This window comes from Variovorax sp. WDL1 (assembly GCF_001541225.1).
Lineage (GTDB): Bacteria > Pseudomonadota > Gammaproteobacteria > Burkholderiales > Burkholderiaceae_C > Variovorax.
The window spans coordinates 63,585-149,338 of sequence record NZ_LMTS01000025.1 but is presented as its reverse complement, the minus strand read 5'-3'; the positions used below and the strand labels follow the sequence as shown (position 1 = coordinate 149,338).

At 62.1% G+C, this 85,754-nt stretch carries 87 protein-coding genes and 1 pseudogene; 49 read left to right on the top strand and 39 right to left on the bottom strand.

Annotated features, from left to right (window positions below):
- Window positions 1–134 precede the first annotated feature (134 nt).
- The gene (locus APY03_RS02990; protein WP_146039467.1) at window positions 135–1,592 is read left to right on the top strand and encodes an RNA-guided endonuclease InsQ/TnpB family protein; all 1,458 of its coding nucleotides are present in this window, start codon (window positions 135–137) and stop codon (window positions 1,590–1,592) included.
- Window positions 1,593–1,604: 12 nt separating this feature from the next.
- On the opposite strand, the pseudogene APY03_RS02985 reads toward APY03_RS02990, so the two are convergent.
- Window positions 1,605–1,820: pseudogene (locus APY03_RS02985) on the bottom strand (PAS domain S-box protein); the annotation flags it as partial.
- 90 nt (window positions 1,821–1,910) lie between these two features.
- The gene (gene ligA / locus APY03_RS02980) at window positions 1,911–3,905 is read right to left on the bottom strand and encodes an NAD-dependent DNA ligase LigA (RefSeq protein ID WP_068673727.1); all 1,995 of its coding nucleotides are present in this window, start codon (window positions 3,903–3,905) and stop codon (window positions 1,911–1,913) included.
- 144 nt (window positions 3,906–4,049) lie between these two features.
- Between ligA and APY03_RS02975 the strand changes: the two genes are divergently transcribed.
- Complete coding sequence (locus APY03_RS02975) at window positions 4,050–4,580, top strand: hypothetical protein (protein WP_068673725.1); 531 nt, start codon at window positions 4,050–4,052, stop codon at window positions 4,578–4,580.
- Window positions 4,577–5,449, top strand: coding sequence for a hypothetical protein (locus APY03_RS02970; protein ID WP_068673723.1), 873 nt, complete (start codon window positions 4,577–4,579; stop codon window positions 5,447–5,449). The genes APY03_RS02975 and APY03_RS02970 overlap by 4 nt, the downstream gene beginning before the upstream one ends.
- Here the strand turns inward: APY03_RS02970 and APY03_RS02965 are convergent.
- From APY03_RS02965 to APY03_RS02955, 3 genes are all read right to left on the bottom strand, one after another.
- The gene (locus tag APY03_RS02965) at window positions 5,421–5,879 is read right to left on the bottom strand and encodes a hypothetical protein (protein WP_068673721.1); all 459 of its coding nucleotides are present in this window, start codon (window positions 5,877–5,879) and stop codon (window positions 5,421–5,423) included. The genes APY03_RS02970 and APY03_RS02965 overlap by 29 nt on opposite strands.
- Window positions 5,876–6,235: a hypothetical protein gene (locus APY03_RS02960; protein ID WP_068673719.1), complete on the bottom strand. Its 360-nt coding sequence runs from the start codon at window positions 6,233–6,235 to the stop codon at window positions 5,876–5,878. The genes APY03_RS02965 and APY03_RS02960 overlap by 4 nt, the downstream gene beginning before the upstream one ends.
- Before the next feature lie 145 nt (window positions 6,236–6,380).
- Complete coding sequence (locus tag APY03_RS02955; protein WP_232081411.1) at window positions 6,381–8,228, bottom strand: PAS domain-containing protein; 1,848 nt, start codon at window positions 8,226–8,228, stop codon at window positions 6,381–6,383.
- A 334-nt stretch (window positions 8,229–8,562) separates the two neighbouring features.
- Here APY03_RS02955 and APY03_RS02950 point away from each other — a divergent pair, with 334 nt between their 5' ends.
- Entirely contained in the window at window positions 8,563–9,342 is a 780-nt protein-coding gene (locus tag APY03_RS02950; RefSeq protein ID WP_068673715.1) for a DNA/RNA non-specific endonuclease, read from the top strand.
- Between the two features lie 128 nt (window positions 9,343–9,470).
- Window positions 9,471–10,106: a class I SAM-dependent methyltransferase gene (locus tag APY03_RS02945; RefSeq protein WP_068673713.1), complete on the top strand. Its 636-nt coding sequence runs from the start codon at window positions 9,471–9,473 to the stop codon at window positions 10,104–10,106.
- Between the two features lie 944 nt (window positions 10,107–11,050).
- On the opposite strand, the gene APY03_RS02935 is transcribed toward APY03_RS02945, so the two are convergent.
- Both APY03_RS02935 and APY03_RS02930 read right to left on the bottom strand, forming a co-directional pair.
- Entirely contained in the window at window positions 11,051–11,251 is a 201-nt protein-coding gene (locus APY03_RS02935) for a hypothetical protein (protein ID WP_068673708.1), read from the bottom strand.
- 483 nt (window positions 11,252–11,734) lie between these two features.
- Complete coding sequence (locus tag APY03_RS02930; protein WP_068673706.1) at window positions 11,735–12,085, bottom strand: hypothetical protein; 351 nt, start codon at window positions 12,083–12,085, stop codon at window positions 11,735–11,737.
- A 71-nt stretch (window positions 12,086–12,156) separates the two neighbouring features.
- On the opposite strand from APY03_RS02930, the gene APY03_RS02925 reads away from it, so the two are divergent.
- Both APY03_RS02925 and APY03_RS02920 read left to right on the top strand, forming a co-directional pair.
- Window positions 12,157–12,522: a hypothetical protein gene (locus APY03_RS02925; protein ID WP_068673704.1), complete on the top strand. Its 366-nt coding sequence runs from the start codon at window positions 12,157–12,159 to the stop codon at window positions 12,520–12,522.
- An 84-nt stretch (window positions 12,523–12,606) separates the two neighbouring features.
- Window positions 12,607–13,398 carry a competence protein CoiA gene (locus tag APY03_RS02920; protein ID WP_068673703.1) on the top strand — a complete coding sequence of 264 codons (792 nt, stop codon included), beginning with the start codon at window positions 12,607–12,609 and terminating at the stop codon, window positions 13,396–13,398.
- On the opposite strand, the gene APY03_RS02915 is transcribed toward APY03_RS02920, so the two are convergent.
- The 3 genes from APY03_RS02915 to APY03_RS02905 form a co-directional block, all read right to left on the bottom strand.
- Window positions 13,395–14,150: a hypothetical protein gene (locus tag APY03_RS02915; RefSeq protein ID WP_068673701.1), complete on the bottom strand. Its 756-nt coding sequence runs from the start codon at window positions 14,148–14,150 to the stop codon at window positions 13,395–13,397. The two genes, APY03_RS02920 and APY03_RS02915, sit on opposite strands and share 4 nt — an antisense overlap.
- 271 nt (window positions 14,151–14,421) lie before the next feature.
- On the bottom strand, window positions 14,422–15,507 hold the full coding sequence (locus APY03_RS02910) for a hypothetical protein (protein WP_232324140.1): 1,086 nt from the start codon (window positions 15,505–15,507) through the stop codon (window positions 14,422–14,424).
- A gap of 441 nt (window positions 15,508–15,948) precedes the next feature.
- Window positions 15,949–16,395 (bottom strand): hypothetical protein, encoded by a 447-nt coding sequence (locus APY03_RS02905; RefSeq protein WP_068673696.1) that lies wholly within the window; start codon window positions 16,393–16,395, stop codon window positions 15,949–15,951.
- A gap of 704 nt (window positions 16,396–17,099) precedes the next feature.
- Between APY03_RS02905 and APY03_RS02900 the strand changes: the two genes are divergently transcribed.
- Genes APY03_RS02900 through APY03_RS02890 form a run of 3 tightly spaced genes read left to right on the top strand, consistent with a single transcriptional unit; the run spans window position 17,100 to window position 21,914 of the window.
- Complete coding sequence (locus tag APY03_RS02900; protein ID WP_068673694.1) at window positions 17,100–17,924, top strand: hypothetical protein; 825 nt, start codon at window positions 17,100–17,102, stop codon at window positions 17,922–17,924.
- Window positions 17,917–19,413, top strand: coding sequence for an Eco57I restriction-modification methylase domain-containing protein (locus APY03_RS02895; protein WP_068673691.1), 1,497 nt, complete (start codon window positions 17,917–17,919; stop codon window positions 19,411–19,413). Before APY03_RS02900 ends, APY03_RS02895 begins: the two co-directional genes overlap by 8 nt.
- A complete protein-coding gene (locus tag APY03_RS02890) occupies window positions 19,410–21,914 on the top strand; it encodes a GIY-YIG nuclease family protein (protein ID WP_068673690.1) in 2,505 nt (834 codons plus the stop codon). Before APY03_RS02895 ends, APY03_RS02890 begins: the two co-directional genes overlap by 4 nt.
- 289 nt (window positions 21,915–22,203) lie before the next feature.
- Here the strand turns inward: APY03_RS02890 and APY03_RS02885 are convergent, their stop codons facing one another.
- The 3 genes from APY03_RS02885 to APY03_RS02870 all read right to left on the bottom strand — a co-directional run bounded on the left by APY03_RS02885 (window position 22,204) and on the right by APY03_RS02870 (window position 25,373).
- Window positions 22,204–23,022, bottom strand: coding sequence for a tyrosine-type recombinase/integrase (locus tag APY03_RS02885; protein ID WP_206605932.1), 819 nt, complete (start codon window positions 23,020–23,022; stop codon window positions 22,204–22,206).
- A 1,181-nt stretch (window positions 23,023–24,203) separates the two neighbouring features.
- A complete protein-coding gene (locus APY03_RS02875) occupies window positions 24,204–24,560 on the bottom strand; it encodes a hypothetical protein (protein WP_068673684.1) in 357 nt (118 codons plus the stop codon).
- 27 nt (window positions 24,561–24,587) lie between these two features.
- Complete coding sequence (locus tag APY03_RS02870) at window positions 24,588–25,373, bottom strand: glyoxalase superfamily protein (protein ID WP_146039470.1); 786 nt, start codon at window positions 25,371–25,373, stop codon at window positions 24,588–24,590.
- Window positions 25,374–25,468: 95 nt separating this feature from the next.
- On the opposite strand from APY03_RS02870, the gene APY03_RS02865 reads away from it, so the two are divergent.
- Window positions 25,469–26,302, top strand: a complete 834-nt coding sequence (locus APY03_RS02865) for an HAD family hydrolase (RefSeq protein ID WP_083944128.1) — start codon at window positions 25,469–25,471, stop codon at window positions 26,300–26,302.
- Between the two features lie 21 nt (window positions 26,303–26,323).
- Here APY03_RS02865 and APY03_RS02860 read toward each other — a convergent pair whose 3' ends face one another.
- The 3 genes from APY03_RS02860 to APY03_RS02850 form a co-directional block, all read right to left on the bottom strand.
- The gene (locus APY03_RS02860; protein ID WP_068673678.1) at window positions 26,324–26,896 is read right to left on the bottom strand and encodes a hypothetical protein; all 573 of its coding nucleotides are present in this window, start codon (window positions 26,894–26,896) and stop codon (window positions 26,324–26,326) included.
- A 134-nt stretch (window positions 26,897–27,030) separates the two neighbouring features.
- A complete protein-coding gene (locus APY03_RS02855) occupies window positions 27,031–27,282 on the bottom strand; it encodes a hypothetical protein (protein ID WP_102905895.1) in 252 nt (83 codons plus the stop codon).
- A 66-nt stretch (window positions 27,283–27,348) separates the two neighbouring features.
- Window positions 27,349–27,600: a hypothetical protein gene (locus tag APY03_RS02850; protein WP_068673675.1), complete on the bottom strand. Its 252-nt coding sequence runs from the start codon at window positions 27,598–27,600 to the stop codon at window positions 27,349–27,351.
- 203 nt (window positions 27,601–27,803) lie between these two features.
- On the opposite strand from APY03_RS02850, the gene APY03_RS02845 reads away from it, so the two are divergent.
- The 5 genes from APY03_RS02845 (at window position 27,804) to APY03_RS02825 (ending at window position 33,956) form a co-directional block, all read left to right on the top strand.
- On the top strand, window positions 27,804–29,165 hold the full coding sequence (locus APY03_RS02845; RefSeq protein WP_068673673.1) for an AAA family ATPase: 1,362 nt from the start codon (window positions 27,804–27,806) through the stop codon (window positions 29,163–29,165).
- A 291-nt stretch (window positions 29,166–29,456) separates the two neighbouring features.
- A complete protein-coding gene (locus tag APY03_RS02840) occupies window positions 29,457–30,872 on the top strand; it encodes a VWA domain-containing protein (protein WP_146039471.1) in 1,416 nt (471 codons plus the stop codon).
- A 50-nt stretch (window positions 30,873–30,922) separates the two neighbouring features.
- The gene (locus APY03_RS02835) at window positions 30,923–31,945 is read left to right on the top strand and encodes a hypothetical protein (RefSeq protein ID WP_198161207.1); all 1,023 of its coding nucleotides are present in this window, start codon (window positions 30,923–30,925) and stop codon (window positions 31,943–31,945) included.
- Between the two features lie 88 nt (window positions 31,946–32,033).
- Entirely contained in the window at window positions 32,034–32,837 is an 804-nt protein-coding gene (locus tag APY03_RS39970) for a YcbK family protein (protein ID WP_083944127.1), read from the top strand.
- A gap of 147 nt (window positions 32,838–32,984) precedes the next feature.
- The gene (locus APY03_RS02825; protein WP_068673667.1) at window positions 32,985–33,956 is read left to right on the top strand and encodes a 3'-5' exonuclease; all 972 of its coding nucleotides are present in this window, start codon (window positions 32,985–32,987) and stop codon (window positions 33,954–33,956) included.
- Window positions 33,957–33,999: 43 nt separating this feature from the next.
- Here APY03_RS02825 and APY03_RS02820 read toward each other — a convergent pair whose 3' ends face one another.
- Both APY03_RS02820 and APY03_RS02815 read right to left on the bottom strand, forming a co-directional pair.
- Window positions 34,000–34,383 (bottom strand): hypothetical protein, encoded by a 384-nt coding sequence (locus APY03_RS02820; protein WP_068673665.1) that lies wholly within the window; start codon window positions 34,381–34,383, stop codon window positions 34,000–34,002.
- Between the two features lie 56 nt (window positions 34,384–34,439).
- Window positions 34,440–34,901: a hypothetical protein gene (locus tag APY03_RS02815; protein WP_068673663.1), complete on the bottom strand. Its 462-nt coding sequence runs from the start codon at window positions 34,899–34,901 to the stop codon at window positions 34,440–34,442.
- Window positions 34,902–35,275: 374 nt separating this feature from the next.
- Here APY03_RS02815 and APY03_RS02810 point away from each other — a divergent pair, with 374 nt between their 5' ends.
- The 4 genes from APY03_RS02810 to APY03_RS42305 all read left to right on the top strand — a co-directional run bounded on the left by APY03_RS02810 (window position 35,276) and on the right by APY03_RS42305 (window position 38,145).
- Complete coding sequence (locus APY03_RS02810; RefSeq protein ID WP_068673661.1) at window positions 35,276–36,328, top strand: Rad52/Rad22 family DNA repair protein; 1,053 nt, start codon at window positions 35,276–35,278, stop codon at window positions 36,326–36,328.
- A 66-nt stretch (window positions 36,329–36,394) separates the two neighbouring features.
- A complete protein-coding gene (gene dsbG / locus APY03_RS02805; protein WP_068673659.1) occupies window positions 36,395–37,234 on the top strand; it encodes a thiol:disulfide interchange protein DsbG in 840 nt (279 codons plus the stop codon).
- A 172-nt stretch (window positions 37,235–37,406) separates the two neighbouring features.
- Window positions 37,407–37,655, top strand: a complete 249-nt coding sequence (locus APY03_RS42310) for a hypothetical protein (protein ID WP_068673658.1) — start codon at window positions 37,407–37,409, stop codon at window positions 37,653–37,655.
- Window positions 37,656–37,701: 46 nt separating this feature from the next.
- The gene (locus tag APY03_RS42305; protein WP_162487232.1) at window positions 37,702–38,145 is read left to right on the top strand and encodes a single-stranded DNA-binding protein; all 444 of its coding nucleotides are present in this window, start codon (window positions 37,702–37,704) and stop codon (window positions 38,143–38,145) included.
- A gap of 353 nt (window positions 38,146–38,498) precedes the next feature.
- Here the strand turns inward: APY03_RS42305 and APY03_RS02790 are convergent, their stop codons facing one another.
- Window positions 38,499–39,776 (bottom strand): WGR domain-containing protein, encoded by a 1,278-nt coding sequence (locus APY03_RS02790; RefSeq protein ID WP_146039472.1) that lies wholly within the window; start codon window positions 39,774–39,776, stop codon window positions 38,499–38,501.
- Window positions 39,777–39,913: 137 nt separating this feature from the next.
- On the opposite strand from APY03_RS02790, the gene APY03_RS02785 reads away from it, so the two are divergent.
- Together APY03_RS02785 and APY03_RS41160 are read left to right on the top strand one after the other, a co-directional pair.
- On the top strand, window positions 39,914–40,303 hold the full coding sequence (locus tag APY03_RS02785) for a hypothetical protein (protein WP_068673652.1): 390 nt from the start codon (window positions 39,914–39,916) through the stop codon (window positions 40,301–40,303).
- Complete coding sequence (locus APY03_RS41160; RefSeq protein WP_146039473.1) at window positions 40,300–40,815, top strand: hypothetical protein; 516 nt, start codon at window positions 40,300–40,302, stop codon at window positions 40,813–40,815. The genes APY03_RS02785 and APY03_RS41160 overlap by 4 nt, the downstream gene beginning before the upstream one ends.
- Here APY03_RS41160 and APY03_RS02780 read toward each other — a convergent pair.
- Entirely contained in the window at window positions 40,715–41,509 is a 795-nt protein-coding gene (locus tag APY03_RS02780) for a hypothetical protein (protein ID WP_068673650.1), read from the bottom strand. The two genes, APY03_RS41160 and APY03_RS02780, sit on opposite strands and share 101 nt — an antisense overlap.
- Before the next feature lie 69 nt (window positions 41,510–41,578).
- On the opposite strand from APY03_RS02780, the gene APY03_RS02775 reads away from it, so the two are divergent.
- The 5 genes from APY03_RS02775 to APY03_RS02755 all read left to right on the top strand — a co-directional run bounded on the left by APY03_RS02775 (window position 41,579) and on the right by APY03_RS02755 (window position 45,707).
- Window positions 41,579–42,886 carry a UvrD-helicase domain-containing protein gene (locus tag APY03_RS02775; protein WP_083944125.1) on the top strand — a complete coding sequence of 436 codons (1,308 nt, stop codon included), beginning with the start codon at window positions 41,579–41,581 and terminating at the stop codon, window positions 42,884–42,886.
- A gap of 962 nt (window positions 42,887–43,848) precedes the next feature.
- Window positions 43,849–44,217, top strand: coding sequence for a hypothetical protein (locus APY03_RS02770; RefSeq protein ID WP_157103368.1), 369 nt, complete (start codon window positions 43,849–43,851; stop codon window positions 44,215–44,217).
- A gap of 18 nt (window positions 44,218–44,235) precedes the next feature.
- Window positions 44,236–44,544, top strand: a complete 309-nt coding sequence (locus tag APY03_RS02765) for a hypothetical protein (protein ID WP_232324139.1) — start codon at window positions 44,236–44,238, stop codon at window positions 44,542–44,544.
- Between the two features lie 12 nt (window positions 44,545–44,556).
- On the top strand, window positions 44,557–45,480 hold the full coding sequence (locus APY03_RS02760) for a hypothetical protein (protein WP_068673642.1): 924 nt from the start codon (window positions 44,557–44,559) through the stop codon (window positions 45,478–45,480).
- 29 nt (window positions 45,481–45,509) lie between these two features.
- Entirely contained in the window at window positions 45,510–45,707 is a 198-nt protein-coding gene (locus APY03_RS02755; RefSeq protein WP_068673640.1) for a hypothetical protein, read from the top strand.
- Window positions 45,708–45,798: 91 nt separating this feature from the next.
- On the opposite strand, the gene APY03_RS02750 is transcribed toward APY03_RS02755, so the two are convergent.
- The 6 genes from APY03_RS02750 to APY03_RS02725 all read right to left on the bottom strand — a co-directional run bounded on the left by APY03_RS02750 (window position 45,799) and on the right by APY03_RS02725 (window position 51,811).
- Window positions 45,799–46,347 carry an AAA family ATPase gene (locus APY03_RS02750; protein ID WP_068673638.1) on the bottom strand — a complete coding sequence of 183 codons (549 nt, stop codon included), beginning with the start codon at window positions 46,345–46,347 and terminating at the stop codon, window positions 45,799–45,801.
- Entirely contained in the window at window positions 46,344–46,700 is a 357-nt protein-coding gene (locus tag APY03_RS02745) for a BACON domain-containing protein (RefSeq protein ID WP_068673636.1), read from the bottom strand. The genes APY03_RS02750 and APY03_RS02745 overlap by 4 nt, the downstream gene beginning before the upstream one ends.
- A gap of 347 nt (window positions 46,701–47,047) precedes the next feature.
- Complete coding sequence (locus APY03_RS45570; RefSeq protein ID WP_443082794.1) at window positions 47,048–47,539, bottom strand: peptidoglycan DD-metalloendopeptidase family protein; 492 nt, start codon at window positions 47,537–47,539, stop codon at window positions 47,048–47,050.
- 158 nt (window positions 47,540–47,697) lie between these two features.
- Window positions 47,698–48,666: a 5'-nucleotidase gene (locus APY03_RS02735; RefSeq protein ID WP_068673633.1), complete on the bottom strand. Its 969-nt coding sequence runs from the start codon at window positions 48,664–48,666 to the stop codon at window positions 47,698–47,700.
- Window positions 48,667–48,890: 224 nt separating this feature from the next.
- The gene (gene secA, locus APY03_RS02730) at window positions 48,891–51,455 is read right to left on the bottom strand and encodes a preprotein translocase subunit SecA (RefSeq protein ID WP_068673631.1); all 2,565 of its coding nucleotides are present in this window, start codon (window positions 51,453–51,455) and stop codon (window positions 48,891–48,893) included.
- 2 nt (window positions 51,456–51,457) lie between these two features.
- Entirely contained in the window at window positions 51,458–51,811 is a 354-nt protein-coding gene (locus tag APY03_RS02725) for a hypothetical protein (RefSeq protein WP_146039476.1), read from the bottom strand.
- Window positions 51,812–52,005: 194 nt separating this feature from the next.
- Here APY03_RS02725 and APY03_RS02720 point away from each other — a divergent pair, with 194 nt between their 5' ends.
- A complete protein-coding gene (locus APY03_RS02720; RefSeq protein ID WP_068673627.1) occupies window positions 52,006–52,305 on the top strand; it encodes a hypothetical protein in 300 nt (99 codons plus the stop codon).
- A 252-nt stretch (window positions 52,306–52,557) separates the two neighbouring features.
- Here the strand turns inward: APY03_RS02720 and APY03_RS02715 are convergent, their stop codons facing one another.
- A complete protein-coding gene (locus APY03_RS02715; RefSeq protein ID WP_068673625.1) occupies window positions 52,558–52,899 on the bottom strand; it encodes a hypothetical protein in 342 nt (113 codons plus the stop codon).
- A 217-nt stretch (window positions 52,900–53,116) separates the two neighbouring features.
- On the opposite strand from APY03_RS02715, the gene APY03_RS02710 reads away from it, so the two are divergent.
- On the top strand, window positions 53,117–53,443 hold the full coding sequence (locus tag APY03_RS02710) for a hypothetical protein (protein ID WP_232324138.1): 327 nt from the start codon (window positions 53,117–53,119) through the stop codon (window positions 53,441–53,443).
- Window positions 53,444–53,548: 105 nt separating this feature from the next.
- Here the strand turns inward: APY03_RS02710 and APY03_RS02705 are convergent, their stop codons facing one another.
- From APY03_RS02705 to APY03_RS02685, 5 genes are all read right to left on the bottom strand, one after another.
- Entirely contained in the window at window positions 53,549–53,755 is a 207-nt protein-coding gene (locus APY03_RS02705; protein ID WP_068673621.1) for a hypothetical protein, read from the bottom strand.
- Window positions 53,756–53,827: 72 nt separating this feature from the next.
- Window positions 53,828–54,709, bottom strand: a complete 882-nt coding sequence (locus APY03_RS02700; protein ID WP_068673619.1) for a tyrosine-type recombinase/integrase — start codon at window positions 54,707–54,709, stop codon at window positions 53,828–53,830.
- A gap of 46 nt (window positions 54,710–54,755) precedes the next feature.
- A complete protein-coding gene (locus tag APY03_RS45565; RefSeq protein ID WP_068673617.1) occupies window positions 54,756–55,256 on the bottom strand; it encodes a disulfide bond formation protein B in 501 nt (166 codons plus the stop codon).
- Window positions 55,257–55,335: 79 nt separating this feature from the next.
- Window positions 55,336–57,609: a DNA topoisomerase IV subunit A gene (gene parC, locus APY03_RS02690; RefSeq protein WP_232324137.1), complete on the bottom strand. Its 2,274-nt coding sequence runs from the start codon at window positions 57,607–57,609 to the stop codon at window positions 55,336–55,338.
- A gap of 67 nt (window positions 57,610–57,676) precedes the next feature.
- The gene (locus APY03_RS02685) at window positions 57,677–59,635 is read right to left on the bottom strand and encodes a DNA topoisomerase IV subunit B (protein ID WP_068673613.1); all 1,959 of its coding nucleotides are present in this window, start codon (window positions 59,633–59,635) and stop codon (window positions 57,677–57,679) included.
- Window positions 59,636–59,915: 280 nt separating this feature from the next.
- Here APY03_RS02685 and APY03_RS02680 point away from each other — a divergent pair, with 280 nt between their 5' ends.
- Both APY03_RS02680 and thyA read left to right on the top strand, forming a co-directional pair.
- Complete coding sequence (locus APY03_RS02680; RefSeq protein ID WP_068673611.1) at window positions 59,916–60,530, top strand: transglycosylase SLT domain-containing protein; 615 nt, start codon at window positions 59,916–59,918, stop codon at window positions 60,528–60,530.
- A gap of 177 nt (window positions 60,531–60,707) precedes the next feature.
- Complete coding sequence (gene thyA, locus APY03_RS02675) at window positions 60,708–61,655, top strand: thymidylate synthase (RefSeq protein WP_068673609.1); 948 nt, start codon at window positions 60,708–60,710, stop codon at window positions 61,653–61,655.
- A gap of 105 nt (window positions 61,656–61,760) precedes the next feature.
- Here the strand turns inward: thyA and APY03_RS02670 are convergent, their stop codons facing one another.
- From APY03_RS02670 to APY03_RS02650, 5 genes are read right to left on the bottom strand one after another with little or no spacing between them, the layout of a single operon-like run.
- On the bottom strand, window positions 61,761–62,765 hold the full coding sequence (locus APY03_RS02670; RefSeq protein WP_068673607.1) for a metallophosphoesterase family protein: 1,005 nt from the start codon (window positions 62,763–62,765) through the stop codon (window positions 61,761–61,763).
- Complete coding sequence (locus APY03_RS02665; protein ID WP_102906931.1) at window positions 62,746–64,716, bottom strand: hypothetical protein; 1,971 nt, start codon at window positions 64,714–64,716, stop codon at window positions 62,746–62,748. Before APY03_RS02665 ends, APY03_RS02670 begins: the two co-directional genes overlap by 20 nt.
- A 15-nt stretch (window positions 64,717–64,731) precedes the next feature.
- A complete protein-coding gene (locus APY03_RS02660) occupies window positions 64,732–65,025 on the bottom strand; it encodes a hypothetical protein (protein WP_068673603.1) in 294 nt (97 codons plus the stop codon).
- Window positions 65,026–65,072: 47 nt separating this feature from the next.
- The gene (locus APY03_RS02655) at window positions 65,073–65,489 is read right to left on the bottom strand and encodes a hypothetical protein (protein WP_068673601.1); all 417 of its coding nucleotides are present in this window, start codon (window positions 65,487–65,489) and stop codon (window positions 65,073–65,075) included.
- Between the two features lie 50 nt (window positions 65,490–65,539).
- The gene (locus tag APY03_RS02650; RefSeq protein ID WP_068673599.1) at window positions 65,540–66,055 is read right to left on the bottom strand and encodes a DUF2726 domain-containing protein; all 516 of its coding nucleotides are present in this window, start codon (window positions 66,053–66,055) and stop codon (window positions 65,540–65,542) included.
- A 266-nt stretch (window positions 66,056–66,321) separates the two neighbouring features.
- Between APY03_RS02650 and recJ the strand changes: the two genes are divergently transcribed.
- The 3 genes from recJ to APY03_RS02635 all read left to right on the top strand — a co-directional run bounded on the left by recJ (window position 66,322) and on the right by APY03_RS02635 (window position 70,129).
- On the top strand, window positions 66,322–68,022 hold the full coding sequence (gene recJ / locus APY03_RS02645; RefSeq protein ID WP_068673597.1) for a single-stranded-DNA-specific exonuclease RecJ: 1,701 nt from the start codon (window positions 66,322–66,324) through the stop codon (window positions 68,020–68,022).
- A 245-nt stretch (window positions 68,023–68,267) separates the two neighbouring features.
- Window positions 68,268–68,987, top strand: a complete 720-nt coding sequence (locus APY03_RS02640; RefSeq protein ID WP_068673595.1) for a ParA family protein — start codon at window positions 68,268–68,270, stop codon at window positions 68,985–68,987.
- Window positions 68,987–70,129: a ParB/RepB/Spo0J family partition protein gene (locus APY03_RS02635; protein ID WP_068673593.1), complete on the top strand. Its 1,143-nt coding sequence runs from the start codon at window positions 68,987–68,989 to the stop codon at window positions 70,127–70,129. The genes APY03_RS02640 and APY03_RS02635 overlap by 1 nt, the downstream gene beginning before the upstream one ends.
- Before the next feature lie 150 nt (window positions 70,130–70,279).
- Here APY03_RS02635 and APY03_RS02630 read toward each other — a convergent pair whose 3' ends face one another.
- Window positions 70,280–71,836, bottom strand: coding sequence for a RepB family plasmid replication initiator protein (locus tag APY03_RS02630; protein WP_083944123.1), 1,557 nt, complete (start codon window positions 71,834–71,836; stop codon window positions 70,280–70,282).
- 676 nt (window positions 71,837–72,512) lie between these two features.
- Between APY03_RS02630 and APY03_RS02625 the strand changes: the two genes are divergently transcribed.
- Both APY03_RS02625 and APY03_RS02620 read left to right on the top strand, forming a co-directional pair.
- Entirely contained in the window at window positions 72,513–73,769 is a 1,257-nt protein-coding gene (locus tag APY03_RS02625; RefSeq protein ID WP_162487200.1) for a ParA family protein, read from the top strand.
- Between the two features lie 4 nt (window positions 73,770–73,773).
- The gene (locus APY03_RS02620) at window positions 73,774–74,742 is read left to right on the top strand and encodes a ParB/RepB/Spo0J family partition protein (RefSeq protein ID WP_083944121.1); all 969 of its coding nucleotides are present in this window, start codon (window positions 73,774–73,776) and stop codon (window positions 74,740–74,742) included.
- Window positions 74,743–75,230: 488 nt separating this feature from the next.
- Here the strand turns inward: APY03_RS02620 and APY03_RS02615 are convergent, their stop codons facing one another.
- The gene (locus APY03_RS02615; protein ID WP_068673586.1) at window positions 75,231–75,944 is read right to left on the bottom strand and encodes a DNA-binding protein; all 714 of its coding nucleotides are present in this window, start codon (window positions 75,942–75,944) and stop codon (window positions 75,231–75,233) included.
- Window positions 75,945–76,341: 397 nt separating this feature from the next.
- Here APY03_RS02615 and APY03_RS02610 point away from each other — a divergent pair, with 397 nt between their 5' ends.
- The 13 genes from APY03_RS02610 (at window position 76,342) to traV (ending at window position 85,661) form a co-directional block, all read left to right on the top strand.
- The gene (locus APY03_RS02610) at window positions 76,342–78,489 is read left to right on the top strand and encodes a helicase C-terminal domain-containing protein (protein ID WP_068673584.1); all 2,148 of its coding nucleotides are present in this window, start codon (window positions 76,342–76,344) and stop codon (window positions 78,487–78,489) included.
- A 56-nt stretch (window positions 78,490–78,545) separates the two neighbouring features.
- A complete protein-coding gene (locus tag APY03_RS02605) occupies window positions 78,546–78,965 on the top strand; it encodes a hypothetical protein (protein WP_146039477.1) in 420 nt (139 codons plus the stop codon).
- Entirely contained in the window at window positions 78,962–79,588 is a 627-nt protein-coding gene (locus APY03_RS02600) for a hypothetical protein (RefSeq protein WP_068673580.1), read from the top strand. Before APY03_RS02605 ends, APY03_RS02600 begins: the two co-directional genes overlap by 4 nt.
- A gap of 4 nt (window positions 79,589–79,592) precedes the next feature.
- Window positions 79,593–80,084 (top strand): OmpA family protein, encoded by a 492-nt coding sequence (locus tag APY03_RS02595; protein WP_068673578.1) that lies wholly within the window; start codon window positions 79,593–79,595, stop codon window positions 80,082–80,084.
- A 110-nt stretch (window positions 80,085–80,194) separates the two neighbouring features.
- Window positions 80,195–80,554 carry a hypothetical protein gene (locus tag APY03_RS02590; RefSeq protein ID WP_068673576.1) on the top strand — a complete coding sequence of 120 codons (360 nt, stop codon included), beginning with the start codon at window positions 80,195–80,197 and terminating at the stop codon, window positions 80,552–80,554.
- A 15-nt stretch (window positions 80,555–80,569) separates the two neighbouring features.
- The gene (locus tag APY03_RS02585) at window positions 80,570–81,154 is read left to right on the top strand and encodes a lytic transglycosylase domain-containing protein (RefSeq protein ID WP_068673574.1); all 585 of its coding nucleotides are present in this window, start codon (window positions 80,570–80,572) and stop codon (window positions 81,152–81,154) included.
- Between the two features lie 134 nt (window positions 81,155–81,288).
- The gene (traA, locus tag APY03_RS02580) at window positions 81,289–81,597 is read left to right on the top strand and encodes a TraA family conjugative transfer protein (RefSeq protein WP_068673572.1); all 309 of its coding nucleotides are present in this window, start codon (window positions 81,289–81,291) and stop codon (window positions 81,595–81,597) included.
- Between the two features lie 73 nt (window positions 81,598–81,670).
- Window positions 81,671–81,964 (top strand): type IV conjugative transfer system protein TraL, encoded by a 294-nt coding sequence (locus APY03_RS02575; protein WP_068673570.1) that lies wholly within the window; start codon window positions 81,671–81,673, stop codon window positions 81,962–81,964.
- 17 nt (window positions 81,965–81,981) lie between these two features.
- A complete protein-coding gene (locus APY03_RS02570) occupies window positions 81,982–82,572 on the top strand; it encodes a TraE/TraK family type IV conjugative transfer system protein (RefSeq protein WP_068673568.1) in 591 nt (196 codons plus the stop codon).
- Entirely contained in the window at window positions 82,538–83,335 is a 798-nt protein-coding gene (locus APY03_RS02565; protein WP_083944120.1) for a type-F conjugative transfer system secretin TraK, read from the top strand. Before APY03_RS02570 ends, APY03_RS02565 begins: the two co-directional genes overlap by 35 nt.
- The gene (locus APY03_RS02560; protein WP_068673564.1) at window positions 83,328–84,707 is read left to right on the top strand and encodes a TraB/VirB10 family protein; all 1,380 of its coding nucleotides are present in this window, start codon (window positions 83,328–83,330) and stop codon (window positions 84,705–84,707) included. The genes APY03_RS02565 and APY03_RS02560 overlap by 8 nt, the downstream gene beginning before the upstream one ends.
- A gap of 35 nt (window positions 84,708–84,742) precedes the next feature.
- On the top strand, window positions 84,743–85,006 hold the full coding sequence (locus tag APY03_RS02555; RefSeq protein ID WP_068673562.1) for a disulfide isomerase DsbC N-terminal domain-containing protein: 264 nt from the start codon (window positions 84,743–84,745) through the stop codon (window positions 85,004–85,006).
- 16 nt (window positions 85,007–85,022) lie between these two features.
- Window positions 85,023–85,661 carry a type IV conjugative transfer system lipoprotein TraV gene (gene traV / locus APY03_RS02550; RefSeq protein WP_068673560.1) on the top strand — a complete coding sequence of 213 codons (639 nt, stop codon included), beginning with the start codon at window positions 85,023–85,025 and terminating at the stop codon, window positions 85,659–85,661.
- Window positions 85,662–85,754 lie beyond the last annotated feature (93 nt).

Here is an 85,754-nt window from a genome sequence, read left to right as displayed (position 1 = left end):
AGCGGCTGGCTACCGCCGCAAGCCGTTACCTACGACCTGTCGGCAATGTTGGTCTGAACGACAGTTCTCGCCTAACATACTGTCGACTCGTGCCCGTGCCTGTCGCTCCTTCCCCCGTTCTACTGCAGTCCGGCGTGCGGTTTCGCGCACGCCCCGACGCAGCCATGGCGCAGCGCCTGCGCCAATGGGTCGGACACCAGCGGTTCATCTATAACGCAAAGGTCGACGAAGACCGCTACTTCGCCGGCATGCGCCTCTCGATGCTGGCGCGCGGCAGGACCGCGGCCGAGGCGGCCACGCCGCTGGACCGCGCGTACGCGCAGTTCCGGGGCGAGACGACGCCCTGGCTCGGTGAAGTTCCCTCGCAGGTCCTGCGCATCGGCGCCGAGCGCTGGTTCGAGGGCAAGCAGCGCCAGCTCAAAGGGTTGGCCCGGGCGCCGCGCCGGCGCAACCGCCTCAACTTCGACAGCGTGCGCGTCTCCAGTGAGCTCTTCGAGTTCAGGGAGCTCGATGAGCCTCAAGGCGACCTGCGCCACGAGCTCGTCCTCGGCAACGACAAGTTCGGGTTCGGCAGCCTCCCGTTCACGGCGCACCGTCCATATGAAGTGCCCAAGTCGCTGACGCTGCGCTGCACCGGTGGACAGTGGTTTGTCAGCTTCAGCTACGAGCACGCCGCGCCGAAGGGCTTTGTGGCGCGCAATGAGGAAGAGCTCGCCTACGAGCTCGACCTGCTCGACGGCCCCGCGCTCGAAACGCGCACGCTCGGCCTCGACCGCAATGTCGCGGACAACTGTCTCGCGACCTCCGACGGACGGTTCTACGCCCTGAGCGCCGTGCAGAAGGCGCGCATCGCCCGAAAAGCTGTCGGCGCGAAGCGCCACCAGCGCCGGCTCGCCCGTCAGGAGAAGGGCAGCGCCAACAGCCGCAAGACTCGAGACCGCCTGGCGCGCAAGCTCGCCTACAAGCGCGAGGTTCTGCGGGACTTCAGCCACCAGACCAGCCATGACCTGCTCGAATCCAAAGCGAACGACGCCGGCGTGCCGCAACTGCTGGTGCTCGAGGCGCTGAAGGTGGGAAACATGACGGCTCGGCCCAAGGCCCGGCAGGACGAGACCGGGCGGTGGCTTCGCAACGGCGCCGCGAGCAAGGCGGGTTTGAACCGGGCCATCCTCTCGAGCGCCTGGGGGCGCATTGCCGAGCAGCTGGGCTACAAGGCGGCCCGGCGCAACGTTCTCGTGCTGCAGGTGCCTGCGGCCTATTCATCCCAAGAGTGTTCCCGGTGCGGGCACACTCACCCAGGCAACCGCGACGCACAGCGGTTTGCCTGTCAACGCTGCGGACTCGAAGCGCACGCCGATACGAACGCCGCCCGCATCATTGCGGGCCGAGGTATCGGGATGGTGCGCGACCAAAAGGTCGTCGTGAAGGCCAGGAAGCGTGTCGCCTATCGACGGCGCGCAACAAACGCAGGGCTGGAATCGCCCGATGTGCCTGTGGAGGGTGGTGTAAGTCGCGACGAAGCGAAAGCCGACATCGCGCAGTGCCCGAGGAAGCAGGAAGGTGCCACGACTACAGCGCCGTCAGGCGTTTAGTCGCGGGAGATTCACGGTGGCCCACATATCTCGGAAAGCTTCGGAGGGCATGTCGGGGTGGCGAACGACGTTGTGCGGCTGACCGACGAGCTCATCCTCACTGTAGCCGCTCGCCTCAACGAACGCAGGATTCACGTAGGTGATGATGCTGTTCAGGTCGGTCATCGAGACAAGGGTCTCGCTGCCGAGTTGATATTCGCGATGGGTAACAGGGAGATTGCGCTTCATGGTTTGTCTGTTTTCGGGTGGCCAGCGAACGCCGGGCCTAAAAAAGACCGCCCCCTGTGTGGGAGCGGTCTGGAATGAAATGGAGTGGCTCTATCCGGCGAGAAGTGCCTCGAAGGCGGCTTCGTCCAGGACGGACACGTTGAGTTCCTGGGCCTTGGCCAGCTTGGTGCCAGCCTCTTCGCCTGCAAGCAGGTAGTGGGTCTTCTTGGAGACCGAGCCAGCCACCTTGCCGCCTGCGCCTTCAATCAGCGCCTTGAACGTCTCGCGGGGCTTGGACAGGGTGCCGGTGATGACGAAGGTCTTGTCCACAATGGCGGGATTCGCGACGCCGCTTTCGACATCCTTGGGTCCCACGAAGAACAGCAGGCGGTCCACTTCGGCGGCGTTGTCCGGGTTCGCGAAGAACGCCAGCACGTTGCTCGCAGTGGTCTCACCCACGTCCGACACCTGTAGCAGCGCATCGAGGTCCGCATTGCGGAACGCAGCGAACGACTTGAAGCGCTTGGCCAGGTCCTTGGCGGTCGCCTCGCCCACGCCCGGGATGCCCAGGGCATAGATGAACCGATTCAGCTCGGGCTGCTTGACCTCGATGACTGCGTCGACCAGGTTGGTGGCAGACGTAAGGCCCATGCCTGGCAGCGTCTGGATATCCTCCACGCGCAGATGGAAGAGGCCACTGGGCCGCTCGAGGAGCTTCGCTTGAAGCATCTTCTCAACGGTGCCCTCCGCCATGCCTCGGATGTCGAGCGCAAGGCGCGACGCGAAGTGCGTGATGGCAAACAGCCGTTGCGCAGGGCAGTTCAATCCGCCGGTGCAGCGGTGGTCGGCGCTGTCCTCTTCCTTGTGCACGGCGGAGCCGCAAACAGGGCAGGTGGCTGGCGCCGTGTACGAGGCTTCGGTGCCCGCGCGCAGTTCAAGCACGGGGCGCACGATTTCCGGGATGACATCGCCAGCGCGGCGTACCACCACGGTGTCGCCCACGCGCACATCCTTGCGGCGCGCCTCGTCTTCGTTGTGCAACGTCGCGCTGGTCACCGTCACGCCACCGACATAGACGGGGGCGAGCTTGGCGACGGGAGTGAGCTTGCCGGTGCGCCCCACCTGGACGTCGATGCCGATGCATTTGGTAGTGGCTTCCTCGGGCGGGAACTTGAACGCGATGGCCCAGCGAGGGGTGCGCGAGTTCCAGCCAAGCTGGTCCTGGTAGCGAGAAGCGTTGACCTTGAAGACGACGCCGTCGATTTCGAAGGGAAGTCCGGCGCGCTCCTTCTGTATTTGCTCGAAGTGAGCTTGCACGCCGTTGACCCCCTTGACGACCTTGACCGTGTCGCTGATTTCAAAGCCTTCGGCGACGAGCGTCTTGAGCTGCTCGAACTGGGTGCCGGCTGGCAGGTAGCCCTGGCATTCGCCAAAGCTGTACGCAAGGAAGGTCAACCGGCGCGAAGCCGTGACCTTGGGGTCCAGGTTGCGCAGGCCGCCGGCCGATGCATTTCGAGGATTGGCGAAGCGCTTGTCGCCCTTGGCGTCCTGGGCCGCGTTGATGCGGGCGAAGTCTTCCTTGGTGATGACGACCTCGCCGCGCACTTCCACGCGCGGTGCCGTGTTGCTGATGCGCAGCGGCACGTTTCGGATGGTCCGAACCTGGGCCGTCACGTTCTCGCCGGTCTCGCCATCGCCGCGGGATGCGGCCAACTTGAGGACCCCGAACTCGTAGACCAGCGCGCAGGATGCGCCGTCGTACTTCAGTTCGGCGCAGAACTCCACCTCGCTCTCCGGGATGCCAAGCTGTGCGGCAACGGATGCGACGAAGGCCGCAGCTTCCTGCCCGTCCATCGCGTTGTCGATGGAGAGCATCGGTCGCAGGTGCCGCACGTCAGAGAACGCAGCCAGTGGCGCGCCGCCGACGCGTTGAGTGGGAGAGTCGGTCCGGTCAAGTTCGGGATGCCTTGCCTCCAGCGCCTGGAGCTCGCGAAACAGTGCGTCGTACTCCGCATCGGAGATGACGGCCGCGTCCATCACGTAGTAGCGGTGGCCATGGCTGGCGACCGTTGCCTTCAGGTTGCTGTGTTGCTCGTGGATGGTCATGTTGTCCTTGTGTCCAATGTGTGATTATAACAGATTGCATGTAAAAGGGTTCTAGCACTGGTGGTTTAGATACCGGGGGTGTCTGGACTAAGTTTTAGTTTAAACGTCCTGGCTAGACGGACAAAGCTCCCGCAATTGCAGCCAATGTTTCAACTCATCCTGACCGTCATGGCCATCGCACTCGCATCCGCGCTTGTGATGGTCTCAATCAACTACCTGCCGGCCTGGCGGGGGGCTGCACGTGACGTGGAGCAGCAGGTGCGCACCGCTCTTCCGCAGCTTGAGGAAGCCTATGACGCGGCGACCCGCGCAGCCGGCGGCGTGCCGCCCGCCGTCCTTGCGGCCAGTGATGGCGGCTTTTCCGCGCAGTTCCTGCCCTTGCTGCGCTTTGCGCCTGCTGCCCCCGCAGGCTACGTGTGGACCTACGGCCAGCACGGTGACGATGGCAGCCGGTACGCAAACCTGAACTATTTCTGCCTGGCCCCCACCCGGGCCGGGCTTCAGGGAGTCGGGCGAGGCCTCTACCGCGGCGTGAGCGCCTTCTCGCGCGACCAGGCGTTCGTGAACACGAGTTGCGGTGCGACGGTCACACAGGCGGCCCCCTCCAATTGGAACGCTGCGCCGGCTCGCGCGGTGACCTTCTACGTGGCGTATACCCCTGGCGTGAATCGATGAACCGCCGCCTGCGCACCACCGTCGCAGTCCTTGCCGTCGCGTTCGCTGCGCCTTGCCTGGCCGCCGAACCGATGTTGAGCGCAACGTCTGTCGGCGCGGAGGTCGCGCGCGCAGCCAAAGACGTGAAAAACGCGTTCTATCGACGCGCCGCCGTCTTCAGTCCTGGTACGTACGACCAGTTGCCCGCGGCCGCTTCTGCCGCAGACCTTTTCCCTGCGTATGGATTCATGCCCCGTGGCCACAAGGTTTCATGGGGGCTCTCGGCGGTAGACGAGGACCAGTCGAAGCTCTGCCTGACAGCCACCCTAAACAGCACGCAGGACTGGATTGACTTCGTTCGAGGCGCCCAGGGCGCCCACTTGACCCCCGCAGACGGCGGGTGCACGGGGGCTGCGCAATGGGTTGCACCCGCGGCATATCCCGTGGGCGCCTCGGCCATAGTGCCCTTGGACCGGAGGCTGGTTCCTACGCCCACCGCGATGGACGCTGGGCTGGAAGTGACTGGGACGCTTCAGGATGAGGAGCCGGCGGCGGTGCTGCCAGGGCATGCACAAGTGGCTGCCGTGCTCCAGGCGCGGGCAGGGCAGCTGAGCGCTCCCTGGACTCTCACCGTGACCAACCGGCTGCCAATGCAATCGCTGGCCATCGCCGGCGCGGCGGCTACGCCGGGCTTCAGCCTTGGTGATAGCAGCTGCGCGGTGCTCCTGCCCGGCGAAAGCTGCTCGGTCGCCGTGCGGTTTCAGTCGTCGGCTCAGTTGCCTTCGACGCCCGGGCGAGTCCGCCTCGAGTTCCGGCAAGAACTGGAAGGCCTGCCAACGGGAGGCATGAGCGCACTGAGCGTCACGCTCTACGGCGAGCAGGTACGTTGAGGAGCGCGTCGAGGTCGGGCGCAAGCTCCGGGGCTACTGCCAGAAACGGGGCAAGCCAGGCGTGCACGTGGGACGCTCGCTGCTCGGGGAGCGAACCGCCTTTGAGCAGGGTGTCCATGGCGTCCAGCATTGAGCTTAGCGAGGACTTGCGCAAAAGAGGCGGGCGCGCGCGCCATTCAGTCGTTGGCACCGGGAAGACGATGTCGCGCTGCTCGATAAGGAACCGGACAGGGTCCTCGGTCGTACGGAACCGCGCGCGCAGGGTCAGCTCAGGGTCCGGCACCGTGCGGTCAACGGCGAAAGTGGCCGCAGCGAGAAGGACCGCCTTGGCGTCGTCAGCGCGGGCTGCGTGGTGCAGCTGCTGAAAGCGCCCAGCAAAGGCCAGGGCGACCGCCTGGTAGGCGCTCCGGCTGAGCGTGCCGAGGCTCACGAGCGGGCTTCCTGGAGCCAGTTGACGTTGACAGGGACGCTGACCATCCCGAGCTGGACCTGGCGCTCGAAGAGCAACCCATTGTGCAGTTCGGTCAAGGACGGGTATTCGGAGCAGACCGCCATGCATTCAAAGCTTTCGAGCTGGCTCTGAATCATGGTCTTGGCACGTACGGCGGCTTCGCGATAGAGGCGGGGCGACAGCACGAGCCGGCGGCTGTCCGCAGCATCAAGCATCATCCCATAGCGGCCAAGCTCGACGCGAACTTCTTCCGGCGTGAGGGCGGCGAGGCCGGGGGCTGCAGCTTTGATGTTTGTCATGCTTAAAGTATACCACCAGAACCACTTTACGGTCAACCAGTATCGATTCATTAGCAGCGGCGATGGGGCAGATTTAGCATAGCGCCTATACCATAGCAAGCGACTAGGTCGCAAAACTCCGAAGTGATGAGCGGAATTTGACGGAGGGGCCCGCCTGATGCGGTCTCCTCCGTATTTCGTCCTAAGCCGCCGGCGCCTGGCCGAAGAGGTCGCCCAGGGCGTCGAGCATGCCGGCCCCGTTGGATTCCGGAGCGATATACACCGCCCCCGGTTGCCTTCTGGCCGCGTCAGTCACCCGCGTGGCTGCCTGCACGACCTCGGTCCATGTGGCCGGGCCGGGGCCGAAGGCGAGGACCCCGACGCTGACCTGCGGAGCGGTTTGGGCGTCCGACGCGCGCAGCTTCCCCAAAACGTCCTCCGCGAGGAAAGCGGCCTCCGGCAGGTCGCAGTTCTTGAGAACGAGGAGGAGGCTCGCCTCCGTCCAGCGGAACCCCCTGTCGCCCATGCGAAGGGTCTCGCGAACCGCCTTGCCCGCATTTCTCAGCTGCCCAAGGTTCGGGCCCTGGTCCCCGCAACCTGCCATGTCCATGGTGATGACGGCGTGGTGCCCGTCGGCGGGCCCATTGGCGTTGAAGAGCTTTGTGAGAACGGACTGCAACTCGCAGTGCCGCCGCAGCCCCGTGGTTTCGTCTCTGAGGTGCACCCCTGCCACGGCGGGCACCTCGGCCGCGCTTGGACCTCGGATGACGATGACGGCGCCGGCCGTGCTTCCGTCCGCAAGGAAAACTGGGACAGACGCTTCCGAGAGGGGTACCGCCTTGCCGTCACGGCTCACCGCCTCCAAAGTGTTGACTCGTCTTAGCGCAGTCTTGGCGCTCAGCAGCGCAGGATGCAGGCTCGGCATGGTTTCCCCCGAAGCCCGTAGCCGCGGTTGGTAGACCTGGTCCAAGGGCCGGTTCAGCGCGTCGGAAACTCGCCAGCCCAGCAGCCTCGCCGCCACCTGGTTGATGGTAGTGATTCGAGATTCGCAGTCGACGACGAGGACGCCGGCGTCGACGTTGTGCAGGGCTGTTCGCAAGCGCGTGGTCTCCGCCTCCTCGACGGAGAGACTTTTTGTACTCGCGCGCGAGATGGTGCGCACCGCCTCCGCGAGTTCCAGCTCATCAGAGGTGTGCAGTCCGGACGTGTCCATGGCTGGGACAGTATTGCCAAGGCTCACCGCCGCCACCTGGCGGTGGAGAACGCGCAACGGCTGCAGCACCGCGCGGATGGTGAGCCAAAGCAGGGGGAGAAGTGCGGTCCCCACGGAAAGCACGACCAAGAAGTGCCATCTAAGCTCAGCTTCGTCAGTGAAGATTTTAGACACCGGGGCCTCCATGACCAGTCGCCAGGGGCTGGACGGGCCCGAGATGGTGGTTACGTACATTAGGCTCGGCACGCCATCCGCATTCATGCCGTAAACGAGACCGCTTGGGGCCTCAGCTTCCGTAAAGAGCTTTGCCATCGGGCCCAGCGTGCGCACGGATTCCCCCATCCGGTCGGCGTTCCGTTGGGCAATGATGGTTCCCTCCTCGGAGGCGACGGTCACCAGGGACGCAGGGCCACCTGCGAAGTCGCCAAGGCCGGCGGTGGCGGCAAGCGCGATATTCTCGATAGACCCCACGACCACGCCGACCACCTTGCCTTCTGCTCCGTAAATGGGCGAAGAGAAAATCGTGACGTGCGTGCGAAGGGACCGACTGAGCACCGGACCCACGATGACTCGCGATTGTGTGGCGAGGACGCCGCTGAAGTAGCTCCGGTCGGCCACTGAAGCGTCGGCCTGTGGTCCGGTGGTCGCTGGCACCCATGCGAGTGGGTATCCGTTCAAATCCGTGACGCTCAGCGTCCTGAATGCGTGCGGGGCAACCAAGGTCAGTTGCGCAAGCCGCTGTTGAAGCCGGGGCTTGTCACGCAGGGCTGCCTCGTCGAGCGACGCTGCAACGCCGTCTGCAAGCTCGCTTAGCGCTTGCAGGCGGTCTTCGAACACGGCAGCAGTGCGCTCAGTGAGCCGCGCGTGGTGCCTCTCCACTGAGGCGCGAAGGGCGACACGGGAGCCCTGGTACTGAACAAAGAGCAAGGCGGCGACCAATGATGCCGCGACAACCGTGCATACGGTCGTGAGGCGAGCAGTAAGGCTCTGCCGGAAGGGAGGGGGAAGACGGCTCAAAACTCAGCAATGCGTGTCCTGCGTAAGCGGGTTATCGGCATCCCGCAGCAGTCTTGAAGTCCGCGCGCTGCGTATCGCAATTTCTTGAAGGCGCCTTAGGCACGCGTCAAAACCTTGCTCCCTACACCTCCTGGACACAACCAAGGAGGTAAATATGTGGAGGAACGTACTACTGGGCGGCCTGCTGGCCACCGCGCTGGCGTCCACCGGTGCGGCGCAGCCAGGCTTTGCGGCTTGCCCGCAGTTCTTTGTCGGCGGCAAGGTGCCAGTCGTCTCCCGCGCGCCCGAGTTGCGACGGGAGCTCTGCTTCGATTCATTCGCAATCCTGCACTCCGGGCAGTCCAAGACCCCGCTCTATGGCGCGGAGAGGCTGAACCGTAGCCTGCTGCTCGACGCCAAAGGCGAGGAGCGAACAGACCGGTTCTACGAAGAGGCGCGCTTGCCTCGAGCGGAGCGGGCCGCGCTGGAGGACTACAAGGCAGGGTTACTCGTCCAGGACCCGGACGACTCGACCAAGCAGGTCCGAGTTAAGGTCGACCGCGGGCACGTGATTGCGGCAGGGGACATGCCCAACGCCCGAGCGATGGCTCAAAGTTTCAGCTTAGCGAACATGATGCCGCAGGCGCCGCAGAACAATCGCAGGACTTGGAAGGACATCGAATCCGCGACGCGGAAGTACGCCATGCGCGCGACCGGTGATGTATTCGTCTTCACCGGGCCCGTCTTCGCCGGCCCTGTTCGGACGTTAGCGACGGGGCAGGTTTGGGTTCCGAGCCACCTATACAAGCTAGTTTATGACCAGACGTCTAACCGGGCATGGGCACATTGGCTGGAGAACACCGACACCGCGCGTGCCGGCCGGCCAATCTCCTACGAGGAGCTTGTCAGGCGCACCGGCATCGACTTCCTGCCAGGCGTTCGACCTTCCAGCTAAGAACGTGCTTTTACAAGCCCCGGGGATTTACCCGGGGCTTTTTCTTGACTGGCGAATCCCGCGCGGCCGCTGTTTAAACGCCCGTGCCTGTACGAGGCACACGCTCCCGCAACTCTTCTGTGTCTCAAATGAACCTCTTCAACGGACGTCTCGCCCGTCAGCCTGTCAACCGCACCCTGGACGCCTACGCCGCTACTGCCGGTGTTTATGCACAGCGCACTGCCGGGGTCGACATGTCCCGCGAACGGGGGTTCTTCGTGCAAAGACTTCCCAACGGCATCGCAGGCAGCACTGTGCTCGACGCAGGGTGCGGTAGCGCGCGGGACGCATTGGAGTTCCGCCGGCTTGGCCTGGAGGTCGTGGCATTCGACGGTTGCAAGGAGATGGCGGAGCTCGCCAGCGCGACTTGTGGCCAGGAGGTCCTGCACCTGCGCTTCGACGAGGTCGTCTGGCAGGGCGCATTTGACGGTGTCTGGGCATCCGGCAGCCTGCTCCACCTCGATGACTCGGCCCAGGTGGATGCGCTGCAGCGCCTCGCGCGCAGCTTGAGGCCTGGCGGTGTGCTCTGCGCGGTGATGGAGCGGGGAGAGGGCACGTCCGTCGCCAGTGACGGCAGATTCTTCAACTACACGACGACTGAAAAGTTCGCTCGCGTGGTCGCCCGGGCGGGTCTCGGCCAGTTCGAGAGCTTCGCTGCGGACAGCTATCTGGCGGCAGACGGTACGGTGTGGCTCACGATGTGTGCACGCAAGCCGTACTTATAATCGCGACGCTTTGTCGCGGCGACAATTAAACAATCGTAGCCGGATGCAATTACTTTAGTTGCACTGTTGTCACCTATATTGCTACCATCAGCGGTTCGATAACCTTCACGAACGAACCGATGAGCGCCGGAGATTCAAAGTCACCAGAACAGAAGCTTGCAACGTTTGGAGGTCGCTTGGACTTTGCGCTCGACGCGTTAGGCGTCCGCAATCGCGCGGCACTTGCGCGGCGTGCTGGTCTCCGGGAGGCCCAGAGCCTTTTAGCGGCGCTCCGTCGCGGCAGTGCGCAAAGTGAGTACTTTGAGCCCGTTCTCTCACTCCTTCCAGACCACCTCGTAAGCCATAGCTGGGTGCGCTTGGGAGAGGGGCGAGGCTTCCCGCGACCCCAGAAACAAGCAACAGCGTTCGACTTCGACAGCGAAGCTTCGCCAACCACTACGGAGGCCCCAGCTGCTTCCAGCCAGAGCCCATCGCTCAGCATCCCTCCGATTGCACTCAAGACGACCTTCAGCGGCGGCACAAAGCTCGAGGTTTGTCCCGACCTGAGCGGCGAACGAAGGGAGTTTGGAGCGTTGCGTAGCCCGTCAACTGGCGGCAGCGCCGGCAGCCTTGTCTTCGCCGAGATGCCGGACGGGTCAATGTCTCCGTACCTGATGCCCGGGGAGGCCTTCGCCCTGAACTATCGAGATACGGCCCCGGAGGAGGGGAAGCTCTACTGCCTGTGGAGAGCTGGTCAGCTCACAGTGCGAAAAGCACAATGCAAAGGTGACTCCGTTGTGCTGTTGGTCTCGCCTATCGAAGCAAAGGATGTCATCAACCTGGCAGAGAGCGCGAACGTGCAGGTACTCGGGCGGGTGGTTGGGCGCGCCGGCGCTGAGCTCTAGCCGTAGCGTCGAGCGATGAGCCCCCGACGTAGCCGGCCGGGGTCGTGCCACCGGCCCTGGTCACGGCTTCAGCAGCATCACAGCCAGTGCGCCAACCGAGGCGCCAATAGCGGTGACGGCCCAGGGGAACCACCAGCGCGCGTCGATGGGCGGATTCTTGACGAGCTGCGCCTGCTTTTGCATTTGCAGGTAGCTGACCTCCCTAGCCAGCGCCTGGAACTCTTCGTCGTTGGTCGGCAGTGGAACGGCGGCTTTGTTCATGCTGTCATCGTAGCGGATGTGGGTGGATTCGTCCTGCCACCCCGCCGCCTTCCTTAGCCGCTGCGTTCTGACGCCAGAGCAGTATGGCAGTATCCTTTAGCCATGAAGGCGGAACCGCCGAGAGAGCTCGCCCAGGTGAACTGCGTAACCTGTCTTGATAGCGGATGGGTCTGCGAAGACCACCCTGACCGGCCATCAGCGCTCGTAAGCGACAGCGGCTGCGAGTGCGGAGGCGCCGCCGTGCCCTGCGCATGCAACCGTGATGCGGTCTACGTGTTCGCGGAGGTGTATGCAGCTGTCGACCCGAGGTTGGGTAGCCGCTGGGTAGCCGTCCGGTCACAAACGCGGAAGCCAGGAAAGGTGCCAAGCCGGCGCTCCTGAGCGTCGCCTTGGCCGCCCCGACCCTCCGATTACCCGCGGGCTGGTCCTCTTCCCCGCCAAATGAGAAAAAAGGAGCTCCAGCACAGTTGGAGCTCCTTTGAATTAGATGTTCTGACGCAGCTGTACAGGAACAACCCAGCGACGCTGCTTAACCCGGACGGGTGTGCCCGGGTAGCTCGACGTGTGCCCACAGCAGTCGTGCTCGCAGCGGCAGCCAGTAGCGAAGTTGTCGCGCAGAACCTGCGCAACGATGTCCGCGGAGACGGCACGAGGGGCACGTACGGTGATGAAGCTTTGGCCGCCGGACCCGTACTCGGCCTCATGGTCCGATGGCGCCTGGTGGCGCACATTCAGGACGCGAAACCGACCCACGTGCTCATGTTCGTCCTCGGAGGCCCAGCCTTGGCGGAACCGATGGGTGAGGCGCTTGTATCCTTCGAAGTCGTAGCCCATTGAGATGTCCTTTGTGGTGAAAACTGCCACGTATAGGAAGTCTCGCGGGCGAAGCGTTCATACTTAAAACCATGCAACCTACCCAGCTGACCTGCGCGATTGTCACCAACCGCGATTCCATCAAGGCCCGGAGCCTGCACAAGTTCGGAAGCCCTGCAATCCAGATGTTCCATGACTCTGCGGACGTGTGGGAAGTGCAGGAGCTGCGGCTGTTCCCGAGCGGAACCGCATGTCTCGAAACCCGCCGCCTGGGGGACTTCGACGCCAAGCGCAACGCGTGGACGACCGAGCTGGGCGTGCGGATGGACGACATCGACGACGCGCGTGCCGCCAACCGGGCTGCGGCCGCCATGCTCGCCGAGATTGCCGGCAGTCTGCATCCCTCACGTCACAACACTTCGAAAACCGAGTTCTTCTATCCGACGCCTGACCTTTAGCGCGTCGCGCGGCCGGCCCGTGCTGGATGCGGCACGCCGCCGTCTCAGGCCGCCTAGAATCCGGCTCACCGGGAGGCGCCCAGGATGTTGGTTGCAACGGTGCAGGGGTCCCGACTACAAGCCGCCAAGGCCTCGAAGAGCCAGGCGCCGTTCCTGTGCCCAAATTGCCAGGAAACGTTGATTCTTCGCCAGGGCACGGTCCGCGTCGCTCATTTCGCACACCGCTCGACCATTGCGTGCGCCTGGACGGTCGGAGAGTCGCAAGCTCATCTGCAAGCCAAGCAGGCGATGGCGGACGCCCTGAGAAACTCGGGCTACGACGCGGAGCCAGAGGTCCCACTGGGCGCGCAGCGCGCCGATGTGTACGCGGAACGGGATGGAGAGCGCTTCGTCGTAGAACTCCAGCACACGCCCATCGACCCGAAGGAAATTGAGCGGCGCACGCGCGGGTACGTCGACATGGGTCTGCACGTGGCTTGGGTCAGCCTGGTGGACATCGACTACCGTTGCTTTCTGCGGCCGAGCGATATTCCGATACCGATGCGGTATTCGCCGCGGCCTTTCGAGCGGTGGATTGAGGTTTTCAGCTTCGGGCAGGTGCCCATGTTCAACCCCCTGCTCGGGGGAGTGCTCTGCGGAAAGCTACGTGCTTATAGAACGTCTGTGCCCGTGAGCGAGTGGACGGAGCGCGGAGGCGCCCAACGGTCCGCTGGCGGCTATGAAAAATCCTCACGGAGGTATGCAGACCTGTTTTGCGAAGCCTATTTACCTTTGGAGTGCCTGCAGCTGGAGCGCAGCTGGCGCTCCGTTGAACTGCGTGTAGGTGGGATGTCGTTTCCTCGGGGAGGACTGGCTAAGCTTACGGTTCGCCGCTAGGCGCGCCGCGCCTTCCGCGGACAGGTGCCACCCATCGTGGTCTTGGAGCTCGGCAAAGGAATAGCGCCTGCCTTAAGCAGGGCATCCACCTTCTTCTGGAAAGCGGCCCTGTGCTCGTCGCTTCCGGCGTCGACAGCATACGAGAGCTCGACCATTCGGCTCTTTGTAGGCAGAGTCCACTCTTCGACCTTCCAAGCAACTTTCTTTGACACGTCCTCCTTGAGCCGGCTCACGAGGTTGGAGCACGGCTTCGGCACCATGTTGAAGGACCTTGGATAGGCTGCGCTTGCGGGCGCCGCGACCGAGCAGCTGTAAGAAATCGCTTCGCGGATGACGGGCGGAAGATGGGGCTTCGTTTCGTCCTCCAGGACCCATGCGACGTCGACTTCCACCTTCGCATCCTGCGTACCTTGCAGGGGGCATTGCCAGTTCGGTAGCGTCTGCCTCGCCGTGGGGGTGTTAGGTCCGCGCAGCTTGTACATGGCCTCTGGTCCCTTCTTGTCGGTGCGCTCTCGAGCAATGACCTCGAAGCCCGGGCCCGGCAGCCCGGGCGGCTGCTTGACGGTCAGGTAGCGCACCTCGAACTTCTTCGGTTTGTCATCATCGATTTCCAGCTTGGTCGCCGCATCTGCAGCCGACTGGGGCCCCCCTTTGTCCGGGTCCCAGCGCACCGCGTATTCGGTCGCCTCGGCGAATACGGAAGCACTTGCCCCAAGCGCGCAGAGGGGCAAGAGGAGGGTGGCTGTTCTCATGGGGTTCTCCTTGTCACGCAGGACTCGAAGGCAGGGCAGACGTCGCAAAGTGTCGAGCGCAAGCTAGGTCCCCGTCAATGCTTGCTGACGTGATTTGTGGCGCGCATTCCAGGGCTGGGGAGGAGCGTGCCACCGAGGCGCCGTACCGCGGAGCGGCACATCGGCGGGCACAGGGCGGCAACAGCTGTCGACAGAAAGGCGACAGATGGCGTTCTGGACCTCCTCGCGGAACCTGGACTCCCTGCCACGTGCAAGCCCTCGGAACTCTGCCCTAGCGCTTCTTGACAGGGGCGTCGTCTGCCCGCGTCTCCAGCCATCGCTTGAAAAGGTGGTCGTCAAACTCGTAGGGTCCGCGTGGCGATTTTGAGAGCAGGTTGCTGTCATCCAAGGCGCGCATGACTGACTGCAAAGTCGATAGCGGCAGCTGCTTGAGCCCCAGCTTCGCCGCGATTGCGTGTGCGGTGGCACGCGCGAATGGCTTGAAATCGGGGGCCAGGCTCAGCTTGAGCACTTCGCGCTGAAGCTCGGTGAGCCTGCGCCAGGTGCCCTCGTAGTCATCCTGCCCGGCAGCCGCTTTGACAACATTTTCTGCAGCTTGCTCGAGCGTCAGCTCCGGCGTGGCCAGCAGGTGCATCACCGCGGTCAAGAAGGGCTCGGGACGGTGCTGCATCCTGTCGAGCACTGCGACGCCCGCTTCGATGTCCAACACCCGCGTGCCACCTGTCGCCGCGATGAATTTGGCAGCCGCAAACTCCACTAGGTCCCGGCCCAGTAGGGGGAAGTCGATGATGCCGAGTCCCGGGGCGTACAGCGGCGCTTGGGGGTCGGAGAACATGTGCGACAGGCGTGACCGGGAGGAGCCCGTGTAAACAACTCGCACGCAGTCTCGGTGCTTCGTCAGTGCGGTACGCAAGCTCTTGGCCACGTCTTCATTCGCCTCGGTGCGGGCGAGTTCTTGTGCTTCGTCCACCAAGAGCAGCAGCGGGTGCTTCGACGACAGCTTCCCCACGAGCTCGTCAATGCGCAGCCCTAATTCGGCCGTGGCCGTCTTCGCATCGGCGAACTCGAGCTCCGCCTCGCCCTTGAGCTCTCCAACGCTGCCCTTCATCTTCAACTTCTTGATAGGCTCGCGCAGCTTCGCAGCGGCGCGCTCGCGCAGGCTCTTGGGCTCGTGGGCCTCCTCCAGACCCCTCACGATGGCGAGCGCCGGCGAGACCGTGGTTTGCCAGAGGTCGACGTAGGCGACGCGGTATCCCGCCGCCTGAGCGGCCGGCGTCAAGTCCTTACGCAAGAAGACGGTCTTTCCCGTACGACGGGGCGCAAAGATGGATGTGCTCGTGACGACGCCAGCCCCCAATTGGGCCAGGTAGGCTTTAGCGAGGTCTGGTCGCGGGCAGTGCCAAAGGGGTTGAAGTGGTGACATTATGGTCAATTATGTCGTGCTTGCGTAATTGTACTTCTTCTACGTAATCGGACGTAGTCTTGCGGCTGGCGGAGGAGTGGAGAGGCTACCGACCAGAACATGCCGCGCTGAGCCCATGTCGCGAGCGAGCCCAGCCAAAAGATTGGCCCAGGGCGAACCTCCGGGTGAGCGCTTGCAGGCAGATTGTCACGTTCGCGATGTGCCACTAGGCGGCATGCACGGGCACAGGGCCTCCGACTTGCCGGCGGAACCGGCTCCGAATCACGACGCGGCGCTCGCCATGTGACGGCTGAACTGTCATATCGCGAGAGCGCACGTCATGGGCCGGCGGCTGCATGCGCCGTTTCTGGGAATTCCTCTTCCCAGCAATTGAGCCTACCCGGGCATTGCCTTAGTCGGGCGGGGCTGGGGCCCCGGGTAGAGCTTCAAGAGAACGACAGAGCGCCCCAGCCAAGGCTGGATAGCCCGGCGCGCGCCACCAAGCGTTGCTTGTTTGAACAGCTGGAGGACGATTCCCCCGAACAGGGCGGCAAGCGCGGCTCCGCCAGGCGTTGTGATTGGCCCAAAATGGTCCAACGCAACATGAGCAAGCGCGAGACCCCCGTAATACAGCGCCGCCGCGATGGCGAACAACGCCCCGCAAACCCCTGCGACTATGGCCGTAGCTCCTCTAGGCCTGTCGGGCACCGCGAAGGCAGAAAAGAGGCTCTGGAGGATGGCCATGTCCCCGAAGTCCATTTCTGGGTTCTGCACTTGGCCTAGCCTGAGGGTGCGTTGAATCGCGACTCTGCGGTCCGACGTCGAGGCGAGTTCGTCGAGCATTCGGATGGCTTCTCGTTTCCTCAGTCTCGGCGCCGCGGGAATGGTGATTGGCGCTCGGAAGAGGGCAAGCATTTCCGATTTGGACTGTCCATCGAGCCGCGCAAGCCTTAGGCCCTCTGCGAGCGCACTTCCCAAATACGCTGACTTCAGGTTTAACCCTAGGTCGAGTGCGCTGCCCAGTAGGCCTAGAGCTCCCCGACTTTGGGTTAGGACCCGCAGGGCTTGCACGGCAGCATGAAACCGGGCCTCACATCCTCGACGGTATTCCGCGCCGTATGCGTGGGGTTCCGGAATGTGGCTGAGCAGATGGTCGAGGGGCTTCCGTCGGAGGCGAAGTTTGTGGAAGGAAAAGGCGTTCACCAAGATGTCCTTCGCCCCGGTGGGGCGTGGACGATATAGGGGTGGCGATTTATTTCATCCGGTTGGATGCCGGATTTGGACCGCTTGCCAAGGCTGAACGCCCCAGCGCCTGTTGCTTGCTGGCTCCGATTTTCAGGCCCGGCGCGTCGCCAGCAGCAGGAGGCCGGCGTCGAGTTGGCTTCGCTGGACGCATAAACACCAGCCCTATACCGAGTATCAGCCCTGCCACCCACTGCAGGGCTTCTACTTGCAGCACCCCCTCAGGCCATTTCCGCAAAGAGCCGCGCCAGCGGTAGAGGACATCTCGTATCAATTTGCGGGTGCTGCTCCGACCTGGAGCAGATTTGGCATCAAAAATCACAAATGGAGCAGCTCCCGAGCAGCTCATCAAGTCCAAGAAACGCGTTCGCGACTTGGCAGAGGTTTACACGCGCAGTGACGAAGTCAACGCGATGCTGAACCTCATTCCTGGGAAGGTTTCTATCGAACAGACCTTCCTAGAGCCGGCCTGCGGAAACGGCAACTTCCTCATTGAGATTCTGCGCCGAAAGCTGCAGGCGGACGCAGCTACCCACGCTTACTTCGAGCCCGACAAGAAAGGCCGCGTAGCCCAGTTTCCCAAGCGCGGTAAGGCTGAAGACGTTGCTCTGCTGGCGATTCGGGCGGTGGCTTCGATTTACGGCTTCGACATCTGCCCAAACAACATCGCAGAGACGCAAGCACGGCTGTACGCCTACGTCATGTATGGCGAAGACCTACTGCTGCCAGGCTTCATCACGGGCTCGGACCTGCACACCCAGGCGTACATCGAAGCAGTCACCCCAGAGCACGCTCTGCCGCTCGCCACCGACTACGAGGCATGCCTATTCCGCTTTGCGGACCAGATGGCGCGGCTCCGCAAGACCCACGAGCGCTCCGACGCGATTAGCCCACTTCTGCGAGACATGCTGAAGCTGGTCCTGGCAAGAAACTTCCAGCAGGGCGACTTCCTGGCTAAACAGGACTCAGCCGGCCAACCCCTCACTGTGGGCAAGTGGACCTTCTTGTCTGGAAAGGTGCGCCTCGAAGACTTCCTGCTTGCCGATGTCGGAGCTGACCAGCCCAAGCCGGTCAGCGGGTTGCCGCTACGAACTCTGACCGAGTTCGTGAAGGGGGCTCGCAATGCATGACTCCCTTCTGGGCCAGCACAAGCCGGACATTCTTGACTGCATCGCCAACCTCAGCAACGACGAGGTTTTCACACCTCCCGCGGTAGCCAACAGGATGTTGGACCTGCTGCCGGCGGAGGTTTGGACGAATCCGGAACTGCGCTTCCTGGACCCTGGCTGCAAATCTGGCGTGTTCTTGCGTGAGGCCGCCAAGCGCCTAATGAAAGGGCTGGAAGACGCCATCCCGGACGAAGCCGCCCGGCTCGAGCACGTTTTCAAGAACATGCTGCACGGCATTGCGATTACGGAGCTGACGGCTCAGATTTCGCGCCGTACGTTGTATTACTCCAAGGACGCTTCGTCGAAGCAGTCCGTTGTTTCGCTGCCTACTGCGGACGGAAACATCCGCTACCAGAACATCTCGCACGCCTTCAAGGCGGGCTCGTGCGTCCTCTGCGGCGCGCCGGAAGCAGCCGGACGCCACTTGGAATCCCTGGAATCTCACGCTTACCTTTTCATTCACGAAGACCTGGACCCGTCCATGAAATTTGACGTCATCATTGGCAACCCTCCTTATCAGCTCAAAGATGGCGAAGGCGGCAATGGTTCAAGCGCAAAACCGATTTATCAACATTTCATTGGTTCGGCTATTTCCATGAACCCCCGCTATCTGTCTATGATTATCCCATCGCGCTGGTTCACCGACGGCAAAGGGCTGGAGTCCTTTCGAGAGAAAATGCTCGGGGACTCTCGAGTAAAGACAATTGTCGACCACTTTTCTTCCGCTGATTGCTTTCCCGGCGTGGATATTGCCGGGGGTGTTTGCTATTTCCTGTGGGACGCTCGTCACGACGGCCTTTGCGAAGTCACCACGAAAGCCAACTCAGGCGAGATAACTGCGACTCGTCGCCTTAATGAGTTTGATACGTTTGTCCGCGATGGTCGAGCGTTGCCGATTCTCGAGAAGGTCCGAGGCGCTAGCGACAAAATGCTAAATGCCGTTGTGTCTAGCCGAAAGCCGTTTGGCTTAGACTCCGCAGTACGGCCCTCCACCCACGGAGACCTAACCCTTCTGTGGAGCGGGGGCTCGGGGCCTATCGAAAAAAACAGAGTCACTACGAACGCCGACATTGTTGATAAGTGGAAAGCCATTACTTCCAAGGTGTCATACGACCATGCGGGAATGCCCGACAAGAACGGACTTCGGCGAGTCCTATCTAAAGTAGAAGTCCTTCCTCCGGGTCACGTGTGCACAGAAACGTACCTGGTTGCCGGCTCATTTGACACCAAAGAAGAGGCTGAAAACCTTACGGGGTACATGAAGACCAAGTTTTTCCGATTCTTGGTTTCTCTATTGTCAGTTACGCAAAACATTACGAAAGAGAAATTCGCCTTTGTGCCTCAGTTGCCTATGACCGAGCCCTGGGACGACGCCAAGCTGTATGCCCGATATGGGTTGACTTTAGCTGAAATCGCCTACATCGAATCCTTGATTAAGGAAATGGCATGAGCGACACCTCTCGCTTCTTTGGGGAACTTGGTCACCCTCAAATCTACGCCTATACAGAGCCTCACTACAAGGAACGCGAGTGGGAGGGGGCTCGCCAAGGCAAGGGCCTGCTGAAAATCGGCTACACCGAGCGCAAGGAAGCCCTAACCCGCATCTGGGAGCAGTTCCCCACGAAGAAGGCTGACGCCCAGCCGTTCGAGCTGGTCTTCGTGTCCGAAGCGGTCGACGACAAGGGAGCAGTGTTCAAGGACCATCTGCTGCACCGCTTGCTGGTGGAGCGCGGGGTGCGCCGCGTCAACGGCGAGTGGTTCGAATGCACGCTCGAGGAGCTCGAGACGCTGGTCGCCGAGGTCAAGCTAGGCCGGTCGCTTGCACTCGGCCGCCACCAGACCTTTGGCCTGCGCCCCGAGCAAGAGGCCGCCGTGGCCGCGACCGCCGACTACTTCACCAGGCTCTCCGAGGAGGCTGCCGGCAAGGCGCCTCACTTCTTGTGGAACGCCAAAATGCGCTTTGGCAAGACGTTTACTACCTACCAGCTTGCCAAGCGCATGGGCTGGAAGCGCATTCTGGTGCTGACCTTCAAGCCCGCCGTTCAGAACGCCTGGAAGGAGGATTTGGCTTCGCACGTCGACTTCGACGGCTGGCAGTTCATCGGACAAGGCGACGAAGCGAAGGAAATCCACCCTGACGCACCCCTGGTGTGGTTCGCGTCCTTCCAGGATATCCTGGGAAAGGCCGCGGACGGCAGCATCAAGCAGAAGTTCCAGACCTGCTACGCCATCGATTGGGACTGCGTGGTGCTCGATGAATACCACTACGGCAGCTGGCGCGACGGCGCCAAGGAGCTGTACATCGACGACCGCGCTGACTCCACAGACCTTGAACTGGAAGGCAACGTCGACGAGACGGCCTTCCCGCTGGCGGTCAAGAGCTACCTCTACCTGTCTGGCACGCCGTTCCGTGCGTTGCAGAACGGGGAGTTCACCGAAGACCAAATTTTCAACTGGACCTACACCGACGAACAGCGCGCAAAGGCGACCTGGCCGGGCTACGCCGGCAAGAACCCGTACCTGTCACTGCCGCAGCTCATCATGATGACCTACCAAGTGCCGGAGGCCATCCGAAGCATCGCGATGCAGGGGGAGCTCAACGAGTTCCACCTGAACGAGTTCTTCAAAGCCGCGGGGGAGGGCAAGGACGCCAAGTTCCTGCACCAGGAGCAGGTGAGCCAGTGGCTAAGCCTCATCCGTGGCCAGTACCTGCCTTCGGCCGTCGGCGCAATGAAGGACGGAGTGCGGCCGCCGCTGCCGTTCGAGGATGCGCGACTCCAGCGATACCTGAATCACACCCTGTGGTTTCTGCCGTCGGTGGCAGCTTGTGACGCCATGGCCAACCTCCTGGCGGCCCCTCAGCACAGCTTCTTCCACGAGTACAAGGTGGTTGTCTCCGCGGGTAACAAGGCGGGGATGGGCGCCGCGGCGCTGGCTCCGGTCTTGGCTGCCATGGGCAACCCGCTCAAGACGAAGACCATCACCTTGTCGTGCGGCAAGTTGACTACGGGTATCTCCGTGCCCGCTTGGTCGGGCATCTTCATGCTCCGCAGTCTGGAGAGCCCGGAAAGCTACTTCCAAGCGGCCTTCCGCGTCCAGACGCCTTGGGTCCTCCGCAACCAGGACCCGACGGACCCTAGTGGCGCTGAGATTCTCAAGCAACAGTGCTACGTCTTCGACTTCGCACCCAGCCGTGCTCTTCGGCTCATCGCCGACTACAGCGGCCAGTTGGACATCCACGAGACCGTGGCGCCCGAAGCCAAAATTGCCGAATTCGTGCAGTTCCTGCCGGTGCTTTGCTACGACGGCTACAAGATGTACCCGCTGGATGCTGGGCAGCTGCTGGACATCGTGGTGGCCGGTACGGCCTCGACCATGCTTGCGCGACGCTTCCAGAGCGCCCAGCTGGTCAACCTCGACGCGGACGCCCTGAAGGCACTGCAGGGCGCCCCGCATCTGTTGGAGGCGCTCGCCAATATCGAAGCCTTCCGGAATCTGAACAAGCAGCTCGACGCGGTCATCTCATCCGAAAAGGCTCTGAAGGCGAAGAAGGCCAAGGGCGAAAAGCTGACCAAGGCGGAGGAGAAGGAACAGAAGGAGAACCAGTCTTGGCGTAAGGAGCTGCGAGAGAACCTCTTGAAGTTCATCACCCGTATCCCCGTGTTCATGTACCTGACCGATGAGCGCGAGGCAGGGTTGAAGGACGTCATCGAGAACATTGAGCCGGGGCTATTCACCCGGGTGACAGGCTTGAGCATCGAGAACTTCCGGTCGCTGTGTGAGCTGAACGTATTCCACAGCGGCAACCTCAATTCAGCTGTCTTCGCGTTCAAAAATTACGAGGAAGGAAGCCTCTCGTACGCGGGCAATTCGAAGGTGAGCGACACGGTTGGCGGATGGGATACGACGCTTACTCGCGCGGAGGCCATCGAGCTAGTGAGAGGGGATTAACGTGGCCATCTTCGACAGGATTTTCCAATCTATCGTGACTTGCGAGTGTGGTGCGATGTACGAGCGCAGTACCGTCAAGCTACCGTTGAAAGACTCAGACAGCTATAGCTGCGCTGCGTGTGGCTTGATGCTTGAGACTTGGGTCAAGACGACCCGCATACCGGACTATCGCCGGCTTCCCGTGCCGGCTGGCAGCCCTCCAGCTGAGCCGGGTTGTTAGTTGCGGGTAGTCGGAGCACAGCGCGCGAAGGCACAGCGTTGCAGGGCCCAGGTAGCGGTGTCGTGGACCTCAGCCGGAGGCGGCCGACCAAGGCAGTCGCTGCTTTTGCGCTTCCTCATGCCAGCGGTCCTCCTCTTCGTGGACATACAAGGAGGTGGTCCTGGCGTCTGCGTGGCGTGCGTCCTTCTGAACGTACCGTGTTTCCATTCCGGCATTCACCTTGGCCGTGATGCCGGTGTGCCGGCCCCAGTGCGCTGAAGCCTTCCGGAGCTTTTCTCGCTTGTGTTCGGATGCGGCCGGGAGGAGCTCGGCGGCATCGGAAAAGAGCTCTTTCAGAATCTGGTTGAGACGCCGCCCAGTGATAGGACTGCCGTCCTTGACTGAGACTAGGAGGGGCGAATCGTCCTTGGGGGAGGGCGCGGCCGAGAGCTTCCGGTGCTTCCGGTAGCGGACAAGGGCTTCCATCATGTCGTCAGGAACCGGCAGCTTTGCCTTCTTGTGTCCCTTGCCGACGACGAACCACCACCATTGGCCACGAACCTCCCTGAAGCTGTTCATCCGCATGGTTTCGAGCTCGCTGATGCGTGGCGCGAGCATGTACAGGAACGCGCAAACGAAGCGCAACCGTTCTTTCTCGTCCGCCTGGCGCTCGGATTCGTCTGGCATCTGCTCGATTGCCTTGGTCACGCATTGCCACATCTCGTCGTCCAGGAACCGCTCAACCGTGGCTCCTTCGTCGGGCTGCCAGGGCTTCGTCACTTCCGAAGCTGTTGGCTCGCTCCGGAGCTTGTGCCGGCGCTGGCGAATCAACCCCAAGGGGTTGCCGGTCAGGTAGCCGGCGTCGACCAGGTAGCGCATCAGCGAATTGATGGCCGCCACCGCGGTCATCACTGCGGACTCGCTCAACGGACCGACGAATGGCCGCCAGCGCTCAGACGCTCTAGGCGCTTTGGGCCCGCACCAAGTCGCGGTCGGTTGCGGGTCCGCCAAGAAGTTCAGGTAACCCTCGAAGTCCTGGCGCGTGAGTGCCGACAGTGGCTTCTCGCACTCGAGCCAGCTCCACAGCATCAGCCGCTCGCATTCCTTCAGGTAGGTTCTGTACGTCGCCGGCGACTTGTCGTACTCGGCTAGGAACGACATCACCGCGTCGCGGTCCGTGAGCGCTGTGATTTGAAGGTTGTCGATGGGCGCACGGTTCAGCCCGTCGTGACCCTGGAGATGCTCGGGAGGTTGCAGTTCGGCGAGCGGACGTATCGAGAGGGCGCTTTTGGCGGTTTCGGCGGTCAAGGGGTCTCCAGAACGTGTTTTCCAACACTTCTGATAATACCGGTTATCAGAAGCAGGAGGTGGGACTTCGAGTGGTTTCGTCGGCTACTATTTTGGGCCCGCCTACCCCGCCTACCCCGCCTGTCCGAACCCCGAGATTCCTCCAGCATGCAACGAGCTAGCAAGCAATCCCTCGACCACTACGACGAGCGCCGTCGGTGTAGCCAGGCGCTGGAACCCGCCGCTCGGAAGCTCATGCAGCAGATGCAGGACCGTGAAGTGTTGTGCATCGTTAAAGACAAGCCTTGGGCCTCGTACCGGGTAAATTCGGCGACTAGGGACGAAGTGGTTCAGCTAGCGGAGATGCAGCTCGCAACTGCATGTGGCGGGTCGCTGGGGGACGTGCTCGAGTGCCTCGACCCCCTTCCGGCTCCAGATTCGCTACGGGAAGACGATGTCTGGAAGGCGGCCCTGAGGTCTTTGGAAGGACCCGACCACTCCCCTCCAGCGTTTCGCTGGTGGCCGAACACGACCGCGGGCCAAAGGGAATTTGCAGCAGCTGCCGCATCCTGTGGGTTGGCTGAGGAAGCTGCCATGCTCGTAGCCCGAGGCCATAGCCGATAAGCGGGGGGCCTGGTCCCTGGCCCTTTCGCGCAGGGTCAATCCTCGCGAGCCTGAAGTGACGCAAGTGCCTGAAGTGCCTTACGGAACTCCTCTTGGCCATCGAAATACCGGTTATCCGAAGTCTCCGGCGGCTGATTCGACGCCGACCTTCCCTGTTCCGCGCGCTAGCGCGCGGACCCCTATTCCTCGAGGTACTCAGGGATTCGCACCAGGAGCTCCCGGACGACAGAGGCAATGGATAGCCGTACCGACCCCGGACCCTTCTGGTCGCAGGCAGTGAGCAGGCGCCGCATCTCGTAAGAGCCGGGTCGGCTTCCCGGGAACTTCACGGTTGCGTCAAACAGCCCATCAGCCGCGGTTCTCAGGTCCGCGGCGGCGGGGCCTTGGCTGAGCCCGAACCTTGCACCGTACTCCGATGGCGTGATACGCCGCCCAGGGGCCCCTTCGAGGGCAAGCCTTAGGAGCCTCTTCTCCGGAACAGAAAGCGAGTGCACCGCGCGAGCTACTGCGGCCAGTGCTAGGTTCTCATCGTCCATATCTTTGGTCCAGTTCGGCTCGGCCCTCTAAGGGCGAGCCCTTGACGCGTCGCTCAGTTGGTCCGCCATCATTGCGATGCTCGCGACAACACGCGCGGCTTGTTTGAGCTCCACGCGGTCGGAGTGCATTCGCAAGTTGTCGTCCACGACTGAGAACATCCTGTCGCCGTCGTGGGAGCCACGAAGCTTCTGCCATGCGACGACCCCCGACTCCTCGAGTTGCTCCCGCGTGAACACCACGCCTTCAATGTCGTCGTAACCCCGGTCGCAAAGGTGGAACAGGTCGTCCTCGAATCGCCCAGGGTCACGGACGAACACGTACGGGATGTCACCTCCGATGTGGGCCATCAGGTCGCCCACGCCTGGGTCGTCCGATACGTGGTCGCCGATGTAATCCAATTGCTTGGCCCAACGCATGAGCTCAACCACCGCTGCATGGCTCTGGTCCCCTGGTCGTTGCACGCGCAACCGAAGCTGGGGCAACGGTGCGTCGATGGTTGTCCAGGGCGCGGCATCCGAGCCTGCGACGAGCCTTCCGGCCTTGCCGGCCGCCGCGGCCGCATTCCAGTCCCTGAAGCCGTTCTGCTTTGCGACGGCCTCCAATGCGTCGGCTCGCTTGAGCGGGTGCCCTGAGGCCTTGGCTTGCACCTGCAATGCCTCCGCCTGAGCCTTGAGGCCGTAAAGCGAGTCATGCGTATGCGTCGATTTGAATTCCATGGTTTCTCCATATCCAGGCACATCAACAGGCGTTGTTCGCATTACGCCGGCCTGGGAAAACCAAGGTGGCGACAAGAGTTCGAAGAGCAGATTCACCAAGCCTGGAGGAGGCGCGAACGGCGGGGCTGCTACCCACTGGTCCAAAGTGTATCGCGAGGTGCGGCTTTCAGGGGCCACTTGCTAGACCGGGCATGCCCCAACCGTCTGCCCTGCGTCAGGCCGCTCCCGCCAGGAGCGCCCTTCCCGGCCTCTGCTCCCTGAACGGCGTTGGCGTCCTTTGGGACGTTGACGGCGTCCTTGTGCACAGCGAGCCACTCCACGTGGAGAAGCTAGTGGCGGTGGCGCGCCGCTACGGCGTCGAGATTCCCGCAGCTGCTTTCTCGACGGTACAGCGCTTCACCGTGCCTGGAGCGGACGGCGCGCCGGTGGAGGCCCAAATGCCGCTATACGGCGCCGGCGACAAGAACGTCTACCACTGGCTGGTGAGCATCCGCCCTGAAATCAAGCAGGTACTCTCGCTGGACCAGTGGCTTGCTCTGCTCCTGGACCACTACATTGCGCAAGCACACCGCATCCAAGCCCGTGGCTCGATACCTGACGTGGTCAGCCAACTCGCATTGGCGGGGGCGCGCCAGGGCGTGGTTACGAGCGGCATCCCTGCCCAGGTGACCGCCAACCTCAAAACCGTGGGCCCGGCCTGCGAGCACTTTGCCTTCGTCTTGACGGCAGACGATGTGGCGCGGTCAAAGCCGCACCCTGAGGGCTATTTGCGAGGCGCCGCGCTGCTGACCGAAAAGATTTTGTCGGCAAAATCCGGCCCGCTCGCCATCGTTGCGGTGGAAGACAGCCCTCCTGGTGTTCGGGCAGCCTTGGACGCAGGGCTGCTGTGCATCCAATTTCTGCTGCCAGGCCAGGTGCCTGAAGTCTTGACGCCGCACGAAGCGGGCCGTTTTCGGGCCGCGACGAGCGCCGAAGAGGTGCTGGTTGCCATCCGCGCGTTTGCCGAGCAGCAGCGCGGGCGGTAGACCGCCCTGGGGGGGCAAGCTTCAGGCCGCGAGGGCCTTTTCGAACTCGGCGACGGCTTCCTTGCTCAGCCACTGGTGGATGTGCTTGTCTCGGATGGGGCCGTGGTGCTTCAGGGTGAACCGAAGCAGCCGAGCACAGTACTCGATGGCGAACGCATGGTTGGCCTTGGTGACTGCCTGGAACGTCTCGCAATCGAGGGTGCCGGCGGCGGCTCGCACCAGGTCCTTGAGGGACTGGTCGAAATTCATGGAGTTACCCGAAACCTGGAAGATTCCGGCCTCGATGGTGCACGGCGTGTTGGAGTCCGGGTTGGTCGTATCGACGCCTGCCGTCCACCTCCAAGAACTCTCGTAGCCGGCGAGCACCCGTAACACCTCAAGCATCACCGCCCTCCTCTGGCGCATATCCCCAGGCGTGAAGGGGCCGAGCACCGGGGCAACGTCGGAATAGATTTCGTGCTGCGGTCGAGGGGCGAAGACGTCGTCGGGGGCGGTTTTGGCCCATGCGACGATTTCGTCCAGGAAGGCATCCGGTGCGACCCCTCGGTTGTGGACCTTCTTCTTCGCGGCAACGAATGGCGTCGGGTTAGGCATCAGGCGTACCTCCTGGGACGCGGATGGTCCCACCGTTCTGCCGGCGCGGCAAGCCCGCGGCCGCCACCGCGTGCGGGCCAGCGTGAAAAAGCCCTGTGAACAGGTCACAGGGCTTTGGAATGAGCGAAACGAATTTAGACCGCGGTCCGGGGCGCGTCGAGCTCGTCGAGCTTGTCAGCAAAAGCCAGGAGGCCGGCGCCGAGAGCGCGCAACTCGCTGGGTGTGAGCCGCGACGGCAGCTTGATGCTGATGTCGGGCGTCTTGTCCGTCAGCAACGTAGCCTTGATGGCCGTCTGGGTCTTGCCCTTGAGCTCGACCTCGAGCTGGGCCATCCCGCGGACTGTTCCGCTGGGCGTCTTGAATATCTGCTTGTTGATTTGATGCATCGGTTGGTGACCTTGAGGTCTTCCCTGTGGCAATGTCCGCTGGGTCTTGGGAGGGGACGCCGCCCCTCAGCCCTCTTCGACGGCCTGAGCCTGGCGCGTGTCGACGACCACACCGGCCTTGGTGAACTCGGCCATGGTGTAGCCCTTCTTCACGGCGCTCGACCAGATGAGGGCGTGCTCGCAGACGAAGGCCGCGCGGGCGCCGTAGGCCGAGTCGCTGAAGGTGTCGTAGAGGACGGCATTGTGGGGCCGCGGGGTCACGACGGCGAAATGCCCCTTGCGGTGCCAATCGGAGTGCTGATTTTCTTGGTTCGGCATGACTTGTCCTTTGGTCTGGTTGGCCTGAGAGGTATAGCGCCCTGCCCTCGCCAGTAAACATCGGCGCCCGAAAGGGGCGCTCTGGACCGGTCTTAGGCCGCCGGCCTGCAGTCTGGTGGACCCCGCCGGCGGGCGCTCCTAAACCCTTCCTCGGCTGCCCTGCCCCGCTAGCTATACGGCGCAGGACATAACCAAGGAAAACCATGCAATACAACAAGACGGCTCTCGAGCTCGACCTCTTCGTGAACAGCTCCACCCACGTGGACGGCACGGTGACCCAGCTAGAGAAGCTGTTTTACCCCTTTGAAGACATCACCGACAAGTCCGTCTCGCTGGCTGCGGCCTACCGCGCGCGCGTGACGACCCCGACAGGCGACCACACGGTCTTCGTGTCCTACCGGGAACTGGCCGGAGCGCCGACCTACAACCTGTGGTGTGGCGACAAGTTCTCCGAAGGCAAGGACCTCACCGACGCGCAAGCGAAGGAGCGCTGCAAAAAGGCGGCGGAAGGAACTTCCGACCCGAGGACGCTGATTGCCCAGATGATGTCCGAAGGCTTCGCCAAAATGGCGGAGTCGACGGGCTGCAACTTCTGGCGGCTGATGCGAAGCAACAAGATTTGCAAGCACGTCGAAACGTTCCTGTTTCACCTGAAGACGAACAACCCGGACTTCGCGAACGAGCTGGCAACGGACTACAAGGCCGTTGCAAGCGGCGTGCCGGCCACGGCCGCCGTGTCCTCGAAGCACTACACCCTCGTAGACCTGGCCTTCCGAGTGCCGGTGCTCTACGAGGGTGACCGCGGCGCAGGCAAGACCTTCGAAGCTCGCGCGTTCGCGCGCAGCCGAAAGCTGCCGTACGTGGAATGCCCGGGGCACGAAGGTATCGAGGCGCCCGACCTGCTCGGCTTTCTTGTGCCATACGGCCCTGGCCAGATGGTGTGGAAGGACGGACCGCTTTCCGAAGCGTTCCGCAAAGCTCAGAAGGGCAAGACGGTGCTGGTGCTGGACGAAATTCTGCGCATCCCAAATCGCGAGCTCTCCATCCTGCTGACGGCGTTCTCGCCGGACAACGGGGTGTACCGGCTGCGCACCGGTCGAATCGTATCTGTGGAAGACGGCATCGCGAGCGAAGAAACGCTCGAATGCCCGGTCGAAAACCTCTGTGTCGTGGCGACCACCAACGTGGGCTCCGAATACGCGGTGGATGACTGTGACCCGGCGTTGGCCGAGCGATTCATTGTGCTGCGCAAGGACACGAACGAGGCTGAACTGAAGCGCATCCTCACGGGGATTGCGGTCAAGAACAGGCTCTCCGCTACCGAGGTGACGAAGGCTCTCAAGTTCTTCAAGCACATGGGTGAGGCGATGAACAACGGGCTGGTGAAAAACATCCCGACGACCCGAACCATGGCTCGCGCGTTCGAGCTGGCGGTGGTCGATGAGGACGTTGTCAAGGGGCTGCGCTCGCAGATTCTTCTGTGGGTTGCGCGCACCAGCGAAGGCAAACCTGTCGCGGAGCAGGTGACGTTCGTGACGACGACTTTGGACAAAGACTTCCCTTAAATAAAGGAGCTAACAATGCACGCGCTTTCCTTCGCAGGGCACTCTCTGCGACCACGTGGCGCGCCGGTAGCGCCTTCGCCTCCGCCGCCACCCCCGCCACCTCGGCGGTACACGCTGTCCGACCAGTTCTTCAAAGGATGCATCGACCGCGCAATCCAGGCGGCAATCTTCGGCCCGGTAACGCTGGGCGAGAAGCAGGTTGTGAAGATGAAGCCTTCGTTCGACACGGCTTGCTGGGTCCACCTGCCGCCGCATCGAATCTACATCGGGACGGACCTGTTCGAGAAGGACATGGTCAAGCCGAAGCTCTCGAGCGAGCTGCAAGAAAAGTACATCGCCAACCACTATCACCACGAGCGGGCTCACGCCCTGTACACGATTCGAGACCTCACGGTCCCAAAGAAGACTCTGGCGAAGATGAAGGCACCGTTCTCGCTCTGGAATCTGTTCGAAGATGCGTATATCGAGGACCGGTATCGCCGCGAGGCAAGCTACCAGTTCGAATGGCGCCTCATGGAGGACGGCGACTTCAACAGCCGACCGGAAAGCGTCCTGTTCGCGTTGATTCAGCGCGAAGGCGCACTGGACGACGTGACTGCTGACCTCGATGCCTGGACCTACAACGCAAAGAAGGCAGGAAGGCCCGACGGGCCCATTGCCATCGACGCAACGGGTCTGCGCCTGGAGCCTGACGTCAAGTCGGCGCTCAAGGTCTGGCTGCCGAAGGTTGCATTGTTCTACGCGCGAGCTGTCGCCGTAAGCGGCTCGATGGACCTTATGCCCATCATCAAGGCGTGGATTGCCGAGTTTGGCCTGCCGCCTGAGCGTCCGCCTGGCAGTGGCCAGTTTCCGGGAATCTCCTCGGACCTCCAGCTGGGTCAGGGGCTGCAAGCGAGCCCTGAAGCACTCGCGGAGTTCGACAAGGATGCCAAGCCCATGATGGGCGGCGAAACACCTCGCGGAAGCGGGGGGAAGGGCACCGAGGCAGAAGACGACGCGTCTAAGGACGTCCCGGTGTCGCAAAAAGGCACCGTTCTCGGTGACGCGGAGCACTACGTGGACCCGTCAAGGGTGGACGCGGTGTTCCAGAAGCTGAGGAAGTTCTTCGAATCGAAGAGCCGCCATGTTTCGACCTTGACGCCACAGCGGCGGGTTTCGGCGAGGCACTTCGCGGTCGGCCGCGCGCCCTACCGAAAGGTGGAGTTGCAGGGCCGCGCCAAGAAGAAAATCGTGATTGTGGTGGATTGCTCCGGCTCTATGGGCATGAATGACGGCCTCCACATCAATGAGGCACGCATCCTGGTCGCCGCGCTCTCGGAGCTGGCACGCAAGGGGCTCCTTTCCGGACACGTCGTCCTCACGGGTGTCGAAAAAGGGCCAATCCACGAGACCTATGAGCTTCCGATGCAGGTCGAGACCACGTCCAGAATCGGTGCCGAGTTTGGGGCCGAGGGGCTGGAAGCGGCCATTCGCGCAAACATGAAGCTGTGCAAGGAGGCGGACTACGTGTTCGTCTACACGGACGGACACATCACGGACCACCGCATCAAGAAGTCGGAACTGCACGCGCAGGGTGTTTACACCTGGGGCCTCTATGCGGGTTTCGACCAGTCGCTCCTGGCGGGCCTCCTGGCGTACTTCGATAAGGCCGTGCTGCGCACCTGCGCAGAGGACTTGGTCGACGCCATGCTAGCGCAGACAAAGTAGCTAGCCTTTCTTCAAAGCCTTGTCGCTCCGCGGCAAGGCTTTTTTCTAGATTGCTGGCTGGCTTGGCGGCCGGTTTAGGGCGTGGGCCCGCGCCGGCGCAACTCCCTATACGCGGTCAAGGAAACCAAACCAGAAAGACCATGCGTCAAGACAAAGCCATCAAGTACTTGCGGCACGCCGCAAGCTTTGCCCGAGAGTTCTCCAAGGACCGTTCGACTAAGGTCGGCGCCCTGTTCCTGCACCCAACGGATTTCACCATCCTGACCGCCGGCTACAACGGCATGCCCCGTGGGGCTGACGACGATGCTCCCGAGCGCCACGAGCGGCCTCTGAAATACGAGTATTTCGAGCACGGCGAGCGAAACGGTGTCTTCAATGCCGTCCGCCCGCTCCTTCGAGGCTCGATTTGCCTGACAACCGAAGTGCCGGGGATGAGCACCGCGCGCGCCGTCATTGCGGTGGGCGCCAGCGAGCTCTGGTTCCCGTACACCCAACTGCCGACAGATGGGCTCAAGCGAGCCCTCGCCCTGTTCGCAGAAACGGGGGTCAAGGTGCAGTCGTACCGCGGAGGCGTCGTCGCCGGCGACCCAGAACGGCACACCCGCAAGCTGACCGCATACCTGGCGCATGCACGCTCCTTGGCAGCAAACCTGGCCAAGGACCCTCGCGCCGGCGCTACGCTCTTCCTCGAACCGGGCACCTACACCCAGCTCGCCGAAGGCTACAGTGGTATGCCACGCGGCTCCAATGATGGCGCGAGCCACCGCTACGACGGCGAGGAACGACAGTTCTGGGTCGAGGACTCGGTGCGCAATGCCATCTACAACAAGGCACGGCCCTTGCTGACCGGCAGCGTCGCTGTCGTCACTGAAATGCCCTGCTCGGAATGCTTGCGCGCCATCGCTGCAGTCGGCGCCTCGGAGGTCGTCACGACGCCTCCTTCGGCCGAGTTCCAGGCCCGTTGGGCCGAACAGCTCGAGCGTACGCGCGCAATGGCGGACGAGCTTGGCATCTCGCTGACTTTCGTACCCCGCGATGAGCTCGCCCCCGCAAAGCTGGAGTTCGCGCTGTAGGCCCGCGCTCCCGCTGATTTCAAAAGCTCCTGCCGGCATTTGCCTGCAGGAGCTTTTCTGTGGCTAAAGCGGGTGCGCTAAACGGCGCATGCGAATTCCCCCGCCCGACCTGCTCGCGCGGCTTGACCCGAGTGCATTCAACCTTGCGAATGCTCCGCATGCGAGCCTCGCCCACCCCGACCCCGACGAACTAGGCCTTGACCAAGGTCGTCGAAGTTTCCTGCGCGCGGCCGCCGGCGCGGCCGCTGCCGGCTTCCTCCCTCCGGCAAACAGCGCGATGGTGTTCAATACGGATGTGGGCTCGGAGCCCGCGAAAGAAGACGCCCCTGCCCCGCAGGCGGTCGAAGAGGGCAAGGCGGAGCTGGTGCTGCCTCAGGCTCCCCGGCAACAGGCGATGCGTCGCCTTGCGATTGGCGAAATCCCAGGAGACTTCTGGGAGCGCTCCCGCGAGCTGCACCTCCAACGTCAAGGCACGTCCGAGCGGATGCGAATCGTCTACTGGCGCGACGGGAAGCTGGTCCCTGAGGGCTACTGGGCCGCCTGCAACCTGCTACGGGACGTCAAAGCCAAGATGATGACCTACATGGACCCAGCGGTCCTGGACATTCTGCGCGGCATCCTTGGCTACTACGAGGCCTGGAACTGGAACTACCCCATCATCATCACCTCCGGCTACCGGACGGTTGGGACCAACAATGGCCTGAAGTCCGAAGGAGCAGCGAAGAACTCGATGCACCTTTACGGGCGCGCGGTCGACCTCTACATGCAACGCATCCCGGTCGCCCACCTCGGCCAACTTGGCATGCACTTCCAGCGCGGGGGTGTGGGCTTCTACCCGCAAAGAGGCTTCGTGCACCTCGATACAGGGCGCCTGCGCAGCTGGAAAGGCTAGGGGTACGGATGGCCGGGCCCAATAGGCCTACTTCGGCTGGACGGCCATGACAGTTTCTATGGGCAAGCGCCGTTTCATTTGAGACGCCCAGCGCCCCTTGCGGGGGCAATCGCTAGACGTGAACAGGACAACCAACCCCCCCTGTTCATGGAAATCTCATTCAACCACGTCATCAAGCTGGCAGCCCGCTTGGGGCGCAGCATCCACATCTTCGACCTGGAGTGCACCACCTTTCGCGGCATGGCGAACTTTGGCATCACCGAGGTTGCCGGCTTCCGGGTCTGGCCTGACAAGGACTCCGGCGCCATCTACAGCCACCTCATCAACCCCGAGCGAGAAATCTCGCGTGAAGCTCAAAAGCTGACCGGCATCACACAGAGCATGGTCGCCGACAAAGAGCTTTGGGGTGCGCGCTACGCCGCCGACTACCGTCGAATGGCCGGCGACACCTGGCTCACCGGGTACAACATCAAGACCTTCGACCTTCATGCCGTCAAAGACATGAACGAGCGGTACGGATTCCCCATCGACGAGTTCAAGTTCGTCTTCGACGTCCGGGACCTTCACCTGAACCTGTCGTGCGCTGAAAACAAAAAGGGAACGCTCGTCGAGGTGGCCGCGATGTACGGCGTGACCCCCAAAGGCGCAGCGCACAGGGCCAAGGCCGACGTTATCCTGACGGTGGAGACCCTGGACAAAATCATCGACCTCTACGGGATGCAGGCGGTCCTCGACCGAATTCTCCCGAAGGCCGATGGGGCCTACGACAAGCTGACAGCTCAAGCCATCGCGAAGTTCGTCAAGAACAAGACCCAGGTCTCGCTCCCGCAACTCGCCAAGGCCTTTGTCACGGACGAAAAAAAGGTGAGCTTCGAGCTCGGCCGGGCCATCGACGAGCGCCTGGTCGACCCGACCATCTTCGCGGCCGCGGACACGCAGCATTGGCTTGCTGAAGCACTTGTTGAAGTCAACGGTGAGCTCGTCACTGGCGGCAAGCTGAAGCCTCTGTACGAGGCCTTGGCGTCCGGCAAGCCTGAAGGCGTGCTGCTGGACTACGTGCAGCTGCGCGTGGCCCTCAGTAGCATGGGCATGGACTGGAGCTCTCGAAAGCCCACCTGAAGCGACAATTCGAAACGCCGGCAATGCCGGCGTTTTTCTTTCACTAGGCGGCCAGAAGGGCCGGGCTGTCGTCCGTGTCGGCGCTGAGGTCCAGAAGAACCGTTTTTTGCTGCTGGTACAAGACCGAGATGCGGGTGACCCGCTCATCCGTGAGCTTGAGCAGCGCTTCCTGGCAGGGCTGTCCCACCGGGTAGTAGACCCAGCGCAGCGTCTTGGCGCAGATTTCGGCCAGGAGACGCGTATGCAGGCGCGCGGCCGGGATGCGGGAAGTCCGCCAGCCGCCACGGTCAAGAACGCGAACGTCCACGAACGTATCCGGGGCTGCGGTGCGGTCGATGTTGATGTCAAAGAGGGGTGCGAAGCTCTCAAGGCGGCGGCGGTCGGTTTCAGTGAGCTTCTCAGTTGCTCGAACGATGGTTGCGGTCATTGCGGTCTTTCCATAGGCGTTAGCCGTGGAGGTTCATCTGGCGGGCGGAGCCCGGGCTAAACCAGTAACAGCGCACAAATGCAAGCAAGGAGCGCTGTACCAGCGGGGTACCGCAGGGCAACCGCCACGTCCGTCGAGGAAGGAATGGCCGCCCAGGCGGTGATTCCACCCACCATCCCCCAAAGGAGTTCCTCTCCTATTGCGGCGGACGATGGGCGGAGCCAGAGAATCCAATAGCTCGCGGCGCCAAGCACCCACAAGGGGGCCAGTGCCACGAATCCAGTCGAAAGTTTTCCTGGGGTGAATGTGACAGAGCCGAGTTCCCAGTAGTTGTCGCGAACCCGCTTCGGGATGAGCGAAAAGCCCGCTGGCCGGCAGCCAAGGAGCAACGCAACGACGAAATGCGAAAGCTCGTGCGCGACCGTGGAGGGCAGCGACTGCACCGCAAGCATCGCAATGCGCCTGGTGGTCAGGAAATGCAGGCAGATGAGCCCGGCGACGATATGGCTGAGGTTCATGGCGCGCAACTCAGCAGCGGCGGCTCGTAACCGTCCGAGACGCGTTCTAGGAGGTTTAGGGGTCGACCGCCCACCACTCCGCCACGAAGGAGGAACTCACGCAGGCCGGCCGGGCTTGAAATGTTGCGTCCGCAGTGCAGCAGGCGCGCCTGGAAGGGCATCGGGCGGACGCGAAGGGGCGCCGAACCCAGTTGCCGGAGGTGGTTCCTCGACAGATTCTCTGTTTCGATAAACCGTCTAGCAACCAACCCACCAAATTTTTAGCCTTTCCGAATTTAAAGGGCGTCTTCTAGACAGACGGTCCTCTTCCGCTAGCTATAGGTGGCTGGTAGAGCTTCTCTTCTCCCAACAGGTTCAACACACACAAAGGCAATATGGATACCAAGCAAATCATCGCAAACCTCCAGGCATTCTTCCCTGCATCGGCCATCAAGTGGCGCGCCGGCAAGAAGGAAAGCGAGCGCCGCGGCCTCGCCCTCCCCTACATCGATGCGCGCGACGTTCAGGCCCGCCTGGATGCCGTCGTTGGCGCCCAGGGCTGGGAAGTCACGATGAAGCCGTCCTCGGTTGGCGTCATCGCCGGCATCAAGATTCTCCTGGACGGCCACTGGGTCCTGAAGGAAGACGGCGCCCAGTTCGACAGCTTCAAGGACAACGACGCCAAGGAACTCGCCATCAAGGGTGCGTTCAGCGACGGTTTCAAGCGCGCCGCCGTGATGTGGGGCATCGGTCGCTACCTCTACGCCTTCGAGGCGCCGGTGGTCGACCTGGACGAAAACGGCGAACTGGTGTCGACACCGACCTTGCCGCCGCAGTTCCTGCCGGAAGCCGACCGCGAAGCTGCCATTGCACAGGCCCAAGCCGGTGCGACGTCGAGCAAGACGACGGACACCGCAGCCGAGGTCCCCGCCCAAGCCAACCCCGTTGCTGAGGCCAAGGTGACTCCGGTCGCCGAGGTGAAGGCAATGCCGCCCGTAACGGAATCCGTCAAGGTTGCCGAGACGAAGCCCAAGGAAACGAAGGTCCAAAAGACCTCCGCCCCGGTGCCGGACACCAGCGCTGACGACGAGCGCCGCGCACGCGCAGATGCACTTGCTGACAGCGCTGCAGGCCAGGACACCGGCTCGAAGGCCGCTGCCGCGAACGACAGCGCGGCTGGCAACGGCGCTGCGAACGACAGCGGCACGGCCAGCACGGCACCGGCCGGCGCGAAGGTCGTTGCAGGCTTCGACTACGGGCACCTGACCCTGAGCGACGCTGAAGAAGGCTTCGTGAAGGACATCCTCGTGAAGGTGCCGAAGTTCCCGTATGAAGTGCTGAAGAAGTACCTCGACGGCGACAAGGCAAAGCAGAAGGTCAACGAGACCGCCATGAAGTGGCTGCTGAAGTGCCTTGACGAAGAGAACGCCCGCAAGAAGGCCGCTTAACCCTCATTCGGCCCGCACCTTAACCGGTGCGGGCTTTCACTTCCCTGAAATTTCCTGAACAAGCAAATGAAGAAGTCCCTCATCGCCCTCGCCCTCGCCTTCGGTTTCGTTGCGGCCGGTCACGCACAAGATGCGACGCCCACCTCGCCGGCGGCAATCCCCGCTCCCTTGCAGCTGGCCATCCAGGGCGGCATGAAGGTCGAGAACAAGTTCGACGCCGCAGGTGGCCTCACCGGTTGGATTCTGTCGCAAGGTGTCGGCAAGTACCTGGTGGCTTACACCCCGCCGGGTGGTGAAGTCGTGCTCGCGGGCATGCTGCGCAACGCCAAGGGCGAAGACCTGACGAAGCAATACCTCGACAAGTACGCCCCGAAGCCGGACTACGACAAGTTCTGGTCCCGCCTGGAGAGCACGCAAACCATCAACGAGGGCGCGCAAGGCAGCGCTGCGAAGTCGGTCATCTATGCCTTCATGGACCCGAATTGCATCTACTGCCACTTTGCTTGGAAGGCCCTGCAGCCTTACGAAAAGGTTGGGCTGCAAGTCCGCTGGGTGCCGGTGGCCATCCTTGGCGGCAACTCGCCCGGCCAGGCCGCGGCGCTCCTCACGTCGAAGGACCCGGTCGCGGCCTTTGCAGAGCACCAACGCACCTGGGACCCGAAGAAGAACCAGGTTGGCATCACGCCGCTGGCGAGCATCCCCATGTCTGCTAAGAAAACCCTCGACGCAAACAGCAGCCTCATGGTCGAGCTCGGCGTGAGCGGTACGCCTGGCATCTTCTACAAGGATGCCAAGGGCAAGGTGCAAAAGGTCGACGGTATGCCAGGCCTGAGGGACCTGCCAGGCATCACTGGCCTTCCCGAACAGGCCATCACCGACCCGGAGCTGCAGCGCTTCCGTCGCTGAGCAGGCGCACGCGCGGAGCATGGGGCTCAACCGGACCCAGCACAGACCGCCCTTCCTGCAAAGGCCTGCCTCTCGAGGCAGGCCTTTTCGTTGGCACGGGCATCATCCCCTCAGGCTCCGAAGTCCCTACACCGCAAAGGCACTAACTAGCACAATAGGAAGGAATACCTCCATGACGTCGTTCCTCGTCAAGAACGGCAAGGGCGGATATGTCGAGGCCCTCGAGGCCATGCGCCTTGGCTACGACTACGACGGCTACAGCCTCTATCACGGAGGGCTCCGGTTCACGCCCTTCGAGGTGGAGACGGTCGAGCCTCACCTGGATGCACATCAATCGTGCGCCACGGTCAGCGAGCTGGAGGAAAGCGGCCTTCTTCGCACGGAGACGGGCCGACTCTATAGGCGTTTGCCGTCAAGTTGACGCTTTCCTTCTCAGACTAACGCCAGCCAGGGCCCAAGTTTGGGCCGTGAGCTATACGACTCGTATATGTTCTTGCCTAACCTTTTCGCCGCTCGCCGGAAAGGGGCCCTATGCGCTCAACGTCTTGGGGCTGGCAATCGAGGTCATCCGCGTTTCAGGTAGTTTTCTCATGGCTTACGAGCGAATTCAGGTAGTAGGAAATATCGGGTCTTCAGAAACCCGAAAGTCAGGTGCAGGGAACCCGTACTTCGAGATGAGTGTGGCAACCGACAGAGGCATTGGTGGCGCCAAGCAGACCGTTTGGTACAAGGTCTTGCTATTCGGCGCGATGGCGCAGAAGCCCGAGGCTTTGGCGAACTACACCAAAGGCCGACAAGTTCTCGTCGAAGGTCGCCCCCAGGTGGAGGCGTACCTCAAGAAGGACGGAACACCAGGTCTGGACAACGCCATTGTCGCCATCTCCATGCCCGAGCTACTCGGCCACAAGTGACCGAAGGCTGGAAGCTCCCTTGCCCGCGCGCGAGCTACATCGCGCCACTCCAGATACCGTGATTAACATCCCCGGAGCCATTGGTTCCGGGGATTTCTTTTTGCCCGCTCAGTTGGCGCTGGCCTAGCCGTGTCGGCAGCAAGGTGGTTGCGGTTCCGTGTCTTGTCTTTCTGGTCGTACGGTCGGCCGGCAGCCGCTCCGTGCTCGAAAGGACGTGCCCCGGCGGCCGCCTCGTACGACCCCGAATTTCAGACCCGAGGTCCGCAGGCTTACCGAGTTCGTACCCCGTCTGACGGCGGTCCAGGATGGACCTTTCCGCTGAACGCTAGAGCGTCGTCATTGATACCCAGGGGTCAGCCGCTGAATTCAACGAGCGTTGTCAGGTTCGCCTGGCTCGTACGGTAGACAATCATCTCGTTGTTCAGGACACCGCTCTCCCCTCCCTTTGCGAACGTGGAGTCGTAGCCTTTGGCCGGATACTGCGCGCGTGCGTTGGGTCCGCTCGGCGTCATGGCGCGGCCCATGGCGACGTCCGCGAGAAACATGAAACAACGGTTGTCGATGCCCTGCGAGCGGCTCCAGTCGCCCCGCGAGTACGCCAGGGACTTCGTCGACTGGTCGCTGAAGTAGAGTCCGTCGCCGAACATGCGCCCGGTGATGTTGTACGAACCGCCGCTCTTGGGAACAATGAGGCCCTGCTTGAGGATGGACAGCACGTTGTAGGCCCGGGTGCCGTGCCAGAGCCGCTGAACATTACCTACCTTCATCCCATCGTTCTCGAACGCCCGCGCCATCGAGCCGATGGTCACGCGGAAGGCCCGAACGGGCTTGAGGCCTGAGGACGCGTGCCGAAGGTTGATGGACTGCTTGAAGAAGCGCTCGATGCTGGTCCACTCCGCTCCGTCTTCGATGAGCTCCAGTTCGACGTCGAACACCTTGGCCGGCTCTGGGCCTGAGCTCTTTGCGTTGGCAAGAGCCAGTTCGATGGAGCCCTCGAGCTGGTCGAGGAACGCGCTCTGCTTGATGATGGCATCGTCCGCGGCGAGGAAGGTGGTGTGCCAGCCGCGCTTCGCCGATACCTTTTGGGGAACCAGCGTGAGGTACTGCTGCAGGTAGTCGATGAACACCGTGGAGTTGAAGTCCTTGGTCGCGTGGGATAACGCGATAGTGGCCAGCACCTGCCTGGCGGAGCGGACCGACTCGCCATCGATGACCCCGACGGCGGTCGTCACGACGCCGTCAGCGGACACATTGATTTGCCCGCCGGACATCACGAAGATTTCGTGGCGGTTCTCCTTGACCAGGCGCTCGAGCAGCGCCTCGATGACTGGGTTTCCTGCGCTCGATATCTGTCTCTTCACGGCCTCGGTTGTCGTCGCGACAACCTGTGATTTCGGGCTGCCTAGCACGGCCACTTCGGTGTAGCCGCCACGTCGCTTCTCGTTGGCCTTGCTCGTGAGGAACGACTTGCCTGCGCTGGCGAACACCTTGGTTTGCCCCGTCGCGCCGACGCGGCCCCACCTGCAATGGACGTCACCGTTTGCCTGAAGCGTGCCCTCCCAGAATTTGTTGTTGTTATTTAGTGCGTCCGTGCACACCAGCATGACAGTCTCGACGGCGGTTGAACTCAAGAAGGGTCTCCGAAAAACGAGTTCCGGAGAGCCGACGAGACGCAGGAGGCGTTGGCAGGCTCCCCGGAGGGGGTTGCCCGCTGTCTATCCAACGTGTTTAGCCGCCAGGCGGATAAAGGAGCCTGGCTAAACGGCGCATGAAATCTCTTCTCAAATCCGCGCTGCTGCTCGCGTTTGCAGTGCCGGCCATGGCGATGGCCAACCCCAAGCTCGTGGGCAAGTGGGAGACCGTGTCCGGCAGTGACCGCGCCTTGACGGGCGTGATGGAGTTGGGGGCGGATGGCTCGGCGAAGCTCGGCCCCAACGGCTTTGCGCCGCTCATTGGTACCTGGACGACGGGCAGCACGGCGGAGTCAAGCGCCGGTACGCTAACTTTTGAGATGCCGCCCCACGGCTCGGTCGACAACACCTACGTGCTGTCAAAGGGGAAGCTGACCCTGACCTACAACGACGGGTCGCAGCAGGTGTTCGCACCACAGAAGAGCCAGCCGAGCAAAGCAAAACCCAGCACCGCGACCAAGAAATGAAAACAAAATCCTGGAATGGCGGACTATCCCGCGCCAATGAGCCCTCCGAGTCGCCGACGGCATGGATGCGGACGCAGTTTGTCTTTCACGGACCAACAGGCGCTCCCCTGCAACTTGAATTCATCGGCGCGACCTACCACGTCTGGTATCACATCCTGGCCGCGAAGCCCTTCATGCTCAAGCTCATTGACGGTGAGGTCATCGCTTCGCTGCAAGGAGGACAGCTGGAGGTGCAAGACGAGTTCAAGCCGGCCATCGCCTTCTTGGACCGCTTCATCGAAATCGAGCGGCGGGCGGCCTCAAGTGACATGCTGGCCCAGCTCGAAAAGAAATTTGAAGAAAGCGCGAAGCGCAACGTCGGGGCCTCCGTCGCCGTTGAAGGCTCGGACGATGGCGCCGCCTTGCAGCCGGTCACCGAATCGAGTGAACGAGAACTGGGTGAAACCCGTGCAGTCCGGCAGGAGGGTGGGCAGGGACAGTCACGGCCTGAATCTCATCGTCGTCGGCGATAGTTCTGGCCTGCACGAGCTCGGCGTCACCTTGGGTGACCAGCTCAGAGATTTGACGGTCGTCATCGCCAACAGTGATGCTTGCCAGATAGCCACAGCCCTTGTCGTCGTCGCAGACCGCAAGGGCTGTGGCCTTGATGGCGGCAGGCGCTCCGCCGGGGGCAAGGAAGCGAATGTAGCGGGTTGCGAAATCAGCTTCGAGTTCACCTGCTTCGGTCTTCCAAGGCTGGTCCATCGTGCGGTAGGCGACCTCGGTCCCCGGCGCAGCGACGAGGCACCAATCGGCAATTACCTGGGCGCCTGCGGCGGCCGTCACGCCCTCTGCCCACGTCTGAAAACGTCGCGTGCCGGCCTCGTACGTGCCCTCGCAGGTCGGGCCTCGTCCGACAACCTCCAACTTCACGGTTGCCCCGTCTGCCGCACTGACCGCCGAGCTGGCACTCACGAAAAGGAATTCGACAGGCGCAGCTTCCTGAATTTTTGGGCCCGGCTGCACGGTGACCGCCACCTCACCCTGCCCCAGCGATTCCAGGTAGGACACCGCGGCCGTCACTGCCGTGGGTGCCAGCCTCGCATGCTCTGGGGTGCGCTTCAGGACGCCTGTAGAGGTGCCCACGTGGAAGAACGCGTAGCCGCCCAGCGCGGTACAGGCGGCAACCAAAAGAGTATTTAGACCCAGACGAGCAAGTGGCTTCATACGTTTTAGATTGGGTTTGATTTTAGTGCTTGTATAGCTTAAAATGTTATCTTCCTAAAGGGTTTTACCTTGAATTACGCTGACCTTTTTGCCGACGTCCGCGAGACGTCCGATGCGCCTCGTTCCTCCGCCCTGCGCGCGGAAGGCGGGACGCTCTCGCCCGAGCAGCGAAGCGCACTCGAATCGTCGTTCAATCGAAATGCTGTCATCTGCGCCGGTGCTGGCGCTGGAAAGACCCGGTTGCTCGTCGAGCGAGCCGTGGCCCTCATCCAGGCTGGCGCGGACCCTGCCCGGGTCGCGGTGGTCACCTTTACGCGCAAGGCCGCCAAGGAAATCCAGTCTCGTATGCTGGCTCGCTTCGGCGACCGTTCCAAGATTCCGGTGTGCGGCACCGTCCACTCCCTGGCCCTGTCCAAGCTTTCCAGCCAGAAACTGCAGGTCGTCATCGCGAACGACGATGAGCTCGTCTATTTTCTGGACAATCTGCGCACTGAGCTGCCGGAGGACTACGAGGACTTTTCCGACTCCGAGCTGTTGCTCGCGCTGAACCGGTCCCGCGAGGAGGAGAAGCACACCACGACCATGGGCATCATCGCCTATCGGTTCGAGGAGATGCTCCAGGAGGAAGAGGTCGTTGACTTCACGGGCCTTCTAAAACTTGGGGCCGAAAAGCTGAACCCCTGTTTCGACCACATCCTGGTCGACGAGTCACAGGACCTGAGTTCGCTCCAAAAGACCTTCCTGCGCAAGCTCGGGCGGCCGAACGCCAAGTATTGGTACATCGGAGATGCCGACCAGGCCATCTATGCGTTCCGCGGGGCCCATGGCGGCGTGATGCATCAGCTCCAGAAGGAGTGCGATGACACGCACGTCCTTTCTGTGAACTACCGCAGCGCGTTGAGCATCGTCGAACATGCCAACAACGTCATCTCGGTCAACCCCGACCGCTTCCCCATCCAGTGGAAGGCGCACCGCACGGACATCGGAGAGGTCGTCATCAACCACTACGACGACGCTGCCGGGGAGTTGCAGGCAGCGAAGGACTGGCTGGAGGCTTCTCCCAAGAGCCGGGCAGTTCTGGCTCGCACCCAAGCCGTGATTTCACCGCTGCGCGAACTGAACCTGCAAGCCTACACCGTGCACGAGTCGAAGGGCCTCGAGTGGCCGGAAGTGTGGGTGATGGGCTGCGAGGCATCGCTGTTTCCGCATCCCCTGGGCGTGAAGGAGGAGGAGCGCCGCCTCTTCTACGTAGCGATGACTCGCGCGCGCGATTTCCTGCGCATGTCGTACAGCGCCTCGCGGGCTCAGAAGCGCAACCCCAATGGCGGTCGGCATCCATCGGGCTTTCTGTTCGAAGCGCACGCGTTGGAAGGCTAAATCAGCTTTCTACAGGTCAGGCATCTGGTTTTCGAGCCCGATGCGATAAGCCTGGGGACCGTCCGTCTCCTGATGTGCTCCAACTTCTTAACCTCATGAAGCAGAAACCCAAACCTAACGGCTCATCCTCCACCGTGTCGATGCTCCTGACAGGCGTCATTCTGTTGTTCGGTGCGGGGTCGGCGTCTGTTGTCATGTTCGGAGGTGCGGAACACCCCGTTGCGGTTGAGTCGCGCGCCACGCCGCCCACGGCCGCCGTGCCGCTCGCCGCCTCTGTAACTCCTGTTGCTGCCCCGGCAATCAAGCTTGAGCAGGCACCCGTGGTCGCAGAACACGCGTCCGCGGGGGATGGTGAGTCAACGCCCCTCGAAGCGCTGCCCCTCGTCGCCGCACACGCCGCGCCGGTGGCGGCCGTTCAAGCTCCGGTAAAGGCACTTGACCACACCGCTGCGGCTCAGCCCGTTGTTTCGAGCGAAGCCCCAACTGCGGCGACTACGGTCCATGTGCAAGCCGCGCCTGCCGCGGACGCGAGGAAGGCAGATACGCCGCCGCTGGCGGTCGCGTCTGCAGCGTCCCCCGCGCCTTCCGCTCAAGTTTCCATCGCTTCCGCGCCCGCCCCGGTGTCGGCGGCTGTCCCCGCCGACGCGTCGGTTGCCGCGCCTGCGAAGCCCGTAGAGCCTGCGCGCCGTCCGGTCGCAAAGAAGGTCGTGCAGGCCCCCGTCGCCCGACAGCCTGTGGTGCGCAAACCCGTGCAGGAAGCGAGGGCCCCGCAGGTAGGGCTGAAAACGACTGCGACCCTCGCGGCGCCCGTCGCTCCAGAGCGTTCAGAGCTGCTTCCAGACGCTGCACGAGCTGCCGCTGCCGTCCTGGCAAAGCGCGACAACCTTGCTGGGCCGACAGCGCTTCCACCGCCGCCTCCTGTTCACCCTGTGCCGGCTTCGGCGCCTGTGGCGGACAAGCCCGTGGCCGTCTCGCCGGCGTCCGAGAAGCCGACCATCAAGGTGGTAGCAGCCTCCCCCGCCCCCGCAGCGCCCGCCCCGGCTGAGCAAATCGCTGGGCCGGCGGAGCGCCAGGCAGTGCAAGCAGAACGCCCTGCGGCCAAGGAGCCTGTGCGTATCCAGAAGCCGGTACTCGCCGACGCACAGGTCCGCGGCAACCCGGCAACGGTCGTCGCCGCCAGTCCGACTGGCGACAAGGCCTGGGTGCGCATTGGTGACCAGCGCACCGTGATTGTGAGTAAAGGTCAGTCAGTTCCCGGTCTGGGCGTCTTCCATGGCGCTGAAGGCAAGGGAGCCAAGTTCGATTCGGGCTACCTGCCCATCAACCCGTAAAAAAGGAAAGTTCCCATGATGACGAAGTCCATTGTTGATATGAGCCGCCCGAACATGCTGTACGCAGCCGGCATCGGCTTCATCCTGCTCGTGTCGCTGGTTATCAGCAACGTGCCGATGCCGCCCTTCTCCCAGTTTGTGGACATCCCGCACAGGCGCCAGGTCTGTGCAGGGCTGTTCATGGCCGGCGCACTGTTTGGCGCATTCGCCATGCAGCGCCACCTCCAGCGCGCCAAGACGCCCTGGAAAGTGCCTCAGTCCCAAGTCGCCCTGCCGTACTGCGTGTTCTTCCTGGCCACGCTCGCTGCGGTCGTCATCGCTCGCTAAGGAACCAGTTCAATGTCTCACGTCAATACCGCCGTCGTCCGCGCCCTGATGAGCCTGCGCGGCATCTCCACTGAAACGCTCTGCACCCTTGCTCATGTGTCCAGCGAGGACATGCACAACTGGCTCTACGACCAGGGCGATGAGAGCGGCGAGCAGGTGGAGTTCGAGACCCAGCTCGAGATTCTGCGATTCCTCGGCATCCACGGCGAGAGCCCGCGCGCCGACGTCGTGCACTACTGGCGCATCGAAGAGCCGTTCTTCTCGCGTGCAGAGAAAACGTACCAGCCGCTCGGCGTGATGCTCCGTGCCTTCGGCAAGGCTCAAGTGGCCTACCTCGCCCGCGAATCGGACCCCGCCCTGACGTTCCAAGCAAAGTCGTGCTTCGCCTTGAAGTTCGCCAACTTCCAGGCGATTCTCGAGGTCTCGGTGCATCCGCTGCGCAGCGTCTCGTTCGACCCCGACTCGATGACCGACGTGGAGTGGGTTCCCGACACGATGGGCGTGCTACTGCCGGATGCCCAGTACGACCGGCTGCAACCTGGTGCGATGAAGGTCCGCAATCTGACTCAGTACATCACGTACACGTCCGAGATGGCCCAATGGGAGCGCCTGCGCGAAGTTGCCAATGCTCGCGGCATCCTGGCTGAGCAAGTCGCGAACGCACTCGTCGTCACGAGCGGCGTACCCCTGCCTGCGCTCACTGAAGCGACGAGTGCACGCCAGTCGACCGCCGCCGTGCCAGCCGCCCACGTCGCACCGGCGCCCGTCGCCGCTGCCGCCCCGCCCATTCAGGCACCTGCCGCGGTGGTGCCTCCTCCCCCGGCGCCGTCCCCGGTTGCAGTGCCCTCGGAGCCGCTGCAGCCCGAAGAGCTCAAACTCTTCGTTCGGCCGGCCCTGGTGGGCGGCGAGAAGCGCAACCTACGCGCGGTGAACTAGAACAAACGCCGGCCTTGCCGGCGTTTCTCTTGGCGCAGCCGAACCCGAATGCGCGCCAGGCCTGCGGCCGTTGTTATCCGTCTTCGGGTTCGGCCACCCTCCTGTCGGCCAGCGAAAGCAGTGGCCATCGGCTGCTCGACGCGGAGGGCGTGAGCCACTACGCCCTCGGTGGCTGGGTCCACATTAGCTGGAAGGCGAAGGAAGGGCATCTGAACTTCGTCAGCTGAGGCCCCCAGCTCGTCGCTTCGCGAACGCGCGGCCAGAACAAAGCCCTCCAACCTGATGGTCCGGAGGGCCTTCGGATGACTGGACCTGTCCTCAGGCCAGGTCTTCAAGTGAGGGCGGCTTTGCCCCTGTCAAGGCTTCGTAGAGCACAAGCGGTAGTTGGGGGCGCACCATCTCGCGGGTGAGCGGAACCTTGTGGCGTGACAGGATGGCCTCGAGCCGGAGAGAGAGAGCGTCGGACTGCGCACGGTCCTGGATGCGGCCGTGCTTCTTGTGCTCGTATGAGGGGTTTCGGTCCAGGAAGAAATTGACGTTGTCGAAGGAGCTGAAGACCTCCATGACGAGCGGCTCGTAGTACTTGAAGTAGGTCTCGGGCGTGTACAGCAGCGCGATAGGCAGCGGACCGTCCATGACCACAAAATCGAACTCTTGGTCCTTGAACACGTGGAGCCGGTTCTCCTGCTTGGCGAACATGTACACCTGGTCGCTCAAGGCGGCCTGGTTCCCCGAGAAGGTCTGGAATTTGGCGAACTCCGGAACGTACTCGACTCGGTAGCCACCGATGGACAGGAGGCCAGTGAGAATCTGTGCGGAGGTGGACTTGCCAATCCCGGGTGCTGCGAACAGGTTGATAACCTTCATGGCGAGGTAGCCGTGCGTTGCGGCTCGATTGCGCGGAAGCCGTTGCCGGCGGGTTGAGAAATCCGAAAAGCGGCACTACGACCATTGCGGGAGACGACGGTGACCGTGGTTTCGCGAGGCGTAGCGCTGTCGTTGGGTTCGATGACCACGGACGCCTGGCTCTCGTCAGCGCGGCTCACGTTGGCCCAGGTCGAGTCGGAAGCTGCGCCTGAAAGGCATACCCGGCCATTGCTCACGACATAGCGCAGCGTCACCGTGCCGCCGGCAGGGGAAACAGCCTCCGTGCCGCTCGCCTTGCGCGAGATGTCGCACTGGCTGCGCTGGGCCTGAAGTTCCTGTTGATTCAGGAACACGCGGCGCGAGCCACTGCCTGGCGACGGTTGGTCGGCACCAGCCGGGGCCGCATTGGCAGTTGGTAGCGGCGGAGGAGGAAGCGAGGGAGGCAAAACGGGAGGCAGTACCGCTCGCCCCTCGACCGTGGGGATTGGGGGCGGCAGGCGCAAAGCTGGAAGGCCCTGAGGTAGCGTGCCTTTACCGGCTGGAGCCTGCGACTCGGACTGCGGTGTATTCGCGGATGGCGAGGGGTTGAACGGATTCCGCTCAACCTCGGCGGCAAGTGCACCACCTGTGCAGGCCAGGGCTACCAGCGTGGCGGCGAGGTATCTCGGCAAAAGGGTCATCCGGCGTGTAGCCGCCGGATTTAGCTTTTCCGCGGGAGCCGGTAGAGGCGGTGAGACGCCTCGAGCAGGTAAGGCGTCGGGTCGCGCAGGGTGTGCGGACGCGTATCCGAGCTGAGCCAGGCTGGGCACTGCCGCGCGCCAGGCTCGTGGAGTTCAATGTGAAGCATGGACGTCGGCCGCCCCTTGTCTTGGCGAAGAACTCGCACGACCCGCGCCACAACCTCCCCAGGTTGGACACGGTCTCCGCAAGAGACCAGAGGAGAAACCTCCCCGTAGGCGACGACGCCTGACCGGCCTTCGACCAGTACGGCCTTGGTGTCTCGCCACCAAGGCAGGCCCGCGCCCGGGCCCGTGAACGGCATCACGCCGACCACGAGACCTTCCTCAACGGCTAGCACAGGGCAGCCCTCCTCGGTATAGAGGTCGACGCCCTCGTGGATATGGTTACGCCGCACCACGCCGAAGGCGCCCGGGTGGCTGCCAATCGGGAGCCCGGTGACGCCAGGGGGCATGCTTCGGAAGGACTCGGCATCCGCCGTAGGGCGGAGTTCGAGCTCAAGGGGGCACAGCCAGGCGGTCGGGTTGCTCATGAGCCTTATAGCCCTGCCCTTTAGCGCAGAGAAAGAAAGAGACGCCGACACATGAAGTGGCGGCGTCTCGAATGAGCAGACTAGGCGGCACAAGCCTCTTGAACGCCCGCCGCAGCGGACCTGCGGGAGGCACTGGGGACGTCCCCGCGCGTGAGGAGCGGCTCTGTGATTCCGTGCCCGGTACCGTAAGGAACATGGCCGGAGGTCACATCGCTGCTTCGTGCGCTGTCGATATTCTTCGAAGCGTCGTCAAAGAACATGTCGGCACCGAACGCCTTCAGAATGGGGCCTTTCGGGGCACCGTTCGCGAAGGTGGCCACGTCGAGCACAACGCCCCAGGAGTCGAGCGTTGTCATGACGCGACCGTGACTTGGAATTGCGCGCGCGGTCACAAGGGCAAGTTTCAGAGGGCACTCGTTCACGGGGAACTCGTGTTGAATCCGATGCAGTTCCTCCAGGACAAGCTTGAAGGGGCCAGCGCCCAGCGGAATAGCGGCCTTCTGGTGCTCGGTCTGATGGAAGACCTCCAGACCGTGCTCGCGGTAGCACTCATCCCCTTCGGAACTGAACAACACGCTGTCGCCGTCGAAAGCGATGCGGATGTCGTCGTCGCTGGCGTCGTCGTCTCGTTCGCTTGGAAGCATGGTTGCCGCGGCGATGCCATTGGCGATGGCGTTCTGCACGTCCGCTGAATTTGCAGACAGAAAAAGCTGGACGCCCATGCCGGCAGCGAAGCGGAAGCGGTCCGAACCCTTGGTGAACACCGCGCCCTTGATGTCAAGGCCGTGGTGAACGATGCTGTTCGCTATGCGCACCCCGGCGACCGGGCTGTTGCGCGACAGCATGACCACATCGACCAAGCGCTTGGCACCGGGCCGATTCAGAGTGAGCAGCTTGCGAATGAGCGGGAAGGCCGTTCCCCGACGAAGTGGGACGTCAGCCTTGGAGCGCATGTACTCGTCGAAGGCCTTTTGGCCCTGGGTCTGGAAGATTTCATCGCCATCTTCGATGTGAAAGAGGGCGCGACTGGAAACTGCGATTGTTAGCATGTGGTTTGACCTCAGAAAAGTAGTTCTGACCTGTCTAGCGACCGGACCTCCCAACGCTCCCCAGAAATTTCTCCAACGTTCGTTCAAGCAAATTTCCGTTGCGCGACAATAACTTAGAGGAAATTCGAGGGGCGCGCGACGGCCCTAAAGCACGCTGCGCGCCTTTAGCGGCCCGCAGGTGTCATCGGAGAGGCTGTCGTGGCTCGTCGGGCAAGGCGGGCCGCTTACCGCAGTTTTCCGTGGCAGTGCTTAAAGCGCTTTCCCGAGCCGCAGGGGCAGGGTTCATTGCGCTTGACCCACCGTTGCTCGAGCTCCACGGCTACCCGGGCGGCCTTGCGAGCCTGCTCGTCGGCGTCCGCAGATTTCGCCTCGCGCTCCTCTTGCAGGGCCGAGGAAAGAAGTTGCCGCGAGATTTCTGCGCAGAGCGCTTCCTCGAACGACTTGAAAAGCGCGAACGCGTCGTTGTGAAACTGGAAGAGCGGGTTCTGTCCGGTCGCGCCCTTAAGAGAAACAGCTTGGCGCAGCTCGTCAAGTGCAGTCAGGTGCTCGGTCCAGAGGTCTGTCAGCACCCTGAGTACCAGCCGGCGGCGCGCGGCGGTGTCGAGCGGGTTGGCTGCGAGCCGTGCCTGGACAGCGGCGCGGATGCGCTCGACCACCTCGTCGCGACCCAGGTCCTCGCTGTGAACCCAGCCGACCAGGCCGGGCTGGATGTTGAAATCAGCTTCCAGTTCGCGCTTTAGCGCGGGCAGGTCCCACTGCTCAGGCATGTCGTGCACGCCAAGCCGAACGTTTGCCCAATTGGCGACAGCCGCGTCAACCGCTGCCTCGCAGTACTCCATGACGCCGTCAGCGAGCAGGCTGTCACGGAGGGCGTAAACGGCCTTGCGTTGTTCCGACATCGAGCTGTCGTACTTCATGACATTCCGGCGAGCCTCGAAGCCCTGCCCTTCAAGGCTTCGCTGCGCGGTAGTCACAAGCTTCGCGATGGTTTTGCCGCTAAGGACGCCGCCGGCGCCGTCGATGAGCTTGGCGACGACTTTCAGCTGCCTGGACTGCCCGAACACCCGCAGGAGCTCGTCTTCCAAGCTCAGGAAGAACTGAACCTCGCCAGGGTCGCCCTGGCGCCCGGAGCGGCCGGCCAGTTGGTTGTCCACCCGGCGGATGCCTGAGCGCTCGGTACCGAGGACGAACAGGCCGCCCGCTGCAAGAACGGCAGCACGGGCGGACTCCCACTGCGCCTTACCGTGTGCGTAGGCCGCAGGGTCAGTGAAGTCGCCCTCTGATGGCTTTTCGCCACCCAGGATGATGTCGGTTCCCCGCCCGGCCATGTTCGTCGCTACCGTAACGGCGCCAGGACGCCCGGCTTGGGCGATGATGTGGGCCTCTCGCTCGAGGTGCTTCGCCGTGAGCACTTCGTGCACCACGCCTTTGCTCTCAAGCAGGCGGCTGAGCACTTCCGCGTCGCGAACGGACGCGCACCCCGCAAGCACGGGCTGGCCTGACGCTTGCCTGCGAACAATTTCGTCCGCCACAGCGACGAACTTGGCAGACTTCCCAAGGTAGACCAGGTCCTCCTTGAGAATGCGGGCCACAGGTCGGTTGGTAGGAACGACCACGGTCTCGAGGCCGTAAAACTCGGTGAACTCCTCAGCTTCCGTGAGCGCGGTGCCGGTCAAGCCGGCCAGGCGCTCGTAGAGGCCGAAAAAGCTCTGATACGTGATAGTCGCACGCGTGACGGAACCAGCGTGGATTTCCAGCCCTTCCTTCGCCTCAATTGCTTCGTGCAGCCCATCCTCCAAGCGACGGCCCGGCATCTTTCGACCGGTCCCCTGGTCGACCAGGACCACCTCACCGGCAGAGACGACGTAGTCTCGGTCAAGGCGGTACACGCCATGGGCGCGCACAGCGGAATGCAGGCGACGCGCAATGTGCAGGTTGTGGGCAGCGTAGAGCTCGCCTTGGCCCGCGATGATGCCTTGCTTCGCAAGGCTCGCTTCGGCCTCGTCGTAGCCGCGCTCGGTGAGCGTGGCGTTGCGCTCCTTGGGGTCCACCACGTAGTCGACGCCGCTCTTGAGCTGGCGAGCGGTCAGGTTGAGCGCGCGAACGATGGCATCCTGCGAGTCTCCCGAGCCGGAAATGATGAGCGGCGTTCGTGCCTCGTCGATGAGAACCGAGTCGACTTCGTCCACGATAGCAAACGACAGCGGGCGTTGTACCTTGTCACCGGCGTCGCTCACCATGTTGTCGCGAAGGTAGTCGAAGCCGAACTCAAAGCCCACCCCGTACGTGACGTCCGCTGCATAGGCTTCCCGCTTCGCAGCCGACGTCTGCGAGGTCTCGATGAACGCTACAGAAAGGCCCAGGGCTTCGAAGACTGGACGCATCAGTTCCGCATCCCGGCGGGCCAGATAGCTGTTCGCAGTCACGACATGGACGCCTTTGCCCTGCAGGGCAAGCAGTGCCGCGGGCGCCACGAGTGTGAGGGTCTTCCCCTCACCCGTGCGCATTTCAGCAAGCTTGCCTTGCAAAAGGGCCAAGCCCCCAATCAGTTGGACGTCGAACGGCCGCAAACCCAGCGCGCGGCGTGCGGCTTCTCGCGCGAGCGCGAACCCGGGCACAGTGCGCTTGGGCTCGGGAAGGTCGCGCAGGGCCAGGAACCGCGCCTTGAGCTCCTCTGCGGGCAGGGAAGTGAGAGATGACTCCCCCTCGGAAATGCGCTTGGCGTCTGCCGTGAAGCGGTTGAGCGCGGACTGCGAGCGCACTCGCGTATACAGACTCGAGAAGTCCATGTTCAGGCTCGGACGATGCGATTCATGGCGGACTGCAGAGCGTTCTTGTCGCCACGGCAGGCCATCGCAATGGCGGGGTCCGTTGCTTCGCCTGTGTCGCGGTCGAGGTGGTAGACCGAGATGAGAGCAAGAACTTCTTGCTCCTCGTTCAGAAAGCTGATGCCCTCGATTTCATCGCTCACATCCAACGAGACATCGACCTCAATCGGCCCGGAAGCCTCGCTGAGAGCGTCGACCGCTCGCTGCACGGCCAGTTCCAGTTTCCCGAAGTTGTCGCACTCGTCGGTACCGCCACCGGGGCTGCTGAGGATTTCGAGCAGGTAGACGGGCGGGAATTTGACTGGGGTCATGGGCATTTGATGGCTGAGAGGTTCAGGTTAATGGCAAATCTAGCCAGGCCTTTTAGTCCTCGCCCCAGCCGCGTCGAGCTATAACGCTTCTGTCGATTTAGGTATTGACCCGGCTCCCTAAAAGGGCCTATAATGGCCGAGCATACTGCCCTGCCCAGGACGCAGTTCGAAAGGAGTTTCGGTAAGACGAGGACCCGAGAATGACAACCACTCTTAAAGCCCCCAGTGGGGCAGACGCAGCCATCAAGACGGCCGTACCCCTTGCCATCATCGTTGCGGCGGCATTCGCCATTGGCATAGAGCCGACGAGCTGGATGTGCATCGTGATGGCGGCGGCTGCTTCGAGCCTGGAAACGGTGGTCACCCATTTCACGCTTGCCCCGCGGCGTGAAGACTATTCCAAACGCAAGGCGATGGGGTCGTACTACAACCACTTGGCGTCTATCAGTGCGCTCTCCGCAGCCCTCGCGGTTGGCATTGTTTACGCGGTGTGGCCATGAACGTTGGGCAAGAGAGCCCCGTTCAGGCTCCGGTTTCGCCTGGCCCTGTTCCGTTGGTCGCAGCGCTGAGTTCAACGCGCGCAAGGCTGCACTAGTCCTCTTCTGTCGTCTCTTAAAGCCCTTCTGGCTCTTGCCCGGAGGGCTTTTTGCCGTTGGGCAGCCGTCGACCCGAATAGGACTGAGACGCCATCGCCAAAGAAAAGGCCTTCCAATGCAGTTGCATTGGAAGGCCTCGAAGGAGGGGGAACCGGGTTAGAGTTGCCTCGCAGCTGCCAAGTCGAAGTCGTCTGGCATCGCGAAGTCCGCTGGTGCGTCGTAGTCATGCGCCTCTTCGAGCTTGCGGCGCCTCTGACGTTCTACATTGCTCTGAGCCAGTTGGGCGGCGTGGTTCACGGGCACTCCTGTTGCCGCCACCACTCCGCTGGGAGTTGCGGGGTGTGCGTCAGCCATCTGCTCGACCGATTTCGACCTCTTCTGGCGTCGTTCGCATTCTTTCTCTTCGACTTCGTTGGGATGAAGCGCGTCGAGAATCCCCTGGGCGAAGATGGCGAAGAGGATGGGGGTGGCGATGAGCGCGAGTATCTTCCAATCCATGTGAGCTCCAAAAATGTTGTTGACCTATACCGGATGTAGCGACCACCCCTTCCCAGGGTGTCGGTCGTTATATGGCACTTGCGACGGAGGGTGCTGCCGCTATGGGCAGACCTAAATACGGAGTGCTATAGGGGTGAAGTGCTGCTACGGGCGGCCTCGATTATAACACTGCCGACGTACATTTTCAACGCCTAAACAGATGAGACAGAGTTGCAAGGTGCTGGGTTTGATGACCACGCCTCAAGCGGAGCTTCTGAAGACGCTCTATGAACTGGAGCAGCAATTGCGAGATGGGCGCTACTGGCGGCCCCGGGACCTGGGGGCGTTCCGCTCAAGTCACCACGCCATGACCCTGCGTAAGCTGGTCGAGCAAGGCCTGGTTGAGCGACAGGGCGAAAGCGGGAACTTCGGCTATCGCATCGCCCAGGCGGGCCGCTCTGCGTGGAACCTGGTGCAGGCCACGAGTAAGTTGCCTTCCGTGGCGTTCATCGGCGGCGCAGCCGTCCAGAGCCGCGTGATGGACCTGGCCAGATTGGCGGCCTGAGCCAACTCACCGCACAGGAGCCTGGCACCCCAGGCTTTTTCGCCGTCTGGGCGCCGTCGGACAATGAAAAACGCCTGCTGTGATGCAGGCGTTTGGAAGAATGGGTCAGAAGCCGGCGAAGCCTCGGTATTCGTCCGAGTCCATACCGCGACCTGCACGCGAAGAGGTTCCCTGTCCGTGGAGAACGGCGAGGTCTAGCTTCTCGGTCTCAGCGCCTTCGTCGTCACCATCGAGGGAGAACTCCCGTTCGTTCTCGGCCTTTGCGCGGTCTGCGAAAAGCTGGTTCTCTTTCTTGGGGATGCGTTTTGCCATGATTTGCTCCTATGAGGCAGGTTGTCCTAGCTCCTATAGCGAGTCGGACAAACTGCCTAAAACGGAGCGAAATCAGCGGCTGGGTGCGGCTTCCCTGCCCGCGCGTCGGGTGCGGACTCGGTCGAGCAACTCGCCTGTCGAGGCTTCCTGCATATGGCCGAGAAAATCCGCAATCTCCGCGACGTCCGTCCCCATGTCCTTCAACTCCCGTGCCTTCGTCGCTCGGATGAGCCCAGTGCCAAAGTGGCGAACGCCCTCGCTGCCCTGCGCGGCCAGCGTCACGCGCTTCAGTTGACGCCAAAGCGTCGCATGGTCCATGCACCGTCCAGTCGCATCGGCAACGAACAGGAAGTCAGTCGGTACGGCGGGCCGGACGGCGAGCCACTCCGTCATCAGCGCCGATGCCTTCGCACTGAGGACAAACTCACGCTCTTTGGCCTTGTGGCCGGCGTTGAGCCACCGCGGTGGCGTGCCCCTGAGATTCTCGAGCCTGAGCTCGACGAGTTCGCTGTTCTTGAGGGCAGTTTCACAGAGGAGCATCACTATGGCGGCCAACCGCACGCTCTTCCATCCCGAGCAGCTCGCGCGCGCCTCCTCGGTCATCCTGTCGGCCCAGGACCTGCCCAGCATCTCGTGCTCGGGCCTGAAGTCCGGCATGAACAGCTTTTCCACTTCCTTGCATTCGTTGCGCAGCGGAAGTCCGCTCTTCTGAAGCGTGTCGTAGGTCCACCGGACCAGGCCGTAAACACGCTTGCGGACGGAGTAGTCCCCTGCCCCTTCGAGGGCGCCGACGAGTTGCGCGGCCGACTCAGCGCCGGGGATTGCGGGCCCCGCCGGCGCGGCGGGCGAGGCAAGGCGTGTCGTGTAGCCGTTCCACATTGACCGATATACGGCCAGGCTGCTCTGGCGGAGCCGTTTTCGAGAGACTTTCAATGCCCATTCAAAGAGGTCCATAAAATGCAATTAACGCAATTCCAGCGGGACCACTAGTTTACAGCCACTAAGAATTTAGTGTGCTAGTTGCGTTAATTGCATTTAGACGAAAAAGAGCTGCGACGGTCAGAAAAAGGCCGCAGGCATAGACCGGAAGAGGCAGGCCGAGGAGGTTGGCCGCGTCCTGAAAGCAATCTCCCATGGGTGCAAAAACGCTCGGCAGCAGCTCGGCGGTCCAAAGGCTGTCGACCCAGGTGGCTAGGCCTGGGCCGCACGCCGCGTCCTCCGTGGGGGCGGCAACCATCTTGAAGATGTGCCACGTGGCGAGGGTGAACCCGCCTAGTGAAGCTGCGAATCCAAGCCAGGTGAGTGGCGTCGTGAATCGCTTCTGCAAGGCCATTTGGGCAGCGCCGACCAAGGCAGTCGCAACGAGCGCCAGGCGCTGGAGTACGCACAAGGGGCAGGGAGCCATGCTAAACCCATATTGCAGCACGAGGGCGAGCGCCAAGGCACCGAGGGAGACGGCAAGGACGCCGAGCGGGAATCGATTGGTTCGGAGGAATCGCATGGTTTGAATAGCTCGCGACGCTTAAACACCGCAGCGCCACTAAGCCCGGCTCGAGCCGGGCTTTATGGGAGGTTGCGGGTCAGATGGGCTGGAGAACCGCCTTTTTCGGCAGCTGGGCCCCCTTGCGAGCCCGGTGCAGAACGTGGCGGGTCCAATCGTCCCCCTTCAGCTTGATATCAACCATTTTTCCGTTCGCCAGGCCCTTGCCCTCGAAAGGAGCGTCAGCCGTATGCAGGAGCGCGGAGAGCTTGTCGTTGCCCAGCACCATGAGGATGACACCCATTCCACCGGCGGGCAGCGTCTTGACTTCGGCCAGCGGGAAGGCGAGCATCCGCCCGTCCGTTGAACCGCAGACCACGAACCCTGTGTCGTCTTGCGGAATTGCGACTGGTGGCATCGGCGCCTCCCCGTCGGCGAGTTTCAGGAACACCTTGCCGGCCTTCTGGCGCGAGGCGAGGCTCTTGAGCGGTGCAACGTAGCCATTGCCAAGCGCACCAGCGAAGATGAAGCGGTCGTCGTCGGCACCAGCCAGCATCGTGACAACCCGTGCGCCGGCCTGCAGGTCAATGGAGGCCGAGAGAGGGGCACCCTCGCCGCGGCCGTTCGGAACGCCTCCTGCCGGCAGGCTGTAGGCGCGGCCGTTCGAGTCGAGCAAGTAAAGCGTCGAAACCGTGCGGGTCTTGACCATCGCGAGAACCGAATCGCCCTGCTTGAGCACATAGGCCTCCGGCGGCACGTCGTGCCCCTTGTAGGCCTTGAGCCAGAGGTTGCGGGACAGAACGACCGTGATTTCCTCATCCGGCAGGTTCACCGTCGAGGAAACGCCTGCCTCTGCGCGTGCAGCGGGCTGCAGCAGGGTCCGGCGGTCGTCGCCGTACTTCGCAGCGTCGGCCTTGATTTCAGAGATGACCATGCGGCGCATTGCCGGGTCGGACGCCAACAGCGCCTCGAGCCGCGTGCGTTCCTTGCGGAGCTCGTCCAGCTCGCTCTCCAGCTTGAAACCTTCCAGCTTGTTGAGCTGCCGCAAGCGCATCTCCAGGATGTCCGTGGTCTGGATGTCACTCAGGCCAAGCTCCGCCTTCAGTTGAGCCGCCGGGTCGTCCGCTTCTCGGATGATTTTGATGACACGGTCCAGACTCACGAAGACCACCATGCGGCCCTCGAGGATGTGAATACGCTTGTTCGCTCCGTCCAGTTGGAACTGCGTGCGCCGGCGCACGGTGGTCATCCGGAACTCGGCCCACTCCTTCAGGAGTGCATCGATACCCTTCGTCTGAGGCCGGTTGTCGATGCCGATGACGGTCATGTTCACGGTCACCGACGCCTCGAGGCTGGTGTTGGCCAGGAGGAAGGCCATCATCTGTTCCTGGTCGACCTTCGAGTTCTTCGGCTCAATCACCAGGCGTACGGGTGCCAGCTTGCCCGACTCGTCGCGAACCGTGTCCAGGAAGTCAAGCGCGACCTGTTTCAGGTTGGCCTGGCGCTGGTCGATGGTCTTTTTGCCGGCCTTGGGTTGCGGGTTGGTAAGGGTCTCGATTTCCTCCATGATTGTCTTCACCGAGACCTGGTAGGGGAGCTGCGAGACGATGACCTGCCACTGCCCACGTGCCAGGTCCTCTCGACTCCACACGGCACGGCAACGCAGGCTTCCGCGACCGGAGGTGTATGCGGCCTCGATGTCTGCGGCGGAACTGATGACTTGCGCCCCGTCCGGAAAGTCCGGGCCCGGGATGAGCTTCAGAATCTCCGAGACTGTGACGTCCGGATTCTCGATGACCGCCACTGCTGCGTTGGCGACCTCTCGCAGATTGTGCGGGAGGATGTCGTTGGCCAGGCCAACCGCAACGCCCTTGGACCCGTTCAGCAAAGTGAATGGGAGGCGGGCAGGGAGGTAACGCGGCTCTTTGAGCGTGCCGTCGTAGTTGTCGACGAAATCGACGGTCCCGAGCCGCAGTTCGGACAGCAGGAGCTCCGAAATCGCCGTCAGCTTGGACTCGGTGTACCGCATCGCGGCAGCGGAGTCGCCGTCACGGGAACCGAAGTTGCCCTGCCCTTGGACGAGCGGATATCGGAGGGTGAAGTCCTGTGCCATCCGCACCATGGCGTCATAGGCCGCGCTGTCACCATGGGGGTGCAGCTTACCGAGCACCTCGCCCACGACGCGAGCGCTCTTGACCGGCTTCGCCGGGCCGGAAAGACCCAGTTCCAGCATCCCGAAGAGGATGCGGCGCTGCACTGGCTTTTGGCCGTCACGTACCTCTGGGAGGGCGCGGCCCTTGACGGTCTGAAGCGCGTACTCGAGGTATGCGTTCTCAGCCCAGTCGTGAATGATGAGTTCGTCGTTCGATTCCATTGATGCTTTCATGCAGGTCGCGCCGGCCGTGCCGGCGGCTCGAGGTTGGGTGGGCGGCCGCCAGTCGTCAGTAGCTGTCGACCTCGTCGCCGCGTCGTTCCATCCACTCTCGGCGCCAAGCGGGGTTCTTCTTCCCCATGAGCTGTTCGAACATCTGGTTTGCGTCGCCCAACTGTTCCGCCGGCAGCTGCACCTTGAGCAGGCGGCGGGTATCGATACGGAGCGTCGTTTCGTACAGCTCCGGCGCGTCCATTTCGCCCAGGCCCTTGAAGCGGCTCACCTGGGTCTTCGTGTACCCCTCCTTGCGCAGCCGCTCCTCGAACATGTTGAGCTCGGCCTCGTCCATGGCATACAACTTCTTCGCGCCGCGCTTCTTGCCCGCGGCGTCCGCGTCGATGCGGTAAAGCGGCGGGCGCCCCACATAGATGTGGCCCTTGTCGACCAGCTGGGGGAAGTGCTTGAAGAACAGCGTCAGCAGCAGCACTTGAATGTGATTGCCGTCGACGTCGGCGTCGGAGAGGATGCAAACCTTGCCGTACCTGAGCTTGGTCAAGTCAACGACGTCGGAGCGCTTGTGGGGCATCACGCCGAGGGCGATGGAGATATCGTGGATTTCCGTGTTCGCCAGCGCGGTCGCCTGGTCGGCCTCCCAGGTGTTGAGCCCTTTGCCGCGCAGGGGCAGGATTGCCTGAAAGTGCCGCTCCCGGGCCTGTTTTGCCGACCCCCCGGCTGAGTCGCCCTCGACCAGGAAAAGCTCGGTGATGCTCGAGTCCTGGCTCTCGCAGTCCGCCAGCTTCCCGGGCAGCATGACCACGGAGCTGCCGCGCTTTCGCTCCACTTTGTTGGCAGCGCGCGTGCGGGTTTGAGCATGGCGAATGACCAGCTCTGCCACTGCCTTCGCGTGTACAGGGTTCAGGTTCAGCCAGGCCTCGATGCTCGGTTGGGCCATGCGCTCGAGGAGCTTGACGCCATCCCGGGAATTCAGCCGGTCCTTGGTCTGGTTGTCGAACGCGGGGTCCAACATGCGAGCAGACAGCACGAACTTGACGGACCGGAATGCATCATCAGCCGTGAGCTTCAAGCCCTTAGGCAGCATCGAATGATGCTCGGCAAAGCTCTTGATGGAGTTGAAGACCGCCGAGCGCAGACCAGTCACGTGGGTGCCGTCAAGGGGGGTCGGAATCAGGTTGACGTAGGAGCGCCCTCTCCCATCGCCGCCCTCGTACCAGGAGAAGGCCCACTCAGCGCCCTCGCCCTCCGCAAAGTTTTCGTCGTCTGCGCCGGCGTAGACCTTGCCGACCAACAAGGGCGTCAGCGGCTCGTCGCCCGCCAACTCCGTGAGGTATGCCGGGAGACCGTCCTCGTAGCGGAAAACTTCTTCTTTGGAAGAATCAGGGCCCTGGCGAGCGTCCGTGAAGCGCACCTCGAGCCCTGGAAGCAAGACCGCCTTAGTCTTGAGCAGTTCGCGCAGAACCTTGACTGGCAGCTCGGCCGATGTGAAGTACTTCGGATTGGGCTTCAGCGTGATTGTCGTGCCCGTCCCCTCTTCCTTCCCGACCATATAGAGTGGCTTCACCACGTCGCCGTCGGCAAAAGAAATCTCGTGGCGCTTTCCGTCACGAACCACTGAGGCGGTCAGGGACTCACAAAGTGCGTTGGTGACCGAGACGCCCACGCCGTGGAGACCGCCGGCGTAGCTGTATGCGCCCCCGGAGGTCTTGTCGAACTTGCCGCCAGAGTACAGGACGGTGAAGATGGCCTGGACGACCGGAATCTTCTTCTCCGGGTGCAGACCGACAGGGATGCCGCGACCGTTGTCCGCCACGCGCACGAAGCCCTCCGGCAGCAGTTCAACACTCACCGTCTTCGCGTAGCCAGCGATGGCCTCGTCGATTGCGTTGTCGATGCACTCCTGCACGATGTGCAAGGGGTCTTCGGTGCGGGTGAACTGGCTTGGACGAAGCTTGACCGGCTCGAGGCCCTCTAAAATTTTTATTGCGGATTCGTTGTACTGACGTTGCGTCATAGGCGATGTGGGCGCGAGATTGGATTTACATTATAGCATGCGGCCCTAAAATCGTTATGAGGCGCTGCCGCGTATAAACCGAAATCCCTATAGGTTGCTTCGCACGGCACGTTCGGCCACCTTACTCCAGGCCGGCGATTCCCCTCGTCTATCGAGCGCCTCTGTTCGACCTACGAGGCGAATGGCCCTTCGGGCCATCGGGCCGCCACTTTGCTGGCGCCCTGCCCTGCCGTCCCGCGTTGCCTAAACGCAGGAGTTACATCTGTTTTAGAAGGCAATCATGAAGTCAATCAAACTGACGTTTCACGTCGGAATGCTCGCTCTCGCGCTCGTTCTATGTCTCGCCAACGCGCCAGTGCACAGCACATTTGTCGCAACTGAGGTGTTCCCGACCGCCCTGGTCGAAGTAAGGGCTCAGGAGGCTAAGCGCGTGGCCGCGGTGGCTGCGGAGCAGCAAGTGCTCGTAGACCACCTGGCGTCGAAGTACAAGAAGCCTGAAGGGCTCGTAAAGCGCATCGTCTCCAGTGCCTACTCCGAGGCGGTCAAAGTCGGCATGTCCCCGCTGCTGATTCTGGCCATCGCCATGAAGGAGTCGAGCCTCGACCCGGCGGCAAGAAGCGGATACGGCGCCGTGGGCCTGATGCAAGTCGTGCCTCGCTTCCACATGGAAAAGATGCGCTCCAAGCAAGACCCTGAGGTCCTCTTGCGCTCGCCGGAGGTCAATATCCGCGTCGGAACCACCATCCTGGCGGAATACCACGCGCAGCAACGCGGGTCGCTCACGTCGACCCTGGCAAAGTACTCAGGCAAGGCCCGCGGCTATGCAGAACGTGTTTTCCACTTCCGCAAGGAGCTGGAGACCGTGAAGAACCGCAAGCCTCTGCTCGACGCCTAGCCCGCGCTCATTCATCCGCTCGGCCCGACTCACGTCCGGCCGAGCTTCTTTTTGTGGTCGGCGCTAAAGCAGGTTGCCGGATGGCAGTTCCCTACACTGTGTCTCAACAGGCCACATCAAATCAACGAATATATGACTGAAACGACTTCACCCGCAGTGGCTGCGAAGCCCCACCCAATGCAGCAGTTTCACGACATGCTGTCGCGCATTCTCGACGAAGGCGTCCTGCGGCCAAACCGCACGGGCATCGACACGCTGTTCGTGCCCAGCGTCACATTGAAATTCGACATGGCGGATGGCTTCCCCGCAATTACCACCAAGAAGCTCGCGTGGAAAACTGCGAAGGGCGAACTGTTTGGTTTCTTCCGAGGTTTTACGAGCGCTGCTCAATTCAGGGAGCTCGGATGCAAAGTGTGGGACGGCAATGCCAATATCACGCCATCGTGGCTAGCAAACAAGCACAGAACTGGCGAAGACGATATTGGGCGTTCATACCCAAAACAATGGACCGATTGCCGGGATTGGCGGGAGGTCAATTCGCAAAAGGAATGCGACGAGCTGATAGCGCTTGGCTACGAGGTTCGTGCCCATGACGCCGCTCGCAACGTCTGGGTGATGCGTCGGGGAATCAACCAGTTGGAGGTGGCGCTCAAAGCCATCATGACCAATCCGACGGACCGCCGCATAATAATAAATGGCTGGCGACCGGACGAGCATGACCAGACATCAATTCCCGTCTGCCACGTTCTTTATCAATTCTTGGTCGACACGGAAAGCAACACGCTGCACATGTGCTTTTTTCAGCGAAGTTTTGACACCGCATTGGCCTTTAATTTAGTAATTGGCGCACTGCTTCTGGAAATCATGGCGCGGCTCTCTGGACGTAAAGCGGGGACCATGACCCAATTTATCGGTGACGCCCACATTTATGTGCCGCATATTCCGGGCGTCAAGGAGCTGCTGTCCCGCGAACACTTTCCCCAGCCAACCTTGGACTTGGGCAATATCCCGAGGCTGAACTCAGTCGATGAAATTCCTGGCGTGTTTGCGCGCTTGGACCCCGAGGATGTCAAGTTGGTCGGCTATCAGTGCCATCCTGCAATCAAGCTCGATATGGCCGCGTAAGCCACCATCCCTGCCGTCATTCACGCAAAAGCCCCTCCACGAGGGGCTTTTTTCTTTCCGGGCCGTCCAAAGGTAAGCCCATCTGCTCGGCCACCGTGCCCTAGCTCACAAGGACATGGCGTCCTGCCGAACTTGGCCCAAAAGGCCCAGAAGCAGTTGCTGCGTCGCGTCCGAGATGGCGCCGGCGCCGAAAATCTGCGTCAGGTCACCATGCAGGATGGAGGCGTCGTCAGTGCGCTCCGCATCAACATCTGCCTTCGCCTCTTCCGTGATGAGCGCCGCGAACTTACTGGTGCTCGGCAGGGCCGCAACTGCCGCGTTGGCGTCAGAAGGGGCAACCTGCAGACCGGTGAGGTCAAAGAGGTCAGTCCCGTGCTTGAGTTCGATGCCGGTGAGTTCGGCGCCATTTCCCGTGCCCGGCGACCACAGCCACACCTTCGGCACGTGATGTGCCAGGTCGACGGAGAGGGGTTCGATGTTCCCCGGGTTGTGCCAAGTGGTGGCGCCAGCAATCACGCTGGGCTTCGTGTCGTGCATATGGCCGTTCACGACCATCATGACGCCGTCAACAGGGTCGATTGGCAGCGAGCCTGGGTAGGCGCCATCGAAGGCCAAGTCGTGGTGCGTGATGAGCACAGCGGTGCCCTCCCCTTCCGGAACACTCCGTGGAATGGCCGAGCCGTAAGGTGCCGCAAAGAGCCGCACAGGTTGGCCCGCGACATCGAATGTGCCGACAAGTCCGGCCGTTTCCAGCACGTGCACGGCGCCGGCCTGCGCCAGCAAGTACAGCGCATCGCTCTCGGTCAACGAGGTTTCTTCCTTGTCGTGGTTGCCTTCCAGCGTGAGCGGCGGCACCGGGAAGCGCTTCAAGACGGTCATCAGGCGGTTGAGCATGCGCAGGTTGTTGTCATCGCTGCGATGCAGCAGGTCGCCCAGGATGACCGGCAGCAGGCCATAGTCGTCACAGATTTCGGCGCATTCCTCGAGTTTCGCGAGGACGGATGCCAGATAGTCATCCTTGCGGCGCCCAGGTCGCTTGGAGGTAACATGAGGGTCACCTATGAACAGGATGCCGTTGAAGCTGCGTTGCTCAGTGGGCGTGATGTGCATGGTCTGTTCCTGTGTGGGTGGCCAGGTGCGAATCGCACAGCGGGCAGACACCCAGGGCTTGTTTTAGGCTTTCGAACTCGTCGCGAGCGGTGGTTTCTTCGGCGGTCGCCTTAGCAACTTCGGCCACAGCAGCAGCCAACCGGCTTTCGGTCTCCGAGATGGTCTCGATGGCGCGGTGCATGCCGCTGAAGTCCTTGAGCGTCGGCAGCGCAGGCAGCTCGGGCAGCGACTCCATGGCGGCAAGCTTCGCGATGCTGCCTGTGAGCCGCACGCCCAGTGCCGCGATAGAGGCGGTGTCCGTCAAAACGGGTAGCTCCGGGAGCGTAGGAACCTGAATCTTCTCGAGCAGGTATTGGCCACGTTCGATGGTGTCCAAAAGCGTCTTTGCCCTCGACATGTCAGCAAGGTCGGGCAGGTCTGCCATTTCCGGCACCTTGAGGGTGTTCACCAGGAATTGGCTACGCTCGATGGCGTCGGCCAGGGCCTTGCGCTTGGCCGTGTCAACAAGCGTCGGGAGCTCGGGGAGACCGTCAAGAGCCGACAATTCCTGCTGAGCGATAGACAGCTTCGAGGCGGCCTCTTCGATGCGGCCAAGAAGGGAGGAAATGCGCTCGCGCTTCGCAAGGTAGTCGGCCAGCTCGTTGGCCGTCGCAGACAGCGCATCCAGCTTCTCGACCAGGCCGGGCACCGGCGTCATCCGGTCCAGGTTGAACGTGAGCCGGGTGAGCTCGAGCTCGCCACGCTTGACGGTCTCGCCGTCCGAGGTCCGGATGCCCTCATAGAGGCGCATCAGCGCCTTGTGGTGGCCGGATTCACGACCGAGCGAAAGGATTTGAGCGCGCCGGGAAGCCGTCTCGTTGAGGAGGAAGACCGGGTTCTTCTGGCTACCGATTTGAATGTCCAGGTCGTCCGGCTTCGTAACCCGAAGAACTTCCGTCACCCACTCAGGCGCAGTGTTCCGGGCCTTGGGGCGACCCTCGTGGAGAAGTTCGGTGCCCTGGTACAGGCGGTACATGACGGCGGGAGAGCGCTTGGTAGAGCGCACCCACTCGATGCGTTGCCCCTTTTCCAGGTGCAGGATGACACGCGCCTCATCACAGCCATGGCGCACCATCGAATCGTCCGACTCGCCATAGGCCACTGCCTTCAGCGAGCTTGTGATGGCGGTGGACTTGCCGAGGTTGTTCCCGCCGACCAGAGCGGTAGCGCCCGGGAAGCACGGGATGGTCGTGTGCACGTGCGCGCGAAAGTTGAAAAGCTCGATGGCCCGGATTCCCGGGACCTCATCGTTCTCCCATTGGTGCTTGACGATGCTGTTCACATCGGCAGCCGGATTGCCATCGGCACCGCGAACGAGCCGGACAACGTTCACCAGGCCGGAATACGACTCCGGCTTGTCGAAATGGGAGACGAAAAAGGTCTGCACCTTTGCGGATTCAGCAACCTGGGCTAGGACTCGGATGAACGCCGGAATGCGCTCCGGCTGAATCCAGCAGTCTGGTTCATCCAAGACCATCAGGCCGCGGTTCTTGGTGCGGGTGAGCGCCGCAAAGCGGAGGCCGGCGCTGACGACATTGGTGACCGCGCCGCCATTCCCATCAAGGATGTCTTCCAGATGGCCGTTCTTCTCCAGGGCCACGTCGAGCCAGGTCGTGTTGTCCCGGTACTTCGGCAGCAGACGGATGCTGCCCTCGTCAGGCATGACATCTTGAAGGATTGCGGTGAGCAGCCGGTCGAACGTTCCCACGCTGCGCTCGTGAGCCTTCGTTTGAAGCGCCTCGAAGACGCGCTTGACCTCGTCCCCCAGACCTTGACGGGCCTTCGCCGCGGCGACCGACTCAAGCAATTCAGCCTTGCGAGCAGCTTGTGCGGTCAGCACGCCGTTGAGTTGAGCGGCGCGCAGGCTGGTACCCTGGACCCGTTGGCGGAGTTCTGGCGCGTTCAATGTCATCGAGGGCACCCTTAATCAGCGCGTCGTGGCAGTCAGGCGTTCAATGTCAGCAAGTCGCTGGTCGATTTCGTCCAGAGCCTGGACGGTGGCAATGATTTTCTTGTCGTTCTCTTCCACGCCGTTTGCGTAGAGTTCGCGAAGCTTCCCGACGTCGTCCGTGCCGAGCAGCTGCTTCGCCTCCGTGCGGGCGCGCTCCAGATTCGCCGCCTCGGCGTCGCGACGTTCCTCGACGCGCGCTCGGCGCTGCTGGAGGGCGGCGTGGCGCTTCTTCTGGGCTTCAAAGATTTCGAGAGAGGTTTGTGCGGTCATCAGTGAAAAGTGGTCTTTGTTTTGCAGGAGGCGAAGGCAACGGCTGGTCAGGTCGCGAAGCGAGAGAAGCTCATCTCTTGGCGGACGGTAGCCATTTGCGAGCGCATCAGCTCAAGCCGCATCTTTCCCATGTCGTATCGGACCCGGGTGATATCGGAGTACTCGCGCGCTTGAACCATCAGGTCCAGGTGCTGCTCGTAGCGCTCATCGGCAAGCGCCGATTGCTCGGCTGACGAAACGGACACCGACTTCGCTCGCTCGCCGGCGGCACCGCTCCGCAACCCGTTGTTCATGTACTCGCGGGTCAGCTTGGCCAGTAGTGTTTTTCTGGTCTCTTCGAGCGACGAAGCGGAGGAATTGGCCTTCGCCCAGTCCTCGCCGAGTTCTCGAACCGTCTCGACGAGGGTGTCGGGGTCGAACCGCTTGAGGACGGCGTGCAGTTCCTGGTTCTGGCTGTTGTTCATTTTAGGTTTCTGAAGGAGAGACGTGATTATAGCTAAATCGTAACTAGGCGTCAATGCGTTTTAGAGACGGCGTGACCAAGATGACGGTGGAGTTCCACGCGCAGCGTGGCGATGTCCGGCTTCTTCCGCGACCAGAACCGAACCGTCCGGAGGCCGCAGCGAGCGACGAGGGAGTCACGGGTCCGGTCTTTTGAGAAGTCGTGCATCCGGTCGTCTAGCTCCACGACCAGCAAAGGCTGAAAGTGTTTTGGGTCGCAGACCACGAAGTCGATGATTTTAGAGGCGTAGCTTTCGCGCACCGCCCAGTAGTCCGGGTGCTCCGGGGTGAGCGTAGTGGCCATCACAGCGCCCATGGACACCTGGGGAAGAACCTGGAACTCCGAGCCAAGCGCACGCTGCAGTTTTCGGAAGAAATCGACTTCGTTCCCCGTCAGAAGCGGCCGGCGGGTAAAGCCATGGCGCCCCACACGAAGTTCGCGAGTGGCCAGGTGTCGGCGGTAGCCGACCGCGACCAACGCGCCGAGGGCCAACGCGAGCAAGATTCCGACAAAAACGCCAAAGTGCATAAAACGTGTTCTCTACTTAAAGTCTTTCTCTCGAGTTAGACTTCATCAAAATACAAAGAAAAGAAGAACTTAGTATTTGATAGAGCCTTACGCGGGACCAACGGCCCTCACGGGAGAGGCTGGCTTTCTTGGAGTTCTGCGCGAGAATGGCGTGCATTTTAGCACGTATGGATAAAACTCGGAAGCCATACCGTTGCTGGCTGAAACAGGTCTGCCGGTTCGCGCTGCGCTATACGGCGTAGACCAATTTCCACTCAAGGACACCCATGGACATCGAAGAACGAAGGTTTCCACCTTCCACCGTGCTGAAGCTCATCCGCTCCGGCATGAGCCCAGTGCTCGCCCGCGTCCTAGCGTCGCGGGGCATTACCGACACCGCTGAGGTGTCGACCGGCCTAAGCGCGCTCATCCCCTACTCCCAACTCCTGGGTGCCGAAGCATTGGCCAAAGTGCTTGCTGACGCAATCGTGGAGAAGAAGCGTTTGCTCATCGTCGCCGACTATGACGCGGACGGGGCCACCGCGTGCTCGGTGGGCGTTCGCGCACTGCGGGCGTTCGGCGCAAACGTCGGCTTCATCATCCCGAACCGAATCGAGCACGGGTACGGCCTCACGCCTGCCATCGCCCGGATTGCCTGTTCGGCTGAACCAAAGCCTGACTACCTGGTGACGGTGGACAATGGCATCGCATCCCACGCGGGCATCGAGGAAGCCAATCGCCTCGGCGTTCCAGTGCTGGTCACCGACCACCATCTGCCGGGCGAGACCCATCCGGATGCCCTGTGCATCGTGAATCCGAACCAGCACGGCTGCCCTTTCCCCTCCAAGGCCCTCGCGGGCTGCGGGGTGATGTGGTACGTAATGTGGGCGCTGCAGGACGAACTCCTCGAGCGCGGTATCGTTTCGGCGGACCCGGAATTCTCGGTCGACTCGCTGCTCCCCATCGTCGCCATCGGAACGGTGGCGGACGTGGTGGCGCTGGACACGAACAATCGCATTCTGGTGAACGAAGGGCTGCTTCGCGTTCGCGCCGGCCACTCGTTCCCCGGCGTTGATTTCCTGGCAAAAGTCTCCGGCAAGGACCCGCGCATGCTGGCTACCAGTGACATCGCTTTCGGCATCGGCCCGCGTATCAACGCGGCCGGGCGCCTGGAGTCGATGGACGCCGGCGTCGAATGCTTGACCACAGATTCTGTGGCACGAGCCCAGGCGCTGGCGGAGGAGCTGCACGGAATCAACGACCGCCGCAAGGCAATCGAAGGGGACATGACGGACGAAGCCGTTCGCCGCCTTCTCACGGACGTCCGCGCGGACCGCTATACGGCCGTCCTGCACGCCGAGGACTGGCATCAAGGCGTCATCGGAATCGTCGCTGGCCGACTCAAGGAACGTATCTGGCGCCCCACGTTCATCCTCGCCTCAGGCAAGGACGGTGAGCTCAAGGGGTCCGGCCGTTCAATCCCCGGCTTCCACCTGCGCGACGCGCTCGACCTGGTCGACCGTCGGCATCCGGGCCTCCTCCCGAAGTTCGGGGGGCACGCGATGGCAGCTGGCGTGACAGTACGCGCCGGCGGCCTGGCTGAGTTTGCAGAGGCCTTCGAAAAGGTTGCGCGAGAAATGTTGACCGCCGCTGACCTCCAGCAAACCCTGCTGGTGGATGGTGCGCTCGAGGCGAACGAGATGAGCCTCGAAACGGTCGCGATTCTCAAGGAGCAAGTATGGGGCCAGGCATTCCCGGAACCCACCTTCTACGACGCGTTCCAGGTCCTCGACGCTCGCTCCATCGGTGGCGGCAAGCACATGAGCATGTTGCTCCAAAAGGACGGCCGAAAGTTTCGCGCTGTGAAATTTCGCCATACTGACGCGCCGCCGCAAAAGGGCTCGGAGCTCAAGCTGGCATACAAGCTCGATGCCAACAGCTTCAACGACGAAACCAACGTCCAGCTGCTGGTTGAGACCTTCGGTTAACCGTCATTCTTCTTCTGCCACGTTCCCAATCTTGGGCCGGCGGCTACCGAGGCTCCTCCCTTCTGGGACGGGGCCTCTTTTTTTAGGAACGCCGCCGGAGCCTGGCTGGGCACAACTTCCGCCGCTATTTTGTCGACGAAATTCAACATGCGCGCTGAACCTCTATAGGCTCAATCATGCGTTTAGCTGGTATCCTCTCCACCGAATTTCACCAAGCGCACGAAGGACACGAGGCTCAGGCATCCATGAAGAAGACCCGCATCATCGTCACCGCAAATCAGAAAGGTGGCGCCGGTAAGACCACGGTCGCGATGTGCCTGGCTGACGCCCTCAGCCGTAAAGGACTTTACGTCGTTACGGTTGACGCAGACCCGCAAGCGACTGCCTTCAAGTGGGAGTCACGTCCCTCCTCGTCCTTCCCTCGATTCCCTGTTCGCGTAGAGAAGCGGTCGGGCTTCAGCCCGCTGGAGTTCCTGCAAGCCCTGAATCAGCTCAACGAGGAGCAGAAGCGGGCGACCGGTGAAGATTTCGACTTCATCGTCATCGACACGCCACCAAACCTGGCAAGTAGCGACCTTGAGGCGGCCCTGTTTGTAGCAGACCAGGTCGTTGTTCCCGCAAAGCCGAATGGCATGTTCGTCGACGCGCTTGAGGAGCTCTTCCCTTTGTTTGCAGAAATCAACGAGCTGCGGGCCACTCACGGTCGTCCGAGACTGGATGTGCGCTTGCTGGTGAACTTCATGCAGGCCCATCGGCGGACCAACGTAAGCCTCGTTACGGTTTTACGGGAGAGCGTGGCGAAGTGGAGCAAGCTGCGTCAAGTGCGGGCTAAAGTGCTAGCGACGCAGCTCAAGCAGTTGAGCGCGTTTGAGAACGCCCCAAATTACCGGACAAGCTTGTACCGCATCCCTGGTTCCAGGGCCGCGCGTGAAGAAGTCGACCAACTCCTCGAGGAGCTCCTCTGATGGCTAAAGCTCTCCCCGACCTGGCCAAGGAATCGTTCGGGCTTGCCGCGGCGGCCGCATCTACTCCGCGCCGGAAGTATTCCAACGGCCTGGCGCAACTCGACCAAGCGCTTCGCCGCGGCCTGGGCGCGGTCGCGGCTGGTTCTGGCGGGTATGCCGAGTTCATCGAAGGGGTTCGGTACCCTGTTGGCGCCCGTGTCGCGATGCCGCTCTCCCTGGTGGTGGAGCATCCCGAAAACCCCCGTGTCTACTTTGACGCTGCGGAGCAGGCAGAACTGGAGGCGTCGCTGTCCGCCATCGGCCAGCAGGAAGCGGCCAAAGTCTTCTACGACGAGAAGCAGCAACGGTTCGTCCTGAAGGCCGGCCACCGCCGCTGTCGCGGGCTCGCGAACCTCGGTCATCCGACAATCCTGGTTGAAGTCGTTGAGCACAAAGCGGGGCTGCAGTTCTTCAGGGAGGCCCGGGACATGAATGCCCAGGCCAAGGGTCAGCACCACTTGGACGATGCCGTGAGGTTCCCGGAGCAGATGAAGGCCCACCGCATGGACGGCAAGTCGTTCGCAAAGGCGATGGGGCTGAGCGAATCGGAGGTGTCCAAGCGGGTCAAGATTGGGACGCTCCCCCGGGAAATCCTCGACGAGCTCGCATCGACGGTGGGGGCGTTTGGTGTGGACGCGTGCTACTGGTTGGCGGTCATTGCCGACCGCTACGAGGATAAGGGCCTCGACCTCGTGCGAAAGCTGGTCCCGCAAATCCGCGCGCGAAGGGTGTCGAACCGGCGGCTGCAGGAAATCGCAAAAGGTTCTCAGGCTGGTGACATGCCGGCCGAGCAAAGCAAGCGGCAGTCGCCGGAACGACGCTGCGAACTCAAGGGTGCGGGCAACGGAGTGCTGAAGGCGTTTCCGAATCGCCTCGAATTCAGCCTGGTAGACGTGGAGCCGTCGATGCGCGACCAACTCTTTGACCGACTGGAAAAGCTCTTCAAGGCAGAAGGCCTGCTTGGCGGGGCCGGGAGCAAGCCAACTGCCGCAGGCACCCGCGCACCGGCTTCACAGTCGACCTCCCGCGGGCCAAAGGCCTCGCAAGGGACGAGGGGCGGCAAGGCGCCGCAGGCTCCGCGCCGGAAAGCTAGCGCTAAGTAGCGCCCTCCCCTGCTCCAGACATCGGGATTTTGTCGCCAAAATCGCGGTATTCAGGGGTAGGCTGCAGGGCCGTAAATCCGCTTACGGCCTTTACACAATCCGGTGCGGCCCTCGGTCGGTCAGGTGCCCACGCCGATTTTGTCGACGAAATCAGGCCGTCCTGAACTCGACCAGGCCCCGTTGGGCACCCCAATGCAGCAGGTCATCCGAGTCCAGAGCCTTCCAGCCCTTGTCCCGGATGTACCAGCGCAGGAAGGTGTCCCGCAAAAACATTGGAAGTTTCGCCTCCGAGCTGACGTCCTTGCGGCGGAATTCGCGCCAGGCCCGTTGCAGGGGCGTCTTAAGGTCTTCAAGAACGTCACGCTCGAAACACTCGTACTCTGCTCGACGCATCTGAGCAGTACTCTCATTCAGCAACGCCTCTGCGTCGTTCAAAAGTGACTCTTCGTGCCTCTTGCGGAGCACCGCCAGGTTGTTCTTAGTCGTCGTGTCGGCCGTCTGCAAGGGCTTGCCGATGGCTTTGACCTCGACGTCCAGGACGTCCTCCCTTGAGGGCGGCTGGGCCACAATGACTTTCCGCAAATAGTTTGCCGGGTTGGCGATGGGTTCGCTCAGTTTGCGGCGTTCCATGGCTTCAAGGCCGGCCCCCATGCGTGGCCCGTACTTTTCGTAGATTCCCTCAGCTTCGTGTTGCGAGATACCCAGGTGGATGGCTCGTGCAATGAGGGTGAGGTCCTCCGTCGGCATCTCGAGTCCGTCCTTAGTCCCGAGCTTTGCTGACCTTCCTTGTCGCTTCGGCTGGACGATGAAGCGGATGAATTCAACTCGGCGGCCGAGGCGTTGCTCATGGATGGCAATGGTGAACGGAATCTGCGGCACGTTCGGGTCATTCACGTCCCGGAGCGCCGGCTTGAGAACGTCCCTCATGAATGTCTTGTACTCGAGCCCCTCCACTTGCCTGTCGGCGTTTCCGGTGAGCGGCACGACCCACTGGCGCCAGGGGAGCGCTTGGCTCTGGAATCCCTTGCCGTCGTTGAAGTACCGTTGCCCCAGTTCGTACAGGACGTGTGCTGCGTGAGTCGACATCTTTGGCCCGACGTCTAGAGCCACTTTTGCGTAGAACTCCGGCCGCAGCATCTTCTGTCTGAGGTCGGGGTCGAAGTCGTAGAGCAGAACCGGTACCTCTCCCACCCGCTTTTGAATCGTTGCGTGCGAGATAAGGGTGGCCGCCGACCACTTGTATTCCGGGCCAGAAAGCTTTGCCGATGCGTCCCCCCACTCGACGGTGGTGGTCATGAGCATCCGTAGGACCTCCGCCAGGTATGCGTTATTGACCTGCTCAAGCCTCGTGTTCTGCACGAACTGCGACAGCGGCATCTGGAAGCGTTCCCCGGGCGCGGGCAATGGGCTTGCCTGGGCATGCCTCAGGAGAACGTTGTGGAATCGCCGAGCCTGCAGCGTCAGCTTACCTTCCTTGGGCGTTACAAGAATCGCTTCTACTGGCTTACGTAGGTATCCGCCGTCGGGAGCGACGGTCTTGATGAACCGGTCGAGCTCCTTCCCTTCGGCTGCACTCCCTTTTCCAGCTGTATCGCTCGAACCCTTCTTAGCACGTCGTCTCGCGGGCCGCGGAGGTTCGCCATCCCCTGCCAGCAGGCTAGCCTGCAGCGGCCATACAGCTTGCGGTGAGGATGGGAGGGTGGTCATTGGCGTCGATTATGCCTTAACGGTGAGTTTTAAGGCTTTGCGTTCGCGTCTTCAGATGGACCGAGACATGACTGCTGTTTGACTTCTTCTGTTGAAGACTCCTGTTGAGCCGTTGAATTGTTTACTGTTGAAATTACTGTGAGGAATCAACGTGTTAGCGTCAATCGGGTGAGCGCTTTTACGCTGATTGGGAGGCGTTTTCGGGCTCAGGGCTGTGGATATGCCGAGGGTGTCGGGGTTCGGTGAGCCCTTGTCCGCCTTGTGGTGTGTTGATTTGTTGGTCAGGTGAGCGTTTGTCGGCCGCCTGTGGATAACAAATCCACTCACCTTTAGGAGCCGTCGAAACCGCGCTCGGGAGCCAAAAACCGATACGAAAGATGCTGAATGAAGGCCCGGGTATCAGCAACATGCGCTAGCTTACGGATGGTGCCAACCTCGACGGAGCCGAGCTTTGAGAGCTAAGTTGTTGTCAGGGGGGAGAGTTGGCGACCAGACCACCGTACGCAGGCCGGCAAAGGTGAGCTAATTTTTGGGAGACGGCGTAAACGTGCCGTTTTCGCGTGTCCTTCGTCAGTTTTTTGGTATTTCGCACGCAAGCGACAAAAGTGCTGGCAGAATCCGCTCGTCAACGCGACTGCGCATTTGTGGCGGTCACTAACAATCTAAGAGGATGCTTATGGATAGCGCGATTGAGGATGGGCTTGCCGACAAGTTGCCGGTGAGCCTGGTCAGTTCTCGAGTGACCATGGAGGACATAACGGCGCTGGGCGAGCGCTTGGAAATCCAGACAGCTCGGCTCAAAGAATATCTCTTTAGCGGAACCGCCAAGAAGGCGCCGGAGTTCAATGCGACGAAGCTGGCGGAACTATGCGGAAGGTCTCGCGACCAGATGTTGCGTCTACTCGACCGCGGGCTCGAACCTGGATTGAGCGATGGCATCAAGGGCAAAGCCGACGGCGGCAGTGAGCGCAATCGCCGCTTCACCCTGTCTGAGGCCCGCGCCTGGGTCAAGGCGACCCGCAAGCCAGGCCGTCCCCCCGGCTTGCCGGGCGCCACCATAACGGTGGCCAATTTCAAGGGCGGGGTCAGTAAAACTGTGACCGCCATGAGCACGGCTCAGGCCTTGAGCTTGAAGGGCTATGACGTCCTATGCATTGACTACGACCCGCAAGGGTCAATGTCTGCCCTCTTCGGCCTGACGCCGGGGTTCATACCCGAGAGCGAAACAGTGCTGCCCTTAATGATGCACGCGACCTCCGAGATTGCACGGGACACACTGCAGGAGTCGATTCAAGCGACGTACTGGGACGGGATTGACTTGGTGCCGGCCTCACATGCGATTGCTCAGGGTGAGTTCTATTTGCCCTTGCGGCAGTTGGAAGCAAACAACCGGGGCGAGGAGTTCAAGTTCTGGGACGTGCTAAACAAGGCGCTTGATGCCGGGATTCGTGAACAGTACGACTACATCATCATCGACACCCCGCCGGCGCTGTCGTACATGAACATGACAACCATTTGGGCAGCCGACGCGCTGCTCCTGCCGCTTCCGCCCGAAGGCATCGACTTCGTCAGCTCTGCGCAATTCTGGACGATGCTGTCGGAGCTAAGCACTGGATTGGCGTTGGGCCAGAAGGATTTCGCGTGGGTGGCTGCAGTGCCGAGCAAGGTGAACCACCAACGCATGTATACGAAGGAGATTCTCAAGTGGATGCAAGGTTCCTACGGAGACATGTTGACGCAAACGGAAATTCCCGACACGGCCGCCGTGGGAATGGAAGGGGCCAAGTACTCCACTGTCTACGACGTCGAACGGTACGCGGGTTCTGCTAAGACGCTCTCGCGCGCACGCGACGCTTACGACAAGCTGGTCGATGAGATTGATTTCATGACTCGCCGGAAGGTGTGGCAGATTCCGGCGACGGAACAGGAGTAACAAGATGGCAACAAAAGGCAGAGAACAACTGAGCGCAATCAGCGATGCAGTCCTGTCAGGTCCGACGTCGCCGGCTATGGTGCGGCAACGGCCATTGCCTGCGCCGACTCAGCTGATGAACCTGACGGGCGGGCACCTTGAGAGCAAGGCGGAGATTGAACGGCTCAAGAAAGAACAAGGCAAGGCTCTGGTAATCAGGCTAGACCTGTGCGATGACGGGCCATTTCATTCAAGCCCTCTCGACCCCGTTCGCGTCGCGAACCTGAAGGCGAACCTAAAGGAGAACCCGCAAACGACACCGGCGCAGCTACGCCCGGCCGCCGCCGGACGGTTCCAGATTCTGGCCGGGCGTCATCGCAAGGCAGCTCTGCTTGAGCTGGGTCGGGAAGAGTGGCTTGTCACCATCCGTGAAGCGTCGGATGATGAGGCCGAACGAGTCACGTTTTATGACAATCTTCTTGCGCCTCAACTGACGGACTACGCGAAATACTTGGGCCTCGCGCAGCGGAAGGCTAGTCGCAGTTTTACAGTTCGGGAGCTCGAGACAGAGTCAGGGCTCAGCAAGTCGCAGGTCGCCAGGTTGCTTTCGTTCGAACGCTTGCCTGCAGCAGCCCGCCAGCTGGTTGCTTCTAAGCCGTCTGTCATAGGGGCAAACGTGGTCGAACTGCTCGCGGCGCTTGCAAAGGACCATGGCGACCGCGTTGTTCAGGCCGTCGAGTTGGTCGTGGAGGGTAAGCTGAAGGCAAGCAAGGCGCCTGCGTGGGTGACAGCGCCCCCAAAAGAGAAGAACGCGGAACGCCGGAGGCAGCCAAGTACGGACCTAGCGGTTGACGGTACGCGCTACGTCCGAATTAGACGCCGGGACGGCTTGTTGTCGATGGCTTTCACATCAGCGCAGGAAGCTGATGAACTTGAGAGAATCATTACTGAGCTCATCAAGGACCGCATCGCAAAACTAAAATCGCTCAGCTGAAGTAAAGGGGCCCTCGGGCCCTTTGCTTTTCTGGCGCCCCTCTGACCCACACGAGAACAATGAGCTGCATGCGCCGGCGAGGCTAACAAGGTCTGCTTCGCACGTTGTCCCTAGTAGGGACAAACTAGATTCCCTGGGACAGAGTTACCCCGCAGCGACGCATTTTCGACTTCCAGCAGCAGCGTGACGGCGTCTTGTCCCTAGTAGGGACAAACTAAATTCCCTGGGACAGAGTCACCCCGCAGCGACGCATTTTCGAATTCCAGCAGCGGCGTGAAGGCCTTTTGTCCCTAGTAGGGACAAACTCCCGGGACAGATTGCCACCACGCCTTCGACGTCCGCGAGCAGCGTGCAAGCGTCGAGCGACCGGCGAGTAGGACAGGTGAATTGAGTCCCTACCTGGACGGGGCGGGTTCGGCAGCAAGTCGTGTTGTCCCTACTAGGGACAACCAAAATACTTGGGGACAGCGGTGCCGCAGGCGGCCAGTTTAGGTGGTCCGCCCAGTGGGCTCATAACTGGATAAACGTACAGGACGCTTTTGGTCAAAGTCGAGTCGCGGAGGCACAACAACGTCGTCACTGCGCTTACCTTGCTCGGCGAGGCGACCCTGAAGCTGATGCACGAGGACCCGGAGGTCTTCAGCCTGCTGACGATAAGCCGATTCGCGGGCACCAGTCTTATCCCCCGTTTGGGCGAGTTGCTCCTGGAGCATTCGACTCTCGGCGCGGGCCGCCTCAATAGCGGTCATGGCGTACTTCTGGACGCCTTCGTAGCGCGCATTCGCCTTTGCGAGTTCGTCCCGCATCGCCTTCCGGTCGTCCTCGACGACTTGCGTGAGCGCTCTCACCTGCTCTGTAAGGGTGGCAACCAGGGCAGGGAAACTTGCAATCTCTGACGCTGCCAAGCGGACGCTGGCAACCGCAGCAGTCAGTGACTTCGAGGCGTCCGCAGCCTGAGCAATCAACTCTGCGGCTTGCTGAGCTCCCACCCTATCGAGGGCCTCAGCAGTGGGGTCTCGCTTGTTCGGCAGGGGGCGCTGGCGGTCAGCTTCCCACAGCTTCAACTCGCCGACGATTGTCTCGAAACTGCCCTTACCAAGCAGCTTCCGCACCAGAGTGGAGGTCGGGGCTGTACCGGCGGCGAGGAGCTGGTCGGCAATTTCCCGAACGCGCTTGCGGGTATCGGAGGGGGTTGCTGCCATTGTTGTGGTGGTGGTGGCTTAAGACTTGGCGTAAAGATTTACGGCCTGATTATCCCAGCTAAGCCGCAAACTGGTGCATTTCGTGAAACATCCACACACGTCAACTCGCCGTTTGACCGGTCCCAAGCCGCTAAGTCGTTGCCACACATCGATTTTTCACAACTGCAAGCCACCTTGTGAAAATGCCGTGAAACATTGAATTTTCCATCGCCTGCGTAACAGGTGGCAAGCGTAACGGGTGTAAATAGCTGCGCCTGGGTCCAGGCGCAAGCAGCCGAGGGTAGGGCGGCTAGCACCTGAACCGCTTTCTCGGACCGGTGCGGCGAAGCCGTTTAAAGCCTCTTTCTACTCTGTCGCAAGGTTGGGCCTTCTCGGGCCCTGGTAACTATTGGACAGTATGGGACAGGTCATTCCAATCGCAAACGCAAGCCGCCTCGAATCATCCGACGCGGCTTTTACCTTCATCGACGAGTGCTACGAGCGGCTTGGCCAGCTCCCCGGCTTCATCGTCCGCGACGGTCAGGTTGAGTTGTCTCGGCAGGTTTGCCGTGCAATGGTGGCCGACGAGCCCATCGCTGCCGAGGCACCCACCGGCACCGGAAAGACCATCGCCTACTTGGTCGGCGCAATCGCTGCCTCGGAAAAGCTGCGGACCACAAAGGAGGTCCCGGTCGTCATCGCGACAGCGACGGTTGGCCTCCAAACCCAAATCATGCAGGGCGACCTTCCAACGCTGGTCAAGGCGCGCATTGTTCAAAGCGAGCGGGACGCGGTCGTGGCCAAAGGCCGCGGTCGCTATTTCTGCGTCAACTCGGCCGAGCGCATTTCCAACCAGGGCGACGCGGAAAACCAATTCGACTTCTTCGACCAGGGCTCCAACGAGAACGTCGATGTGTCCGTCGACGTGAAGTCAATGCTCGACCACTGGCGCGGCGGCGCCTGGAACGGGGACGTCGACAGCTACCCGGACAAGACACCGGGCAGTTGGAAGGAAGTGGCAGCCAAGTCCGAGACCTGTCTCGGTCATAAGTGCGAGTTCCACAGCGAGTGCCCCTTCCTGGCGTCGCGCCGGGTCCTGTCGGAAGCCAAAATCATCGTGGCCAACCACGACCTTGTCTTGGCTGACCTGGCCATGGCCAAGGAAAGCCCCACCGATGCTCTGTTCCCCGGCGGCCGCTATCTCCTCGTTTTTGACGAGGCCCATCATCTGCCTGACAAGGCAATCGACGTAGGCTCGGCAAACCTCGTGCTCGACGACTGCGTTGCCAACCTCGGTCGGATGGCCGGCTTCTCGAAGGGGTGGCAGCGCAAGGGGGAGCTGGTGCGCCTGTTCGAGAAGGCCAAGCTCAGCGCGCACGATTTCGACACCGGTGGCCTGGTGAACGGGCTCGCTGGCTTGAAGGACTCCCTGTCGACCATCACGGTGGAGCCGGAGACCAATCAGTATCGCTTCCCGGCCGGAAAGCTCGACACCTCCGTGCTGAAGGCCGCGACCCATGCGCTGGACCATGCGCGGCTCTTGCAAGAGAGCATCAAGGAGGCCAGCGCGGCCCTCAAGAAAACGAATCTTCCGGAGAAGAGCCCGGAATTGAAGGGGCCGATAGGCGAGCTCCTGTACCAGTGCGCCTTCTTCGGCTCGCAGCTGTCATCCATCGTCAAGGGGCTCGAGCTGTTCTCTGCGCCGGACCGGGCAGTTCGCTGGGTGTTCAAAGGCGGCACGCCGGAGGTGGCGAGCATTCACGTGTCGCCGCTCGAAGGCGCAGACGTCCTGCGTCGCCTGCTGTGGGACAGCGAGCGGGCCATCGTCGCGATGGTGTCGGCAACGCTTCAGGATTTCGACGGGTTTGACCGCTTCCGGGCACGCGTCGGTGTCGGTGACGTGCTGCGCACGATGAAGCTCGACCCCATCTTCCCTTACCGCAACAACACCATCGAGCTCATCGACATGAAGTACAGCCCGCGCCAAGATGAACGGGAGAAGTACATCGAGGAGCTGCAGCTGAACATGCCGGCAAATATCGATGCGTCCGAGGGAACTCTCATCCTGTTTCCATCGCGCTCGTTGATGAACGCGCTGCTGCCGACATTGAACAAGCACTTCGGAAACGCGGTTCTTGCTCAGGGCGACCTTGGCATCAAGGAACTGATTCATGAGCACAAGGACCGCATCGACCGGGGACGGGGCAGCATCCTGTGCGGCCTGGCAACAATGGCGGAGGGCCTCGACCTTCCCGGCGCCTACTGTGTGAACGTCATCATCTGCGCGATTCCTTTCGCAGTCCCGACCTCGCCTGTCGAGCAGGAGCTCGCCGAGGTCTTGGGCAAGGAGTACTTCGCCCAACGTGCGATGCCCGACGCACTGACCAAGCTCATCCAGATGGTGGGCCGCCTGATGCGCCGTGAATCGGACAGGGGCCGAATCGTGGTCTTCGACAAGCGGCTCATCTACACCCAGTGGGGCCGAAAGATGCTGGAGGCCCTGCCAGGCTTTCGCAAACGGTCGATGCCTGCTTTGCGGCTGCCGCGGCCTGTCGCCGTCAAGTAGCAAAGGAGCCGCGGCGAGCCGCCGCATAAAAGGGGCGCTCTATACGGGGCACTGTCTTGACTTGCCCGCAAGGGCTGCCCCTCATGCTTCACAAAGAATTCTTTGGCCTCATCTTCCTGGCGTTCGTCGCCTGGATTTTCTTGGCCGCATCGCCGGAGAAGCGCATCGAACGGGGCTGCGCTCCGATTGCCTGGGTCGGGAACGCAACCACGTCGTTGTCTTCGCTGGTGGTCCCCTCACAGCAGACGAAGGTTCAAGGGTGGTTCAACAACCTCGGCTACGGCTGCCGCTACGTGACCTGGCGCCTCATCTACCAGGACGCCTACAACGAGTGGCTCGCTACCCAGGGCCTCAGCCCTGACGCGAAGAAGCCGGCCGACGACGCTGCTGCTAACCCGGCGCAAAAGGCCGCCTCCGCGCCCGCTTCATCCACCCCCGCAGCGCCGGCCGCGCCCGCCGCCCCGGAGAAAAAATGACCAAGAAACGCCGCCATTTCCTTCAAGCCGTCGGGCTGGCCTGGGCTTGCGCACTCATGCTGCCCTCACTCGCCAGCGCCGCGCCTACGGTCGACGTCGTGAAAATCATGTCGTTCTCGTGCCCGGTCTGCCGCGCCGCAGAGGCCCAGGACGTTGCTATCGAAAGTGCGGTGAAGGCCGTCGGCGGGAGCTTCGTGCGCGGCCCGGTTCCGGTTGACCCGGCCGAGAGCGGCGCCAAAGAGCGCGTCTACTACGCCGCTCGAGGCGTTTCGCCGGCGGTGGCTGACACCATCAAAAACGCGATTTACCGTGGCGCGCAGGACCTCAGCATCCCGTTGGGCGAGGAAAACCAGGTGCTGGTTTGGCTCCAGCAGCAGCTGGGGGACATGCCGGAGAAGGACCTCACCGCTCTCTTCGAGGCCTCACGGGGCCCGCGCGGAAAGGGCGCACTTTCTCGTGCGGCAACCCTTGCCGTGTCAGTCGGTGTTGAGAGCCTTCCTGCCTACGTCATCGTCGTTGACGGAAGGCCCGTCTCCAGCGTCGACCCCACCTCCGTGCCTGGAGGCTCGCTGACGCGCCTTCGGGATGAAGTCATCTCCAAAGTGAAAACTCTCGCGAAGTAACAGCATGCCCATGATTGAAGTCCCCGCCCACGTCCAGCACGAGAACGTTCGGCAAAACCACATCGACGTCGTCGGCGGTACCAACTGGGACTTGTCCCGTTCTGCGGTCGAAACGCCCATCACGCCGTTGCCGGACCCGGTGCCGCTCCCACCCCTTGAGCCTACCAATGGGTACCAGGCCGCACACGCCATGCCGGTGGAGGGCGCCACAGTCATCGTCGACTTCGCCAAGAACTCTGTGCTCATCAGCAAACAGACTGCTGCGGAGCTGCGCGGCCTTCACAAGAAATCAACCGTCCTGGTCGCCGGCCACGCGGGCGCGGGCGAAAAGAATCCCGCCAAGCTGGCGCAGCGGCGTGCCCAGGCTGTCGCCGCGAACTTGAAGCGTCGCGGCCACAGGGTCGAGGCGGTGCGGTCGTTCTCGAGTGAGGTGCCCCGCAGCCACACGTCCGAGGGCGCCTCGCTGAACCAGCGGGTGGAAGTATTTGAGCGCTGAGTGCAAGGAAGACGCGCTCATATAAACGCATCTTCTATAGAAGGGGTGCCTTAAAAAGCCCCAGTAACCCCCGCTGAAAGCAGCGGACTCAGTACCCCCAGGAGACTCAATTGATTCACGACCTTTTCATCGTTGGTGAAATCCGCAAGATTACGGTGTCCACCCCCAAGGACCCCAAGAAGGGCGCCAGCGCTGTGCTTATGGTGCAGTGGGGCCCGGTGCGCGAACAAAGCGGCGGTGTCGTCGACTTCATCAACGCCGGCCAAGTTCGCATCCCCAACTACCGCTTCCCGAAGCTGCAGGACCGCCTCAAGGTCGGCCAGACCGTCAAAATCAACGGCCACATCCAAGGTGTCGTGAAGACCCTGGACGCCGACCAGTTCCTCTCGAACGAGCTGGTCGCCGACCGCGTGTTCATCCTGGACGAACCGAGCACGCCGGCGGAGGCCGCCGCAGCCGCCGCCGAGTAAACCCCGACCTGGGCCATGGACGGGATTCCGTCGCTGCCTCCGTACGCCCATGTCACGCGAGAGGCCGTGCAGTGCGCTGCACAGGCCTCTTTGCGTTACGACGTACCGGAGCTACTCCTGCACGCGATTCTTCGAAAGGAGAACGGGCGGGTCGGCGCGAGCAGCAAGAATCGCGACGGAAGCTTCGACCTCGGCCCCGCACAGGTCAACACGAAGTGGGTCGAGTACTTCGCCAAGTTCGGCCTGAGGAAGGAGCATCTGCGCGACGACTTCTGCACGAACATCAACGCGAGCGCCTACATCATTCGCGACAACTTCAACAAGAAGCGCGACTGGTTCAACGCCATCGTGGCCTACAACATTGGGCCCAACAACTGGACGCCGAACCGCTATCGCATCGGCCACAAGTACGCCAGCGACGTCATCGGCTTCTGGTGGGGCTTCCAGAACTATGTCGATGCGCAGCGCGGTATTCGCCGCACCGCGGATGGAACCCCCACCGCCGCCGCCACTTCGCCTATTCGTCAAGCGCAGGCCTCTCCGGCCAAGCCGAAACAACTCGTCTTTTCCCTATCGTCGGACGAGACGGGAAGCGAATAGCGCTAGCTCAGAAAAAACTTCCGGGTTGTATAAACCCATCGCTATACGGTAGGCACTCGCTGCCTGAACCAACGGCTCCGGCTCTCGAGCGCGTGTTTGCAAACACATCACCTCAACGAAGCAAGGAGCTTTAAATGACTTTTCTCCGTACCCTGAAGGGCAAGGCCCTCGCTGCGCTGGCTGTGGCCGGTGCCTCCCCGGCGGTGTTCGCTGGCCAGTTGGACCAGAACGACGCGTTCTACAGCTTCTGGAAGACCGTGGACGGTTGGACCACAGGCGCCCTGGGCGTTGGCCTGGCCACCACCATGCTGCTCATGGGCGGCGCCATCGGCGTTGCCAAGAACAGCCCCATGCCCGCGCTGACGGGTATCGCTGGCGGTGCTTTCCTGCACTGGGGCCCCAGCATCATCCAGCAAATCATGGTGGGTGGCGGCCTCATCTAAGCGCGGCCTGACGAGTAGGGGCGGGAGACCGCCCCTATCTCTCTTCTCTCTTTCCTTCCCCCGGAAGTAGCGCATGGACCAAGAGTCGCACGTCTTTCCCTTCGACCTCGAGTCGCCCATCCCAATCATGTTTTGGGACCCCTTGGAGTTCACGCTTTCACTGATTCTGATGGGTTTCGGAATCATCGCGCACATGTGGATTCTCGGTGTCTTGATGGGCGGCGGCGTACTCATTGGCGCCCGGTATCTCAAGCGTGGCTCCAAGCGCGGAGCGATGCAGCACTTTTTGTGGGCGCACGGGCTACAGCTGGACGCGCCGCTGAAGACCAGGTTTAAACCCGCGTGGCTTAACGACTTTACCGAGTAAGCCACCAGGCCTAACACATGTCAGACCCGAAACAAAACAACTACCTGGACAGCGTCGCAAACGCGTTCAAAACCGCGCAGGCCTGGAAGAGCGCCACCTACACCCTTGGTGTGGCTGTCATCTTCCTGGTCAGCGCGCTCATCTATCAGCAGCGCAACACGCCTGTGGTTCTCGTGCCGCACGACTTGGCCGCCTCCGGCACCCGTGTCACCGTGACCACCAACGGCGAGATTCGCGGCACGAGCTCCGAGTACATGGCGAACGCGGCCATGTCCGATGCCTCACTCATCCTGAATTTCATTCCGGACAACGTCGTTACGCAAACGACCCGGTTCCTGAACCGGCTCACGGAGGACCTGTATGGCGAACAACGCGAGCCACTGCTCGCGCAGGCCGAGGACTTCAAGCGTCGGGGGGTGACCCAGTCGTTCTATCCGTCCGAAGTCAAGGTCTCTCCGGACGGCAAGCGCGTCCAAATCGATGGCACCCAGTTGCGCTGGGTCGGCGGCAAGGAAACGCTGCGCGCCAAGCTGACTTACGTCATCACCTACAAGGTTTACAAGGGGTACTTGCATGTCGCCGACCTGCGTCAACAACAAGACAAATAAGCAGCCACTCGCCGTGGCTCTGGCACTCGTCGCTGGGCTTGCGCTCTCGGCTACGGCATTCGCTGCCCCCGCGAAGAAGCAAGTCGAGCCCGTCAAGGGTGCCACCATCGAACTGCCCGAGCCGGGCGTCGTGACGGTGTCCGACTACGAATTCAATACCTTCGTCTTCAGCGAACCTGCAAAGCGCTTCATCTTCCCGGCGGGCTCGCCTGTCTCCGGCGACCCAATCACGCTCTCGGGCGGTACCCAGGTACTGCTGCAGTTCACGCGTGGTGCCGACCGCCCGGTACAGATGGTGGTGGAGCTGCAAAGCGGCAAGGTAGAGAAGTTGCGCGTGGTGCCCAAGGCTGTGCCAGGCATCACTTACCCAGTGAATGGTGCTCGACTCAAGCCCCCGTCTGCCGCGCGCACCCAAGGCCCTCTCGTGAGCGACGGACAAAAGGGGTCCTCGCCGCGCGGCGCGGATATCGAGCTGCTGAAGACGCTGACGACTGGCGGCGAACCGCCGAGCGGCTTCGAGCCCGTGAGCCTCCCCCGGCCGACCCGTTTCGACAAGTTCACGGTCGTACCAATGGCGGGCTGGAGCGACGGCGCCAAGCGAATCTTGGTTTTCTCGCTGGTTGCTGCACAGGACCAGACCGCCGTGGTCAGCCCGAATCAGTTCTACCGTGAAGGCATCAACGCTGTGCTGCTGGACGGCGACACCGTGGACGCAAACAGCAGCCCGCAACTGTTCGTAGTGGAGGAGCTCGGCGATGAGTGACGACAAAAAGCCAGGACTGTTCATCAACAACAAGTCGAAGGCGGCACCCGCGTCCGCATCGGCCATCAAGGTCGGCGGCAAGCAAAAGAACGTCCAACGTCGCTGGCTCTATGTCGCCGTCGGCCTGGCGGGCGTCGCCGTCATCAGCACGGCCGCCTTCTCCGACAAGAAGTCGAACTTGCCCGATGGCCCGAAGAAAGAGGCGGCCATGATTAACGTGACCCCGCCCAACGCGGACAAGGTGGCGTTCGAGGCCAAGTTCGGCAAGGACTTGGAGGGCTTCAAGCAAATGCTGGAGCAGCTCAAGTCCGACAACCTCTCGCTGAAGGAGCGCGTCGCGCAGCAAGACCTTGCTGCCCGGAATGCGGCTGCCAACGGCGGCACCGGTGCAAGGTCGAATACGCCCCTGCCTGCCGGCGTCGTGCCCCCACCCAGCCAAGGCAACAGTGGCGGCATCGGCTCGCTCGCAGCACCAGAGGCTCCCCCGCCGCCTCCGGCTGCGCCCGCGCGGCCGGCAGGGGGGATTCCCATTCCCGCAGGCCCCGGTGCGTCTGGCGCTTCGCTGCCTCCCATTACGCCAACGATGCAGTCCGCCCCGGTCGCACCGATGGTCTTCGAGGTGAAGGACACCAGCGCTGCAGTCGCACCCGCAGGAGGCCCCTCCGTCAACTCGAAGATTTCGTACAAGAAGAACGAGTCTGCCGGGCTCCTGCCGGCAGGCGGCTTCGCACCCGTCGTGCTGCTCAACGGCCTGGACGCGGGTACGTCGGTGACGACGCAATCGAATCCGATGCCTGTTCTGATGAACGTGACGGAGCAGGCCACGCTGCCTGGTGCCGCCAAGTACCGCCTCAAGAACTGCTTCGTGCTGGGCAACGGCTACGGCGACCTGTCTGCCGAGCGGGTGTACGTGCGGTTCAATCGCCTCTCGTGCGTGGATAAGGGCGACCGCCTGATTCTGTCGCAGGAAGTCGCAGGCTACGTGGTGGACAGTGACGGGAAGCTAGGGCTTCGCGGCAAAGTGATGGACCGTCAAGGCGCACGCCTTGGCAAGGCGCTCCTCGCTGGTTTTGCACAGGGTCTCTCCGGTGCACTGGGTCAGGCCCAGGGCACCGTGACGTCCAACCTGTCGACAGGCTCCACTATGAGCTCGTTGGGCGGTGCGGCGGCGTTGCGGGCGTCCGGCCTCTCTGGCGCTCAAACGGCAGCGCAGCAAATCGCGGAGTTCTACCTGAAAGAGGCGCAAGCCATCTTCCCGGTGGTGTCCATCGACACCGGACGAACCGGGACCATCGTCTTCACCAACAGCGTCTCGCTGAACTGGGGAACGGGTGAGTCGCAGTTCGTTCAAGAAGTCAAGCCGAACAACTGATGGCCACGGCGGCGCCACCACCCGCTGCAGCCGTGATGCCCGCCGCCGAAGTTGGCGGGCGTCTGACTCAGCTTGAAGCGGACGAGGTTCTCTCGCGCTTGCGCGGCACCCTGCGCGGCACCCGCTTCCTGAAGGCGTGGCCCGCCGCAGTGCCAGGGCTCGTCACGCTGCAACTAGAAAACGGAGAGGTTGCCTATGCGGATAAGTCCGCTCGCTACTTCTTGATGGGGGTGGTGTTCGACACCGCTACTGGCAAGGGCTTGGACCGCCAGATGGACCCCACCGACACGAATGAATGAAAGACCCGGAGTTCCTATGAAACGCCTCCTTATTGCTGCCTCCGTGACCGCCTTGCTGTCGGCCTGTGCTGGCTTGGGCCACGTCGAATACGAATGCGCGCTCGCCGATGTGCCCGCCGCGAAATGCGCCTCGATGGAGGATGCGTACAAGCTTTCGACTAAAGGGAAGGGCGCAGGCAATCACAAACAATCCGTCTTTGAAAGCCAGCCTCGCACCGCCAAGACGGGCGAGCAGTCGCCTGAGGCTGCGCAGCCATTCTTCCGCGGGGAAGCGTCGAACATGCCCGACGCGGCGCAGCAGGGGCTGCCGGTGTTCAAACAACCGAAAGTAATGCGCGTCTGGGTTGCGCCGTACGTCGATGCCGACGGAAACCTGCGGTCTGGCGAGTACACGTACTTCGCCACACCTGGCGCCTGGAACTACGGCAGCCTGACCAAGCCTGGCGCAGCGGCCGCAGGCGGGATGTTTGAGCCCACCAAGCCCAATCAGCTGGGATTCACCCCCAAGGAAGTGAACTCCACCAACCGTGCCACGACGCCGAGCGGTCCGTCAAAACCGCCCGAGTCAAAGGCGGCTACCGGAACGACAACTTCGTCAGCACCTGCACCTTCGACATCGAACGGCATTACGCAACCGTACCAGCGACTCAACTGAACGTCGGCAGCGCCACCACAGCCCACGTAGGAGATATCTTTGAAACAAGCAGGCAAGTTGCTCAAGCGCCTCACTGCGTTCGTAAAGCCGGAC

Bases quoted from the DNA above. Each gene is read 5' to 3' on its own strand.
- APY03_RS02920 (WP_068673703.1), top strand. From the start codon at position 12,607: ATGTTGGTTGCAACGGTGCAGGGGTCCCGACTACAAGCCGCCAAGGCC.
- APY03_RS02850 (WP_068673675.1), bottom strand. From the start codon at position 27,600: ATGCCGAACCAAGAAAATCAGCACTCCGATTGGCACCGCAAGGGGCAT.
- APY03_RS02855 (WP_102905895.1), bottom strand. From the start codon at position 27,282: ATGCATCAAATCAACAAGCAGATATTCAAGACGCCCAGCGGAACAGTC.
- dsbG (WP_068673659.1), top strand. From the start codon at position 36,395: ATGAAGAAGTCCCTCATCGCCCTCGCCCTCGCCTTCGGTTTCGTTGCG.
- APY03_RS02570 (WP_068673568.1), top strand. From the start codon at position 81,982: ATGTCAGACCCGAAACAAAACAACTACCTGGACAGCGTCGCAAACGCG.
- APY03_RS02575 (WP_068673570.1), top strand. From the start codon at position 81,671: ATGGACCAAGAGTCGCACGTCTTTCCCTTCGACCTCGAGTCGCCCATC.
- APY03_RS02600 (WP_068673580.1), top strand. From the start codon at position 78,962: ATGACCAAGAAACGCCGCCATTTCCTTCAAGCCGTCGGGCTGGCCTGG.
- APY03_RS02970 (WP_068673723.1), top strand. From the start codon at position 4,577: ATGAACCGCCGCCTGCGCACCACCGTCGCAGTCCTTGCCGTCGCGTTC.
- traA (WP_068673572.1), top strand. From the start codon at position 81,289: ATGACTTTTCTCCGTACCCTGAAGGGCAAGGCCCTCGCTGCGCTGGCT.
- APY03_RS02860 (WP_068673678.1), bottom strand. From the start codon at position 26,896: ATGCCTAACCCGACGCCATTCGTTGCCGCGAAGAAGAAGGTCCACAAC.
- APY03_RS02620 (WP_083944121.1), top strand. From the start codon at position 73,774: ATGGCAACAAAAGGCAGAGAACAACTGAGCGCAATCAGCGATGCAGTC.
- APY03_RS02785 (WP_068673652.1), top strand. From the start codon at position 39,914: ATGAAATCTCTTCTCAAATCCGCGCTGCTGCTCGCGTTTGCAGTGCCG.
- APY03_RS02670 (WP_068673607.1), bottom strand. From the start codon at position 62,765: ATGCACATCACGCCCACTGAGCAACGCAGCTTCAACGGCATCCTGTTC.
- APY03_RS02890 (WP_068673690.1), top strand. From the start codon at position 19,410: ATGAGCGACACCTCTCGCTTCTTTGGGGAACTTGGTCACCCTCAAATC.
- APY03_RS02865 (WP_083944128.1), top strand. From the start codon at position 25,469: ATGCCCCAACCGTCTGCCCTGCGTCAGGCCGCTCCCGCCAGGAGCGCC.
- APY03_RS02660 (WP_068673603.1), bottom strand. From the start codon at position 65,025: ATGACCGCACAAACCTCTCTCGAAATCTTTGAAGCCCAGAAGAAGCGC.
- APY03_RS02875 (WP_068673684.1), bottom strand. From the start codon at position 24,560: ATGGACGATGAGAACCTAGCACTGGCCGCAGTAGCTCGCGCGGTGCAC.
- APY03_RS02825 (WP_068673667.1), top strand. From the start codon at position 32,985: ATGGAAATCTCATTCAACCACGTCATCAAGCTGGCAGCCCGCTTGGGG.
- APY03_RS02680 (WP_068673611.1), top strand. From the start codon at position 59,916: ATGAAGTCAATCAAACTGACGTTTCACGTCGGAATGCTCGCTCTCGCG.
- APY03_RS02735 (WP_068673633.1), bottom strand. From the start codon at position 48,666: ATGCTAACAATCGCAGTTTCCAGTCGCGCCCTCTTTCACATCGAAGAT.
- APY03_RS02925 (WP_068673704.1), top strand. From the start codon at position 12,157: ATGCAACCTACCCAGCTGACCTGCGCGATTGTCACCAACCGCGATTCC.
- APY03_RS02595 (WP_068673578.1), top strand. From the start codon at position 79,593: ATGCCCATGATTGAAGTCCCCGCCCACGTCCAGCACGAGAACGTTCGG.
- APY03_RS02615 (WP_068673586.1), bottom strand. From the start codon at position 75,944: ATGGCAGCAACCCCCTCCGATACCCGCAAGCGCGTTCGGGAAATTGCC.
- APY03_RS02935 (WP_068673708.1), bottom strand. From the start codon at position 11,251: ATGAACAAAGCCGCCGTTCCACTGCCGACCAACGACGAAGAGTTCCAG.
- secA (WP_068673631.1), bottom strand. From the start codon at position 51,455: ATGGACTTCTCGAGTCTGTATACGCGAGTGCGCTCGCAGTCCGCGCTC.
- APY03_RS02765 (WP_232324139.1), top strand. From the start codon at position 44,236: ATGACGAAGTCCATTGTTGATATGAGCCGCCCGAACATGCTGTACGCA.
- APY03_RS02720 (WP_068673627.1), top strand. From the start codon at position 52,006: ATGACAACCACTCTTAAAGCCCCCAGTGGGGCAGACGCAGCCATCAAG.
- APY03_RS02845 (WP_068673673.1), top strand. From the start codon at position 27,804: ATGCAATACAACAAGACGGCTCTCGAGCTCGACCTCTTCGTGAACAGC.
- APY03_RS02560 (WP_068673564.1), top strand. From the start codon at position 83,328: ATGAGTGACGACAAAAAGCCAGGACTGTTCATCAACAACAAGTCGAAG.
- APY03_RS02635 (WP_068673593.1), top strand. From the start codon at position 68,987: ATGGCTAAAGCTCTCCCCGACCTGGCCAAGGAATCGTTCGGGCTTGCC.
- APY03_RS45565 (WP_068673617.1), bottom strand. From the start codon at position 55,256: ATGCGATTCCTCCGAACCAATCGATTCCCGCTCGGCGTCCTTGCCGTC.
- APY03_RS42310 (WP_068673658.1), top strand. From the start codon at position 37,407: ATGACGTCGTTCCTCGTCAAGAACGGCAAGGGCGGATATGTCGAGGCC.
- traV (WP_068673560.1), top strand. From the start codon at position 85,023: ATGAAACGCCTCCTTATTGCTGCCTCCGTGACCGCCTTGCTGTCGGCC.
- APY03_RS02685 (WP_068673613.1), bottom strand. From the start codon at position 59,635: ATGACGCAACGTCAGTACAACGAATCCGCAATAAAAATTTTAGAGGGC.
- APY03_RS02625 (WP_162487200.1), top strand. From the start codon at position 72,513: ATGGATAGCGCGATTGAGGATGGGCTTGCCGACAAGTTGCCGGTGAGC.
- APY03_RS02585 (WP_068673574.1), top strand. From the start codon at position 80,570: ATGGACGGGATTCCGTCGCTGCCTCCGTACGCCCATGTCACGCGAGAG.
- APY03_RS02945 (WP_068673713.1), top strand. From the start codon at position 9,471: ATGAACCTCTTCAACGGACGTCTCGCCCGTCAGCCTGTCAACCGCACC.
- APY03_RS02565 (WP_083944120.1), top strand. From the start codon at position 82,538: ATGTCGCCGACCTGCGTCAACAACAAGACAAATAAGCAGCCACTCGCC.
- APY03_RS02750 (WP_068673638.1), bottom strand. From the start codon at position 46,347: ATGAAGGTTATCAACCTGTTCGCAGCACCCGGGATTGGCAAGTCCACC.
- APY03_RS02915 (WP_068673701.1), bottom strand. From the start codon at position 14,150: ATGAGAACAGCCACCCTCCTCTTGCCCCTCTGCGCGCTTGGGGCAAGT.
- APY03_RS02905 (WP_068673696.1), bottom strand. From the start codon at position 16,395: ATGCTCGACGAACTCGCCTCGACGTCGGACCGCAGAGTCGCGATTCAA.
- APY03_RS41160 (WP_146039473.1), top strand. From the start codon at position 40,300: ATGAAAACAAAATCCTGGAATGGCGGACTATCCCGCGCCAATGAGCCC.
- recJ (WP_068673597.1), top strand. From the start codon at position 66,322: ATGGACATCGAAGAACGAAGGTTTCCACCTTCCACCGTGCTGAAGCTC.
- APY03_RS02650 (WP_068673599.1), bottom strand. From the start codon at position 66,055: ATGCACTTTGGCGTTTTTGTCGGAATCTTGCTCGCGTTGGCCCTCGGC.
- APY03_RS39970 (WP_083944127.1), top strand. From the start codon at position 32,034: ATGCGAATTCCCCCGCCCGACCTGCTCGCGCGGCTTGACCCGAGTGCA.
- APY03_RS45570 (WP_443082794.1), bottom strand. From the start codon at position 47,539: ATGCCCCCTGGCGTCACCGGGCTCCCGATTGGCAGCCACCCGGGCGCC.
- APY03_RS02820 (WP_068673665.1), bottom strand. From the start codon at position 34,383: ATGACCGCAACCATCGTTCGAGCAACTGAGAAGCTCACTGAAACCGAC.
- thyA (WP_068673609.1), top strand. From the start codon at position 60,708: ATGCAGCAGTTTCACGACATGCTGTCGCGCATTCTCGACGAAGGCGTC.
- parC (WP_232324137.1), bottom strand. From the start codon at position 57,609: ATGGAATCGAACGACGAACTCATCATTCACGACTGGGCTGAGAACGCA.
- APY03_RS02715 (WP_068673625.1), bottom strand. From the start codon at position 52,899: ATGGATTGGAAGATACTCGCGCTCATCGCCACCCCCATCCTCTTCGCC.
- APY03_RS02610 (WP_068673584.1), top strand. From the start codon at position 76,342: ATGGGACAGGTCATTCCAATCGCAAACGCAAGCCGCCTCGAATCATCC.
- APY03_RS02640 (WP_068673595.1), top strand. From the start codon at position 68,268: ATGAAGAAGACCCGCATCATCGTCACCGCAAATCAGAAAGGTGGCGCC.
- APY03_RS02815 (WP_068673663.1), bottom strand. From the start codon at position 34,901: ATGAACCTCAGCCATATCGTCGCCGGGCTCATCTGCCTGCATTTCCTG.
- APY03_RS02950 (WP_068673715.1), top strand. From the start codon at position 8,563: ATGTGGAGGAACGTACTACTGGGCGGCCTGCTGGCCACCGCGCTGGCG.
- APY03_RS02700 (WP_068673619.1), bottom strand. From the start codon at position 54,709: ATGGACCTCTTTGAATGGGCATTGAAAGTCTCTCGAAAACGGCTCCGC.
- APY03_RS02665 (WP_102906931.1), bottom strand. From the start codon at position 64,716: ATGACATTGAACGCGCCAGAACTCCGCCAACGGGTCCAGGGTACCAGC.
- APY03_RS02760 (WP_068673642.1), top strand. From the start codon at position 44,557: ATGTCTCACGTCAATACCGCCGTCGTCCGCGCCCTGATGAGCCTGCGC.
- APY03_RS02780 (WP_068673650.1), bottom strand. From the start codon at position 41,509: ATGAAGCCACTTGCTCGTCTGGGTCTAAATACTCTTTTGGTTGCCGCC.
- APY03_RS02885 (WP_206605932.1), bottom strand. From the start codon at position 23,022: ATGACCGCGGTGGCGGCCATCAATTCGCTGATGCGCTACCTGGTCGAC.
- APY03_RS02895 (WP_068673691.1), top strand. From the start codon at position 17,917: ATGCATGACTCCCTTCTGGGCCAGCACAAGCCGGACATTCTTGACTGC.
- APY03_RS02810 (WP_068673661.1), top strand. From the start codon at position 35,276: ATGGATACCAAGCAAATCATCGCAAACCTCCAGGCATTCTTCCCTGCA.
- APY03_RS02725 (WP_146039476.1), bottom strand. From the start codon at position 51,811: ATGCCCATGACCCCAGTCAAATTCCCGCCCGTCTACCTGCTCGAAATC.
- APY03_RS02630 (WP_083944123.1), bottom strand. From the start codon at position 71,836: ATGACCACCCTCCCATCCTCACCGCAAGCTGTATGGCCGCTGCAGGCT.
- APY03_RS02930 (WP_068673706.1), bottom strand. From the start codon at position 12,085: ATGGGCTACGACTTCGAAGGATACAAGCGCCTCACCCATCGGTTCCGC.
- APY03_RS02975 (WP_068673725.1), top strand. From the start codon at position 4,050: ATGTTTCAACTCATCCTGACCGTCATGGCCATCGCACTCGCATCCGCG.
- ligA (WP_068673727.1), bottom strand. From the start codon at position 3,905: ATGACCATCCACGAGCAACACAGCAACCTGAAGGCAACGGTCGCCAGC.
- APY03_RS02840 (WP_146039471.1), top strand. From the start codon at position 29,457: ATGGTCAAGCCGAAGCTCTCGAGCGAGCTGCAAGAAAAGTACATCGCC.
- APY03_RS02705 (WP_068673621.1), bottom strand. From the start codon at position 53,755: ATGGCAAAACGCATCCCCAAGAAAGAGAACCAGCTTTTCGCAGACCGC.
- APY03_RS02655 (WP_068673601.1), bottom strand. From the start codon at position 65,489: ATGAACAACAGCCAGAACCAGGAACTGCACGCCGTCCTCAAGCGGTTC.
- APY03_RS02555 (WP_068673562.1), top strand. From the start codon at position 84,743: ATGCCCGCCGCCGAAGTTGGCGGGCGTCTGACTCAGCTTGAAGCGGAC.